Source organism: Tenacibaculum sp. (genome assembly GCF_048269885.1).
GTDB lineage: Bacteria > Bacteroidota > Bacteroidia > Flavobacteriales > Flavobacteriaceae > Polaribacter.
The window spans coordinates 57,672-154,378 of the sequence record NZ_JBLWTZ010000008.1 but is presented as its reverse complement, the minus strand read 5'-3'; the positions used below and the strand labels follow the sequence as shown (position 1 = coordinate 154,378).

Below are 96,707 nucleotides of genomic sequence, written 5' to 3'. Positions count from 1 at the left end.
GGGTATTGGGTATTGGGTAAAAGTACTTTTATTTTATAGTATAAAAATAAACTACTTAAAAGTTACCAACTAATTGATTATTGAAAACTACTACTTTATTTATAACTAACGACTATTAGACTAACGACTGATAACCCGCGTTAGGGATTGAAGCGGCATCCTTTTACTTAGGCTGTCTTTAGCAGACTAAGCAAAAGATACAGCGGAAAGCCCGACACTTTATTATGGTATAGCGCAGCGGAAACAAACAATAAAGTGAAACGCCCATACCAACAAATCATATTATTCGAAATACATTATATATATTGTATGAAAAATGTTTTGACAATATTTTATTTAGAACAGTGTTGTTTGATTCGTTTGGTATTTATCAAATTTGGTATAATCTAGTGGAGGGAGTGATTGGTTTTTTAAATATAGTTTTCTTGCTAGCTTGAACTGTGTATTTATTTGCTCTGCTATTTTTCCTTCTCCTCTCATTCTACTTCCATAACGTGAATCATTCAACGAGCCTTTATGTGTGTCTTCTATTTGGTGTAGTATTTTGTTTGCTCTATCGGGATACGTTTTTCTTACCCAGTTGGTAAAAATTTCTCCTATCGCTCCATTCAAACGTACTATTGTATATGCAACTGATGTTGCTCCTAATTCGCTTACTTTTTTTACTAATGGTAATATTTCATGACTGTTAATTGAAGGTATAATTGGTGCCATCATAACATTTACTGGAATATTATTTTCTACTAACACCTTAACTGTTTCTAATCTTTTTTTAATTGTTGCTGTTCTTGGCTCGACCGTTCTTCTTGTTTCTTCTGATAACGATGTGATGGATATACTCACTCTCACTAGGTTCATCGCTGCCATTTCTTTTAAAATATCTAAGTCACGAAGTATTAGCGCATTTTTTGTTATCATGCTTACGGGATGCTTTAACTTTAATAGTACTTGTAGCATTTTTCGGGTGATTTCAAGTTTCTTTTCTATCGGTTGATAACAGTCTGTATTCCCTGAAAACATAATATTTTGTGGTTGCCAATTACGGCTTCGTAATTTTTTTTCTAACAATTCTGGCGCATTGGCTTTGTACAGTATTTTTCGTTCAAAGTCTAATCCAGCTGAATACCCCCAATATTCGTGCGAGTTACGTGCATAACAATAGATACAGCCGTGTTCGCAACCTTGATATGGATTCATTGAGTAAGAAAATCCAATATCTGGACTGGTTACTTTATTTAAAATTGTTTTAGGATAAATTTCTAAATAGGTTGTTTTATTATTGTCTGCTGATTCATTTTCTACTTCGCAATAGTTCAAGAAGTCATCCAACACCTGGTGTTGATGTTGTATAAATTTATTGTGTGTGTTGTGTTGTGCACCACGTCCTTTAATGTAGTCCATAATCATTTCTAAATAAAATATTATAAAATTGTCTTTAGAATGACTTTATCGAGAACAGGTTTGTATAAACTTCTCGATACAATTTCGATAGAGTAACGAAATCATCCGAAGTGACTTTGTAAAATTACAAAAAATAACACAAAAGTTTTAACCTTAATCTTACTTATTAAAAAACCTACGGTTTTACGAGTATTTTCTTTACTGCTATTTGCTGTCCATCTTTTAGTATACGCACAAACAATAAACCTGTTTTAAAATTTGGTATAGGAATGGTTTGTCTTATTTTTTGAATTGTATTGGTGTAGATTATTCTTCCTGTAACATCTACAATTTCTATATCTAAGTTGTTTCCTCTTGAATACACAAACATTCCTTCGGATGCTATTACAGGGTTTGGATAGATTTTTAGGGTATTATTAAAAGGGAACTCTATTTTTACACTATCGGTATAAATTTTTGTTCCATCATCAAGAATAATTGTAGCTCTGTATTCATTTTCTCCTCCTAAAACCTTATCATCTTCCGTTTGAAGCTCCTGCAAACTGGGATTTACAAATGTTTGAATTACTTCTGTTTCTCCATTACGTGTGTTTTCAAAGACCACTGAAGCTACATTGGTCAAAGTACTTAAACTCAATCGAACATCTACTACATTTTCATTTTTTACAAAGGCTAAAAAATTCTTGTAATAACAGTTGACCCCTTGTGAATTGTAGTTTATTGTTTGTCCTTTAACTCCTTCTCCTCCATTAAAAACTGGTGTTACTGACACATAAGGTGTTTTAAATGTACTTTTTGGAATTACAATATTCGTTTCGTTTACTATTGAATTTGTATACATATAAGTATCATCTAGCAGTTGCACATTATATGTGGTTGCATTTGGAACCGGTTCCCAACTAAATTGAATATTTTCATCACAGTTAAAATCAACCACAGGTGTAACAACCTTAGAGATGGCAAATTCTTCAGAAGTATAATATACTCCATTTACTAAAGCTCTTAGTTGGGCTACTCCATTACCGTCAGGAGTATTCCAACGTAAAAATGGTTTTGTTATATTTGTAGCGTTTGTTATTTCTGTCCAACTTCCATTGTTAATAGCATACTCTATTTTACTTACAGGAAAGTCTAAATTATTAGTCCATCGTACGTATTGATCTGTTTCTGTTGGTAATTTATCTTCTTTATTAGGATACTTCCATGTAAAGGTATCTTTGGACTTATAAAAATAAGCGATGGAAAATGTTTGCGTCGCAGTTGCTAATGAATTTGCTTTTACTTTAATACTATATGTGCCTGTCGTAGGATTTTCAATTGTGATTAACTCTACATTATTTAAGTGATCTTCTCCTTGTGTAGCTTCTTTTTCTAATGAACTTTGAGAGGGTGACACATCCAATACCCAAGGCAACCACGAATTTACACTGTTACTTATTTCTAAATCTAAATCGTTTACCAATGCCTTATCTTCATTAACATTTGCAGGGACATCATTCCAAACCAACGCCACTCGTATTTCTTTTGCTGTCGTATTGATAGGAATTGAATATTCTTTTATTTCATTCCCTGAGACTTCATCATTAATATATCTTCCGTTTTCTAAAATGCTCATGCTTTGAAAACCGTTTACATTACCGTAACCACTTTTAAAGTCAATTCCTTTTGGACCGACATCATCAGCTCCTGCAATTAATAGGGATTTTAATAATGCCGAAGATGGAAAATTGTTTGTTTTCTCTTTATATTTATGCTGTAGTAACGTTGCCAAACCAGAGACTATCGCGGCAGCATCTGATGTTCCATCTGGACCGTGCGCTACCAATTCTGGTTTTACCCTACCGTCATAAGCAGGCCCTTTTGAACTTCTCGTATTTACTACTAGTTCTTTATTCACTCCTCCAACCACTAAAACGTTTTTAGCCATTTTATAATTACCCGTCATATTGGCATATCCCGTTATTCCTTGATAAGCTCCCTCGTTAGCTGTTGCTTCTCCTGTATTACCTGAAGAAAATACATGAAGCAATTCAGGAACGTCAATTGTGCTTTGATCATATGCATTCGCTTCAGCTCCATAAAAATTTTCTATTTCTGTTCCGTAAGAATGGTTTTGAACATATATATGATTATCAACATAGTAAGTGTCATTATCAGGTAATAGCGTACTAAAGTCTGAAGATGACAAATAACTATGATGAGCAACTCCTTTGGAGTTGTACGTACTATTTCCTGCTCCTCCTATTATGGTAGCCATTGAGGTTGCATGACTGGAAACATCTTCTGCTTCCTTTCCGTATAGTTTTACTCTGTTTCTTAGATCAATATCTTCAACATCAAATAACAATTCTTTTACAGAAACAGTCATTCCTTCTCCATTGATCATTTTGAAATCATTTTGAAGTTTATATATCTCGTTGACACTGAAATCTACTTTTTCAATCGGTATTTTTTCTGGGTGAGGAGCTATTTGAATATCTATATAAACTACCTGATACATAGAAGTTAATTTACTTATCTCAGTTGAAGATACGTTTAGAGTTAGAATATTTTTATATTGATGCTGTACTTCAATATTTATATTTTTTTCTTTTGCTTCATCTAAGAATCGTTTTGAATTGATTGTTTTAACAACAACCTTTACCTCTTTATTCTTTTTCTTTGACAACCGAGAGACTCTATACGATTGTTTCCAACTATTATTTATATCAAATAACTTTCCTTTAAAAGAATACGGACTTTCTTTTCTGGTTATTATCAAAAAGTTCTCGTCTAATTTTCGTACCACATGCACTTCTTTCTCATTGAAAATCAGCTCTTTTTTATGAATTAAATAATATTTTTTTTTCAACTCTTTTTCCTGATTTTTTTGAGGTTCTATTTTTTTAATATAATCAGTAAAATCAACTTGTGAGTACATTTTAAACGTTACAAATATTCCGAAAACAAAAAGAAAAAACAGCCTCATAAAAATATATTATTAACGCAAATAAAACACTTTTTTTGCATATTCCATTATAAAAACATACATTCGTTGAAATTTTTTAATAAAAATCCTTTCAAAAAAATGAAAAATTTAAATTCACAACTATTAAGCCTTTTGGCTTTTGCAGTTATTTTATTTACTGCATGTAACTCTTCAGAAGAGACTATTCCAAACAACGAAACTAACGAAATTACGCCCGAAATAGTTTCAAAACTACAAGCTGCTTATTTCGAAACTTCTTCAGCCAAAGTAACTACCTTTATGGGAGAAAAAGGAATTGCTGTAGAAGACATGTTCTTTACTTTTGCTCAAATTGATGAGTTGGGTGAAGGAGCGAACATTCCAAACACTGAACATTACCGAACTACGAACTTGGTAACAGGGTTACCTAGAGTCATTACAGTAAGTGTTTCTCCTGATTTAGGAACTTTAGGTTCTGATGCTTTAGACAAAACAATTGTTATGTTAAACAATTTAGGTTCTCAGTTAACTTACCAAAGAGTTTCTTATGGTGGTAAGGGTAAATCTAAAGCTGATATTGAAGTTAATGAGTTTTACGAATTAGAAAGTGGTGGGTTTATCACTTTAGGTAGAGCTGCTGGTTTCCCAACTAGAAGAGGAGATCCTGCTAAAGGTTTTGGTATTAACAGTAGATGGTTTGAATTATCTATCGCACCTACTTCTAGCGAACTTGCTGGAACTATGGCTCATGAAATTGGACACTGTATTGGTTTCCGTCATACAGATTATCAAACACGTGAAAGCTGTGGACAAAATGTTAATGAAGGAAGCGCTGGTGTAGGAGCTATTCATATTGCGGGTACTCCAACTGGATCTGACAATACTTCTATTATGCAATCTTGTGGGCCTGCTACTACATTTAACAATAACGATAAAAATGCAATGTTAACTCTTTACTAGAAAGAATCGTATTTTTAAGATATTTAAAAGCCCAGATACATGTATCTGGGCTTTTTATTTTTTTAAACTTTTCTAGTTTTATTCATCAACCAAAAATCTGCGAGCACTAAAGCTGTTAATGCTTCAACAATAGGCACAGCTCTCGGCACTACACAAGGATCGTGTCTTCCTTTTCCGTGTATCTCTGTAGCTTCTCCTTTTGAGTTTGTCGTAGCTTGGTTTTGCATTATTGTAGCTACTGGTTTAAATGCTACTCTAAAGTAAATATCCATTCCGTTAGAAATTCCTCCTTGAATACCTCCTGACAAGTTAGTTTGTGTCGTTCCATCTGGATTAAAAATATCGTTGTGTTCTGATCCTTGCATTTTTGCGCCACAAAAACCACTTCCAAACTCAAAACCTTTTACTGCATTAATAGAAAGCATTGCTTTTCCTAATTCTGCATGTAACTTATGAAAAATAGGTTCTCCTAACCCTACAGGTACATTTTGAGCTACGCAGGTTATTGTTCCTCCGATAGTATTACCTGCTTTACGTATTTCATGAATCTTATCAATCATCTTTTCTGCTGATGCTTCATCAGGACAACGGACAATGTTACTTTCAATTTTAGAAAAATCTAAATCTTGATATGGCTTTACCATAAAAACGTCTCCTACAGATGACGTAAATGCATTTATGTTAATGTGATTTATTAATTGCTTTGCCAGCGCTCCTGCTACAACCCAATTGGCGGTTTCTCTTGCAGATGTTCTTCCACCACCTCTATGATCTCTTATTCCGTATTTTTTGTCATACGTATAATCGGCATGTGAAGGACGGTATACATCTGTATTATGGTTGTAGTCTTTACTTTTTTGATTAGTATTCTTTATTATAAAGCCTATTGAGGCTCCTGTAGTCACCCCTTCAAAAATACCCGACAAAAACTCTACCGTATCTGGTTCTTTACGCTGTGTTACTATTTTAGATTGTCCCGGCTTACGTCGATCTAATTCTTGTTGAATAGCGTCAAAATCGACTTTCACTCCCGCAGGGAATCCATCAATTACCCCTCCAATTGCTACTCCATGAGACTCACCAAACGTAGTTAGCTTTAAAATATTTCCGAATGAATTAAACATACCTTGTTCTTTAGTAGGACGAAGGTAGAATTTATTTACTAAAAACGATAATTTTCATTCTTATAATTATGGGCTAATCCGTTATTATACCCCGTTATGAATTCTATTTATTTTTAATTTTTATTTTTTTTGATTTTTATTTTACCCCAAACTTATTGATTGCAAAAGCGTTACGCTTCACAACACTTTTAAAGCATCAATTTTATTAAAAAAAGTAGTGAAAAACTTTTTTTGAATTGAAAAAAGGTCATATATTTGCACCCGCAATCAGGAAATACCTGATGAGGCACTCAGGAGAAATGGCAGAGTGGTCGAATGCGGCGGTCTTGAAAACCGTTGTCTGTAACAGGACCGGGGGTTCGAATCCCTCTTTCTCCGCAAGTCCGAAGCGAAAGCTTCGGATTTTTTTTTAGGGGATTAAAGAAAAAAAGCTTACAAAATTGTAAGCTTTTTTTATTGATTAAATGACAATACCGTTTCCTCTCTTTCGTCACTATTCTTTTCCCAAGCCAATTTTCTTTTCTAAAGCTAAGTATCCAAAATAAAATAGGGTTCCTAAAATAACTCCTGAAACATACCCCGTAGTTACATCAACAGGAAAATGTACTCCTAAATACAACCTACTATACCCAAAAATTAAAGGGAATAAAATCATCAAGTAAATTAGCTTAAAGTGCTTTCTCAACAACCAAATCATAAAAGTAGTTATTGTAGTAGATAACGAAGCGTGACCAGACCAAAAGCTATATCCTCTAGGCTTGTATGTAAAATTCCTTAAATACTCTTTTAAACCTTCTGTATTGCAAGGTCTGATTCTTTCTGTTGTGTTTTTAATCAAATTTGTGAATTGGTCAGAAAAAGCAACAATAATTGCTATAAATAATACCGTAAACAATCCTTTTTTCCACCCAAACTGTTTAAATACTAAAAATAGCACGAAAACAAACAGCGGTGTCCAAGTAAATTGATTGGTTATTGTTAACCAAAAACCATCCCATTGTTCACTACCTAAATTGTTAAGATAAATTAAAAGCGCTTTATCTTTTTCTATAATACTTTCTATCAAAACTACTTTCCTACTTTTAAAACTTCTATTTCAAAAATTAAATCTGACTTTGGAGGTATTGGACCTATTCTACGATCACCATACCCTAAATAAGAAGGGATAAACAATCTAACCTTATCTCCTTCTCTCATTGTCTTTACTCCTTCTTTCCACCCTGCTATTAATGGAAAATTCTCATCATCAACTGTAAAAACAAAAGCCTCTCCTTTGTCTAAACTAGAATCTATTTTTCTTCCGTCTGCCAAATACAATGTGTAGTGTGCTGTTGTTGGTAGTGCTGGATTTACTTTTTTTCCATCTCCTTCTTGTAAGGATAAAATTTTCAATCCAGAATCAGTGGTAATGGCTTTATGAATTCCTTGTTCTTCTTGATACTTTTGTTTTAACTCTTCTAGTTTCTTCTTTCGTTCTGCTTCTTTCTCTTCAACGTTTGCTAGTTCTTGTTCAAAGACTACTGGTGCATTAAATTTAGCCGCACCCTCTCCTATTCTTAAAATTTCGATATGCTTTATATAGTCATTTTTCTGAATAGTATCCACTATAGCTTGACCTTGTAAAACACGACCAAAAACAGAATGTCCTCCATCTAACCAAGGTGTAGCTTTATGTGTTATAAAAAACTGACTCGAATTTGTAACAGGTCTTGAGTAATTTGCCATAGACAACATTCCTGGTTCGTCGTGTTTATACAATAACTTACCTTCTTCATCCATAGGAAATTCATCTGCAAAGGTATACCCTGCATCTCCAGAACCTGTTCCTGTTTTATCGCCTCCTTGTATCATAAAGTCTTTAATAACTCTATGAAATTTTGTCCCATCATAAAATGGTATTCCTTTTAATGAATCGGTCATTTTGGGATGTGTTCCCTCACTTAATGCAACAAAATTTGCTACTGTCATTGGAACTTTATCGTAAAAAAACTTCACTAAAATATCGCCTCGATTGGTTTGGATGTCTGCATACAATCCGTTTTCTAAACTAGGGTATTTCGCTGATTTGCAAGATACAAGTACTACTAGTGTTACAAGTACTATTTTAACTAATTTCATTTATTTTAATTTAAGTTCTCCTATAAACAATTAATTAGGTTAACAACAAGTGCTAACCTAATTAATTATCAACTATTTAAGCTTTATTTATTTTACTTCTAATAACTCTACTTCAAAAACTAACGCTGAGAAAGGCTTGATATGCTGTCCTCTTTGTTGTGCTCCGTAAGCTAATTCTTGAGGGATAAAGAACTTGTATTTAGCTCCAGGCTTCATTAACTGTAAACCTTCTGTCCATCCTTTAATTACCTGACCTACTCCAAATTCAGTTGGCTCTCCTCTTTCTACCGAGCTATCAAACACTGTTCCGTCTATTAAAGTACCGTGGTAATGAACCTTAACTCTAGAATTTGCGGTAGGCGCCTCTCCTTCTCCTTCTTTTAAAACAAGATACTGTAAACCACTTTCAGTAGTTTTCACTCCTTCCTTTGCCTTATTAGCAGCTAAAAACTCTTCTCCAGCCTTTTTGTTATCTCCAAATTCAGCTTCTGCTTTTTTAGCTTGCTCTTCTTGCATTTCTTTCATTTTTTCTTGTTGTTTTTTCTGAAAAAATGCTCTTAAAATATTGTTTATATCTTTCGACTCAACTAATAAATTTGTAGAGTCCATTCCGTTTTTAAATCCTTGTACAAATAAATCTTGATCCATTTCATCAAAATTCATTTTGATTTTATTAGCCATATCTAAACCTAAAGTGTAGCTTACAGAGTCTACTTCTGTTGCTAATGAACTTTTTTGTTTAAACTGACCGTTACTGCATGAAACAATTGATAAACCTACAACTGTAGCTGCTAAAATGTTGGTTAATTTCATTCTTCTTTTTTTGATTTTATATCGATTAATGTTACTGTACTTTGTATTGGCTGATTTACAGCTATTTTATTTCCATCACCTGTAACTCCAAAAGCTCTGTAAGATGGAATGACAAATGTAATGGTTTCTCCTTTTTTCATCAACTTTATTCCATCTTGCAATGCAGGAATAAAATCTTCCTTATCTACCTTATAACTTCTCTCCTTTTTTTCATAAAGAACCATTCCATGAAGGTCGGTTACATCGTATGATAACATGACCAAATCTTCAACTTGAGGAGTGTAAGAGTTTAAGGTATCCTTTGTTATATAAGCATACCAAAAACCATTAGGTGAACTTTTATACTCTTTAATAGTATCTTTAGCCACCCATTGTTCCAAGCGTTTTTTCTCTAAAGCATTTAGCTTCTTATTTTCTTTAAGAACTTCTTTATAAAAATTGGTCGTACCTTGTTGCTTGGGTCTTCTTGCCTGAGGTTCTTTACAAGAAATCACAACTAAGGTGGCAAGAACAAAAAGTATTGTTTTATGCTTCATACGAATTTTCTAACTCTTGTTGGTATGTAGGTAATAACGACTTAAATCTCTCTATCGTATTTTCCATGCTATCATCACTTCTTCCTCCTGCTGCATTATCATGTCCTCCTCCATTAAAATAATTCCGTGCAAACTGATTTACAGAAAACTTCCCTTTGGAACGGAAAGATATTTTTACCATTCCTTGCTCTTCATCTTCTATAAAGATGGCTGCAAATACAATTCCTTTCAAAGATAACGCATAATTTACCACTCCTTCAGTATCTCCTTTTTCGTAGTGAAATTTCTTTTTCTCTTCTTCTGTTAAGGTAATGAAAGCGGTTTTGTATTCAGGTAAAACTTTCATGTTACTCAATGCTTGCCCTAATAACAGCAGTCTATTGTATGAATTTGCATCATGAACATTGCTGTGAATCCTATCGTTTTCAGCTCCTTTATCTATTAAGTCTGCAATGATTCTATGAGTAGTACTGGTTGTTGATCTAAATCGGAACGAACCTGTATCGGTCATAATCCCTGTATATAAGCAAGTTGCTATATTTTTATCTATCAACGCAACATCTCCCATCATTTCAATAAAGTTATATACCATTTGACATGTTGAAGACATGGTTGTATCTGAATACATATACATAAAATCATCTGGTTGTTGATGATGATCTATCAACGCAAAATCGTGTTCATAATGCTCTAATGTATTTTGCATATCACCCCCCACTCTGTGCAACGCGTTAAAGTCTAATAAAAAAACGAGGTCCGATTTTCTCAAAGCTTTGACTGATTGAGTATTTTGACGGTCAAAACGTTTTACGGTTTCGGATCCCGGAATCCAATGTAAAAAATCAGGATACTCATTTGGCATCAACACCTGAGTCGTATGTCCTTTTTTATCTAAATAATGTTTCAATCCTAATGTTGAACCTATTGCATCTCCATCTGGGTTTCTATGCCCAATGATTACAACATTTCTAGGTTCTGACAAGAATTCTTGCAGTTCTGTAAAGTGTTTTAAAATCATAAAAGGCGAATATACAAATTAATGCTATATTAACCTTTTTATGAGTTTCTTTTTGTTTCTTCGTTTCAAAATTAAAACTTAATGAAATCTACTAAATTTACAGCCTTTTTAATCTTTTTTCTAAGCATATCTTTTGTTTCTTTTAGTCAAGAAACATTTACCATTGCTTTTGGGTCTTGTAACAACCAAAGACTTAACAACCCATTTTGGGAAGACCTTCTATCACTACAACCAGACCTATGGGTATGGGGTGGAGATAATATTTATGCCGATACGAATAACATGCGTAAAATGAAACGCATGTATAATACACAAAAAAAAGTAACAGCTTATAAAGAACTAACGACTAAGATTCCTGTGCTTGCTACATGGGATGATCATGATTATGGCAAAAATGATGCAGGAGTTGAGTTTGAAATGAAAGATCAAAGTCAACAATTATTTTTAGACTTTTTAGATATACCAAAAGATTCTCCTAGGAGAAAACAAAAAGGAGTTTATCACACTCAAACTTTTCACACAAAAGATGGTAGTGTTAAGATTATTGTTTTAGATACTCGCTATTTTAGAACCTCGCTTACCAAGGGTACAAACGGACAACGTTTTCAACCAAACCCCTATAACGAAGGTACTATTTTAGGCAAAACTCAATGGGAGTGGCTTACCGACGAATTAACAAACTCTACAGCAACCTTTACTGTAATAGTTAGCAGCATTCAAATACTACCTAAAGAGCACGGATTTGAAAAATGGGCTAACTTTCCACACGAAGTGGATAAATTGTTCGGTTTGATTCAAAAATCAACCAACACCAATGTTATTCTTCTTTCTGGAGATAGACATATTTCTGAGTTTTCTAAAATAACCCTTGAAGGACTTGCTTACCCTATTATTGATTTTACATCAAGTGGATTAACACACGCTTATTCTTCATTTACCTCAGAAAAAAATGACGTAAGAATTGGTAATGTAGTAAACTCTTTAAGCTATGGAACGCTGCTACTGGATTTAAAAGCTAAAAAAGTTAGTTTTCAAATGCGTGGTAAAAACCATTCTATCTTACAAGAAATCAATCAAATATACCCTTAACTTGTTAATAACATTAAAAAGTGTATTTTTGCGCCGAATTTATGCGAGGTTTGCATAAATAACAACAATTAAGGAATTTATCATATACTGATATTTATTACATTTAATAATGGCAACAAATAGAACTTTTACAATGATTAAACCAGATGCTGTTGAAAACGGACATACTGGTGCAATTTTAGAAAAAATTAATGCTGCAGGTTTCAGAATCGTAGCTATGAAAAAAACACAAATGACTAAGCGTGATGCTGAGACTTTTTACGGAGTACACAGTGAACGTCCTTTCTTTGGTGAATTAGTAGAGTTTATGACTCGCGGACCAATCATCGCTGCAATCTTAGAAAAAGACAACGCAGTTGAAGATTTTAGAACGTTAATTGGTGCTACAAACCCTGCTGAAGCTGCTGAAGGAACTATTCGTCAGTTATACGCTACTTCTATTGGAGAAAATGCAGTACACGGTTCTGATTCTGATGAAAACGCAGCTATCGAAGGTGCTTTCCACTTTTCTGGTAGAGAAATGTTCTAAGAAAGAAGCTTCTTAATAAGATCTATAAAAACTCGTTACTTAATTGTAACGAGTTTTTTGTTTTTACTATCGATGAGATACACTAAAAATTTGATTAAAAAATAGAGGGAAGTACTTTTTTAAATCCGCATTAACGACAGAAAAAGAGCTAGAAATAAATTGACGAAAAGAAGTATTGAAGATTGAGGAATTGATTAAAAATTAACCAACTCTTTTAAGGAAACTCCCAGAGCATTACAAATCTCTAATAGTGAATAGATTGTTGGATTGACCTCTCCTTTTTCCAACTTTTCAAGTGTTCGTCTATCTTTATTGCAAGCTTTAGCCAAATCGGATTGACTCCATCCCTTTTGACTTCTCAACGCTACAATACGTTGCCCTATTTTCTTTTTTAGTTGTTCGTTATCCACCAAACAAATTTCAATCAATGATACGACAATTTTACTGTGTAAAAATACAACAAATTGATTTGAATCTTTTTAGTCACCATATAAACAACTGCAATTGAAAAAGTTATGAATTACACAGCAAATCTCGTTATCGCAGCTGGACAACAACGATACTAGAATTTTATGTAAAATTGATTAAGGAAAGAGTTAACAATAATCGTAAATCAAGAAAAAAACACATCATATTACAAATAAAAACAACACAGAGAGGTTTGATAAATCAGAAACAAATAGCCCACCGAAAAGTTCGGGTACAAATCTATTATTCCCCATGCTACTTAATTTAAAAGTTAAACCAACATTATTTTTTTCACCAATTCCTCGCCAATTTCCTCATTTATCATACGTATAATTTTCTCTTTCCCGTAACTTAATTCTTCTCGTAATACAGAGGAAGACAAACGTACAACTAGTGTTCCATTTTGTAGTTTTACCTCACTTGTGTAGGAAGCAACCCCTGCCCCCATTAATTTCTCCCAAGCCTCATCAATATGTATTTTTTGAAAACCTTTTTTCAGTTTGTTATTCTCTTGAATAAAACTCCCCATTAAATCTTTAATTGAAAAGCTATCGTTTTCTCTTTTGGCCATTTAATCTTACTTTTTGCCTTGCTAATTATAACTTAAAAACCTGATATTCTTGATTGCTCTTTTTTATCACCTCCTCTGTTCGATCGGCATGCGTATCTGTAATAAAAATTTGCCCAAATTCATCGCTATTTACTAAATCAACAATCTGAGCCACCCGGTTTTCATCTAACTTATCAAAGATATCATCCAATAATAAAATTGGAGTAACGTTAGACTGCTTTTTAATAAATTCAAACTGCGCTAATTTTAATGCTATTAAATAGGATTTTTGTTGTCCTTGAGAACCAAATTTTTTGATTGGATGCTCCTCTATTTCAAAATTTAAATCGTCTTTATGAATCCCAACCGATGTATACTGTAGCATCCTATCTTTCTCTAAATTTTGTTGCAACAAAACTTCTAAAGACACCTCGTGTAACTGACTTTTATAACGCAAATTTACTTCTTCATTGGCTCCAGAAATAATTTTATGCTTGGCATTAAAAATAGGTACAAACTCTTCTAAAAAAATTTTTCTTTTGTTATAGATAATCGTTCCGTACTCAATTAACTGCTCATCGTATACCTTTAAGTTTAGCGCATCAAATGTTCTATTGGCAGCAAAGTATTTTAACAATGCATTTCGCTGACTTATCGTTTTGGTATACGAAATTAACGCTTGTAAGTATTTTTTATCTTGTTGAGAGATGACTCCGTCAATAAATTTACGACGAGTTTCGCTTCCTTCAACAATTAAATCCCTATCTGCAGGAGAAATGATCACCAAGGGTAACTGCCCTATATGTTCAGAAAACTTTTCGTAAGCTTTCCCGTTGCGTTTCAATACTTTTTTCTGACCTCTTTTTAAGGAGCAGATAATTTTTTCTTGCCGATCATTTAACAAATAATCTCCTTCAACCATAAAAAAATCTTGACCGTGTCGGATATTTTGCCCAGCAATCGAATTGAAGTAACTTTTCGCAAATGACAGGTAATAAATTGCATCTAACACATTGGTTTTTCCAATACCATTATTTCCTACAAAGCAGTTAATTTTCTTTTGAAAATCAAAAGTTTGCGATTCAATATTTTTAAAATTTACCAAAGATAGTTTTTGCAAATACATGAATAAGCCCTGTTACTAAAAGAAAGCGCAAATTATCGAAAATTTACGAAAAAACGACTTTTAAAATCCAATTAAAAAAACTATTTTTGTCGCCACTAATTTTTTAAGCAATTATGGCTACATACAAGAAAAGAGGTTACAAACCTAAGAAAGAAAAGGTTACACAAGAAGTAGAAGAAACATTTGATGAATCACAAAGTACTACAGCTGAAGTATTTAACACTTTAGATGATACCGCGAATAAATCAGAGGAGTGGATTGAAAAAAATAGCAAGCCATTATTTTACGGATTGGTAGCTGTTGCAGCTTTAATTTTAGTGTACTTAGCTTACAACAAATTTATTGCTGAGCCAACACAACAAGAAGCTTCTAACGAATTAGCATACCCTCGTACTTTCTTCGAAAAAGCAAGTACTTCTGCTGGTGCTATTGCCGATTCTTTATATACTTTAGGTTTAGAAGGGGGCGATGGAAAGTATGGTTTTATTGATATTGCAGATCAATTCAGTGGTACAAAGGCAGGAAACTTAGCAAACTATTATGCTGGTATTTCTTACTTAAAGATGAAAAAGTATGAAGAAGCTATTGAGTATTTAGGAAATTTTAGTTCTGATGACGAGTTATTAGGACCTACTGCTATTGGTGCAATTGGTGATGCTTTTGCTGATATTAACCAACCAGAAGATGCTTTAGATTACTACCAAAAAGCAGCTAATAAAAAAGACAATCAATTTACGACTCCTCTATTTTTATTCAAAGCAGCTCAAGTTGCAATGGACTTAAAAGAGTATGGTAAAGCTGAAAAACTTTATACAACCATTAAAGAAAAATACGCTGATTCTGATCAAGGAAGAGATATTGAAAAATATATCAACAGTGCAAAATACGCTCAATAATGGCAACAACAAATTTATCTTATTACGATAAAGCAACAATCCCAAATGCGAAACCTTTTCGATTTGGGATTGTTGTTTCAGAATGGAATCCTGAAATCACTAAAAACCTTCATAAAGGTGCTATTGAAACTTTACTAGATTGTGGAGCCACCGAGGAAAATATTGTTTCTTGGGATGTTCCTGGTAGTTTCGAATTAGTGTATGGATGCAAAAAAATGATCGAAACACAAAAATTGGATGCTATCATAGCCGTTGGGAATGTGATTCAGGGTGAAACCAAGCATTTCGATTTTGTATGTGAAGGAGTTACTCAAGGAATTGTAGATTTAAACATTCAATACGATGTTCCTGTAATTTTCTGTGTATTGACCGACAACACCAAACAACAATCTATTGATCGTTCTGGTGGTAAACTAGGAAATAAAGGAATTGAATGTGCCGTAGCGGCAATTAAAATGGCAGCAATTAAGAATCAAGAGCGCAGCTCAAACGCTGTAGGTTTTTAGACAACCCTTTTAGAGAAAACAGTATTCAAAGCGTCAAGATTCAATATAATCTTGACGCTTTTTAACTTTAATTTATACACATTTTTTGACCACCTGTCTATAATTCAGTAACTTTGGAATTCGTCTTATTTGGTGTGATTTTTGTTCCACTTAAGCTATTAAAGAAGCAATAATTTTATGGGATTTATCAAAAGAGAAAATAAAAAGTTCGATTACAAACCTCGTTATTACAAAGGGGAAGGTAACCCTTATCAAGTAAAACATAAGTTTGATGAGTACAGAACTACTGTTGGAAAAAGAAAGAGTTTAAAGGGAAAATTCAATGCTGCTTTTGACGAATTAAAAGAATCTGGTTACAAACTGAACAAAACCATCGTGATTATAGCGTTGCTTTTAACGCTTATTTTCTTGTTTATTATCGATTTTGACCTTACAATTTTTTCCCCTAAAAACAACTAAATGTCCGATATTATACAGCTACTACCCGACCATGTTGCGAATCAAATTGCTGCAGGAGAAGTTGTGCAACGCCCTGCTTCTGTAGTAAAAGAGCTAATTGAAAATTCTATTGATGCTGGTGCTACTTCGATTACCTTATTGTTAAAAGACGCTGGAAAAACATTAATTCAAGTAATTGATGATGGTAAAGGAATGAGCGCTACCGATGCCCGCTTAAGTTTTGCACGTCATGCCACTTCAAAAATTAAAGATGCACAAGACTTATTCAATCTAACCACCAAAGGTTTTCGTGGAGAAGCTTTAGCTTCTATTGCTGCCATTGCACATGTTGAATTAAAAACGAAGCAGGAAAATGCTGAGTTAGGAACACAGATAAAAATTGAAGGAAGTGAAATAACCTCTCAAGAAGTAGTGTCAACCGCGAAAGGGACTAGTATTGCTGTTAAAAACTTATTTTTTAACATTCCTGCGCGTCGTAACTTTTTAAAATCTGACACTGTTGAAACGCGTCATATAGTTGATGAATTTCAACGTGTAGCTTTAGCACATCCTACTATTTCTTTTTTATTACACCACAACAACAACGAGCTTTATCACTTAAAGAAAAGTAACTTACGCAAACGTATTGTAGCTATTTTTGGAACTAAAATGAACGAAAAATTGGTTCCTATTAATGAGCAAACAGATATTATTACTGTTAACGGTTTTGTTGCTAAACCTGAATTTGCAAAGAAAAAACGTGGTGAACAATTCTTTTTTGTAAATAACCGTTTTATAAAAAGTTCTTATTTAAACCATGCTGTAGTAAATGCTTTTGAGGGGTTATTAGAAAATGGTTCGCATCCTTCTTATTTCTTGTATTTAGAGGTTCCTCCTAATACAATTGATATCAACATTCACCCGACAAAAACGGAAATTAAGTTTGATAACGAAAAAGCATTGTATGCTATTTTACGTGCTACTGTAAAACACAGTTTGGGACAGTATAATGTAGCTCCTGTATTGGATTTTGACAGAGATGCTACCTTAGATACTCCTTACGATTATAGTAAAAAGAGTAATTCATCTGTTCCTCCAATAACTGTTGATCCTACATTTAATCCGTTTAAAACGGAAACTAATTATAAAGAGCCTTTGAGTACGAGTAGCTCTCCGAAAAGCAGTACAACACAGAGTTACCAATCTAACTTTAAAAAAGATGTTGGAAACTGGGAGGCTTTGTATAGCAATTCTGAAACTTTTGAACCTATTCAGCAAGAGCAACTTTTTGAATCTGAACAAGAAACTGAAACAGGAAAAACTTTCCAAATTCAAAAAAAATACTTGTTGAGTTCTATAAAATCAGGTGTGGTATTAATTCATCAATCTTTAGCACATCAACGTGTTTTGTATGAAGAATTTTTAGAGAATATTACTGTTAAAGAAGCAAGCAGTCAGCAACTGCTGTTTCCTGTAAACATTTCTTTTTCTTCATCTGACATAGAAATGATATACAGTATAAAATCCGATTTAGAGAGTGCTGGTTTTATGTTTGATGAATTCACTAAAGAAAGTGTGGTTATTGCTGGAATTCCCACTTCAATAAGTGAAAGTCAAATCACTCTTATTTTAGAACAACTATTAGACGATATTAAACTCGAAGTCCCTGATACTAGCTTTAGCCACTTTGACGTGATGGCAAAATCATTTGCAAAGTCACTAGCCATAAAAACAGGAACTTCTTTAAATGCTAAAGAACAAGAAAATTTAGTAAACAACTTGTTTTCTTGCAAAGAACCTAACATTTCACCCTTTGGCAAACCTACATTTAAAACATTAGCTTTAAATGAAATAGATGCCATTTTTAATAAATAAAAGTACTATGCCTAGATTAACACAAGCCATAAAGCATTTGATAATTATTAACGTAATTATGTATTTTGCTCCACAGTTATTAAACATGGATTTAACTAATCTATTTGCTTTACATTATCCCAAAAATGAACATTTTGGAGCTTGGCAATATATTACGCACATGTTTATGCATGGTGGTCCTGCACATTTACTTTTTAACATGTACGGTTTGTGGGCTTTTGGTACTCCACTAGAGCAAATGTGGGGACGAAATAAATTTTTATTCTTCTATTTTTCCGCTGGTATTGGCGCAGGTTTAATTTACACGCTTGCCAATTACTATCAATTTAATGGAATATACGAACAGTTAATTGGAATGGGTGTTTCTCCTGCTGAAATTCAAAACATTTTAAGTTCTGGGCAGTATAACGATAGCTTAATAACTTTATCTAATAAAACTATGCGTGAGTTTTATAGCTTATATCATACCCCTGCCGTTGGTGCCTCTGGTGCTATTTATGGAGTTTTAGTTGCGTTTGGATTGACCTATCCTAATGCCAAACTAGCATTGATTTTCTTCCCTGTCCCTATCGCTGCTAAATACTTTATTCCTCTAATCATTTTAAGTGACTTGTTTTTTGGTATGACAAGCTATTCTATAGGTAATATTGCACATTTTGCGCATATTGGTGGAGCTATTATTGGTTTTATTATTGCTTGGTACTGGAAAAAAAATCAATTTAAATTTCATTAATTTAGTAGCTAAAAATTTTCATTCTTACTGAAGTTATACATCATGAATGTACTTGAAAACTTAAAATATAGATTTAAACATGCAGGAATTGTTGAGCAATTAATTTACGTAAACTTAGCTGTATTTTTATTGGTACACATAACAAATGTTTTCAATTTTTTCTTTAAATCAAGAACTAATTTTTTAGTAAAGTGGTTTGCGTTACCTGCCAACTTTGATGACTTTTTAACCAAACCTTGGACGATTATTACCTATGGTTTTTTACACACTAGCTTTTTACATATTTTATTTAACCTGATAGCTTTATTTTATATCGGTCATTTATTCAAACAATATTTTACTTCTAAACAACTACTTAGTTTTTATTTATTAGGAACACTTTTTGGAGGTATTGTTTTTATAGCTAGCTATAATTTTTTTCCTGTATTCGCTGAAGAGATTGACATAAATGTCTTGTTGGGTGCTTCGGCTGGTATTTCTGCTATCTTTATTGGTATTGCTACCTATATACCTAACTACGAATTAAAGTTTCCGCTAATTGGTTTTGTAAAACTGTGGGTATTAGCTTGTATTTGGATTGCTCTTGATATTATTCAAATTCCTGCTGGTAATGCTGGTGGACATTTAGCACATTTAGGTGGCGCTCTACTAGGTTTTTTCTATGTTCGTAATGCTAGTAATAAGGAGCTCGCTATTTTTAAATCGATAAACAACCTTTTTTCTAAAAAAGAAAGAACGCTAAAAACAGTTTATAAATCTGGTAATAAAACACCAAAACCAAACGTTGATAAATCTAGAAACCAAGAAGAAGTTGACGCTATATTAGATAAAATTAGTAAGTCTGGTTACGACACTTTAAGTAAAAGTGAAAAAGAGTTTTTATTTAAACAAGGAAAAAATTAGATGAAAAAGTTTTCGATAACTCATAAGTTTATATTCTTTATCAATTCAGTTTTTGCGGCTGTCTTATTGCTATCATATGCACTTCCATACATATCTCCACAAACGATTCCTTTCCTTGCTGTTTTTGGGTTGTTTGTTCCGTTTTTAGTTATCGTAAACATTGCTTTTTTTGTGTATTGGCTAATTAAAATGCATCGAAATGCTTTATTATCATTACTTGTTTTGACTATAGGGTGGTTTGCTTCTACTCCCTTGGTTAAATTCTCTAATAAGGAAGTCATTTTAAATAATGATTTAAAAATAATGAGTTACAACGTACATCTATTCAACCATTATAAACACGAAGATGATGTAACGACCGAGCAGAAGATTTACGAGTTCATCAATAATGAGAGTCCAGATGTTATTGCTGTACAGGAATTTTACAACTCTAAAATGTTAGACATTAAACTTCCTTATAAATACATCAAAACGAAAACGAAAACGAATAAATTTGGATTGGCTATTTACTCCAAACACCCAATCATAAATGCTGGTTCTCTCGATTTTAAACAGAGTGCTAACAATACGATTTTTGCTGATATTCTTGTAAAAAAAGACACTATTCGTGTGTATAATGTACATTTAGAATCATTAAAGCTAAATCCGAAAAAAGAAAATTTTGGAGAAAAAAGTTCTGAGCGTTTATTTAAACGTTTAGAAAATGGTTTTGTAAAACAAGTAAGTCAGGTTCAATTAATTCAACAACATGAGTACTCTTGGAAAGGCAAAAAAATTGTTTGTGGTGACTTTAACAACACTGCTTATTCTTGGGCTTATAAACAATTGGCTTCTGATAAAAAAGACGCTTTTATTGAATGTGGAATCGGTCTAGGTAAATCTTTTAGATACGTCTACCCTATGCGTATCGACTTTGTTTTAACGGATAAAGAAGCGACCATTAATCAGTTTAAAACCTACGGAGATCTTAAGCTTTCTGACCACTACCCTGTGATGGCTCGTTTGCATTGGTAATTTTACTTTAGCAAAAGTTTTTCACTGAATACAAGTTGTGCTTAAACCTAAAAAACAATTCTAAAACGAATTAGCCGTTTAGTTTTATGTTTTGAGTATGCTTCCATACATGCTTAAAAATCGAGCACTTATGCTAAAAAAGTGCTTCTTTTATAATTTTTCTAGTAACTTGCTAGTAAATTATTTGAACTTTAATCTTTACATGCAAGTGAGAAACCTTAAAACTACCGCATCTTTAAAGCTTCCTTTTCTTTTTGATATTGATAAGCTTTTGTATGACTACGCTTTCGTTGTAAACCAACATTGGATTCCTCACTTTAACACATCTGGATATGAAGGTGAGTGGAAAGCAATTCCTTTGTATACTAGCAATGGCGATGCTTCTAATATTTATGCCTTTCAAAACGATAACAATACGATTCAAGAAACCCCCATAATGAATGATTGTAATTATTTTAGAGAGGTCATTAACTCTTTTCAATCTCCTATTTTATCAGCTCGTTTGTTACGTTTAGGTGTTGGTGCAGAGATAAAACCTCATCGCGATCATCAACTAGGGTATGAAGATGGAAGCTTTCGTATACATATTCCAATTGTTACCAATAACCAAGTTCAATTTATTTTAAATGATGAGCAATTAAATATGTTGCCTGGTGAATGTTGGTATACGAATGTAAATTACCTACATTCTGTTGCTAATAAAGGAACTGAAGATCGTATTCATTTGGTTATTGATGCTATAAGAAATGAATGGTCTGATGCATTATTTTATTCACTCGCTCCTAAAGAAAGTTTCCACCCCATACAGGAAGAAACTGATTCACCAGAAACAATTCGTTTGATTTTAAACGAGTTAAAACGTCAAAATGAACCTGCTTCAAAACAGCTTATTCATGAAATGGAGCAAACACTTATAAAGCTTGCATCAAAATAACAGCTCTTATAAAAACTTACAATGAATTTAAAAGATGAATTATTACGCATTAGCTCTCAACTCTTTGAAGAAAGTTCTGATTATTCTTCTACTTTAAAAGAGTACAAACAACTTCTGCGTAGCATTTCAAACCAAATCATAGATAGTGAAGCGTATCGAAACAATATCCATTGTAAAAATGGTATTGCAATAGGTACAGTATGGGCGGCTAATTGCCTTGATGATTTAGAAAGAACCCGTAAATTTATTAAAGGCATTGAGAGAGCTATTCAGGAAAGAATTCATCAAAAAGACTCACTACATATCCTTTACGCGGGTACTGGTCCTTTTGCTTCGCTTATCCTTCCTTTTGTATTGAGGTATGCCAACTTTAATATAACCTATACACTTTTAGAAATAAACCCCCTGAGTTTTGAAGCGTTAAAAAGTACAATTCAAAAATTCGATTTAGAAACACATCGTATTAATTTTATAAATACAGATGCTACAAAATATCAGTTTGCTAAAAGCATTTCTCCTGATATTATTGTAAGCGAAACCATGCAACGTGCGTTGGATAGTGAGCAACAGGTTGCTGTTTTTTATAATTTAATGAGGCAGTCTAATCCAGATACTGTTTTTATTCCTGAGAAAATAACGTTGTCTATTGGTACTAGCTCTTACAAAAATGATGAACCTAACATTCAACAAAAATATTACCGCTCACATCACAACGTTTTTGAAGTTAGTAAGGAAGCTATGGGCTCTAATGACTGGTGGTTTGACAAAACTACAGCCGAATTAAATTTTACTAAAAAACAGACTATTTTAAAGAGCAAAGAGCTTTCTATAGCTTTAGAGATTGTGGTGATGACAGAAATTACAATTTATAAAAATGAAAAACTTCTTATCAATGAAAGTGGTTTAACCGCTCCTAAATACATTCAGGATATTTCTAACAACAAAAAAAAGCCCTTAACTATCTATTCTCGATATGTATTTGGCTCTAAACCCAAGCTTGAATTAAGAATTGTTTAAACAAACTTCAAGTTTACTCCTTTTTTCTCAGCATAAATTTTGGCTGCCTCTTCTAGTGTACGGTTTTTCTCTTTAAACTCCTCTAAACTTTTTGCTTTAAATTCTCTCAGCAGCTGATTAATTTCTTGTTGAGTTTTTCCTTCATCATACATATAAGCAATTTCAGCATAGTCTTGTTTATAAAAATCGATACAAAATTCAAACAGCGCAACTGAGGTGCTAATTAACTCTTTTGAATCTTCATTTACTGCTAACCTTTGAATCTCTCTAAGACTTTTTTCAAGATCTGGTATGGTTACTTTATGAAGGTATTGAGAGTAGGTAGCAGCATATTCTTCCCCATCGCTATCGTAATACGTTAGGTACTCATTTTTTTGCAACTCTTTAAGTTGTTCAAAATATCCTATCCCGTAATTAGCCATTAATAAATTAGCTTTTAGCACTGTTTTTTCAATCACTTTTTGCGGAGTTTCTTTCTGACAGCTTACAAATAACAGTAGCAGTGTTATTATTCCCAAAACATTTGTCTTTCTTTTCATTTCTAGCATAATCTGTTGCGTTATGAAATAATATTAATCTTATAAAAAACATTGCAAACAAGGCTTTTTTTGATTTTTTGATAGCAACCCCACATTCCCATCTTATTGAAGCCTTCGTTTACAATGTTATATCGTTTTTGTTCTTTTCCTTTAGTTAATTAGTTTATATGAATATAAATGAAGCTACAATCATCCATATTCCTACAGCTATTCCTAACAATCCTAATTTTCCTTGTTTTGGAGCAATCTTCCCTCTCAATATTTCTGCTTTTTCTCTAGCTTCAGGATTGTTTGATAATACTAATTTATTTATCATTCCGTATCCTAACATAAAGCCTAACCCTGCTTCAACGATACTTCCTGCTAAAAAGGTTCCCCACCATATTGGTGCTGTAGTTAACCAACCTATATTTAAAACGGCTGAAATAATTCCCCAAATTCCCCAAACACAGAAAACAAGTCCAATCCACCCTTGATAAGGTTCTATTTTTTCTAATAATTCTTTGGCGTTTGGTTTTTTTGATAGAATTAAAGACGGTACTGCTACTATACTTAAAAATACTAATGAGATTCCGTAAATCATGTTTAATTAAAATTTAAATGGTTTATATTGATTTTTCTTATTTAAGAATTAAAAGTGCTGAAGAAAACATAAACAGCATTAAAAAAGTTACAATGATAAGTCCCGAAAACATCCACCAAGGAGTTTTACTGGTTTGTTTGTATTCTTTGGCCTTTCGTTGTAAATCTGGTGGCATTTGACTTTTGCTCATTTCTAATTTACAATGTCCACAAATACTGTATGTTTTTTTAAACAATGGAAAAACAGGAATCCAAAATATGTGTAGATACAATCTGTTTACTTGAATAAATAAACGCTCTTGTGCATTGCAATAACTGCAACTGTGATTGTTTACTGGCTGTATATTTATTTTGGCTTCTCGCCATCCAAAAATGACCATAACTTTATTACTTAATAATTACGGTACAAAGATGCGAGAGTATCTATTATTTAAATAGACTGAAACTAGTGAAAGTTATTACCCTGTTTTCAGGGGGTACGCTAAACTATTACTCTACAAGCCCTAATTTTATTGCGTATTTTGTTAATCCTGCTAGGTTTTTTACGTTGAGTTTAGATATCAAATTCTTCCGGTAACTTTCAATAGTATGTTTGCTTAAAAAGAGTTTATCTGCTATTTCTTGTGTCGTATATTCTTCAGCAATTAATTTAAGTACGTCTTTTTCTCTTGCTGTTAACATTACAGAGGTTTCTTTTCTTTTATTAAAAATAGTTTCCATATAAGCTTCTCGTACAGACTGTGAAAAATATTTTTCGCCATTAAGAATGGTTTGCACAGCTTGTAGCAATTCTGATTGTGTGGCATTTTTAGACAGGTATCCGTCAACATTATTCTTTATCAATGCATCTATCATTCCGGTATCTGTATGCATACTAACAATTAATGTTTTGATACCTGAATGTTCTTTTTTTATATAATCGTTCAATGTAACACCATCTATATCTGGCATAGAAATATCACTAATAATAATGTCTATGTGTTGCTCTGGATTTGTTTTGATGTACTTTATTACATTTTTACCACTATTTGCTGTTAGTAAGATATTATACACTTCTTCATTTTTAAAAATGTTTACCAATCCTTCTAAAAACATTTTATGGTCATCTACTAAAATTATATTATAAGTCATTATCTATTAATTTAAAGGTACATCAATATCTATCACTGTTCCTCTGCTGGGAAAAGAGTTTATCAAAATATTTCCTCTAATTGTTTTCAATCTATCTTTTAAGCTTTGAAATCCTAATCCGTATTTTACTTTTTCTTGATCAAAGCCAACACCATCGTCTTCAAAAAGTAGTTGTACGGTGTTATTAAATACAGAAAGCTGAATGTCTATTTGTGCAGCCTTCGCATGTTTTAATGCATTGGTTAATAATTCTTGAATTATTTTATAAAGCTCTACTTTCAAGTTCTCATCTATTTGATCCACCTCTTCTACTGGATGAATTTGTAGCGTTATTTGTTCTTTAGATAGTGCTTTGACATTGTTTATATACTCTGTTATAATTGTTGTAAAAGCAGAATCTTTAAACTTTTTAGGCATTAAATTATGAGACAATTCTCGTACCTGATTATAGGTTTCGTCTACTTGTTTAATGAGACTTTCTTCTTCTAATTTACTCTTATTAGATAATTGCAATTTTATAGTTGCTAAGTTGCCTCCAATACTATCGTGTAACTCTCTGGCAATACGTTTTCTTTCATGATTCTGCCCTTCCAGTGACGCTTTTACCAACTTTAATTCTTGGTCTTTAAGTAAGGTAGTTATTTTTTGTTGGTTTACTTCTTCTAATGTTTTATTGAGTTTGCTTTGTGTTTGTAGTTTTTGGTAGTACATATACAACAAAGCTAGTACAGGTATCAATACAATAAGAAAAGCTATTAGTATGTAGGCTTTCATTGTTTTTTGTCGCTCTATTTCTTGTTTTTGCTCTAGGGTTTTATACTGTACTTCTAATTCATTGACTTGCTGTTTATTTTGACTTACTAAAATTTCATTGTTAACGCGATTTAATTGTGTCATTAACGCATGGGCGTTTTTATAGTCTCCTGTTTCTGCATAAGCATTTTGAAGACCTAAAATAGCGCTTCTTTCTATTTCTAAATTACTCCATTGAATAGCATTTATATATACTGTAGATAATATAGTCTTGGCATTTTCATAGTCTCCCTCTTTCAAATAAAAGCCTCCAATTACATTACCTGCCTTTGCGTATAAGGTAAAGAAACCACGAGATAGTGAATCGTTAAACACATGGTAGCAAAGATTTAAAGCTTCAGTTGTTTTACCCTCCTTATGCAAAATTCTACTAAGCCATAAATCGGTTTTTAAAGCTTCTTTCACCAAGCCTTCGGCTACGTAAAATAATTTTGCCTTCTCATAATTTTCTTTTGCTCTTTCAAACTCATTTCTTGTGTAATACATAAAAGCCAGTTCAAAAAGGGCATCGTGTTTTAGCTTTTCGTTTGGAGCACTTTCAATACATTCTTCTATAATTGCTTTTCCTTCCTCTTCTTTTCCTCTCACATATTTTACAACCCCCAGCCCTATTCTATTCTTAACAAACAACTCATTATTCGGTTTGTTGTTTGAATGCTCTATTCCTTTAAAAAACCATTTCAAAGCCTCATCAAAAAGTCCCTTTTCTAACTTTCCTTCAGCAACGATACTAGAAACCTTTGCTAAATGATTTTCTTTATCGATCAATGTACTCTTTGTTGTTTCCGCATACAGTTGGTTTCCATAGTATATAATGGAATCTAAATTTCCTTTTTCTCTGTGAAACTCAATAAGATCAAATGTGGCCTTGTATGTAGCTTGGAAGTTTTTAGCCGTATTTATTTTAAAAAAAAGAGAATCATTGGGTATCGTAGGGTTTACACCAAAAGCTTTAAACCTTTGCACTCCTCCCGACTGCGACATTCCCTTTAAAGTGAAAAACAAAAGAATGGTGATTATAGCTTGTTTTACCAATAACAACCACGTTTTTCTTTTTATGTAATTTATGCTCATCTCAATCATTACTTCTTTTCTATAAACAATAAGAACTGCTAAAATTACATAACATTTTTATTTCTTAATTCACTATTACCAACTTTATTCTTTACAACCCACCTACCTAACAAAACTAATTTTTATAAAAATTTTCAAAAATATTTTTTATAGTTAGGAAACCTAACTATATTTGTACTGAATTTAAAATCAAACATTATGAGTAAATCTATTTTTTATCACGCAGGTTGTCCTGTATGTGTAAGCGCAGAACAAGACATTATTAACTTAATTGGTTCTGACAATGTTGAAGTAGTTCACTTTGGAGAAGACAAAAGTCGAATTATAGAAGCCGAAAATGCCGGTGTACAATCTGTCCCTGCTTTGGTAACTCCTACTGGTAATGTTCTCCATATTAATTTTGGAGCATCAATGGAAGAAGTAAAAGGATAATTTTTTCGCTCTACAAAGTTAGGATTCCTAATTTCGTAGAGCTTTTTAATATTTTAAATTATATAAAATGGAAGTAGCGGTTTGGGATACTTATGTAACTAAGAAAGATACTACAATAATGCATTTTGATATTATTGTGCCTTCTAGCAATAAAGACACTGACATTATTTTTAATTATGGCAAAGAATATTTACAAACGAAAGGCTTAGAAAACCTTGAACTATCTTCAAAAGAATGTGTATTTTGCCATATTGAAATACTCAAATCTGAATGGGAAGATGCTATTCATAAAAAGGGGTATTTTATATACGAAATGGAAAACTGTAATTGATGAAATCTCCTTTTGACTTAAACCAGCAAAACACTAAAATTGAAAGCAAAATAGTTGTGGCTTTAGAACGAATTTCGGAAGCTTTCAGGGTACTTCTTTGGAGCGAAAGCAAGGAGAATTCTTTAAGCCCTATCCAAATTCAACTTCTAATCTTTTTACTGTTTCATTCAGAAGAGAAATGTAAAGTGAGTTATTTAGCTGAAGAGTTTAACATGACTAAAGCTACTATTAGTGATAGTGTTAGGGTGTTATTAAAAAAAGAATTAGTTCAAAAGTTTCATACCCCTAGCGATACTAGAAGTTATATTATTGGTTTAACTGATCAAGGAAAACAAATGGCAGAGAAATCAGCTAATTTTACACTTAATATAGAGCAGCCTTTAAGTTCATTACCTGAAGACCAGAAGAAAAATATACTTGCAGGACTCTTAAAAGTAATATACCAACTAAACAAAGCAGGGGTTATAACCATACAACGAATGTGTTTTACTTGTTCTTATTATAAACGTGAAAACGATGAGCATTTTTGTAAACTTTTACAATCTAAACTAGCCTCTAAAGAGTTAAGAATTGATTGTCCGGAACATGAATTTAAGAGTTGATATTTTAAAGCATCAATCCTACTTCTTAACGGTATGTTAAAAGGTTTAATTTATTAGGTACAACCTTTTATTTTTGACAAAAAATTATAAAATGGCTATACATAACTTGATTCTTCAATCGAAAGAAACAACTATTGAACTACACGAAGTTCATCTTAGCAATGAAAACAAAAATACGCTACATCAACTACTAAAAGAATTTAAACACGTTGCTGTTTTAGATAAATACAAACTGCCTGTTGATAATAAAATCTTATTATTCGGACATACTGGTTGTGGTAAAACTACCACTGCTAAAGCTATTGCTAAAACGCTAGATAAAAAAATTATCATACTTAATTTGGGCAGCATTGTTTCTTCAAAACTAGGAGAAACAGCTAAAAATATTTCCGAAGTTTTTAAAAAAGCTACTAGAGAAAGTGCTGTCTTATTTTTAGATGAGTTTGATTACATCGGTAAAGCGCGTGATTATGACAGTAAAGATTCTAGTGAGATGAAACGATTGGTGAATACAGTTATTCAACTTGTAGATCAACTTCCAAATGATGTTTTATTAATCGCTGCCACAAATCACTCTAGTGTTATTGACACTGCTCTTTTAAGACGTTTTCAACTAAAACTCAAGTTCGAAGCACCTAGTGAAGCTGACTTAGATAATTATTATGATACTTTACTACAACAATTTCCTCAAGAATTTAGAGAAGTAAATCGTGTATACGGGATATCGTATGCTGAAGCAAAAGACCTTGCTTTTAGAGCTGTTAAAAATAAAATTATTGAAAAAGAAGAACGTAATAGACAATTGGTAAATGGATAATATTCAACACAACCTCAACATTATTCATCAAAGAATACAATTTGCTTGTAAAAAAACGAATAGAAACCCAAAAGATGTTCGTTTGTTATTAGCTACAAAAACGGTAAATACAGACAAAATAAATTTTGCTTTAGAGCAAGGTGAAGCTCTTGTTGGTGAAAACAAAGTACAAGAGCTAAAACAAAAATGTAATGCCATAAAACACTTGCAACCTGAAGTACATTTTATAGGTCATTTACAAAGTAACAAGATTAAAGAAGTTATAAAATGGGCTAGTTGTATTGAATCTATCGATCGCTTATCTGTAGCTCAAAAATTGCATCAACGCTTAATTTTAGAGGAAAAAGAAATAGATGTATACATACAAGTAAACACCTCTTTTGAAGAAAGTAAATTTGGTGCTAATCCAGAGGAAACCATTGAGCTTGTAAAAGAAATTTCAAAGTTTACAAACATCCATATCAAAGGATTCATGACTATTGGTTTGCTAAGCTCAAAATCAGATGAAGTTCGAAAATGTTTTCGCCTTTTAAAACAGCTTCAAGAAGAAGTTAAGGCACTGCATATTCCGAATGTTGCTATGGAAGAGCTTTCAATGGGAATGAGTGGTGATTTAGAAATTGCTATTGAAGAAGGTGCTACTATTGTACGAGTTGGAACCGCTATATTTGGAGAACGTATCTACCCTGACAGCTATTACTGGAACGAAACAAAAAGTAACGCTTAGTTTTTCTGTACTCTTTTTAGATTTAACAAATCAATCGGGTTAATTCCTAAACCTATAACATTTTTCTGTGTAAAACGAATTACCTCGTCGTAGTATAATGGAACTACTGGAGCCTCTGCAATGATAATACTATCCATTCTTTGGTATAGTCTGTGACGCCTTTTTACAACTACTTCTTTAATGGATTGTTCGTACAACCTATCAAAAAGTTCATTTGTAAAGTGTGTGTAATTGGGGCCGTTTGGTGTAAAGTTTTTGCTATAAAATAACGACACATAATTTTCTGCATCTGGATAATCAGCAATCCAACTTGCTCTAAAAATAGGCAACTTACCATTGGCTTTTCCTTGGCGCAATGTTGAAGGCGGAATCACATCTACTTTAGTCACTATTCCTATTTTTTGTAATTCCCGTTGAATAAACTCGCACAAATCTAAATAATTGCTGTTCGTTGTAATGGCAATTTGCGGATTCTCATTTCCTGTTTCTTGTTTGTACTGCGCAACTAACTTCTTCGCTTCTTCAGGTTTGTATGAATATCCTTGTTGATGATTGAATGAAGGCAATCCTTTCGGAATGAATCCACTTGTAGCAGGACTCCCAATTCCATTTCGCAAAAACTTAATCATCTTCTCCCTATCAAAACCATAATTAATGGCTTGTCGTATCAGTTTTGATGTTGTTGGATGTTCCTCTTCTCCATCTAAATATATTCCTAAATATTCCGTGTTTAAATACGCTCCTGTTTGCATATTGATTGTAGCAGCATATTTCTCTTTTAAGGTTCCATCAGTGTTTAGAATATCATCTTTATACGAAGCGTCCAAACTCTTCATAAAATCGATGTTCCCTTGAATAAACTGTAAAAACTCACTTTGTTTGTCTGGTAAAAAAGTAACCGCAACTGCTTCTAAATACGGAAGTTGTTTTCCTTTTTCATCCTTTTCAAAATAGAGTGGATTTTTCCTCAATACCAACTTGGTATTTTCAACCCAAAGTTTAAAATGGAAAGGTCCAGTTCCTATCGGATTTGCTCTAAACTCATTTCCAAAATAATCGACGGCTTCTTTTGGTACAACCGAGCAATATTTCATAGCTAGCAGTCCTAAAAAAGGAGGAAAAGGCTGCTTTAAATTGATGGTAAAAACAGAATCGCTTTCTGCTTTAAAATCAGCAACATTTTGTAATACCCAACCTCCTGGAGACGCCACATTCTTATCAAGTAATCTATTAAAAGAATACTCAAAATCTTTTGCTACAACATTTCTTGTAGAATCTTTTCCAAACAATTCATGCTTGTGAAATAACACGTCATTTCTTAAATGAAACTGATACATTTTTCCATCTTCAGAAACTGTCCAGCTTTTTGCTATCGAAGGTTGTACTTGTAAACTATCATCCAATTCTACCAATCCGTTATATAACTGATTTACTGCCCAAATATTTCGTTGATCTTTTGCAAAAGCAGGATCTAATGAAGTAATATTTGAATGCTCGTTATAACGAAAAACTTGTGAATCGTTAAAAGTTGATGTTTTTTTTTCGCAGGAGACCATTAAGAAAAGAGAAAATAGAGAAAAGAAAAAAGACTGTAAGCCTCGGTTACATTCAAACTGACGCTTTCTAGAGCCTCTCTTCTCTCTTTTCTCTTTTCTTTTTTCTTTTTTCTCTTCTCTATTTTTCAAATCCATACTCTCTCTCTACTTTACATATACGTAGTTGGTATTTTTTATACCATCTCTCTCTCCCTATATTTCTAGCTTCAGTATGCGCTATGTTGTTTTTCCATTTAACAATAGCATCCAAACTTTCCCAATAAGAAACCGTAATCCCTACCTCACTTCTTGTCGATTCAACACCTAAATACCCTTCCTGCTCTTTAGCTAAATTGTCCATTTTTTCAGCCATTTCATAATATCCTTCTGTATCCTCAGAAAGAGTTGTGGTGAAAACCACTGCGTAATACGGAGGTTTTAAATTATCTACGATCATAAAATTAGTTCATATTTTGTTTCTGGCAAACCAATATCGTCACTTATAAATTTCTCTATCGCAACAAAATTGAATCGTTCTAATATTTTAGCAGAAGCAACATTTTCATCTACCACACACCCAATAAGTTTTTTCATTCCTACCGATTTACAATACTGTATTAATCCTTCACAAAGCTCGGTTGCAAAGCCATTTCCCCAGTATCGTTCTATAAATCGATAGCCTATTTCATCATTTCCTTCTTCATCTTTTACCAAAGCAACCGTACCTATAAACTCACTACCTTCTTTTCGTTCTATGGCATATATCCAAAAATCATTTTCTTTATTGGTATATCGTGCTATCAACTGTTCTAAATCCTCCTTACTTTCTTCTAAATTTTTAGGTTCCCCTGTGGCGTATTGCAATACTTTCGGATTGCTTTCTAGCTCATAAAAAGGTTCTATATCAACAACTTGCAGCTTTCGAATAAGTAATCTTTTCGTTTCAAAAATCATGAATATTATCGTACTTTTGCAAACCCAAAACTGCTTTAAGCAGTCGTAGATTAAATAAACTATACGAACTTCTAAAAAATTAAAGACTTGTACAAGGCTTTTGTTTTTTATTTAGGATAGAGAAAAGATGAATGTAGATAAGAAAGTAGCTTTTTACACCTTAGGTTGTAAATTAAATTTTTCAGAAACCTCAACCATTGCCAGAAACTTTGTTACTGAAGGATTTGAACGTGTTGAGTTTGAAGAAAAAGCAGATATATATGTAATCAATACCTGTTCAGTAACAGACAATGCTGATAAACGTTTTAAAAGTATTGTAAAATCTGCTTTAAAGAAGAATGAAGAGGCTTTTGTGATTGGGGTAGGATGTTACGCACAATTAAAACCAGAAGAATTGGCTGCTGTTGATGGGGTAGATTTGGTATTGGGTGCTACTGAAAAGTTTAATGTAACGAGCTATATTAACGACTTAACCAAAAATGATATTGGTGAAGTACATTCTTGTGAGATTGAAGATGCCGATTTTTATGTAGGTTCGTATTCTATTGGCGATCGTACTCGTGCTTTCTTAAAAGTGCAAGATGGTTGTGACTACAAATGTACTTACTGTACGATACCGCTAGCTCGTGGAATTTCTCGAAGTGACACCTTAGAAAACGTATTAAAAAACGCCAAAGAGATTTCAGAAAAAGGAATCAAAGAAATTGTATTAACTGGAGTTAATATTGGTGACTATGGAAAAGGGGAATTCGGTAATAAAAAACACGAACATACTTTTTTAGAGTTGGTACAAGCACTTGATAAAGTGGATGGAATTAATCGTTTACGAATCTCTTCAATTGAACCTAATTTATTAAAAGATGCAACGATTGATTTTGTTTCCAACTCAAATACCTTTGTTCCTCATTTTCACATTCCGTTACAATCAGGAAGTGACACTCTTTTAAAGAAAATGAAGCGTCGTTACTTGCGAAAAGTATATACAGATAGAGTTGCTAAGATTAAAGAGGTAATGCCTAACGCTTGTATTGGTGTAGATGTTATTGTTGGCTTCCCTGGTGAAACAGATGAATTGTTTTTAGAAACCTATAACTATTTAGCTGATTTAGATATTTCATACTTACACGTTTTCACCTATTCTGAAAGACCCAATACAGAAGCTGTTGAAATGGACGGTGCTGTTCCTAAAAAAACACGTGCCAAACGAAGTAAAATGCTACGTGGCTTATCGGTTAAAAAACGTAGAGCTTTTTATGAAAGTCAGTTAGACAACACCTTAACTGTGTTATTTGAAAGTGAAAACAAAGAAGGGTATATCCACGGGTTTACAGAAAACTACGTAAAAGTTAAAGCTCCTTGGAATCCTGAGCTAGTAAATACATTACACACAGTTACGTTAACAAAAATTGATGAAGACGGTTTAGTTCGTTTTGATTTTGTGGATACTGAAGCGATTGCTTAATGTCTTTACAAAAGTATTCTTATATTCTATGTAGTATACTCTTATTCGGCAGTTTATTTTTCTTGTATGTTTTAATCAAAGACAGAATAGCAATTATTAGAAGCATAAAACCGAAAAGCATTAGAAGTTTTTTTGGGTATTATAACGATACAAACCTTATTAATTATATTATAAGTTTCTTTTCTAGGTTTGATCGCTACAATTGCTATAAACATTATAGGACTACTTATATGGCTTCCTTTTTGGGTTCTTGACAAAATATTCAGTCTAAATATTTTTGAAGATAAATAATAGTGTATTTTTATAGTCTAAATGAATGTTCACTCAATCAAAAAAACTCACCTATGAAATACCTATTATACTCTTTTTTAGCCTTAGGAATCTCTTGTGGTATTCCTAAAAAAAATTCTGAAACTAAATTAACAGAGCCAACTGAAAAAGAGATTTCTATTGAAGAAGAAGTTACAAAGCCTACAGGTTCTCAAAACGAGCTAATTGTTGTTCTTAAAAACGCTAAAAGTATTAATGATGTAAAATCACTTATAAAAAACAGCGGTTTAACTTGGAGCAAAATAGCTTATGAAACCGGTGCTTCAACAATAGGTATTGTTGAAGTTCCTGAAGGAAAACGTGATTTTTGGATGGATAAACTACAGGAAAGTGGTGAGTTCAGATTGATTGATGCCAACACGGAAGAAAAATTAACTAACATCATTTCCGAAGAAAAAAATAATCTTTTAAGAATTACTAAGACTCAATGTTTTGGTGACTGTCCCGTATATACTGTTTCCATTGATAAAGAAGGTAACGTTGTTTACAACGGAGTAGAATATGTACTTGTAAAAGGAACTCAAAAATTTACGCTTTCTGAAAAACAACTACAGGAATTAAACGAAAAACTTACTAAAAAGGATTTTAAAAGTTTTAAAGACGCGTATAACAATCCTAAAATTCCAGATTTGTCGAGTACTTACATAGTTCATGATGGAAAACAAATCTTAATTCGTTTATGGAAAGATATTCCTGATGAACTTATTGATATACATGAATATATAGATGGTCTTTTATTAGACAAAAAGTTTATTGAATAATGTCTAAAACTCACCTATATTTTGTTCCTGGTTTAGCTGCCGACACCAAAATATTTGAGCGTATTTCTTTACCTGAAGAACATTTTGAACTGCATTTTTTAGATTGGATGCCTCCAACATCTATCGATGAAAGTATTCAAGACTATGCGCAAAGACTCTGTGCTAAAATTCAACACAAAAACCCTCTATTAATTGGTGTTTCTTTTGGTGGTATTATGGTACAAGAGATGAGTAAAATTATTGACTGTAAAAAAATAATTATTATATCAAGTGTTAAAAACAACAAGGAGTTTCCTAAACGTCTTAAATTAGCACAAATAACCAAAGCCTATAAGCTTTTCCCTTCAAAAGTTATTGCTAATATTGAAAGTTACGAACGTTACTTTTTTAATGATTATTTAAAAAAACGAGCTGAGCTGTATAAAATATACCTGTCAGTTAGAAACAAAGAGTATTTACAGTGGGCCATATATAACGTATTGCATTGGAAGCAAGAAGAATCGATTCCTGGCATACTACATATTCACGGAAAAAAAGACGAGGTTTTTCCTATAAAGTACATCAAAAATGCAATTGAAATTGACAATGGCACCCATGTGATGATACTGACCAAGGCAAAAACTATTTCTGAAATATTAAAAAAGGAATGTTTTTTGATGGATTAACACCATTACACAACTTGACAAAAACTAAAAGAACACATGAACAAATCAATCCGTTTCTTATCTATCTTAACTATCGTATTTGTTGGAATTTTATTTACCAATACGATAAGCAAATCAAACGAACCCACCCTTAAAAATGTGGCAGAAAGCTATGAGGTTAAAGCGTTAAAACTACCTAACGATTTAAATTTAGCTGGAGAACGAGTTCCTATTGAAAAACCTGACATTAGAGAACGAATGGATCGCGAGCTTTTAGTAAATACCTATTGGCAATCTAATGGATTGTTACTAATAAAACGTGCTAATAAATACTTTCCTATTTTAGAACCTTTACTAGCAAAATATGGCTTACCTGACGATTTTAAATTTTTAGCCTTGGCTGAAAGTGGGTTTATTGATGAAACTTCACATGTAGGAGCTGCGGGAATGTGGCATTTTATGAAACAAACAGGAAAGGAATACGGGTTAGAAATTAATAGTAATGTTGATGAACGTTATCATATAGAAAAATCTACCAAAGTAGCTGCAGAGTATTTAAAAAAATCAAAAGAACGTTTCGGTTCTTGGACACTTGCTGCTGCAGCTTACAATGCAGGTAATTATGGTATTTCTAAACGCTTGGATACGCAAGGGGTAACTAGTTATTATGACGCTTTACTACCAGATGAAACTGAACGTTATGTGTTTAGAATTTTAGCCTTGAAAGAAATTATTTCAAACCCTAAGGAATACGGTTTTGTTTTTGACCAAGAAGATTTATATACCCTACCAGAAACCTATACCGTTAAAGTAGATACTGCTATTAGTAATATCGCCTTATTTGCTAAAAAATTCGGAATTACCTACAAAGAGCTCAAGCTACATAACTCTTGGCTAAGAGAAAACAAATTAAACAACCGTAGTGGAAAATTATACGAAATTAAAATCCCCGTTAAATAGTGAAAAAAGTACTTCCTTTTGTATATTTATTCATAGGTATATTTATTTTAATTAGTACATTTTCTATCTTTTTTCAAAAAAGAGAGGTGTACAGACTTTTATTCAGCTTTACTACCGAAAACCAATATATTTTTTTACTCGTTAGAGTATTATTTGCTTCTTGGTTTATAATGGATGGCGTTAAAAAACTAAGAAAAAACCAGTAAGTATTTATGGATAATTTTTTAATCGGAATAGGGAAACGAATTAAAGAAATTAGAAAAAAGCAACATATTACAATTAATACTTTAGCAACGAATGCGCAAGTAAGTAATGGTCTAATCTCAAGAATAGAAAACGGAAGAACCATTCCTTCTTTACCTGTTTTATTAGAAATTATAAGTGCTTTAGAAATAGATGCCAGTACTTTTTTTGAAGGGGTTGAGAAAAAAACCGGTTCAAAATATATTCATATAAAAAAAGAAGAGCAGCAATTAATAGAAAAAGAAGTAGAAGCTGAAGGGTTTACGTATTATCAAATTTTTGGTAAAAGTTTAAATGCCGTTGGTTTTGAAGCTGTTTTATTAACTGTATCTCCCAATTCTAAAAGAGAAAAAGTAATTACTGATGCCTGGGAGTTTAAATACATTATGAGTGGTGAATGCACCTATCTTATCGATAATGTTGAAGTTACAGTTAAAGAAGGTGACTCTTTGTATTTTGACGGAAGGCTTCCTCATGTACCTGTGAATCGCACTCAAACACCTTGTACCATGTTGGTCCTATATTTTTATTCAGAAAATAATTAAGTAGGGTGCTCACACACCCTACTTATTTTACCCTTTTAGTTTTTTAATCCAGGCCAAGTGCTATTGTTAACCTCTTTAGGATAACCTGATACTGCACTATCTGTTGATTTATTATACTTAATATAGGTATTATCATCAAGGAAAAAGTAACAATAGGTTACATCCCAATCTACAGCTGCTGTAATCTTTGTTGCATAATCTCCTAATCCTGGCCAGCTTCCATTGGTAATAGCTGCTGGATATCCAGAATCTACTGAGTCATTTGTTATACTATATCTTATATAAGTTCCATCATTTAAAAAGAAATAAGCCCTGCTATTATTCCATTTAAAAGCTGCTACAATTTTATTTTTATACGGTTCCAACCCAGGCCAATTTCCATTTGTTATGTTTGCTGGGTATCCCGAATCTACAGAGTCATTATTCATATCGTAACGCAAATACCTTCCATCTTTTAAGAAAAAGTACCCTTTATGATTATGCCATTTAAAAGCTGCACTAATTAAATCTTTATACGCCCCTAACCCTGGCCAAGTACTATTATTTACTTCTTTTGGATAACCATCATCAGATTTATCTAGTAATTTGTCATAACGTATATAGCTATTGTCACTTCTAAAAAAATAAGCTCTATTATCTGTAAAATCATTCCAATCCAATCCTGCAATTATTTGAGAATTGTTATAGGCTACAGAACCTGTTTGTCCGTCAAGTAATACAGTGTAATTAATACTTCCATCAGAATTGTTAGCATCGGTAAAATACCCTTGCGAAGCAGGTACCGTTGCTACGTATGCATTGTTTTTATAAATATCAACATTGTTAGATGCGTTAGAACTCCAATACACTGTATTCGCATTTTGCATCATTACTTTTCTTACCCCTACATTTCCTACTAAAGAAGTACTATTCAATTGCCATTCTTTTTGAATCGGGATGTTTAAGTGAGTTAAGATAGAGGGAACGATTGCTGTTTGTGCAACATGACCGTAAATTCCGCCAAAATCTTGATTTGGAACATTAGAAACATAGGAATTAAATTCATCATTTCCTTCTTTGTTCATTCCTACAAAAATTGTTTTTTCTTGCGTTGTTTGCCCCCCATGGTTAAATCCACCAAAGCCTCTTCCGTGATCGGTTACTACTAATATTAACCAATCTTCGTTTGTTCTTTTTTCAACCTCAGCTACCATTCTACCAAACTGTTCGTCTGCTTTGGTTATAGCATTATTATAAGCACTACCAAAACCTAATGAATGCCCTATATTATCCACATTGTCTATATGTGCAAAAACTACATCAGAGTTTTCATTGTTTATCGCATGGATAGCTCCTGTAACGGTATTTTCATCTCCTCCACTTTTTGAGTGATAATCGATATAGTTTAGTTGCTCTCTAAAGAAATCGTGAATAGGCCCCCAAGTAACAACACTAGCGGTTTTTAGTCCTGAATTTGATTCTTTAATTAATTGAAAAACACTTTTCGCTTTCGAAATATGCGAAGTACTGTTGTCTGTAACTCCGTGTTTGTTTACCCAAACACCCGTTAAAATAGTTGACCACCCCGGTCCGCTACTTGTTTTTTGTTCAGAAGAAGTATTATCGATTCCTCCTGCATACCCTTTTACAATATTCAGCTTATCTAAATTTGGAGTGGAAGTTCCTGCTATTTTCTCAAACTGGATTCCATCAAAACCTACGACTAATACCTTTTTCTTTAAAGAAGACTTTGTTTGTCGTTCTAGTTTTCCTTGTTCTTTGGATACCTCCTCCAAATTGTTCTCTTGACAGCTCGACAATGCGAACAATAAAATTAAAGCGCTTAGCTTTACTACATAATTGGTTTTCATTTAAAAAAAGTTTACTAATAGTTAATTTATTAATCAAAAATACACTATTAGTAAACTTTTAAACTATTGTTTTCGAGTCTTAATACAAAGATAAATTAGCTAACATTAAAGATATATTTAGCAAACATATCATTTACATTTTATTAAACTAACTCACTTAAAGACAACAAAATATAATCTGGATTTTGAGATTCTAACTGTTCTTTAGTTTGTGCTCCTGATAAAACACCGATGGTAACTCCACAATTGGCATTTTTACCTTCCTCTATATCGATGGCTGAATCTCCAGCTTTTAAAACAAACCTGGTATTGGTTATATTAAATGCTTCCATTGCTTTGTGTATCATTTCTGGATGAGGGCGTCCCTTTTCTACATCAGAGGCAGTTAATAACATATCGTAATGTATGTTCTTGTCCCATGCCAATTTTTCTAACAGCTTTTCTGCTACTTGTCTGTTATAGCCCGTATTTAACACTACTATTATTCCTTTTTGTCTTAAATTGAGCAATACATTCTCTACGCCTTTTATGGGCATTACTTCTAAATTTTCATAAGCTTCATCCAGCATTTTTTTGAACTCTTCAAATATTGCTTCAGACTCCCCCAGTTTACTTGGCTTGAATTCAACTAAAACATCTTTAATAGCCTGATGTTTTTCTTTTCCTGCTCCTATTCTTAAAACGGTATTTAAATCAACTGCTACTCCGTGTGCATTTAATGCTTTGTTCAAGGTTTTATACACTACATTTTGCTCATCTACTGTTGTTCCTGCCATATCAAAAACAACCATTTTAATATTTTCTAACATCTATTTACTTAAAATAATTTATTTATACTTTCTTTTGAAAAGCCTGCGCTACCTGTCATTCCTTTTCCTCCAATTCCTGTTACAATGTGTATATTTTCTCCTACCGAATGTTCGAAAAGATCTTTGGTTTTACATTGGCTATAAAATCCTGCCCAACGATGTTGGATTTCGTACGTTGGTAAATCGATAATTTTTTTAGCTTCTTGAATCATGAAGTTATCTATGTCTTCATTCAAGTCAAATCCAAGATCATCTATATTTTTTGCCGTTGCATATTCGTGTGAGTCTCCTAAAATAACAGAACCGTCCGTTGCTTGCTTAAATAAAATATGTACTCCGTATTTTTTCTCAAACGAATTCGGGTCTTCATTAGCTTTTATTGTATTCCACGAAGCACATTCTTCAAAAGCTTCGTACCTTCTAATTGTTAACCCTGTTAAAATAGATCCGTCTAGTTGGTAATTCTTTTGTGGTTTTGTTTGCATCATTTGTAGCTTCGATACAATTAAATCACTTTCATTATATATTGACGGATACAGTGTTTTAAAATCACTTCCGTTGCAGATGATTACTTTTGACGCCAATACTTTTTCGGAATTTGATGTTAACACTGATACACCACCGGTAACATTGTTTGTAGCCATCACCTTAGTATTATAGTGTATTGTTACATTCAATTCTTTTTTCATGAACTCATGTAAACGAAGAATCATAACTCTAGGCTCCACAGTTACTTCTTCAGGAAAAAACAATCCTGCTTTACAGTAATCACTTCGCAAGCCAGCATACTTATCTAAGCATTGTTCTTTGGTTAACAGCTGTGACGTATAGCTATTATTTTTATTAATTTGATGCAATTCTTCTATTAACTGAACTTCTTCTTCGTTTGATGCAATATATACAGTTCCGTTTTGACGTATGGAAACATCAAACTGTTCTTGAATGCTTTTATAAATAGCTAAACTTTCTCTTCCATAGTTTTGCCATTTTTGATTCATTCCTGAGGGTACTACTTGTCCGAAATTACGAACGGTAGCTCCTTGTGGTTTGTTATCTTTTTCTAAAATAGCTACTGACAACCCTTTCTTTGCAGCATGATAGGCATGAAAAGTTCCTAAAACTCCTCCTCCAACAACAATAAGGTCATATTTATGATTCATATACCAATTGATTTATTTTTTGTTCTTTGTTTTTTTTAGCCTTAAAAAAGTAAAAGCTATATAGTGTTATAAGTATTCCTATAAATGCTAATATGTAAAGTGCGTATGTAAAAAAGCTTAGCCATGAAATATCTCCTTTTCCGAAGTTTTTATATAATAGAATTAATATACTTCCCAAGTAACCAAAAGCATCAGCTATGTAGATTAAGAACCCTACATTTCCGTTAATTTTAAAAGTTGCTATCATGCGGTCGAAAAATATTCCGTTAAAAGGCACATAGCAACTATACAATCCTAAACCAGAAATAATCATCCATGTTAATGCTGAAATTTCGTTGTACTGAAATAAATAAGTACTAATAATCACTGCCAAACACGATACAAACAACACATAATGATAGTATACAAATGCTTTGTAGTTTTTGCTAATGCTTCCTATTACCCCTAAAATAATGAGTACAATAATGGCTATAGGAATTTCTGAAATACTATAAATTGAAGCGTCTTTGTACCCTAAAGAGTCCCAGATTTCTCGGGCAAAGTTGTCTCTAAAATCTCTTAATGCAGTGAGTAGCATAAAAAAGAAAACGATGAGTATTAAAGGCCCTGAAAATTCTTTGAATAATTTTTTTCTTCCTGCTGAATCTAAGGGTTTACGCACTACTTTAAGTCGTGTATCTTCTGCTGTTGGTTTGGGTAACTTCTCTAATAACCAAGCAAAAAATATCAACGGAATTATAAAAAACAGTCCCGTTATAAAAGGCATCCAATATTCGTTACACCCAAAGCTATCCAACACTATTTTTCCAACTGATTTTACAGCTCCTGAAGAAACTATAAAGCTCGAGGACAAGATTACTCCTAAGAGTTCTGTGGCTTTTCTTCCTTCCAAATAAGAAAACACAATTCCCCAAACCATGCCTAAGGGCAATCCGTTTAAAAACAGGAATAAGATATTGTAGGGTGCGGGAGTTATAGCAAAACCTAACAAGCTTACTTCAGCGAATAGAATAAAGCTAACTAAAGCGAGCATCCTTTTACCTGATTTCATTTCAGAAATGACTTTAATTCCTATAAACTTTGATAATGTATACCCAACTACTTGGGCTATTATCAAGAGAATTTTATAATCAATTCCCCAAAAACTTTCATCGGCAAAAGTGGCTACTGTAAATGGCTTTCGAAAAGCGTACATACAAAAGTACGTACCGAAAGCTGCTATAGAGGCTCTTGCTACAAATCTTATATTCATACTAACTTTTTTAATAATGCAAGCCCTCATAAAAAATGAGAGCCCGCATTGCATTTATAAACAGAAAATTATTTCATTACAGGTTATACTTTACACCGATGCTTCCTTTTATACCGTAGAATTCTACTTGCTTAGGACGGTCTTCAGTTTTTCCATAATGATAGATTAAGGGATTGTTTAATAGGTTATTTACATCTGTAAAAATGGTCCAGTTTTTACCTATTTGATATGAGGCTGAAAAATCTAGTGTATTGTATTTTCCATAGTAAATATCATCAATATCTCTTTCTCCAAACCCAATGGCATAGCTTCCTTTGTGGTTGTAGGCTAATCGTGTATTGAATCCTCCTTTTTCAAAGAATAATTGTGCATTAAATAAGGTCTTGGCTTGGTATGCAATAGATACTTTTCTTCCACTTGGTTTTGTCATTTCAGAATCCATAAATGTTGCATTTAACTGAGTTCCGAAGTATTGTAAGAATCCTGGTAAGAAATCAAATCGTTTGTTAATTCCTAATTCTATACCACCAATCCAAGCGTCAGCTCCATTTACTGGTGTACTAAACTCTACTCCTGTATTTCCGTTGTAAGTACCTTGATATGTATCGTTGAATACAGGATCTGTAATTGATTTATAGAAAATCCCTGCATTTATTACTCCTACGTTTTTAAAGTAGTACTCTCCTAATAAATCAAAGTTCCATGAGAATGTAGGATTTAAGTTTGGATTCCCCCCTTTAAACTCGTTATCAAATGAGATGAAAGTACCTCCTGGTGCAATATCTCCAAAATTGGGTCTTGAAAAACTTCTTGTCGCTGCAAAACGAATGTTTACATCGGTTTTTGGTGAGTATTTTACATGTAACATTGGTAATACTGCCCAATAATCTTTTACATTTCTTACAGCGTTTAATTGACTTTGATCTGCATCCCAAACATAACCGTTTACCTCTGTTTCTGTTTTGGTAGCTCGTAAACCTCCCAATACCGTGAATTGGTCTGATAATTTTAAGGTTCCCATTCCGTAGAATGATAAGTGAGTTTCATCTACATTAAAGTTTCTTCCTAAACCTCCGCCGTTTTGTAAAATTTCTGAATCTCCTTCTAAAACAGTTAGGTTATTTTTATTGTTTTTCCAGAAGTTTACCATTCCTTGTTCTGATAATACTGGACCGAAAGTAGCCTGAATATTAGCCCCCATTTCTTTCAAATAATCTGCTCTCCCTGGTTGCTCTATGATATTTTGAGAATACTCTGACAAATTAGGTGTGGTTCCTGCGTTTACTTCATCCCAACCATAATACACGTCCTCAAACTTAGCTCTACGATCTTTATCTCTATATTTTGTCCCTACTTTTATTTTAAAATTGTCATTAAAAGTATGCTCATAGTTTAAAGACGCTACAATATTGTCACGCTCTTTAATTGATATTTTATACAACTCTAAATCTGCAAATGACATTTGAGATGCATCCATTTTAAATGAAGGATCGCTAAAGAAACCAAATAAAGCATCTGTATCGTTATAGTCTAACAATCCACCATCTGCTTTCCAGTAAGCTCTATCGTCTCCAGCTCCACCAGCTGCTTCTGGTCTATTCTGTAAATATTCAGGTTTCATTCCTACGCCATCTTGCTTAAACTTCACTACATAATAGCTCTTGTCTTGCTCTGTTGGAATTCCGCCGTATCTAAATTCATTATTATAATTAGCAATACTCCAATCAAACTTACCATTACCTGTAATATGTCTCCCTCCAATTTCACCACCAATCATTTCAGTAATTAATTCATTGTAGATATTTTGTAATTCAACTCTTGCTGTGTTTGTTCCTGAATCAAACTTATCAAAACGTACTCTGTGCTTGTAGTGTGTTTCGGTATCTGACAATGTTCCGTACACTCCTCTAAAGTGCATTTTATGCTCTGGTGTAAAATTATACTCCATCGCTCCGTTTACCCCTTTGGTTATTCTTACACCATTGTAATCTCTTAACTCCATTCTAAATACCCCTTCATCACCTTTTCTTCTCGCTTCAAAATTGTCCGTTCCCCAGTTTCTATTCCAATACGAACCGTTGACAATAAATCCAAACTTTCCATCTTTACTTCTATTTCCATACGTTAATGAAGCATTGTAAATAGGCGCTCCAGATTTCTCGTTATATCCTCCACCAACATTTACGTTTAAAACTCTTTTTGCTGGTGCTGTTTGTGTAATAAAGTTTACTCCTCCACCAATACCATCAGCTTCCATATCTGGTGTGTATGCTTTTGCTGCTTGTACATATGAGATTAAATCGGAAGGAAAGAAATCGAAAGCCGTTGCTCTTGAAGTCGTTTCTTCTTCTGCGGTAGGAATACGATTTCCGTTAATTGTTGTAGAAGCCCAGAATGGTGGCAATCCACGAACTGATACAAAACGTCCTTCTCCTTGATCTCTTTCAATAGATAATCCTTGAATACGTTGTACCGTTTCCGCTGCATTTCTGTCTGGTAATTTCCCTATTCCATCTGCTGCAATCACATTCATGATACTCATTGATTTCTTTTGAATACTCAATGCTCTTGCTTCACTGTTTCTTCTTCCTGAAGAGGTAATAATTACTTCTTCTAAATTTTGGTTAGATGGTACTAACGTAATTACGCCTACATTTTTCTTTACATTCGTGTTAATTGAAACTCTTTTTGTTTCAAAACCTATGTACGATATTTCTAAGGTTACTTCCCCTTTTTGGACATTAGACAACATAAAATTTCCATCAAAATCTGTGTTGACACCTTTTGTTGTTCCTGACAACATAACACTAGCACCAGGCAAAGGATAATTTCCATCATTTACTATTCCAACAATAGTAGCCCCCTGACCTAAAGCTGCACTACATGTAAAAAGAACAAATAGTGAACTTAGTAAAAGTTTAAAATTATTCATTGGTTTATTATTTACAATTATTAAAATTAATATTGCAAATCACTAAATTATTTTACTATTTGTAAACTTTTAAACATTAAGAAAACTTTTACGAATTGCTATTATAGCGTAACAGAATTGTTAACACCAAAGGTTTTAGTTTTAACTAAACGTAAACAATACTGTTTTTCAACTAGTTGAGAACTAATTTAGGTATGGATACAAACAAAAAACGCTCAACCTTAGTTGAGAGTTCTCTTGTTATACTTTTTTACTAGAAGTAAAAAAAGCGCATTCTTTCGAAAGCGCTTTTAAATTTATTTACAACTTATTTTCTATTGAAAATCAGTGTTTAATTTTATGTAATCTAAGAATTCACGTTTGGTTTCTTTGTTTTTAAATGCTCCACCAAACTCAGCAGTTACTGTACTACTTTCAATATCTTTAATTCCTCGTGAGTTAACGCATAAATGTTTCGCATCTATAACACAGGCAACATCTTGTGTTCCTAATGCTTCTTGCATTGCTTGTACTACTTGCATTGTTAAACGCTCTTGTACTTGCGGACGCTTAGCATAATACTCTACAATACGATTCATCTTAGATAAACCGATTACTTTACCATTTGAAATATACGCCACATGTGCTCTACCAATAATGGGTAACAAGTGGTGTTCACATGTTGAATATACAATAATGTTTTTTTCAACTAACATTTCACCATACTTGTAGGTATTGTCAAATGTAGACGCCTCTGGTTTATTTTTAGGGTTTAACCCCATAAACAACTCATTTACGAAAGCTTTGGCAACTCTTTTAGGAGTACCTTGCATGCTATCGTCTGTTAAATCCATTCCTAAGGTTTCAAGAATTTCTCTAACGCTCTCTTGAATTTTTTCAATTTTTTCCTTGTCAGAAATATCGAAAGCATCTGCACGTAAAGGCGTTTTAGCCGATGTACCAATGTGGTTCTCTCCTATTTCATCTATGCTATCGTCATTCATTTTGTTGTTGTTCACTTCAAACATTTCTATCTAAAATTAGTAGGGCGCAAATTTACAACATTGTTGGTAATTTACTGCACTTTATTTATCAATTCGTCTAAAGAACAAGTAGTTTGCTCTCCTGTAGACATATTTTTAACAACAAGCGTACCATTTTCAACGGTGGTCACTACAAACTCAATTTCTCTATTGGTAGCGTATTTCCACTGCTTTTTTTGCTGATTGTTGCTGCTTGCCACGTCTGGATACATTTCTGACTTGATATTGTTTTGTCTTAATGTTTTAATGGCTTTTATTTTATCTAAACTCTCGTTTTCGTCAAAGTTTAAGAACAATACTTTCGGTTTTGGCAATTCTACTGCTTCAAACAGTCCTAATTCTTCCATCACCAAGTAAATTCTATCCAACCCGAAAGATATTCCTACTCCAGAAACATCTTTTAAACCGAAAATACCTGTCAAGTCGTCATAACGACCTCCACCTCCGATAGACCCCATTTTTACACCTTCTGGAGCGGCTACTTCATAAATAGCTCCTGTGTAATAGTTCAATCCTCTAGCTAAGGTTACCTCTAATTCTAAACTAGCTGAATCTAGTCCAATACTTTCTACATTATCAACTACGGTTCTTACATCAGCTACTCCTTGTAATCCTTCTTCCGACCCTTGTAACATAGCTTCTAAAGAAGCTAACTTATCTTGATTACTTCCAGAAAAATTAAATAACGGATCCACTTTTTCAATGGCTTCAGCAGAAATCCCTTTCTCCAACATCTCTTTAACCACACCGTCTTTCCCTATTTTATCTAACTTATCTAAAGCCACTGTAAAATCAATCAACTTGTCTGATGCACCAATTACCTCAGCTATTCCAGACAAGATTTTTCGGTTATTGATTTTGATAGTCGTACCGTTCAATCCTAACTTACTAAAAACGGTATCATATAATTGTACAAACTCAACTTCTTGCCATAGTGAAATACTTCCTACCACATCGGCATCACATTGATAAAACTCGCGGAAACGTCCTTTTTGAGGTCTATCCGCTCTCCAAACTGGTTGAATTTGGTAACGTTTAAAGGGAAACGTAATTTCGTTTTGGTGTTGTACTACGTAACGTGCAAATGGCACTGTTAAGTCGTAACGTAAGGCTTTTTCAGAAATTTTTGAAGTAACTTTTTGACTGTCTTTATTTGCCAATAAGTTTTCATCTACTTTCTTCAAATAATCACCAGAATTCAAGATTTTAAAAATCAATCTATCCCCTTCTTCACCATATTTTCCCATTAATGTAGAAGAGTTTTCAAAACTTGGTGTTTCAATAGGTTGAAATCCGAAATTTTCAAATGAATGTTTAATTGTATTGAAAATATAGTTTCTCTTTGCTACTTCTGTTGATGAAAAATCTCTTGTTCCTTTTGGGATTCCTGGTTTCATTTTATTAGTTTTTAGTCGTTAGTTCTTAGCTGTTAGTTTTTAGTTGTTTGCTGTTAGCCATAAGTTGTACTAAGCATTAACGTATAATTATGATTTTTTCAATTAGGAGTTAATTGACAATTCGTAATTTGTTCTGCGTTTTAGCCTGCAAATATCCGAAAAAAATATGAAGAATAATGTTATTTAGCGCTTGCTTTATTTTTACGTTTTAAACGGTAAATTGTAGCATTCAACTCAAAGCCTAAGAGTAGGATTATGGCGTTTAACCACACGAACAACATTAAAATTAACAGGGTACCAATTGAACCGTATAGTTGGTTGTACTGTGCAAACTTTACTACATAAATTCCAAATAAATAAAAAGTAAACATGGATACCACGGTAGTTAAAATAGCACCTGGTGAAAAGAATTTCACTTCTTTCCCTTGTTTGGTTCCGTATCTAAAAAGTAGGGATACAATGGTAAAAATCATCACTAAAAACAAAAAACCTCTTCCGTAGTAAAACAAATCTAAATCTCCTGTATTTAACCATCCAAACTTATGGATTCTTGTTAGTGCTATTTGATAAAAAATAATCAGTGTTACGGTAACGATTAAGAAAAAAGACATGAGTAACGATACTGCTAACGAAACAACATAAGCTCTAAAAACGCTTCTCATTTCTGTTACATGATACGAATATTCAAACCCACCAAATATGGCGTTTACTCCGTTAGTCATTAAAAAGATAGACGCTAAAAAACCGAATGATAATAAGCCTCCGTACTGATTGTTAATGATATCTTTTATCACAAAATCTACCGCTTCAAAGGTTTTTGGTGGTAACGCTTCTTGCATTAATGAGAGTAGTCCGTCTTGAAATCCTTCAATCGGGATGTAGGGAATGAGCGTTAAAATGAATAATAAGAATGGAAAGATTGCCATAAAGAAACTAAAAGCAATCCCTCCTGCCCTTGTTGTTAATGCTCCTTTTACAATACCAATAACATACATTTCGAGTACATCGTACAAAGACATTCCTTCTAACCCCGGAATTTTAATCTTCTTTCCAAAGGCCACGAGCCAGTTTATTACTGGAATTTTCTCAAGGTTTTCTTCTATTTGTTTAGTCATTTTTGTTAGCTGCTGGCTTTTGGCTCTATGCTATTAACTTTTAATTTTTCGTTTTTCACTTTCAACTTTGCATCTTTCAAACTTTTTCACTTTCAAATTTTACTCCACCACAATATCATACTTATACAATAACCCTATTATGTTTTCATTGGAAAATTTTGCTTTTTTAACCCTATTATTTTCAGGGTCGATTGCAAAATTAGTGGCAGTTGTAAGATCTGCTTTTTCTAAATTCGTCTGATCAAAAATTGCTCCTTTTAAATCACACTCTTTAAAAAAACCTCTACTTAGATCAGCTTCAACAAAATCTACTTCTTGCAAATTACAACTTATAAATTTTGTAGTAGGAATTTTTAATTGGTAAAAAGACGATAAGTTTAGTTGGCAGTTATGAAAACTCATTTCTAGCAAAAAGTTGTTGCATTCATTAAACTTTACCCCAACCATTTTACAGTTTTCAAAAGTGCAATCTTTAAAAAAAGTGTGGTTTACCACTGTATTGCTAAAATTACAGTTGATAAACGCACACTCTAAGAATTCAATATTGGAAGCATGTACGTTCTCGAAATTGCAATTCTCAAACGTACAGCTGTCATATTCTCCTTTGTTGATTTTCGTGAGTGTAAAATCAACTTTTGTGAACGTTTCGTTGTCAAAGAAATCATTCATTTATTGTAATCCTCTCGCTTTTAACATTGGTTCAGCTTGTGGATCTCTTCCTGCGAAAACTTTATACATTGCTGCATAGTCCATCGTGTTTCCTTTCGATAAGATTTGTTCTCTAAACTTCTGACCGTTTTCTCTGGTTAACAATCCGTTGTTTTTAAACCAATCGTAGGCATCGTGACTTAACATTTCTGTCCATAAATACGAGTAGTACCCTGCACCGTATCCTCCGCTAAAAATATGTGCGAAATAGGTTGAACGGTATCTTGGTGGCACCTCATCAATCTTCAACTTCATTTTAGCTAATGCTTCTTCTTCAAATTTAGCTACATCTTCAATGTTTGTATCTGCTGAAATAGTGTGCCATTGCATATCTAAATTAGAAGATGCTAAGTTTTCAATAATTGAATATCCTTGATTGAACGTTCCTGCATTCTTAATTTTTTGTAATAAGGCATCTGGAATCACCTCTCCTGTTTTATAATGTAAAGCATAGTTATTTAACACCTCTGGATGTGTTGACCAGTTTTCATTGAACTGCGAAGGAAACTCTACAAAGTCTCTTGCCGTACTTGTTCCTGAAATGGATGCATATTTTTGGTTTCCGAATAACCCGTGTAACGCGTGTCCGAACTCATGGAAGGTAGTTTCTACATTATCAAAACTGATTAATGCTGGTTCTCCTTCTGCTGGTTTAGGGTAGTTACAAACGTTGTAAATTACTGGTTTTTGTCCTCTTAATTTCGATTGTTTTACAAAAGCTCCCATCCACGCACCACCGCGCTTACTGTCTCTTGCAAAGAAGTCTCCGTAGAACAATCCTAACTTGCTTCCGTCTTCTTCAAAGATTTCATACACTACTACATCTGGGTGATAGGTAGGAATATCGGTACGCTTTTTAAAGGTGATTCCGTATAATTTTGTAGCAGCGTAAAACACCCCTTTTTCTAATACGTTGGTTAACTCAAAATATGGTTTTACCTCGTCTTCGTTTAAGTTATATTTAGACTTACGTACTTTTTCAGCAAAATGATTCCAATCGTATGGTGCTAAAGTAAAATCGTTTCCTTCTTTGTTGATTTCTGCTTGAATTTCTTTCGTTTCAGCAGCTACTTTTGCTAACGACCCCGGAATTAATCCGTTGAACATTTCAAAAACTTTATCTGGTGTAGCTGCCATTGTTCCTTGTAAACTCCAGCTTGCAAAGTTGTCAAAACCTAAGATTTGCGCTTTTTTAGCACGTAACGATGCCATTTTCTTTACCAAGTCGCTTGTGTTATACTCACCTGCATCTGTTCTGTGAATAGATTTTTCGAACAATTGTTTACGAACTTCTCTGTTTTCTAAAGTTTGTAATAAAGGTTGTTGTGTGGTATTAATCAGTTGGATTTCGTACTTACCGTCTTTTTCTAAACCTTTAATTGTTTCTTCTGAAAGTCCTTTTAACTGTTCTTTATCGGTAACGGTTACCCCTCCTTTTTTACTCGCGTCTAGTAACTTTTTTCCGAAGTCGTTAGATAAACTTGCTAATTCTGCATTGATTTCTTTTAACTCGTTTTTCTTTTCTTCAGATAAGTTAGCTCCTGCTTTTACAAACTTTTTATATTGTTCTTTTACCAAGTGTTTAGACTCCGCATCCAATTCTAGATTCTCTAAATTATCGTGTACCGCTTTTATTTTTTCAAACAACTTAGTGTTTAATAAAATTTCATCGTTGTGTTTAGAAAACTTAGGTGCTAATTCTTTTTGATTGTCTTTAATCGTATCGTTTGTATGTGCTCCTGCTAATGCATAAAAAACAGCCGTAGCATTGTCTAACGTTTTGCTACTTTCTTCAAGTGCAACAATGGTATTTTCAAATGTTGGCGCTTCTGTATTTGCTATAATTTTAGCTATTTCTTCATTTTGAACTTCCATACCTTTTAAAATTGCAGGCATAAAGTGTTCGTTCTTTATTTTAGTAAAATCTGGTGCTCCAAAGTCTAAAGAACTTTTTACTAATAATGGATTTTCTACCATGTTTGAAGTGGTTTCTTTTTTAGTTTGCTCTGTTTTACACGACATCGCTACTACTAGCGTTGCTATGAGTAATAGTTGTTTTTTCATGATGTATTAGGTTATATTAATCGACCGCTTTTAAGCTTAAATCCATATTGTATACTGAATGTGTTAAGGCTCCAGACGAAATAAAATCAACCCCACATTCTGCATATTCTCTAATGGTTTTTTCATTGATTCCTCCAGAAGATTCTGTTAAGCATTGCTCGCCTATCATAGCTACCGCCTTACGGGTATCTTCATAGTTAAAGTTGTCTATCAAAATTCTGTACACTCCTTCGTTTTGTAAAATTTCTTCTATTTCTTCTAGGCTACGTGCTTCTACAATTATTTTAATATCCAATCCTTTTTCTGCTAGGTACTTTTTGGTTTTGGTAATGGCTTGTGTAATTCCGCCAGCAAAATCGATGTGATTGTCTTTAATCATTACCATATCGTATAAAGCAAATCGGTGGTTTTCTCCGCCTCCTATTTTTACCGCCCATTTTTCTAAAGCACGAATTCCTGGTGTGGTTTTACGGGTATCTAACACCTTGGTTTTGGTTCCTTCTAATAAATTGGCAAAAAACTTAGTTTTGGTGGCAATAGCACTCATACGTTGCATGGCATTTAGTACCAAACGTTCTGCCATTAATATGGATTGTGATTTTCCTGATACATAAAAAACAATATCTCCGTACTTTACGGGTGAGCCATCATTAATCAACGTTTCTACTTTTAAATCGGCATCTACATAGTTAAACACCATTTTGGCAAATTCTACTCCAGCTATTATTCCTTCGTCTTTTACTAATAGTTTTGCTTTTCCTGTTGCCTCGGCAGGTATGCATGATAATGAGGTATGGTCTCCATCTCCTATATCTTCTCTAATAGCATTGGCTATAATTAAATCTAACTCTTTATTAAATTGTTCTTGTGAAATCATAGTATTGAATTGTTGAGGTAAAAATACAATTATTTTTAGTTCTCTGTTTTGAGTTCTCTGCTTATTGTTGTGTAATTTTTACGGTTTCTTTACTAACAAAATTCTAAACCTATTACAGGTTGTTTTTCATTTTCTACTACTTTGTGTGTATGGTATTTGTTTAGCGTATTATCTTACACTTTTTACATCGTACATTTTGAGAAAATTCTGTCAATTCGAGTGAATTTTACGAGTGAAATGAGTGAAGTTTGTATCGAGAATAAGAGTTGTAGTGTTTAGATTTGTTCTCGATAGTTCTATTGAGCGAGGTCGATGTACGATTTTCGTACTTCAAAATCACTCGAACTGATAGTTTCCTATTTTTGGTCTCTAAAGGCATCAACTGGTTTAATCTATTCGTTTTCTTTGCTTGTCCAAAGAAAAGAATCAAAAGAAAAGACACTTTTTCTTAGGAATTTTTCAGTTTTCACTGAAAACCATTTGTCAAACTTTGCTTTGTTTTTTCATTAAAAAACAACTGAATTTCAAAGCTTTGACTGCATTATTCTTGAGAAAAAGAGTTATATTGTTTAAGTTAGTTCTCGATAGTTCTACTGAGCGAAGTCTATGTACGATTTTCGTACTTCAAAATCACTCGAACTGATAGTTTTCTATTTTTGGTCTCTAAAGGCACCTACAGATTTGACACTCTTGATTTATTTTCTTGCTTTTACGACTGTTTTTTACTTCTTCTTGTTTGTTTTTTATATTTTGCTTTCTAAAAACTAACTGAATTTTAAAACTTACGTGTTGTAAAGAATAAGAAATCTTCTTTCAACCTTTAACTACTCTTATATCATGGCTATAAACTATCCTTTTGGTCTTCCGTTAAAACATAATTTTGCTGAGTTTGTACACTACAACGGTTTATTTCTTCCGCATGAAACGGATAGAATTTTGAATTTATGGAATGAGAATCAAAAAATTAAGGCTACGCTTAGCGGATCTGATACTTATGATGATGAGCTTAGAAAAAGCGATGTGATGTTTATTGAAAATACGCCTGAAAATGAATGGATTTACAACCGATTGGCAGGGTTGGCTATTCAGTGTAATAACGAACGGTATTGGTTTGACTTGTTGGGGTTTCATAACAATTTGCAATTAGCTAGCTATACTGAGGGTGATTTTTTTGATTGGCATTTGGATTTTGGTGCGGGTGAAATTTCTGATAGAAAACTGAGTATTTCCATGCAGTTATCTGATTCTGATGAGTATGAGGGTGGTGATTTACAGTTTATGCTGAATCAAAAAATTGTAAGTGCTCCTAGAGAGAAAGGGACCATCATTGTTTTTCCTTCTTTTATGATGCATCGTGTAACTCCTATTACTAAAGGGGTTCGTAAGTCTATTGTGGGTTGGGTTGCAGGACCTCCGTACAGGTAGTTTTTTAGTCTTTAGTTATTAGTTGTTAGTGCTTAGTTGTTAGCTCTTAGCGATTAGCTCTTGGTAATTAGTGACTTATCTCTATGTAAAGCTCTTACAATGTTACGGCAGTTGCCTTTGATAAAAAGGTCTGTGCCGTAGTGTCTTCAGAGCATGCCGTGATATTAGCGACCCGTGCCGTAGTGTCTGCGGAGCATGCCGTGATATCAGCGACCTATGCCGTGGTGTCTGCGGAGCACGCCGTGATATTAGCGACCCATGCCGTGGTGTCTGCGGAGCATGTCGTGATATCTGCGACCCGTGCCGTAGTGTCTGCGGAGCATGCCGTGATATCAGCGACCTTGACTACTACATCTGAAATCGTTAATGACACCTAAAACTACTTTTATTACTTAAATAGTTTGACTTATGGGATTCCGTAAGAATGTGTGCATGCTTTGTGTTAGGTTCGCAGGGATTGTATAATTAATTAACTAATAGCGATAACTCGTTAATAACTTTATTTCAAGTAAAGTATTGGTTTTATTATATTTGGTAGCGTATGAAAATTGCTAAGCTTTATGATATCACATGCTTTTATCGGGATAAAAGAAGTAACGTTTGACATAAAACTAGTTGTGCATAATTACACAAAATGAAAATAGTACTTGATTCAAACATAATAATAGCTGATTTTTGGATGGAATCTACAAACTTTACGATTCTTTTTGAAAGTGCTAAAAACGGAAGTATTGAAATATACATTCCAGAAGTTGTAATTGATGAAATTAAAAATAAATATTCTCAAAGATTAAAGAAATCTAAAACCGATATTAAAACTGAACTTAATAAGTTTAACAAATTATCTAAACAAAATATTGGTGAAATATTAATAGATCAAAATATAAATGATGCAATTGAAAAATACGCTATACATCTTGATAAAATAATTAGAGATAATAAAATTCAAATTCTGCCATATCCGAAAGTTAGCCACAAGTTTATTGCTAAAAAAGCAATAAAAAAAACTAAGCCTTTTAATGCTAATGAAAAAGGATATAGAGATAATCTAATTTGGGAAAACATAAAGAACTTGCTCACAGACGAAGAACTTGCTGTAGCATTTCCTGAATTAGTTTTTATAACAAATAATCACAAGGATTTTTCCGAAAACAATACTCGAATTCCGCATAAAGAATTATTAAAGGAATTAGAAGAACGTGAATTTTCTACTAAATCAGTTGTTATCTACCCAAGTCTAAGTGAATATAATGATAAACAAGGGAAACTTTTCTTTGAACAAGCAACAATTTTTGAAGAGAAATTAAAAGCAGGTGAATTTTACGATTTAGATTTAACACAAATCACAAGTAAATACTTATTTGAAAACTTCGTTGGATCAGAATTGCATATGTATGATGTAGATGTCCCTAAAAACTATAGCGAGCCAACTGTGAGAAGTATATCTGAAGACTACAAAGTAGAAATAGAATCAGTGAAAAAGTTAAATAACAATCAATTCATTATTGATGTTAAATTTGAAGTTGAAGCGGAGATTGATTTTTTTGTAGATAAACACGAATATTATTATTTGAATGAAGAACATTCTTTTTCAATAGAAGATTCTAACTGGAATAAATGGGTAATGTGGGCATCAGCATCAATTAATGTACCTCTTTCAATGATAATTATAATTAATAATGATTTAGAAATTATTAATTGTCAAATAGATAAAGTTAATGAAAACTATGCACAACAATATGTATAAAAAGTAGCTAATTAGGTGCTTAACCAAAAGATCCCTCTCTATTTACTAAGATCTTCAAATTTTGAATTTGGCTTTTAAAATGAATAAATTAAAAACAAAATATAAAAATTCGGTTCTGTGTTAATCCGAAAAGTTAGTCCCTTTTTGCATGTTAGGGCTAAATTAAAAAAACAAGAAACTTAATGAGTAATAAAACACATATTGAGAAAACAGGAGCCGAAACAAAATCAATTGGATTCGATTTTCAATACTACTTTTTCTTGTGGAAGTTATTAACCCTTAATAAAGGTGAATCTGTTGGTTTAGAGGTAAAAGATGATGTCCACACTGAACTAGAAAATGATATTAATATTTTTTATCAAGTTAAGCACTCTATACAAAAAAACAAGCAGGGTGACATAAAAAATATGACTGCCTCTGACACTGATTTATGGAAAACTCTATATAATTGGGCGAAAGTAATAAGTGATGAAAATGACAACAGAAAAGAAATAAAGTCACAATTGGAATTTGTTCATAAATCTCATTTTGTAATGTGGAGTAATAAAAACCACAGCTCTAAAAATCAAATTATTGATAATATAGAGCAACTAAAAAACAAGACAATTTCTATTGATCATTTTATCAAAAACATCAAGGAATTTGAGGAAAACTCAGAGAATGACACAATAAAAAATTACATTAACGAATTTTTACTTTTAGATAAAAATGTTCTTAATCATTATATATCAAAAATCACTTTTGAACTAGGAGAAGATGAAATACTTCAAAACTGTAAAGACGCAATAGAAACAAAGTTAATTCCAAAAAATAAAATTGATGATGTTTTCGCAAAAATTGATTCAAGAATAAGAGAAGATAATTTTATAGAAATTAAAACTGGTAATAAAATTCAAATCAGTTTTGAAGATTTTCAGAGAAAATACAGAAAATACTTTAATAATACTCGAACGGAACGCCTTCAAATTGTACCTCTAACTATTGATTTACCTGATAAACTAGAGAGCCAGACATTCATTAAACAGCTAGTAGAAATTAACGATATTAAAATTGACGATATAGATTTAATGGCTCAATTTACACGTTTTAAACTTAAACTAGAAAACAACATAGCTAAATGGTATACAGAAGGTGAAATAACAATAGAAGAGATTGATAACTATAGAAATGAAGCTATATTAAAATGGTCTAACAAATTTAGAGCATTAACTAATAAATCAGGTTTTAATAATGATTCAAGTTTGGATATAATAAATCACTTAAGAGAAGAAAATCTTAGAATTGATGGACAAGAATTAGGCACAGAATTAAGTAATGGAGAATTTTATTATTTATCAGATATTCCAAAAATTGGATGGAAAAAGGATTGGAAAAAACATAAAAAATGAATTTAGAAAATTACAACAATATTGGAATTACATCAATAGCCATAACCTCTGTTTTATCTTTATCTAAAGAGCTCTCTTTATCTAAAGCTCTACTTATTATGCCTTTATTTACAAGTAAAGCCTTAACAGCACATCTAGCAAGAAAAACAACAGAAATTAAAAGTATTGAAAAATTAATATCTGAAAAAACTCCTTTATTTTCAAATTTTAACAAAAGGTATTATGATACGTTAGCTAATTCACTAAATGCAATACAACTTTTAATTGAGACTAATAACATTGCAATTAAAAATGGTAATTTAATAAACCATCAACCATTTAAGTTTGAAAAAACTATGGGGAAAAGAGCTGGTAAAATAAATTCAGCCTCCCAAAATGTATCAAAATTACTAAATGAAAACACTGAAAAACTTTACTTAAATCTTAGAATTGAACTATGAAATATAATATTGAAAGAATAATTCTTTGGCTTAAGAATGGAAAAAAAAGAGAATTAGAGTTTAAACCGAACAAGGTTAATGTAATCACAGGAGATAGTAATACTGGAAAAACGGCTATTTTAGAAATAATAGACTATTGTTTTTTTTCTAGTAAATCAACAATTTCTGAAAGTATTATAAATGAAAATGTTTCTTGGTATGGTTTAAAATTAAACATAAATGATAAAAAATACACCATTGGAAGAAAATCTTTATTTGAAGGGAATGTTTCAAGTGAGTATTATTTTTCATCTACAGGTGAAGTTCCAATAACAATTCCAGAATCAAACAATACTGAGGAAAATATAAAATCACTAATAGAGACGGAATTTAGTATAGACAAAACAGTATCATTCCCTACTGGTTATGGTAGTAATAATATTAAAGTTGGTTCTAAGATTTCTTTACGATATTTTTTGATGTTTAATACTATTTCTCAAGACCTTATTACTAACTCGCGAGGAACATTTTTTGATAAGCAAAATGAATCGAGATATAGAGATGCATTACCTCGAATTTTTGATATCGCAACTGGTATAGAAAAAATAGAAAACATACTAAAAAAAGAAAAAAAAGTAGAATTAGAAAAGAAACTAACAAAACTAAAGCGTAAAGAATCTGAAATATCTAAAAAATCAGAATATTTTGAACGAGAACAAAAAGCATTAATTAAAAAGGCTAAAGAATTTTCTTTAATAAACCCTGACACAATTGAAAAAGAAGCAATAGGTGAATTAAATGAAGTTGTAAATGGGGCTGTAATAGAAACTGGAACAGGTATTGAAAGAGCAAAATTAGAAAAAGAAAGAAATATTGTTAAGAGGAAAATCAAAAATTTAAAAGATTTTACTAATGAATATTCTATTTTCAAAAAGAACCTAATAGATGTTGAAGACAGTTTAAAACCAATTTCTTTTATTCAGAGAGAAGCAGACAAAATAATTAAGACAAATAATTTCAAAATTCTTATTTCACAATTATCAACCGAGTTAAATGAAATAAAAGATGCTAGAAAAACAAAAACTCCAATTGACAAACAGGTTTTAGACGAAATATCTCAATTAAATTCACAATTGTCTTCTTTAGAAGATAAATTAGAATCCTTACCCAAAGAGAATAAAATTTTCGAAAATGAGAAGAAAAAATATATGTTTATTGGTGAAGTTAAAGCCAAGATAAGCTTATATTCAAAATCAGACACATCTCCATCTACTTCAGTAAAAGAAGAAATACAAAAAATAGAAGAAGAATTAAAATCAATAGTAATTACTAACACAGAGACAAAAAGAGAGTTAACAATAAAACTCATAGAAGAAATTATAAGAGAATATATGATAACCGTTGATAAGGCAATGGAAAACTATAAAGATTTCTTACCAGTTTTTGATTATAAAAACAAAGCTTTATTATTAAGAAAACCGAAAACAACGTTTTATGAAAATGTTGGAAGTAGTTCTAATCATATGTTTTTACATTTATTTTTCTCATTAGCAATGCACGAAATAATTTTTAAAAATGAATCTCCTTATGTAGCTCCTTTTTTAGTTATTGACCAACCAAGTAGACCTTATTACGGAGATGATGGTTTAAGAAAATTAGATGAAGACCATAGTGATGATTACAAAATAACTCAAGCTTTTAAATTATTAGATAAATTTATTCAAGAAAGAAACAATAATAATAGTGAATTCCAAATAATTGTATTTGAGCATATTTCGAAGAATCGGTTTAAGAATATGGAAAATATCCATCTTGTCGATAGTGAATTTAAAAACGGGAATGCCTTAATTCCGACAAGTATGATGTAATAATAACAAGCCTTAAACAAAAGGCTGAGATAAAAAAGTAAGTTTTGCAAATTTACCTCAAAGTAGTTTTATAGTTCATTTTATACAGTAAAACACTTTTTATTAATAACAAAAGCTTGTTTGTTAGCTTCTGATTTCCCTACTGAAAATCCTCGCTGATTTTCTATTTGGTTTGTATTTGTTAAATTGGGTGTTTAAAAACATGCACCTAATCTTATACAAAAACATTGTAAACAAGTAGAAAAACTTACTCAAAATTGATAAAAAAGATAGTATTTGGAATTTTAGCATTTATAGTCGGAATTGGGATAGCATACCATTCTGAGTCTTTTTTTCGTGACTTAATTCAGAATATTTTTATATGGTCAACTTCTGATACCATACAATTCATTGGTAAAAACTTTTTTGTTTTCTCTAACAAACTTTATTTCCTAACATTTGGAATTGGACTTCTGATTTTGACTCTTGAGAATATGAATCAAGAAACCATTCATATCATAAAAAACGTAATTATTTACCTAATACTTTTTGGGATTTTATTAATTGCTATTTCAGCAATAGATGCTAACATTAAAGTTATAGAATGTACAGCTTGTGAAAATGGCATTAGGAAATTACATTGGAATGAAGTAAAATATGAGCTTATTATAGGAACAAGTGCTATCATTTCTCTAATTCCAAGTCTGATTAGAATATTAAAAAGAAAGAAAAATCTGGCCCACAAGACTGTATAAAATTAATTGCTAGTTTAGTTACCTATAACGCACTACTTAACTGATACAAAATACCACGAAACACTGAAAATGATAAAAACACTGTTTTTAATGCTAACCTTTCTCCTTTAACTTTACTCGGACAACACTTAAAATACTGTGAATCGAAACAAGAAGTGAAATCTTATTTGAACGGAAAGTGGAAAATAAAAAATTCGGACTCAAAAACCATTTATCATTACTGGTTTGAAAAAGGACAGGGAAACCTAACCGAAATGGAACGAACCGAAAATGAAAACGAATATTTAATAATTGATGATCATCCTTTTGTTGATATCATCAAATATGATGAAGGATTCAAATTAAAATTTACAAGCTTATACAATAACTGGACTTCTGAATTAAAATATTTGAACTCAAATAGAATGATATTGGCTACCGGCAATAAAGAGGTTGAATATATTAAAGACCCTGAATAAAATAATGTAAACAGCAATACATAACCACAATTACGGCAGATTCGACTACGTCCGAATCCACTCGGAATTACTAACATATGCTCTAAACCGAAAAACAATACCTTTAACCTAGTAATTATTTGTTACACGAGGATTGTTAATAAACATCAAAAGTCTAATTCATCTCCTAACTTTTCTACAATTTTTTTAGTTAAACTATAAGGGAACTTATCCATTCTTTTGTAAAACTCAATAGCCCCAAGATTTTCTCTTTGTATTTTAAGTAAAGTACTACTGTCTTTACTAGTACCTTCATTTGTCAAATATGCAATTCTTTTTTTATCAAAACTCGTACCTTTATCTAACCTTTTTTTAATTTTATTAAAATCACTCAACTCTAAATATTCTTTACCATCATCAATAAAAGTGTTGAAAATCTCTATATATTCGTGAATATAAATTATTCTCCGATTATCAAATCTATTCCCAAAAAGTTCTTTTAACCATTTATTAAATGTTCTTTTATTAACATTAAATTCATCGGCTATTTCTTGTTTAGTTGTCTTAAAAAATATTTTTACAACTTCTTCTTTCTCAACTATATCTAAACCAAAAAAATCAGTAATATGAGATTCAATTATTACTCTATTTTCACTATAGAGCTTAGCCAATTTTAAAAACTGTTCTTTTGGTACTCTTTCAAATAAAGAGATTATTTTTTCTTCATTTTTACTAAGTTGATGAACAAAATCAGATATGTTATAGCTTTTCTTTATAACCTCAAAAACCTCTTTAAACAACTCCAAAACAGGAAACTGTTGTAAGAAACCATGTATTATTTCTTCATCATTTAAAGATGCTTTTTCCATCTCTTCAAACTTTTCTTCTGCCTTTTTATAATCGCCATCAAAAAGCACAATTATTAATACCCGAGGTATTAGAGGTATTAATAGTAAAAGTTCTTCTTCTTTTTCACCTAAAAGCTGTTTATAAATTTCTTCTATAATTCCACCAAACATGTATACATATAAAAAATAAGCTACTTACAAATATATAGTAAATAGCTTATTAGAATTAGTAATGATAAACAATCCAATTTCTATTTAGAGTTATTGGGGTTTAATTGATCTGCTCTGTTATCAAGATTATTTTGATAAGTAGTGTTTGTTCCACTTGTTCCTGAGTTTGAGTTACTAATATCAGCCTCATGATTTGAATCTCTCATATTATAAAAAATTTAATTAATATTAAGACAAATATATTTTGGAATATTAACCTTTTGCCAAATTATACACGATAGCAAAATATCAAAACAGGAGTCGAACCTACACTAACTTTAAGAGTTTATAAAACATTCGTAATTTTGCCATATGAAAATAAAACTACTCGCCATAGGTAAAACTGACAATAAGCAGTTACAGCAATTAATTGACGAATACCAAAACCGCTTAAAACATTACGTAAAGTTTGAGTTGGAGATTATTCCAGATATTAAAAACGTTAAAAACCTAAGCGAGGCGCAACAAAAAGAAAAAGAAGGCGAGTTAATTCTGTCTAAATTACAACCTACCGACCAACTAGTTTTATTAGACGATAAAGGAAAGCAACATACTTCCGTAGAGTTTTCACAATACTTACAAAAGAAAATGAACTCTGGTATTAAGCAACTAGTATTGGTAATTGGAGGTCCGTATGGTTTTTCTGAGGCTGTATATCAAAAAGCGCAAGGAAAGTTATCCTTATCAAAAATGACCTTTTCTCACCAAATGATTCGTTTATTTATTGTGGAGCAAATTTATCGTGGGTTTACTATTCTTCGTAACGAGCCTTATCATCACGAATAACTCTTATTAAGCTATTTATTCACATCAAATTTCATGTGAGTCAAAGCATTATGTTTTTAGTTTCTTGAAAAACACAGTAAAAAACATGTTAAAAAGTTATTTTTTTTTCGCATTTAGCCATACTTTTGCGCCCCGAAAAAACAAAAACTTAATACCATAAAATTACAATGAAAACACTAAGATTCTTAGTCACTTTAACTTTTTTCATAACGTTTACTTGCCAACAAGTAAATGCTCAAGATGACATTAAAGCTTTAAAAGCTCAGGTAAAAAACAAGAAAGATCAAATTAGCGCTAATGAAGAAATTTTAGTGAGTGGAGTTAGTGCTTTAAAACGTGTAAAAGGAAATTTAGAGCGTTTTAAAACAAGTAAAAAAGCTACAAAACAAGAAGTAGAAAGAAAAGAAAAAATTGTTGCTAACATGCAACAAAGACTAAGCAAACTAAACAGTCAAATTGATTTACACAAGAAAGATTTAGCGTCTCTTGAAAGAAAATTAGCTAGAAAACTTAAAAAAGAAGAAACTAAGGAAGCAGAGGTAAAAGAGGAAGCTAAAGCGACTACTGCAAGCACTGGTCTTGTGGTATATGAAGATAATATAAGTGATGAGCAGAAAGAGGTTCTTTTACAAAAACAAAAGCTTGAAGAGGCTCGTAAGAAGTTAGACGAAGAAAGAAAAGCTAGAGAGCTTGCTTATTTAAAAGAACAAGAGGCTTTACGTTTAGAGGAAGAAAAACTAAAACAATTAAGCAACCAAATTAAGGCTAAGGAACAAAACATTAGTAAAGAGAAAAACACCTTAATAAGTGATCTTGAAGATGATATTAGCATTAACGAAGAAATTTTAATTAGTGGTAAAGAAGGTTTAGCTAAAATGAAATCTAAATTAGAAGAGGCTAAGAAAGATGCTTCTACTTCTAAAGAGAGTATAGAAAGAAAACAAGCTATTATCAACAAAATTGAAAATCGCTTATTAAAAATTGAAAACGAAATTGATGCTAAAAAACAAGAGTTAGCAAAAATTAAAGGATAAAATTCCTGACTTTATACAATAAAAAAACTCCAAGCTTTTCGCTTGGAGTTTTTTGTTTTCTATAGATGTAGCTTTCTACCAAGAAACAGTTTTACAAAACTTATTGTATTTTAGTAATTCTTAGAATTTTAGAAGCTATTATTATTTACTAACCTATCTTTTTATTAACATGAAACACCCCCCGAATAAGCAAACTTCGTTACTCCTTACTCATTTATTTTTAATTGCCTTCATTACTTCGTGTTCAAACTCTAAAAACAAGGAAGCACAAACTAACAACCCAAAACCTGTAGAGCACAAAGACTCAGTAAACATTGCAGATGTCAAACAGTTTATAAGTCAGCGTCACTTACATGAAAAAACCTATGGCGGTTTAAATTTTACTACCGAACAGCAATGGGACAGTTTAAACAACATTTCTTACAAACCTATAACTCATAAAAAAGGAAACGTACATCCTAATTACCGTACATTTGGATGGCATGTATATTCCAACGGTTCTTCTTATAAAAGTTATAATTTTTCTATGCTTTGGGGAATTTCATACTTTTCTTATGCTCTTGAACCTAAAACCGGTAACTACAAAAGTATACACCAGTGGAAAACTACTTCGTTAATCGACAGTGCTCAAACAAAAGGTTGTAAAGTCTTTTTGTCTGTTACTAACTTTGGAAGCGAAAACAATGCTGTTTTTTTAAATAATTCAAAAGCGCAAACAACACTTATAGAGAACCTAGCTGAGTTACTTGCCTTAAGAAATGCTGACGGAATTAATATCGATTTTGAAGGTGTTGCAAAAGAAGATAGAAGTCAACTTACACAATTTATCATTAAGGTTTCTAAAAAGTTAAAAGAAAAGAATCCTAATTATAGCGTCTCTTTGTGTTTGTATGCTATTGACTGGAATGATGTGTTTGATATTCCTGCTATCAATCCGCATATCGATTTTTACACGCTAATGGGGTACGATTACTACGGAAGTTTTAGTAAAACTACTGGTCCTGTAACTCCTTTTAAATACAGTAAAAAATTCGGGAATGGTTTAGAAGCCTCCGTTACTTATTATAAAAACAAGGGAGTGTCTCTAGATAAATTAATTGCGGGACTTCCTTATTACGGTGCTGAATGGTACACTAAAAAACCTGAAATGGGCGCTAAAGTAACGAAGTTCAAATCGCATCCTCGTTATTATACCATACGAGATATGTATATTGATTCTTTACAAATTCCCGTTAAGTTTGATCCTAAAAGCGCTTCTAGCTATCTAATTATCAAAGACAGCAACCATGAATATAGACAACTATTTTTTGAAGACGTACAATCTCTTGCTTTGAAATACGACTGGATAAAACGCAATAAAATAAGCGGTGTCGGTATTTGGGCGTTGGGTTATGACAATGGCTATTCTCAACTGTGGGATTTGCTAGCTGAAAAGTTTTCTAAAGAGTAAAACGGTAACTTTTGAATAATAAAAAACTCCAAGGGTATCCTTGGAGTTTTTTTATTGTTTTTATGCAGTTGCTTTAGGTTTTCTAAACATTAACCAAAAACCGATCAACACTAGCGGAATACTCAACACCTGACCTGTGTTCAATGTATTGAACACCCAATCTTCTCTTCCTTCTACTTGTGCTTCTTTTAAGAATTCTATTACAAAACGTAACGACCATAATACCACCATAAACAGTCCGAATAAAAAGCCTGTTTGATTTTTCTTGTCTGTTTTCCAATAGAAATACCACAAAGCAAAGAATAGTACTAAATAACTAAATGCTTCGTATAATTGGGTTGGGTGACGCGGTACCGTCTCTCCTGCTCTTTTAAAGATGACTCCAAAGCTGCTTCCTGTTGGTTTTCCGTAAATTTCAGAATTAAAGAAGTTTCCGAAACGGATGAAAAATCCTGCTAAGGCTACCATAATTCCTAATCTATCTAGAATAAACAACCATGGTTTTTGTAAGTGTTTCTTAGCGTAAAAGTACATGGCTATTGGAATTGCTATTGCTGCTCCATGACTTGCGAACCCTGTAAACCCGGTAAATTTCCATCCATCTAACAATCCGAATAAAGCCGAAGCTCCTTCTTGCTTTTTAAATGGTAATATGATTTCTAGTAAATGATTTTGATAATAATCCCAACTGTAAAAAAAAACGTCTCCTAAACGCATTCCTATCAACATAGAAACGAATACGTACATAAATAACGGATCTAGTTTTTCAACAGCAATGTTATCGTTGATATATATCTTTTTCATTAATTGAAGTCCTAAAATAAACGCTGCTACAAACATTAAACTGTACCAACGAATACCAAAACCTCCTAAGTTTATTATTTCTGGGTTCCAATCCCATACTATGGATAAAAAATTCATCTACTTTAATTTGGTTTTTGTGTCATTGCGAACCTTTCGGCTGTCAATTAAGACAAGTTAAAATGAAGCTATCTCATAAGATTACTTCGTTGTAAACTTCTCAATGACAATTATTATTTTTCTTTTTTCTCTGGAACAGGATCGTAACCGCTTCCTCCCCAAGGGTGACAATTAAAAATTCTTTTCAATGCCAACCAACCACCGTACAATAATCCGTGTTTTTGCAACGCTTCAATTGTGTAGCTTGAACAGGTTGGTGAATACCTACATGTTGCTGGTGTAAACGGAGATATGGCTGTTTGATAAAATCGAACTAGTAATATAAACGGATATGTTAGTATTTTTTTCAATTAGTTAACTGTAAATGTTGTTCCTTCTCTACCGTCTTTTAATTGAATCCCTAACTCCAGTAATCTATCACGAATTTCATCAGACAATGCCCAATCTTTATTTTCACGTGCTTCTTTACGCATGCTAATTAACATTTCAACTACACCACTTAGTTTGTCTGAATTATTTCCTTCTGAAGTTTCATTCATTAGTCCTAATACATCAAAAACAAACGCATTGATTGTATTTTTAAACACTTCTAAGTCATCGGTAGTTAAACTTGCTTTTCCTTCTTTTATTTGATTGATAACTTTTACTGCTTCAAATAAATGTGCTATTAAAATTGGTGTATTAAAATCATCATTCATGGCATCGTAGCAATCTTGTCTCCATTTTTCAACATCAAATGAAGAAGAACTACCTGCTTCTATTTTATCCAAGAAATCTACAGCTTCCATCAACTTTGCATGCCCTTTTTCAGCAGCTTCTAACGCTTCTCCAGAAAAGTCTAAAATGCTTCTATAGTTCGCTTGCATATTGAAAAAACGAACGACACTTGCAGAAAACGGTTTTCCTAAAATGTTATTTTCTCCCGTTAAAATTTCATTTGGTAAAATAAAGTTCCCTGTTGACTTTGCCATTTTTTGACTGTTCAACAATAACATGTTGGTATGCATCCAGTAATTTACTGGTTTAACACCACTACAGGTTTGCGATTGTGCAATTTCACACTCATGATGCGGGAATTTTAAATCCATTCCTCCACCGTGAATATCAAATTGCTCACCTAAGTACTTTGTACTCATTACTGAACATTCTAAATGCCAACCTGGGAAACCATCACTCCAAGGTGAAGGCCAACGCATAATATGACGTTCATCTGCTTTTTTCCAAAGTGCAAAGTCTTGCGGATTTCTTTTGTCTGACTGTCCGTCTAACGCTCGTGTGTTATGAATAGCGTCTTCAAATTTTCTACCAGAAAGAATTCCGTAGTTACCCGTTTCGTTATATTTTAATACATCAAAATACACCGAACCGTTTACTTCATAAGCAAAACCTTTCTCCATGATTTCTTTAATCATTTCAATCTGTTCTACAATATGACCTGTTGCTGTAGGCTCTATACTTGGTGGTAAAAAGTTGTAGTTGTTTAATACATTATGGAAATCAACTGTATAACGTTGCACTACCTCCATCGGTTCAATTTCCTCTAGTCGTGCTTTCTTTGCAATTCTGTCTTCTCCTTCATCTGCATCGTTTTCTAAGTGACCAGCATCGGTAATATTACGCACATAACGTACCTTGTACCCAAGGTGTAATAAATAACGATACACCACATCAAAAAACATAAAAGTTCGTACGTTTCCTAAATGGGCGTTGCTATATACTGTAGGACCACATACATACATACCTACGCGTCCTTCAGTTACTGGTTTGAAAAGCTCTTTTGATTTGGTTAAAGAGTTATATATTTTAAGTTGATTTTCTTTGTATAATTCCATAGTAAAAATGACTATTTGCAATCGCTAATATAGGCACTTTATAAAGAATATAGAAAAAGAATTTGGCAGCAATTTTGTAGAAATAAAAAGTAATTTTGTTTGTATTTCTTATTGATTTTTAACTTTTAACTGACTGTATTTACCATCTATTTCAATTTTCTTATCGTTTGAAATTAAAATAAACTCTCCATTATATTCTACACTTCCATCTTTTCGTTTCTTAACCTTACCACTCTGAATATCGAATTTTTTGTTTATTCCTGCTAAATCAACTCCCGCATCTGAATAGCTTAAAAGTACTTTTAAATTATCATGGCTAGGGTGTACTTTGGTAATGGTTAAGTTTCCAAACTTATTATTCACTTCAACATTACTATAAACATTGTTTACTACCAATCCTGACGAATTAGCGTTTACGGTTGTATTGGTAACCGATGCTAATTGAGCATCGGTTACATTATTTAAGAACAACGTACAAGCGTTTAATGAATTTATGTTTACTGGTGAAAATGAAATATTTAATTTTCCACCGTCAAGTGCATCAGCTTTAAAGGTTCCATAACTAACCTTTCCTGAAGCTTTGGTTTTTGGAAGTTTTACTTTACAGTGACGTGTATTCAAGTCAAAGGTTGCTGATTTTGGGACTTTTATTGTAATCTTCTTTGTGATTTTTACTTTTTTTCCATTAATCATAAGGTTATTGCTGTCAGAAGCGTAAGAATAATTCATGCGAACTTTTTTCATCTCTTCTCTTGCCTTGTGCATTTCTTCTCTAGCTTTGGCAAGTTCTTTTCTGATTTCTTCTCTATTTATTTTTCTAATTTCAGCTCTAGCTTTCGCCATTTCTTTTCTCAATTCTTTTTCATTGAGACGCTCTTTCTTAACGCTTTCTAATTCTTTTTTTATCTCTCTTTTTCTTTCTTCTTGATGTTTTTTAAACTCTTTATACTTATCTGTTTTCTTAAATTCTTCCCACTCTTTTTTTGACTTAATAGTAATATCGTTTACCCCATCTTTCCATTGAAAGAAGTAATTTCCTCCATCTTTTGCATACTTATCAAAGTCAAATTCGATGTCTTCTAAACCAGTAACGATTTCTTTAAAGTTAATTTCTGGGATGTTAATTTCAGGAATCTCTGGGATTTCAGGCATCTCCGGAATTCTTACTTCTGGAATTACCACAACCTCATCATTCCCGTCAAATTGAAATACTCTTGGGTAATTATTGTCTGATGAATTGAAGAATACAATATTGTCTCCTCCTATTCTAAAGCTATTTCTATTGGCATTAATTTGTACCTTGCTTTTATTCCCTAAAGCTTCAAACTTCCAGTTGTCTAAATATTTTTGAGCTTCTTTTTTATCGAGTCCTTCCACTTCCACAACTGCTTCTACTGAAACCTCGTTTTTGTTCCATGTAGTTACCTCTACATCTGCATTAGATGCATTGATAGTAACTACTACGTCTTTATTTGTTTTAAAATTTTCACTAAACTTTTTGTTGTATTTCTGTGCAGATACAACGCCAGTTACTAACAGTAAAAAAACACTGATGTTAAATTGTTTGAATGTCATTTTGAGTTGGATTTTTAAATTCTTGTAATTGTTTTTGCATACGTTTTAACAGCTGTAAACGCAATTGCAGGTTTCCAATCAATGCATTGATAGTATCGTCGTTAACTCCTTTTGTATTGAGCTCTTTGGTTAACGATTTATATTCTTTGGTTAATTCACCTAACTTAGTTAAGTAACCATCAAAAAGTTCTTTATTATCGTCAGTTAATTCTAACTGGCTTAATTCGTAATTTATGGTGTTTACATAATAATCTTCTACTGTTTTTAATTCAGGTGAAATGGCTCCTAAACTAATTTGATTTTGAGTTTCTTTTGGAAGCTCTGTTATTATTGGGGCTACAGTATTTGTTGGGTATAACTGAATTCCCAAACTCACCAACAACACAATAGATGCTGCTATATACAACCACTGATATGTTTTTTTTGTTGAGGGTGTTGCATGCAATTCATCTAGCAACTTTTGTTGAAAACGCTGTCTGTGATTTGTTGATAACCTCTCTGTGTTTTCAACATTGTTTTTTAGTATTTCTCTAATATCTTTAGACATGATGTACTGCTTTTAATTGTTCTTGCACTTGTCTTTTTCCTCTTAATAAATGTGTTCTCGAACTCACTTCCGAAATTCCTAATATCTGAGAGATTTCTCCGTGATCATACCCTTCTAATAAAAACAGGGTTAACACAACTCTATATTTTTCTTTTAATTGCTGAATGCAGTTTACAATATCTTGATACGATATCGTGGCGGCTACATTCCAATTATCATCATCTGCTACTGTGGTAATTTCTTCGTTAATAGAAACCAGTTCTAATTTTCTCTTCTTTAAATAATCAATACTTTGGTTGATAACGATTCTTTTTAACCAAGCACCAAACGCTACTCCTTCTTTATATGAATCAATATTTTTAAATGCTTTTACAAATGCTTCTTGCATTACATCTTCCGCAATAAACGAATCTTTTACATACCGTAACGCCACTGTATGCATAGCATCACAATACAAGTCATACAATTGCATTTGTGCTTTTGCATCATTGTTTTTACAGGCATCTATTACCGGTTGATGTAACTGTTTAGTTGATTTCATTCTTGATTTCTTACCCTAAATACGAGACTTTTCCCACCGCGTTGCATTTTCCTGCATTTTTATTTCTAAATTTACGTTATTATTTTGTTTTACCTACATAATGACCGACAAAGACACATCTGCACTCTCTGAAAAAGACGGGGTTTTCCAGCCTGAAACCACCAGTAAATCCTCTGCAGAAAAAATAAAGCGCAACAGAAGAAAAACTACCACGACCGAAGAATTTGTTACTCAAATAGTTGCTGGTAATATTCCTTTTTTAAGTAGAGCTATTACCTTAGTGGAAAGTACTAATCCAAAACACCAACAACAAGCCAATGAAATTTTAGAAGCTTGTTTACCGCATGCCAATAAATCGGTTAGAATTGGAATTACGGGTGTTCCTGGTGTAGGAAAAAGTACATTTATTGAGGCTTTTGGTAAACATTTAACTTCCTTAGGTAAAAAAGTAGCTGTTTTGGCGGTAGACCCAAGTAGCTCTATTAACAAAGGAAGTATTTTAGGTGATAAAACACGTATGGAGGAATTGGTAACCGATGCAAATGCTTTTATTCGTCCTTCTCCTTCTGGAACTTCGTTGGGTGGTGTTGCTCAAAAAACACGTGAAAGTATTATTTTATGTGAAGCTGCTGGTTTTGATACTATTATTATTGAAACGGTGGGTGTGGGACAGTCGGAAACTGCTGTACATTCTATGACCGACTTTTTTTTATTATTGAAATTGGCAGGTGCTGGTGACGAATTACAAGGTATTAAACGCGGAATTATTGAAATGGCTGATGCGATTGTGATCAATAAAGCGGATAGCGGTAATGAGAAAAATGCTAAACTGGCAAAAGTAGAGTTCAATAGAGCTTTACACTTATACCCTGCTAAGGAAAGTGGTTGGCAACCCAACGTTTTATTAGCAAGTGCGCTGCATCATCAAGGAATTGATGCTATCTATGCTATGATTGAAGAGTACATGAGTTTAGTGAAAAAATCAGGTTATTTTCAACAGAAAAGAAATGAACAAAATAATTATTGGTTGTTAGAAACCATTAATCAACAATTGAAAAATAACTTTTATAATAACCCAAAAATTAAAGAACTTTTAAAACGGGAGGTAGCAAAGCTAGAAAGTGGAAAAACCACACCATTTACTGCTGCCAAACGATTGCTAGAAAATAACTAAACTATGGAAGCCCATAATGGGCACTTAATAAAATTTTATTTTTAAACAATTAATTTAAAACTAATAAACACCTAACTGGTATTATTTACAGACATATGGAAGAGAACACCCTCACTTGGAACGATTTTACGAAAGTAGAGATGCGTATTGGCACCATTATTTCTGCGGAAATTTTTAAAGAGGTTAAAAACCCTGCCTATAAAATGCAAGTTGATTTTGGTGATTACGGAATAAAAAAAACCTCAGCTCAGATTACTAAACTGTATCAACCTGAAGATTTGATAGGAAAGCAAGTGGTTGCTGTGGTAAACTTTCCAAAAAAACAAATTGCGAATATGATGAGCGAATGTCTGGTATTAGGTGGCTTAGGTGATGATAAAGAGGTTACTTTGTTAACTCCTGAACGTACTGTTAAAAACGGGACGAAGATTGCATAGCATCCTTTCTTAGATTTTTTAATTAAGTATTGTTTATCTGCTGGAAATAAGAAAAGTCTGCTTTTAAGCTCTTGTAAATTACTACCCCAGTCCCTTTTTTAAATTTAGAAAAGTAATGCTGTCAAATTGTTGCTCTAAAAAATCAATTGCTCGTTGACTACGTACTCCTGATTTACAATAAACCACTACAGGTTTGTCTGTTGCTATTTCTTTGTACCGTTGGGCAAGCTCTCCTAACGGAATATGCTGTCCGCCTATGTGATGTTGCTCTCGTTCCCAATCTTCCCGAACATCCAATAAATTATAAGTTGTCAGATTGTTTTGTAGTTCTTTCAAAGTTATTTCGTGGGTCGCTGTTTTAATTCCACAAAAGAATTCATAATCGTTATCTAACTCCGTTACCTCAGCTTTATCGGTTCTTTCAAACTTCAAGAGCATTTGACGCATGCTTAAGGTATCATACATCAATAATTTATCAGCTAACACCTCTCCTATTCCACAAATGATTTTAATGGTTTCATTGGCTTGTAAGCTTCCTATAATTCCGGGTAAGACACCTAGTACTCCTATTTCTGAACAATTGGGGGATTCTTCTGGTTTGGGTGGCGTTGGATACAAACATCGATACGTAGCACTTCCCTGATAATTAAACACGCTTACCTGTCCTTCAAACTTAAAAATAGCCCCATATATCAACGGTTTTTGAGTGAGTACCGCTGCATCGTTGGTTAAATAACGAGTCGCAAAATTATCACTCCCGTCTACAATTACATTGTACTGTTGAAATAAAGAGATTGCATTTTTATTAGTTAACTTTTCTTTATACACATGAAATTGAACAAAAGGATTCAATCTTGACAAACGATGGGCAGCTGTTTCTGCTTTAGACTTTCCTATATCATCTATGGTATATAAAACTTGGCGTTGTAAATTACTTTGATCTACTACATCATCATCTATAATTCCAATCGTACCTACACCTGCTGCCGTTAAATATTGCAATACAGGACACCCCAATCCACCAGCACCGATTACCAATACTTTGGCCTGTTTTAGTTTTAGTTGTCCTTCTTCCCCTATTTTATCGAGAATTAAATGACGATTATATTGTTTTTGTTCTTCGTTTGTTAGCATTTGGCTTTTGGCATTTGGCATTTGGCATTTGGTTGTTGGCTTTTGGCTTTTGGCTTTTGGCTTTTGGCTTTTGGCTTTTGGCTTTTGGCTTTTGGCTTTTGGCTTTTGGCTTTTAATATTATTTTTTCAGTTTTCTGTACAAGACATTTAACATTTTTCTTACCGAAACTATTTCTTTATTCAAGTTTTCATGATCTTTGTACGACAAATAATTCAATTCACTTGCAAATTCTAGAAGATACTCAACCTCAGCTGATGAACCTGATGCTATATTAACAAAATAAGCAAATTCTTTTTCTGTATTTCTACTAACTCCTTCAACAATATTCGTTGGGACTGATAATGAAGCTCTTCTTAATTGTGAGGTTATTCCATATATTTCTTCTTTAGGAAAGCCTTTAGTTAATTTATACACTTTTAATGCTAGCTCATGTGATTTTTTCCACACTTCAAACTTTCGATAATTTCTCATAGCTTTTTTATTTGTTTTTTAATCTTAATCATTATCTCAAAAATCAAGCACTAACAGCTAAAAGCCAGTCTACCCAAACTGCTCCCAATCTTTCCAAACCACTTCCAATCCCTGACCTTTTAGCATCTGTACAATTGCTTCTGTACTTCGTTCGTCTGAGATTTCAAATTGCTCTAACGATTGTGGTTCAACACTATACCCTCCTGGGTTTGTTTTAGACTCAGCGCTTATTGAGGTTGCCCCTAAATTAACAATATTATTTCGAAAAACTTCGCTTTCTCGGGTAGACATTGACAGCTCTACGTCTTCATCTAACATCCTAAATGCACAGATTAATTGTACCAAATCGGCATCCGTCATTTCAACCTTGGGTTCTAATCCTCCTGAATATGGTCTTAGTCTTGGAAATGAAATAGAATACTTCGTTTTCCAATAGGTCTTCTGTAAATATTTTAAGTGCAATGCGGTAAAAAAGCTATCAGCTCGCCAATCTTCCAGTCCAAATAAAGCGCCTAAACCTATTTTATGAATTCCTGCTTTTCCTAACCTGTCAGGCGTTTCTAAACGGTATTCAAAATTCGATTTTTTTCCCTTCGGATGGTGTTTTTTATATTCTTCTTGATGATAGGTTTCTTGATATACCAACACTGCGTACAATCCGTTTTCGATTAACAATTCATATTCATTTTGATCTAACGGTTGTACTTCAATCGTAATATTTGAAAATTGAGAACGAATGAGCTGAATCGCATTTTTAATATAATCAACTCCCACTGTTTGATTGGCTTCTCCAGTTACTAACAAAATATGATCGTATCCTTTCGCTTTTAAAAAAGCAACTTCTTTCAATATTTCTGCATCGGTTAAGGTTCTCCTCGGAATTTTGTTTGTAAAACTGAATCCGCAATACGTACATATATTTTGGCATTCGTTACTTAAATACATCGGAGCATACATTTGTATGGTATTTCCAAATCGCTTTTTAGTCAACAAACGACTTCTTTGTGCCATTTGCTCTAAAAATGGTTTTGCTACAGGAGATATCAACGCTTTGAAATCTTCTAAATCGAGTTTATCCTTTGATAAAGCGCTTTCAACATCAACGGATGTTTTATCGAATATGCTTTGTAAAGTTTCATCCCAATTGTATTGGTTGAATATTTCTTTAAAGCTATTGGGTTTTAGCTCCTGACTCTTGGCTCTTGGCTTCTGAATATTACTTGGTTTGTTTACTAACATGGTATTAACTTAAAATAAGCTAATGACTAAAAGCCAACAGCTTTAATTTAAAAAACTTGTTAACGGACTACTTGCTTCCGCTTGTTTTCTTACAGGAGCTAGTTTTGCTTCATAGGCCATTCTTCCTGCTTCTACAGCCATTTTAAAGGCTTGCGCCATAGTTACTGGATTTTGTGATACTGCAATAGCTGTGTTTACCAAAACAGCATCGGCTCCTAATTCCATAGCATAGGCTGCATGAGAAGGGGCTCCAATACCAGCATCTACCACTACTGGAATAGTAGATTGTTCTATAATGATTTCTAAAAACTCTAAGGTTTTCAATCCTTTATTACTTCCAATAGGTGCTCCTAAAGGCATTACACATTGGGTTCCTACTTCTTCTAATCGTTTACATAAAACTGGATCTGCATGAATATACGGCATTACTACAAATCCTTTTTTTACTAACGCTTCTGCTGCTTTTAAGGTTTCTATAGGATCCGGCAATAAATACCTTGGGTCTGGATGTATTTCTAATTTTACCCAATTTGTTTCTAATGCTTCTCTGGACAATTCTGCTGCAAAAACAGCTTCTTTTGCGGTACGAACTCCTGAAGTATTCGGTAATAAATTGATTCTTGTGTGATTTAAATGTGATAAAATATCATCTTCTTCGTTTTGAACATCTACTCTTTTTAAAGCAACTGTTATCAGTTCACTTTCTGAAGCTAACAAAGCTTCTTTCATTAATTGTGAGGAGCTAAATTTTCCTGTCCCTGTAAATAATCGTGAGGTAAATGTTTTATCGGCTATGGTTAAGTTGGTATTCATTGTTACTGATTTATTGTGCTCCTATTTTGTACACTTGTTCGTTAGTACTTGGTGCTTTTAAAATTTTGTGGAATGCAGGAATCGAGTTAAAATTCTGAGTAATCGTTCCTGAAACAGCGACTCCATAGACTCCTGTGTTTATAATTTCAGATACATCTTCTATAGTGATTCCTCCAATGGCTATTATTGGAGTGGTTGTTTTTAATTCTTCTAAGATTGCTTGATAACCAACAACTCCTAAAACTGGACTTAAATTCTTTTTAGTTTCAGTAAACTGAAAAGGGCCTAAACCGATATAATCGACTCCCTTTTCTAAGAGTTTTTTACAATCTTCCAACGTATTGGCTGTTCCTCCTACGATATATAAATCACCTAAATACGCTTTTGCTTTTAACGGACATATATCTGTTTTTCCTACATGAACTCCATCTGCGTTGATTTCTTTAGCTACTTTATAGTAGTCGTTTATAATTAAACGCGTTTGAAAATGACTCGTAATTTCTCTTGCCTTTTGAGCTGTTTCTAAAATAGTTTTCGGATCCAGATTCTTTAATCGAAGTTGCACCCATTCTGCTCCAGAAGCACAGGCTCTTTGAATATTTTCTAAATGCTCTTCTGGTGTTTTTCCTTGTGTTATATAATGTAGTTTACTTATCATTCTTTTTAGTTATTAGTGTATTAATAGGAGTTAAGGAATTAAGGAGTTAAGATTTATTAAGGATACTCCTACAATACGCATTCAACATTTTACGTACTTCCTCTATTAGTTCTTTTTCTTTGGTAATACTTTTTATATATCCTAAATCTTTAGATAAAATTAAGAAGTAACGACATTCTTCTAGTGATGCTTGTGCTATATTGTAAAACCGTAACTTTTCTTTATTGTTAATTCTTTTATAGCCTTCTGTACTATTTGCTGTTATTGATATTGCTGCTCTTCTAAATTGTGATGTTAAACCATACAACTCTTCTTTTGGAAATTGCTTAGACATCTTATACACTTCCAACACAAACTGGTGTCCTTTTTGCCAAACTAGTAAATCTTCGAATGATCTTGTTTTTTTCATATACTTATTTTTTATGGTATCATTTCTGCTCAAACTCTTTACTTTTAAATACTTTAATTACTTATAAGAGTGCTCTCCTAAGAGCGTTTTATTAGAGTTTAAAAATTGTTCTGTGTACCATTTGGCATTTATACATGCATCTTCAATAGGAAGTTGTTTGGCTATGTTTGACGCTAAAGCGGAAGACAACACGCAACCGCTTCCATGCTTTTCAAAAACAGTTATAGCTTTCGGTGGAATATTCAGCTGTACTATCTTACTCACTAAGTGAGTTTTTAATTCTCTGATGTTAATATTATAATCTCCATTGTTTGTTCCTTTTAATTTTATTTCTGAATTCCCCTCTAGCTGTTGGTAATAATATACTTCATCCCACCCCCTTTTATCTTCTCTATGTCCACCTTTTAAGTAAATGTTGGTTCTTTCTGAAAGAAACTCAATCGTTTCTTCTATTGATTTATTAGGAAACAACCCATTAATTTCCTCATAATTGGGAGTGATAAAATCACAGTGTTGCAATACTTTTTCAAACACCTCCATATCCTCTTCGGAATGAAAATCAAACCCAGCACTGGCTTTTAAAACAGGATCCAACACTATGTTTATGGATGAATTGTATTTTTTTAGTGTTTGAATAACTTCTAATAAGATACTCCAAGATTGAATGATTCCTATTTTTACTACTGATAGTTCAAAGCGTTCAAATAAGGTTTCTATTTGATTGATGATGGTTTCTTTATCAATCCAAACACAGTCTTTAAAATCAATATCATTTTGAACTGTAACAGCTGTACATACCGATAATCCATATAATCCATGTGCTTCAAAAGTTTTAATATCCGAAGTCAATCCTGCTCCACTTGATGGATCAAAACCTGCAATGGTTAGTATGTATTGTTTTTGTTTCATGTTTCTATACTTTCTTTTTTCCATTGATAAAAAAAGAAACAAAAAAATCTAGTCTTGCCTCCTCTTTGCTTATAAAAGCTCATCCTTTAAGTTAAATGAAAAGAACTCACTCCGTTCAAACAGCTTTTCATTTTTAACACTTCTTGTGGTGGATTTTAATGACTTGATTTGACTATGACTTTTCTAATTCAATTGACTTTATTTACTTTAATCAAAAGACTATTTTGTAAATTTTTCATAATGATGCTTGATATTTTTAAAACTTTCAACTGGATTTTCTGCATTCCAAACTCCTCCTAAAACTCCTATTCCTTGAAAACCTAATGCTAACGTTTTTTCAATGGTATCGGTATTGATTCCTCCCATTCCTATAATCGTTTTATCTATATGATTTACATCAAAACCTCTTCCTTCGTAATCTTTCTTTGAAATGGATGAAAAAACAGGACTCAGTAAATGATAATCAAATTCGATATCACAATTCGCTAAGACTGAAGGTTCGTGAAAAGAACTACTCATCGTTTTTCCTATCATATCTAGTCCAATAAAATATTCGCTTCCATTCTCTAAAGCATCAATTCTTTTTTGCTCTTGAAAATGAATTCCTTTTAGGTTGAATTTATTAATGAGTTCATGAAAATAATGAGTAACTATTCTATCATGATACTTTTTATCTATCTGATTCAAATAAGCCTCATGCTCTTCGTAATTCTTCTCAGGTTTTCTGAAATGATAATAGTCCAATCCTTCTTCAAATAATTGATGTAGGATTTCAATTTCATTCGGAATGTCTTTTTCTGGAGCTATGAGAATAATCATATATTAGGGATTAGGTTAAAGGAGTTAGGAATTAGAAATAGTACTATTCTAATTCCTACTCATTTATTTTATTTATAGATAAACTTCTGAACCTTTGTCTTTAAATTCTTTGGATTTCTCCTCCATTCCTTTTGCAAACACCTCATCTCCTTCTACTTTATTTTCAGCTGCAAAATCACGTACTTCTTGAGATATTTTCATAGAACAGAACTTTGGCCCACACATCGAGCAAAAATGTGCAATTTTAGCTCCTTCAGCAGGTAATGTTTCATCGTGATATTCTCTTGCTAGTTCCGGATCCAATCCTAAATTGAATTGATCTTCCCAACGGAACTCAAAACGCGCTTTACTTAACGCATCATCTCTGTGTTGCGCCCCAGGATGTCCTTTTGCTAAATCAGCTGCATGGGCTGCTAATTTATAGGTTACCACTCCAGTACGCACATCTTCTTTATTGGGTAATCCTAAATGTTCTTTTGGCGTTACATAACACAACATCGCACAACCATACCAACCAATCATCGCTGCTCCAATTCCTGAAGTAATATGATCGTATCCTGGAGCAATATCCGTGGTTAAAGGCCCTAAAGTATAAAACGGAGCTTCATCACACGCTTCCAATTGTTTATCCATATTTGCTTTAATCATGTGCATTGGTACGTGACCAGGACCTTCAATGAAACACTGTACTTCATGTTTACGTGCTATTTTGGTTAGTTCCCCCAAAGTTTCTAATTCAGCAAATTGAGCTTCATCATTCGCATCAGCGATACAACCAGGACGTAAACCATCTCCTAACGAAAAAGCAACATCATAGGCCTTCATAATTTCACAAATCTCTTCGAAATGGGTATATAAAAAGCTTTCTTTATGATGTGCTAAGCACCATTTTGCCATAATAGATCCTCCTCTAGATACAATTCCGGTAATACGTTTTGCCGTCATAGGTACATAACGCAAACGAACTCCTGCATGAATTGTAAAGTAATCTACTCCTTGCTCAGCTTGTTCAATTAAAGTATCTCTAAAAATTTCCCACGTCAAGTTTTCAGCTATTCCGTTTACCTTTTCTAAAGCTTGATAAATAGGTACAGTTCCTACTGGTACTGGTGAGTTACGGATAATCCACTCACGAGTTTCATGTATATTTTTTCCTGTAGATAAATCCATGATATTATCTGCTCCCCAACGGCATGCCCAAACTGCTTTTTCTACTTCTTCTTCTATGGATGAGGTGGTAGCTGAGTTTCCAATATTCGCATTAATCTTCACCAAGAAATTACGTCCTAAAATCATAGGTTCAGCTTCTGGGTGGTTGATATTTGAAGGAATTACCGCGCGTCCTCTAGCAACTTCTTCTCTTACAAACTCAGGAGTTATTTTTGCTGGAATACTCGCTCCAAAATCTTGCCCTGGATGTTGTTTTGATAAGCGTGTCATTTCATCTATTCGTTGATTTTCACGAATGGCAATGTATTCCATTTCTGGAGTAATGATTCCTTTTTTTGCGTAATGTAACTGTGTTACATTGTGTCCTTTTTTTGCTCGCTTAGGTTTATGCTTTAAGTTAAATCGCAAATGATCTAGACTTTTATCATTCAATCGCTCATTACAATAATCAGAAGTAAATTCATTTAACTCATCCACATCTGCTCTCTCTAAAATCCATTGTTCACGAATGCGTTCCAATCCATTATGAATATTAATTTCTTTTGTTGGATCTGTATAGGGACCTGAAGTATCATATACCGTAATTGGCTCATTAGGAGTTCTTTTTTTAGTCATCGAATCCACCGTATCACTCAATTCGATTTCGCGCATGGCTACTTTTATCTGTGGATGAATATTTCCTTGAACATATATTTTTTTTGAGTTCGGGAACGGTTGTCTTGTTACACCATCGTGTTTGGGTGCCGTATCTTTTTTCTTCATTTTAGGGTTGCTTGTTTATTGCTGTATAATTTTGTTTGCTGAACATATTATCCTCCTTGTGTAGATGTAATGATTAAGATAGCGTCATTATTTTGGAGGAGTTTTGAAGACCAATCTGATTTTTTAACCACACTACTATTAACAGCAATAGCTATTCCATTCGTTTGAATTTGTAATTTTTCTACCAATTCTTGTAACGTTAATGAGCTTGAAAATTCTTGTGGGTTTTCGTTTACTTTTATTGTTATCATAATTAACCTATTTAAAGTAAACTGTAGAAGAAATTCAGAATTGTTTTATACTAAACAATACCTAAATAAGATTTTACAACTTTTCCCTACGCTGGTGTTAACCATATCAGGTTCAAAGGATATTTCTCAAACTAGTGAACTAGCTACTCCTAAAGTTTACTGCAACAAATATAAGTGTTTATTTTTTCTAAACGATCTCTATAAAAACAAAAAAGCGAACTAATTAGTTCGCTTTTTTGTTTATTTTTTAACCCTATAAGGTTACAACTTTTTTGGTTACTTCTTCAAGTACTTCAAAGGCGGTTTCAGCCATTTTATTTCCTTTCAAATCTAATAACGGATTTACTTCAACAAACTCTACACAAGCTACTTTATTACTTGCCAACAATCCGTTAATTATATCAATGATTTCATGTTGATCAAATCCTTTTGGTACAGGAGTACCTGTTCCATAAGAAATCATATCGCAATCCATTGCATCAACGTCAAACGACACATAAATTACATCGCAATCAGCTAGTTTATCTAAAGCTTCATTTACACAAACCTCTAATCCGCGGTAACGAACCTCTGCAACCCTATAGTTTTTAATCCCATATTTCTCCATTTGTTTGTTTTCTGGCTCTTCTGTGTCACGAACTCCAAAGAATACAATATCTTGAGGTGCTACTTTTTGTCCAAGAGCGCCTATGTTTTTCATACGCTCCCACAATTCAGATGTTTCTCTATCAACGTCGTTAATTTGACAATCTAAATTATCATCTGCAATAGCGGCAGCTAATGGCATCCCGTGAATATTTCCGGATGGTGACGTATAAGGTGAGTGTAAATCTCCATGAGCATCTATCCATACCACCCCCACTCTTTGGGTTGGGTACGCTGCTTTTACACCACTAATTGTGCCTAATGCAGAAGAATGATCACCCGATAAAACTATTGGGAATTTTCCTTCTTGTAAATTTACTTTTACATGATTGCTTAAACGTTTACATTGATTAAAAACACTATCTATTCGTTTAGCGAATGAATTATTTACTTTGTTATAAATAGATTCATTTTCTGTAATCACATCTTCAAAATCAAAAGAGTCAAAGTAATTACTTTTTTTATTAATTGCTGCTATCTCAATAGCGTCAACTCCCATATCAGATCCACGAGTTCCTGCTCCAATATCTGATCTGTTTTTGATAATTTTAATTTCTTTCATCATCAGTTATTTTACATAAAAAAAATGTCATTTAATTATTTTAAATGACACTTTTTAAATAGTTTATCTCTTGTCTAATTCAACGAATTCCCTTAAATTCTCTCCAACATAAACTTGACGTGGACGACCAATTGGTTCTTTGTTTAAACGCATTTCTCTCCATTGTGCTATCCAACCTGGTAAACGTCCTAAAGCAAACATCACTGTAAACATTTCTACAGGGATTCCCATAGCTCTGTATATAATACCTGAATAGAAATCTACGTTTGGATATAACTTTCTTTCAACAAAATATGGATCATTCAACGCTTCTTGTTCTAATCCTTTTGCTATCTCTAAGATTGGATCCTGAACTCCTAAGTCATTTAGCACTTCATCAGCAGCTTTTTTAATGATTCTTGCTCTTGGATCGAAGTTTTTATATACACGGTGTCCGAATCCCATTAAACGGAAAGGATCGTTTTTATCTTTAGCTTTCGCCATGTATTTTTTTGTATCTCCTCCATCTTCTTTAATTGCTTCTAACATTTCCAATACTGCTTGGTTTGCTCCTCCATGTAAAGGCCCCCATAAAGCTGAAATACCTGCTGATAATGATGCGAATAAGCCTGCATGAGAAGATCCTACAATACGTACTGTAGATGTAGAACAGTTTTGTTCGTGATCTGCATGTAAAATTAACAATTTATCTAGCGCATTCTTTACGATTGGATTTAACTCGTACTCATCATTGGGCTTCTGAAACATCATTGTTAAAATGTTTTCTACATAACCTAACTTACGAGATCCATAGTTTAGTGGTAATCCTTGTTTCTTACGTAAAGTCCAAGCTACTAATACCGGGAATTTCCCCATAATTTTAACAATCGCTTTGTACATGTCTTCTTCTGAGTCAACGTTTACAGAAGATGGATTAAATGCGGTTAATGCAGATGTTAGTGATGATAACACTCCCATTGGATGTGCGTTCTTTGGAAATGCATCAATTATTTTTTTGATGTCATCATCAACAATAGCTTCATCTAAGATGTCTCCATAAAACTTTTCTAATTGTTCCTTAGTTGGTAATTCTCCAAAGATTAAAGCATAAGCAACTTCTAAAAAGTCTGCTTTTTCTGCTAATTCTTCAATTGAGTACCCTCGATATCTTAAAATTCCTTCTTCTCCATTCAAAAATGTTATAGCACTTTGGCATGAACCTGTATTCTTATATCCTGGATCTATGGTTATAACTCCATCCGTGACTCCTCTTAAGGCTTTTATATCAATTGCAGTTTCATTTTCTGTTCCCTTTACTAAAGGAAACTCATACGTATTTTCGCCAATTTGTAATTTTGCTATATCTGACATTTTTTAACTATAATTTTTTATGATTGAAGTGAGTTGCGAAGATACCATTTTTTGGATTATTTTAAAAGAGCAAATGGATAGATTTTTAATATAAAAAAATAATAATTTCTTATTTAAAATCCTTTTAAAAATTAGCTACTTTACTTATATAAAAAACAATTAAAAATTGCAAACCTATTGCTAAACCATAGACTGAGCGGAAAACCATATTATTTGGTGTTTTATTTCCTAAAATAGGCTGTTCAATAGTATAAGAATCATGACCCCAAAAACATTAAAGACAACTCTAAAATCGTCAAAATCTTCTAATTCTATGATGGAAAATTGTATTCCCACCTTATATTCCCTTCTCCTCTTTTATTTTTATATTGTTTGAAACACCTATACTTCTCGCGGTCATAACCTATATATTAACACTTTCATAATTTCTAAAATAATAACGTAACGTTGCTCCTTGCTTTAGCCCTGTGATGATGCTTTGTTATGATTGGTGTTGTATCCCTACCACTGCCCCTAAAGTTAATTTTCTTAGAATAGGGTAATTTATATATTATAAAAGAGTTCGAAAGACAAACGTCGTTTGATTTCTTAAGCCGAAAAGTATTCGTCTGTACTAAAATAGTATTGGATTTTACTTGGAAGGGAAGATCCAAATTCAACAGTTTGAATAAGCTTAAGAGCTAACTCAGTTGGGGTCTTTTTTCCTTTAGAAATTTCTTTACCTGTTTGTACCGCATCATCAATACTTATTTGAGCCTTTGAAAGGTAAACTGTAAAGAATAATATAATAAATATGGTTGTTCTTCTTTTCATAGCCTATAGCTGTTTAATTTTTTATTTTCTAACTAACAAAAATAGTACCCACATCCAACCAGAAAACTTATGCTAATACACAGCCTCTAAATCAATAAAAACATCACTCTAAGGCTTTTTACAAAAAAAATAACATTGCGATAAAAAATGTTAAATTTTTGTTATTTTTTTATCAATCAAACAGCTATACCTATTTTTCAAAAAAATTAATTCAATTCACAAAACCTTTCACAATGAAAAATTTTAAATTTATTATTGCCTTATTATGCATATCCTTTCTTACTGTACAGTGTACACAAGAAGAAAGTAATCTTACAAATGATAATGCACCTACAGGTATCAGTTCACCAAATATGTTAGATGTTAACAACGCTGACCATTACACAGTTGATGGTTTTGGTCCGAACTCTTATTGGGCTGAATACATTGTTAACCAGTCTACTACTAACTTTTTAAAAACACAACACAACAGTGCTGCTAATTTTTTTGGTATGGGGAATGTTCCTTTATATTTAGCAGGTGGAGACGGAACATTTAATGCACTATCTTACTATAATGGCTACATCGTATGGGGAGAAGAACTATTAGCAAGTGCTTTAAGCTATGGTAATGCTGCCATTGCCTATGTTGCGGCGCATGAAATGGGACATCAGGTACAGTTTAGAGACAATACTATACCTAGTGGTAATCACGTTAGTGCTACTGAATTAGAAGCTGATGGATTTGGAGGATATTTTATCCGAAGAACTTATACAAGTAACTGGAATACTGCTGCTGCTGCTTATAATTTTTCACAAACATTAGCTGGACCTAATGGAAGCTCTCACGGTACTGCTTCTCAAAGAAGATCTGCTTTTAGATTAGGATATTTATTAGGAGACAACGGAACTTACTCTAATAGAAATTTTGACAGCAATTTCTTTTACTACTATGACTATTATGTTGTTGGGGGTAGGTTAAAATCAGAATTAAAAAAACCTGCGTCTATAGAACAAAGTCAGCATGAAAATATTGTAGCTCATTTAGAAGAATTACATAAAATTTACACGGGAGAAATTTCTGAAGAAGAATTCGTAAACTTAAATTAATAAACAACTAAAACAAACGAATTGAATTTGATTTCAAAGGCTGTCCCTTATATGTTAAGACAGCCTTTGTTTTTTTATTTTTATATTACTTAACCTTGATTTGGTTTTTCTTGATTTTCTTCATAATTCTTTTTAAAGCACTATGAATAATAAGGGTTGAATTTTTAGAAAGCGCATAATCATTATCCCTTTCAGAAACAACTAATTTGCCAACTACTGTTTGACTGTATATTATTTCAAACATGTTTAAATCATAGATACTAAGTGTTACCTCACCAATATTTTTAGAAGGGTCAGTTTGAGAGCTTCCTGCTCCTAAAATATCTACTTCATCAGATATATTTTTAGTTCTAATATCAATAAAGTAATCATAACCTGTGCTATTTTTTATATCTTGTAAAATAGATTTATCAAGTCTAGCTGAGATATTACTGGGAATTAATACTCCTTTCATGTTGCTAACCACCGAAAGTCTATTACCTATAAGCTCAGAAAATCGTTCATTTGCCACTTCAGTTAAACCATCTTTTCTAGTGTTTTTAAAAGAGGTAACATCATTTAACAACCACTTTCCTTTTCTGAAATCTAATCGTGAATTTACATCTCCAGAATGAGTATATTTTACCGAATTACAAGATGTAATTACAATAGCAACAAGTAATGTGTATAAATATTTCATATGTCTATAAATCAAACCCTAAATTTAATTGTAACATTAAAGGTAGAAAATAACCATCACCATTGATATCAAAATAATAAATAGGTCCCATGTCAAATAACAAGTGGAAATTTTTACCATATTTACGTTGAATCCCCCATGTAGGTCCTACTGCAAAGTCTAAACCATCAGTTCCGTTAGAATTACCAAATAAAGACGCTCCTCTTGTTAAAACTCTTGCTGAAATAAAGTTCCCTGAATTATTAGTTGTGTTTAAACCTTTGGTTTTACGTTTCTCAAAATTATAAAACCATTTATGCTGTACATCTAAAAAAGGATTAAATGAGGTAATAAACCCAGAGCCTGCTGTATGATCTGTATGTGGATAACTAACACTATAGCCAATTCCTGTTCCTATAGAAAGCGTAGATGTATTTCCTGTTGGTATTTCATATTCCACTCCTGGATTTTAAGAAATTTACTCTCCAAACACTTTGTGTTTGTTTTTCTTGGCATTTTACTGTCAAAGCTGTAAAGCTTATTAATAGTGTAAAAACAATTTTCCTCATTATTCTTTCTTCTCTTTCTCTTAATTCACAAACTTCAATTCTACGTGCTTTTTTATTTAATAATTAATTCATGGGCAAACACAAATAAAACAAGATAAAACTATATTACCTCACTTTTTTTAAAAAAACATAAAAAATGGCAATAATAAAAAAGCCCGTACTTAAGTACGAGCTTTAAAGTTTATTTGTAAAATAATTTATTTTACTTTAAATGCTTTTTCTTGTGGATAATACGCTACATCTGCTAATTCTTCTTCAATACGCAATAATTGATTGTATTTCGCCATACGATCAGAACGTGAAGCAGAACCTGTTTTAATTTGTCCACAGTTTAATGCTACAGCTAAATCCGCAATGGTATTATCTTCGGTTTCTCCTGAACGGTGACTCATTACAGAAGTATATCCTGCATTATGCGCCATGTTTACTGCGGCAATTGTTTCTGTTAAGGTACCTATTTGATTTACTTTTATTAAAATTGAATTGGCAATACCGTTTTCAATACCTTTTGATAAACGCTCAACATTGGTTACAAATAAATCATCTCCCACTAACTGCACTTTATTTCCTACTTTGTCTGTTAACATTTTCCATCCACTCCAATCGTTCTCATCCATTCCATCTTCAATAGAAATAATAGGATACTTTTCACATAACTCAGCTAAATAAGTTGCTTGCTCTTCTGAAGTTCTTACAGCGCCTTTATCTCCTTCAAACTTTGTGTAATCATATTTTCCATCTATATAAAATTCGGCAGAAGCACAATCTAATGCAATCATCACTTCTTCTCCAAATTTATATCCAGCATTCTTAGTTGCTAAAGCAATTGTTTCAATTGCATCCTCAGTTCCTTCTAAAGTTGGAGCAAAACCTCCTTCATCTCCTACAGCTGTAGATAAGTTACGGTCATGCAATACTTTCTTTAAGTTGTGAAAAATTTCAGAACCTACTTGCATTGCTTCAGTAAAATTTTTAGCCTTTACTGGCATAACCATAAATTCTTGGAATGCAATTGGTGCATCTGAATGCGATCCTCCATTAATGATATTCATCATAGGAACTGGTAAGGTGTTTGCTGAAACTCCGCCTACATAACGATATAATGGTAATCCTAATTCATTAGCTGCTGCTTTTGCTGCTGCTAAAGAAACACCTAAAATAGCATTTGCTCCTAAAACTGATTTGTTCGGAGTTCCATCTAAATCAATCATCAGTTGATCGATCATGTTTTGCTCAAATACAGATACTCCTAATAACTCTTGGGCAATAACTGTGTTAACATTTTCAACCGCTTTTAACACACCTTTCCCCATATAATTAGCACCTCCATCACGTAATTCAACAGCTTCGTGTTCTCCTGTAGAAGCACCAGAAGGTACTGCTGCTCTACCTACAACACCGTTTTCGGTAGTTACATCTACTTCTACAGTTGGATTTCCTCTTGAATCAAAAATTTGACGTGCATGAATGTTTATTATAATACTCATAGTTCTTTATTTTTAATATAGATTCCCGTGAAGTAACAATCACGGGAATTTATTTATGATACTTTTTTGAAATTTATGCTTTTACTTTTTTGATGTTCTCGATAAACTGGTCAAATAAATATTCTGCGTCGTGCGGTCCAGGACTCGCTTCTGGATGGTACTGAACAGAGAATACATTTTTAGACTTCATTCTAATACCTGCTACGGTATGATCATTTAAGTGTACATGAGTTATTTCCACATCTGGATGCGCTTCTGCTTCTTCTCTATTGATAGCGAAACCATGGTTTTGAGAAGTAATTTCTCCCTTACCTGTTAGTAAGTTCTTCACAGGATGATTAATTCCTCTGTGACCATTGTGCATTTTATAAGTAGAAATTCCATTCGCTAGTGCTATTACCTGATGTCCTAAACAAATACCAAATAACGGTAAATCTTTTTCGATGATTTGTTTTGCTGTTTTTTGAGCTTCTTCTAGAGGCTCTGGGTCTCCAGGTCCGTTAGAAATAAAATATCCATCTGGATTAAAATCACTCATTTGCTCGAAACTAGCATTGTAAGGATATACTTTAACATAAGCTCCTCTTTTTGCTAAGTTTCTTAAAATGTTTTTCTTGATACCAATATCTAAAGCTGATATTTTAATGGGAGCGTTTTCATCACCGACAAAATAAGGTTCTTTAGTTGATACCTTTGAAGCTAATTCTAATCCTTCCATATTAGGAGTATCTGCCAATTGCTTCTTTAATTCGTCTATTTTCTCTACTTCAGTTGAAATAATAGCATTCATAGCTCCATTTTCTCTAATGTAAGATACTAACGCACGCGTGTCAACATCTGAAATAGCTACTAAATTGTGTTTTTCGAACCAGTCGAATAAGTTTCCATCTGAATCTACACGAGAGTGTGTAAAACTAAAGTTACGACAAATTAAGCCTGAAATTTTAATTCCCTCAGATTCTACTTCTTCGTTATTAACTCCATAATTACCAATATGAGCATTGGTAGCTACCATTAATTGTCCGAAGTAAGAAGGATCTGTAAAAATTTCTTGATATCCTGTCATACCTGTATTAAAACAAATTTCTCCTGTTGCGGTTCCTTCTATCCCAATAGATTTACCGTAGAAAATAGTTCCATCTGCTAATAAAACTAATGCTTTTTTACGTGTTTGATATTTCATTTAGTGGTGTTGTGTAATTTGTTTGCAAAAATATATAAAAAAAGGGACAAACATTAAATGTTTATCCCTTTGATATAATTTATAAAAATTCTCATTTTTATTCTTCTTCTTGTGAAGTTTGAGTTTCAACAGCTGCAGCTTCAGCTTTCTTCGCTCCACCACGACGGCTACGACGAGTACTCTTTTTAGCTTTATTTCCTTTTGGATCGTATAGCTCGTTGTAATCAACTAATTCTACCATTGCCATTGGAGCGTTATCTCCTTGACGGTTTCCTAATTTGATGATACGAACGTATCCTCCTGGTCTGTCTGCAACTTTTACAGAAATTTCCTTGAATAATTCTGTAACAGCCTCTTTACTACGCAAGTAACTAAATACTACACGACGGTTGTGCGTTGTATCGTCTTTAGATTTTGTAATTAAAGGCTCTACAAACTTACGTAAAGCTTTCGCTTTTGCTTCAGTAGTATTGATTCGCTTGTGCTCTATTAAAGAACAAGCCATGTTAGATAACATCGCTTTTCTATGCGCTGTTTTTCTACCTAAATGATTAAATTTCTTTCCGTGTCTCATGACATTTGGTTTTAGCTCTCATCTTGCTACTACCCTAATTTAGGGGAGCAAAATATGAAAGGTTAATCTTTATCTAATTTGTATTTGCTTAAATCCATTCCGAAACTTAAACCTTTGTTAGCCACTAACTCATCTAATTCAGTTAATGATTTTTTACCAAAGTTTCTGAACTTCATTAAATCGCTTTTGTTGAATGATACTAAGTCTCCTAACGTATCTACTTCTGCAGCTTTTAAACAGTTTAAAGCACGAACAGATAAATCCATATCAACTAATTTCGTCTTTAATAACTGACGCATGTGTAATGATTCTTCATCATATGTTTCAGTTTGTGCGATTTCATCAGCCTCTAAAGTGATACGCTCATCAGAGAATAACATAAAGTGGTGGATTAAAATCTTAGCTGCTTCAGTTAAGGCATCTTTAGGATTGATAGATCCATCAGTATCGATATCGAAAACTAATTTTTCGTAATCGGTCTTTTGCTCTACACGGAAATTCTCAACAGCATATTTAACATTCTTTATTGGAGTGTAAATAGAATCTGTAAAAATTGTTCCTAAAGGAGCACCAGCTCTTTTATTTTCTTCTGCTGGTACAAAACCTCTACCTTTTTCAATGGTAATTTCAGCATTTAACGTCACTGACTTGTCCATGTTACAAATAACTAAATCTGGATTTAGTACTTGAAAACCTGAGATGAACTTTTGTAAGTCACCAGCTGTTAATTGCTCTTGTCCTGATATTGCTATAGAAACTGTTTCTCTATCTGATTCTTCAATTTGCTTCTTAAAACGAACTTGTTTTAAGTTTAAGATAATTTCAGTTACATCCTCTACAACACCTTGGATAGTTGAAAACTCATGATCAACTCCGTCGATACGTAATGATGTAATAGCAAATCCTTCAAGAGATGATAATAATACTCTTCGTAAAGCATTACCCACTGTTAATCCAAAACCTGGTTCAAGAGGTCTGAATTCGAATCTTCCTGAAAAATCAGTAGATTCAATCATAATTACTTTATCAGGCTTTTGAAAATTTAAAATTGCCATATTGTTTTTTCTTCGTTTTAATTGTTATTTAGTTGCGCGGTTTATAAGTGTGAAGAAATACGAATAAACCCTTTGGCCAAATACCAATATGATTAATTTATTACTTAGAGTATAATTCTACGATTAATTGCTCTTTAATGTTTTCAGGAATTTGTAATCTTTCTGGAGCTTTTACAAATGTTCCTGATTTTTGATCAGCATTCCAAGTTAACCACTCGTAAACATTACTGTTAGCTGCTAATGAGTTTTCAATAGCTTCTAAAGATTTAGACTTTTCTCTAACTGCTACTACATCTCCTGCTTTTAAACTGTAAGATGGAATGTTAACAATATCACCGTTTACAGTGATATGACGGTGAGATACTAACTGACGTGCAGCTCTACGTGAATTTGCTACACCTAAACGGTATACTACGTTGTCTAAACGAGATTCACATAATTGTAGTAAAATTTCACCTGTTACTCCTTGAGAAGCTGATGCTTTTTTGAAAAGGTTACGGAACTGACGCTCTAAAATACCGTAAGTATATTTAGCTTTTTGCTTCTCCATTAATTGGATTGCATATTCAGATTTTTTTCCTCTTCTCTTACCTACCCCGTGTTGTCCAGGAGGGTAATTTCTTTTTTCGAAGTTCTTATCGTCTCCGAAAATTGCTTCGCCAAACTTACGAGCAATCTTAGTTTTTGGTCCTGTATATCTTGCCATTTCTAATTAAAATTAGTAGGGATTATGAATTAAGGCGTACTCCTTCGATAATCTTAAGTTCCTACTGTGTTAAAATACTTAATTTATTGCGCGCAAAAGTACGCTAAATAAAGTATAAGTTGAAAATTAATTCAACTTATACTCTTCTTCTCTTAGGTGGACGACATCCGTTGTGAGGAATTGGAGTAACATCGATAATTTCAGTTACTTCAATACCAGCGTTGTGGATAGATCTGATTGCAGATTCTCTACCGTTTCCTGGTCCTTTAACATACACCTTTACTTTACGTAAACCTGCTTCTTTAGCAACATTTGCACAATCTTCTGCGGCTAACTGAGCTGCATAAGGAGTGTTCTTTTTAGAACCTCTGAAACCCATTTTCCCTGCAGATGACCAAGAAATAACGTCACCTTTTTTGTTTGTTAAAGAAATAATAATATTGTTGAAAGATGCAGTTACGTGAGCTTCACCAACTGATTCTATTACAACTTTACGTTTTTTTGTTACTTTAGACTTTGCCATAATTCTTTACTATTAGTAAAAAATAATCAATGATTATTTTTTCTTGTTAGCTACAGTTTTTCTCTTACCTTTTCTTGTACGAGAGTTATTCTTTGTTCTTTGTCCACGTAATGGTAAACCAAGTCTGTGACGAATACCTCTTTGACATCCGATATCCATTAAACGTTTGATGCTTAATTGAACTTCAGAACGTAACTCACCTTCAATAGTGTAAGTTCCAACTTGCTCACGAATTGCTGCAATTTGATCATCAGTCCAGTCTTGAACCTTGATGCTTTCATCTATGTTAGCAGCAGCTAAAATCTCTTTAGCTCTACTTCTTCCTATACCAAAGATATAAGTTAAAGCGATAACACCTCTTTTATTCTTTGGAATATCTATACCTGCGATTCTTGCCATATAATTTAGTTTTTAGCTGTTAGCTTTTAGTTGTTAGAATCCTAAACATTTCTATTTCAAACAGATTCATCTAACTACTAATTACTAATGACTAGTGTCTTATTATTATCCTTGTCTTTGTTTAAATCTAGGATTCTTTTTGTTAATTACATATAATCTGCCTTTTCTGCGTACAATTTTGCAGTCGGCACTTCTTTTCTTTAATGATGCTCTTACTTTCATCAGTGTGTGTTTTTAATATCTGTAAGTAATTCTTGCCTTTGATAAATCATACGGACTCATTTCTAACTTTACCTTATCTCCTGGTAATAGTTTTATATAATGCATACGCATTTTTCCTGAAATGTGAGCCGTAACAATATGTCCGTTCTCTAATTCTACTCGAAACATTGCATTTGATAATGCCTCTGTAATGGTTCCGTCTTGTTGAATTGCTGGTTGCTTAGCCATATTATTTTAATGATTTTCTGTTACTGTTCCCTGTTTTCATTAAACCGTCATAACGACTGTTTAATAAATACGAGTTTATTTGCTGAATAGTGTCGATTGCAACTCCTACCATAATAATTAAAGATGTTCCACCATAAAACATTGCCCAGTTTTGAGTAACTCCAAACTTAACAATAACTGCTGGTAATATCGATAAAGCGGCTAAGAACAACGATCCTGGTAATGTAATTTTTGACAATACCGAATCTAAAAAACTAGCTGTTTCTTCACCTGGCTTATATCCTGGAACAAAACCATTACTTCTCTTTAAATCCTCTGCCATTTTATTCGTAGGAATTGTGATGGCTGTATAGAAGTAACTAAAGACAATAATTAATAAAGCAAATATAACGTTATACCATAAACCGTTAATATCAGTCAAACTGTTTAATGCTGGATATTTTTGTCCTAACGCTATTGGTAAAAACATAATAGCTTGTGCAAAAATAATTGGCATTACTCCAGCGGCATTCAGTTTTAAAGGAATGTACTGTCTAGCACCATCAACATCTTTAATATTTGTAACAGCTGTACGACGTGCGTATTGAACGGCTACTTTACGTACTGCGGTAACTAATAATACGGTTAACAAGATTACTACAAACCAAACTATTAATTCGATTAAAATCATCATAATTCCTCCTGCTCCTGCAGTTTGTTTAGAAACTAACTCTTGAATAAATGCTGCTGGGAAATTTGCGATAATACCAACGGTAATTAATAATGAAATTCCATTACCAACTCCTTTATCAGTAATACGCTCTCCTAACCACATTGCAAAAATTGTTCCTGCACTTAAAAGAATGATTGATGACACCCAAAATGTTGCTCCTGTTACTAAGAATGCTTCTTGCGGTAAGCCCATTTGGTTTTGGATTACTCCAATATAGGTTGGTGCTTGAAACAATGTAATAGCAATCGTAAGCCATCTTGTTATTTGCGTAATCTTCTTACGTCCACTTTCTCCATCTTTTTGTAATTTTTGCAAATATGGTACCGCAATACCCATTAGCTGAACTACAATAGATGCAGAAATATAAGGCATTATACCAAGTGCCATTACTGACGCTCTAGCAAATGCCCCACCTGTAAATGCGTTTAATAAACCTAAAAGTCCACTGTCAGTACTGTCTTTTAATGCTGATAACTGAGTAGGATCAATTCCTGGTAATGGAACTGCTGCCATAAAACGGTAAACAGCGATTAAACCTAAGGTTAAAAGTAATTTTTCTTTTAACTCTTCAATCTTCCAAATGTCTTTTAAAGTATTTATAAAATTCATCATTTACAATTCTTATAATGTTACTGCTTCACCTCCTGCTGCTTCGATAGCTGCTTTAGCTGACGCTGTAAATTTATGTACAGTTATATTTAATTTAGCCTTTAACTCTCCACCACCTAATATTTTAACTAAGTCGTTTTTACGAGCCAATCTGTTTTCTACTAAAACATCTAAATTAACTGTATCTGTTATCTTTCCGTTATCTACTAATGACTGTAACTTGTCTAAATTTACACCAACATATTCTTTACGATTAATGTTAGTGAAACCAAATTTAGGCACACGTCTTTGAAGAGGCATTTGTCCTCCTTCAAATCCTATTTTACGAGAATAACCAGAACGAGATTTAGCTCCTTTATGTCCTCTTGTAGAGGTACCTCCGTGACCAGAACCTTCTCCACGAGCGATTCTTTTACCGCTTTTTGTAGATCCTGCTGCTGGTTTTAAGTTGTGTAAACTCATCTTTATATTGTCTTATTTAATTTCTTCTACAGAAACTAAGTGTGAAACTTTACTTACCATACCCAAAATTGTAGCTGATGCATCATGCTCTACAGTTTGGTTCATTTTACGTAAACCTAACGCCTCTAACGTTCTTTTTTGATTTTTAAGGCGACCGATTTGACTTTTTACTTGTGTAATTCTAATTTTACTCATCGTCTTAAATTTTAACCGTTAAAAACTTTCTCTAAAGAGATACCTCTTTGCTTAGCAATAGTTGCAGCACTACGTAATTGTAATAAAGCGTCAAAGGTTGCTTTTACAACGTTGTGTGGGTTAGATGATCCTTGAGATTTTGATAATACGTCTTTAATACCTACAGCTTCTAATACTAAACGTACAGCACCTCCGGCAATAACCCCGGTACCGTGTGAAGCAGGCTTGATGAATACTTTTGCTCCACCAAATTTACCTTTTTGTTCGTGTGGTAATGTTCCTTCTAAAATAGGAATACGTACTAAATTTTTCTTTGCATCTTCTACTGCCTTTGCAATTGCAGAAGAAACATCTTTAGATTTTCCTAATCCGTGACCTACAACTCCGTTCCCATCTCCTACTACTACGATAGCAGAGAATCCGAATGCTCTACCTCCTTTAGTTACTTTGGTAACACGTTGTACACCAACTAATTTATCTACAAGCTCTAATCCGCTTGGTTTTACTCTTTCTACGTTTTTATATCCTAACATAATATAATTTCTTAAAATTTTAAACCAGCTTCTCTTGCAGCGTCTGCTAATACTTTAACTCTTCCGTGGTATAAATATCCGTTACGGTCAAAAGCAACAGTATCAACACCAGCCTTTACAGCTTTTTCAGCAATAGCTTTACCTACAGCTGTAGCCGCTTCTGCTTTAGAACTAGATGTAATTTCTTTATCTCTTGATGATGCAGATGCTAATGTAACTCCTGCAACGTCATCAATTAACTGAGCATAGATTTCTTTGTTACTTCTAAAAACTGATAACCTTGGTTTTTCAGCTGTACCTGTAACAATCTTTCTAATTCTATGCTTAATTCGTTGTCTTCTTTCAAGCTTTGATAATGCCATAATAATTTCTCTTATTTATTATGCAGATTTACCTGCTTTTCTTCTTAATACTTCTCCTACAAACTTAATTCCTTTTCCTTTGTAAGGCTCTGGCTTACGGAATGAACGAATTTTTGCTGCAACTTGACCAACTAATTGTTTGTCATGTGAAGTTAACTTTACGATTGGATTTTTACCTTTTTCAGATACTGTTTCAACCTTAACTTCTGGAGCTAAATCTATTACAATATTGTGAGAGAAACCTAAGGCTAAATCTAATTTTTGACCTTGGTTAGATGCTCTATAACCAACACCTACTAACTCTAACTCTTTAGTAAAACCTTTGCTTACTCCTTCAACCATATTATTGATTAAAGCACGGTATAAACCATGTGCAGCTCTATGATCTTTACTATCTGATGGTCTTTCTAAAGTAATGGTACCATCTTCAACTTTTACAGTAATATCAGACTTAATTTCTTGAGTTAACTCTCCTAATTTTCCTTTTACTGTAACCACATTTTCGTCTACTTTTACTTCAACACCTTGTGGCAATGCGATTGGATTCTTTCCTATTCTACTCATCTTACAAAATGTTTTTTAGTAAACGTAACACAATACTTCTCCACCAACGTTCTCTTGTCTTGCTTTTTTGTTTGTCATTACACCTTTTGATGTAGAAACAATTGCAATCCCTAATCCGTTTAATACTCTTGGCATTTCTTTAGCGCCAACGTATCTACGTAAACCTGGTGTTGAAATTCTTTGAATCTTTCTGATTACTGATTCTTTCGTATCACGATCGTATTTTAACGCTATCTTAATAGTTCCTTGTACTTTATCGTCATTGAACTGATAACTTAAAATGTAACCTTGATCGAACAAAATTTTCGTCATTTCCTTCTTCAACTTTGAAGCAGGAACTTCAACTACTCTGTGATTTGCTGCAATAGCATTTCTCACACGAGTAAGAAAATCCGCGATTGGATCTGTATACATAGTTAATTAATTTTCGGTTTTGGTTTTTAGTACCCTTATCTTATCAATACGCATACTAAACCTGAAACCAGTTAATACTTATTTAATTGTTTTTTGAGTAAAATCTCGTAGGCATTATACTG

The 96,707-nt window shown here is 32.8% G+C and carries 104 protein-coding genes, 1 tRNA gene and 1 riboswitch; of the genes, 36 read left to right on the top strand and 69 right to left on the bottom strand.

Annotated elements, in window-relative coordinates; all coding sequences use genetic code 11:
• Positions 1-336: 336 nt before the first annotated feature.
• On the bottom strand, positions 337-1,401 hold the full coding sequence (locus ACN0WY_RS08275) for a PA0069 family radical SAM protein (RefSeq protein WP_417800057.1): 1,065 nt from the start codon (positions 1,399-1,401) through the stop codon (positions 337-339).
• A gap of 175 nt (positions 1,402-1,576) precedes the next feature.
• Positions 1,577-4,321, bottom strand: a complete 2,745-nt coding sequence (locus tag ACN0WY_RS08270; RefSeq protein ID WP_417800056.1) for a S8 family peptidase — start codon at positions 4,319-4,321, stop codon at positions 1,577-1,579.
• A gap of 147 nt (positions 4,322-4,468) precedes the next feature.
• Between ACN0WY_RS08270 and ACN0WY_RS08265 the strand changes: the two genes are divergently transcribed.
• Entirely contained in the window at positions 4,469-5,308 is an 840-nt protein-coding gene (locus tag ACN0WY_RS08265) for a M57 family metalloprotease (RefSeq protein ID WP_330489127.1), read from the top strand.
• Between the two features lie 62 nt (positions 5,309-5,370).
• Here ACN0WY_RS08265 and aroC read toward each other — a convergent pair whose 3' ends face one another.
• Complete coding sequence (gene aroC, locus ACN0WY_RS08260) at positions 5,371-6,432, bottom strand: chorismate synthase (protein ID WP_417800055.1); 1,062 nt, start codon at positions 6,430-6,432, stop codon at positions 5,371-5,373.
• Positions 6,433-6,725: 293 nt separating this feature from the next.
• On the opposite strand from aroC, the gene ACN0WY_RS08255 reads away from it, so the two are divergent.
• Positions 6,726-6,810, top strand: a tRNA-Ser gene (locus tag ACN0WY_RS08255).
• A gap of 115 nt (positions 6,811-6,925) precedes the next feature.
• Here the strand turns inward: ACN0WY_RS08255 and ACN0WY_RS08250 are convergent.
• From ACN0WY_RS08250 to ACN0WY_RS08230, 5 genes are all read right to left on the bottom strand, one after another.
• Entirely contained in the window at positions 6,926-7,498 is a 573-nt protein-coding gene (locus ACN0WY_RS08250) for a phosphatase PAP2 family protein (RefSeq protein ID WP_330489125.1), read from the bottom strand.
• Between the two features lie 2 nt (positions 7,499-7,500).
• Positions 7,501-8,550 (bottom strand): peptidylprolyl isomerase, encoded by a 1,050-nt coding sequence (locus ACN0WY_RS08245; RefSeq protein WP_330489124.1) that lies wholly within the window; start codon positions 8,548-8,550, stop codon positions 7,501-7,503.
• A gap of 87 nt (positions 8,551-8,637) precedes the next feature.
• Positions 8,638-9,363, bottom strand: coding sequence for an FKBP-type peptidyl-prolyl cis-trans isomerase (locus tag ACN0WY_RS08240; RefSeq protein WP_330489123.1), 726 nt, complete (start codon positions 9,361-9,363; stop codon positions 8,638-8,640).
• Complete coding sequence (gene gldI / locus ACN0WY_RS08235; protein WP_417800054.1) at positions 9,360-9,899, bottom strand: gliding motility-associated peptidyl-prolyl isomerase GldI; 540 nt, start codon at positions 9,897-9,899, stop codon at positions 9,360-9,362. The genes ACN0WY_RS08240 and gldI overlap by 4 nt, the downstream gene beginning before the upstream one ends.
• Positions 9,889-10,917 carry a DHH family phosphoesterase gene (locus ACN0WY_RS08230; protein ID WP_417800053.1) on the bottom strand — a complete coding sequence of 343 codons (1,029 nt, stop codon included), beginning with the start codon at positions 10,915-10,917 and terminating at the stop codon, positions 9,889-9,891. The genes gldI and ACN0WY_RS08230 overlap by 11 nt, the downstream gene beginning before the upstream one ends.
• Positions 10,918-10,998: 81 nt before the next feature.
• Between ACN0WY_RS08230 and ACN0WY_RS08225 the strand changes: the two genes are divergently transcribed.
• Both ACN0WY_RS08225 and ACN0WY_RS08220 read left to right on the top strand, forming a co-directional pair.
• A complete protein-coding gene (locus tag ACN0WY_RS08225; protein WP_417800052.1) occupies positions 10,999-12,006 on the top strand; it encodes an alkaline phosphatase D family protein in 1,008 nt (335 codons plus the stop codon).
• A 109-nt stretch (positions 12,007-12,115) separates the two neighbouring features.
• Positions 12,116-12,535, top strand: a complete 420-nt coding sequence (locus ACN0WY_RS08220; RefSeq protein ID WP_028892988.1) for a nucleoside-diphosphate kinase — start codon at positions 12,116-12,118, stop codon at positions 12,533-12,535.
• 194 nt (positions 12,536-12,729) lie between these two features.
• Here ACN0WY_RS08220 and ACN0WY_RS08215 read toward each other — a convergent pair whose 3' ends face one another.
• The 3 genes from ACN0WY_RS08215 to recF form a co-directional block, all read right to left on the bottom strand.
• The gene (locus ACN0WY_RS08215) at positions 12,730-12,963 is read right to left on the bottom strand and encodes a helix-turn-helix domain-containing protein (protein WP_417800051.1); all 234 of its coding nucleotides are present in this window, start codon (positions 12,961-12,963) and stop codon (positions 12,730-12,732) included.
• A gap of 311 nt (positions 12,964-13,274) precedes the next feature.
• On the bottom strand, positions 13,275-13,574 hold the full coding sequence (locus ACN0WY_RS08210) for a DUF721 domain-containing protein (RefSeq protein ID WP_330489118.1): 300 nt from the start codon (positions 13,572-13,574) through the stop codon (positions 13,275-13,277).
• A gap of 25 nt (positions 13,575-13,599) precedes the next feature.
• Positions 13,600-14,679: a DNA replication/repair protein RecF gene (recF, locus tag ACN0WY_RS08205; protein WP_330489117.1), complete on the bottom strand. Its 1,080-nt coding sequence runs from the start codon at positions 14,677-14,679 to the stop codon at positions 13,600-13,602.
• Between the two features lie 113 nt (positions 14,680-14,792).
• Between recF and ACN0WY_RS08200 the strand changes: the two genes are divergently transcribed.
• The 9 genes from ACN0WY_RS08200 (at position 14,793) to ACN0WY_RS08160 (ending at position 22,995) form a co-directional block, all read left to right on the top strand.
• Positions 14,793-15,575, top strand: coding sequence for a tetratricopeptide repeat protein (locus ACN0WY_RS08200; RefSeq protein WP_417800050.1), 783 nt, complete (start codon positions 14,793-14,795; stop codon positions 15,573-15,575).
• Positions 15,575-16,081, top strand: coding sequence for a 6,7-dimethyl-8-ribityllumazine synthase (gene ribH / locus ACN0WY_RS08195; protein ID WP_330489115.1), 507 nt, complete (start codon positions 15,575-15,577; stop codon positions 16,079-16,081). Before ACN0WY_RS08200 ends, ribH begins: the two co-directional genes overlap by 1 nt.
• Positions 16,082-16,258: 177 nt before the next feature.
• A complete protein-coding gene (locus ACN0WY_RS08190; RefSeq protein ID WP_330489114.1) occupies positions 16,259-16,540 on the top strand; it encodes a riboflavin synthase subunit beta in 282 nt (93 codons plus the stop codon).
• Complete coding sequence (gene mutL, locus ACN0WY_RS08185; RefSeq protein ID WP_330489113.1) at positions 16,541-18,394, top strand: DNA mismatch repair endonuclease MutL; 1,854 nt, start codon at positions 16,541-16,543, stop codon at positions 18,392-18,394.
• A gap of 7 nt (positions 18,395-18,401) precedes the next feature.
• Positions 18,402-19,127 (top strand): rhomboid family intramembrane serine protease, encoded by a 726-nt coding sequence (locus tag ACN0WY_RS08180; protein WP_330489112.1) that lies wholly within the window; start codon positions 18,402-18,404, stop codon positions 19,125-19,127.
• A gap of 42 nt (positions 19,128-19,169) precedes the next feature.
• Positions 19,170-20,030, top strand: a complete 861-nt coding sequence (locus tag ACN0WY_RS08175; protein WP_417800049.1) for a rhomboid family intramembrane serine protease — start codon at positions 19,170-19,172, stop codon at positions 20,028-20,030.
• Positions 20,031-21,044, top strand: a complete 1,014-nt coding sequence (locus tag ACN0WY_RS08170) for an endonuclease/exonuclease/phosphatase family protein (RefSeq protein WP_417800048.1) — start codon at positions 20,031-20,033, stop codon at positions 21,042-21,044.
• A gap of 208 nt (positions 21,045-21,252) precedes the next feature.
• A complete protein-coding gene (locus ACN0WY_RS08165) occupies positions 21,253-21,978 on the top strand; it encodes an aspartyl/asparaginyl beta-hydroxylase domain-containing protein (protein ID WP_417800047.1) in 726 nt (241 codons plus the stop codon).
• A 21-nt stretch (positions 21,979-21,999) separates the two neighbouring features.
• Positions 22,000-22,995, top strand: coding sequence for a hypothetical protein (locus tag ACN0WY_RS08160; protein ID WP_417800046.1), 996 nt, complete (start codon positions 22,000-22,002; stop codon positions 22,993-22,995).
• Here ACN0WY_RS08160 and ACN0WY_RS08155 read toward each other — a convergent pair.
• The 5 genes from ACN0WY_RS08155 to ACN0WY_RS08135 form a co-directional block, all read right to left on the bottom strand.
• Entirely contained in the window at positions 22,992-23,534 is a 543-nt protein-coding gene (locus tag ACN0WY_RS08155) for a hypothetical protein (protein WP_330489107.1), read from the bottom strand. The genes ACN0WY_RS08160 and ACN0WY_RS08155 overlap by 4 nt on opposite strands.
• A gap of 163 nt (positions 23,535-23,697) precedes the next feature.
• Positions 23,698-24,117, bottom strand: a complete 420-nt coding sequence (locus tag ACN0WY_RS08150; protein WP_330489106.1) for a hypothetical protein — start codon at positions 24,115-24,117, stop codon at positions 23,698-23,700.
• Positions 24,118-24,154: 37 nt separating this feature from the next.
• Positions 24,155-24,496 (bottom strand): zinc-ribbon domain-containing protein, encoded by a 342-nt coding sequence (locus tag ACN0WY_RS08145; protein ID WP_417800045.1) that lies wholly within the window; start codon positions 24,494-24,496, stop codon positions 24,155-24,157.
• A 109-nt stretch (positions 24,497-24,605) separates the two neighbouring features.
• On the bottom strand, positions 24,606-25,247 hold the full coding sequence (locus ACN0WY_RS08140) for a response regulator transcription factor (RefSeq protein WP_330489104.1): 642 nt from the start codon (positions 25,245-25,247) through the stop codon (positions 24,606-24,608).
• 6 nt (positions 25,248-25,253) lie between these two features.
• Complete coding sequence (locus ACN0WY_RS08135) at positions 25,254-27,134, bottom strand: ATP-binding protein (protein ID WP_417800044.1); 1,881 nt, start codon at positions 27,132-27,134, stop codon at positions 25,254-25,256.
• A gap of 198 nt (positions 27,135-27,332) precedes the next feature.
• On the opposite strand from ACN0WY_RS08135, the gene ACN0WY_RS08130 reads away from it, so the two are divergent.
• From ACN0WY_RS08130 to ACN0WY_RS08110, 5 genes are all read left to right on the top strand, one after another.
• The gene (locus ACN0WY_RS08130; protein WP_417800043.1) at positions 27,333-27,566 is read left to right on the top strand and encodes a thioredoxin family protein; all 234 of its coding nucleotides are present in this window, start codon (positions 27,333-27,335) and stop codon (positions 27,564-27,566) included.
• 67 nt (positions 27,567-27,633) lie between these two features.
• On the top strand, positions 27,634-27,897 hold the full coding sequence (locus ACN0WY_RS08125) for a DUF2024 family protein (protein WP_417800042.1): 264 nt from the start codon (positions 27,634-27,636) through the stop codon (positions 27,895-27,897).
• Positions 27,897-28,499, top strand: coding sequence for a MarR family winged helix-turn-helix transcriptional regulator (locus tag ACN0WY_RS08120; protein WP_417800041.1), 603 nt, complete (start codon positions 27,897-27,899; stop codon positions 28,497-28,499). The genes ACN0WY_RS08125 and ACN0WY_RS08120 overlap by 1 nt, the downstream gene beginning before the upstream one ends.
• 91 nt (positions 28,500-28,590) lie before the next feature.
• Positions 28,591-29,316: an ATP-binding protein gene (locus tag ACN0WY_RS08115; RefSeq protein WP_330489099.1), complete on the top strand. Its 726-nt coding sequence runs from the start codon at positions 28,591-28,593 to the stop codon at positions 29,314-29,316.
• Positions 29,309-30,043 (top strand): YggS family pyridoxal phosphate-dependent enzyme, encoded by a 735-nt coding sequence (locus ACN0WY_RS08110; protein WP_417800040.1) that lies wholly within the window; start codon positions 29,309-29,311, stop codon positions 30,041-30,043. Before ACN0WY_RS08115 ends, ACN0WY_RS08110 begins: the two co-directional genes overlap by 8 nt.
• Here the strand turns inward: ACN0WY_RS08110 and ACN0WY_RS08105 are convergent.
• The 3 genes from ACN0WY_RS08105 to ACN0WY_RS08095 all read right to left on the bottom strand — a co-directional run bounded on the left by ACN0WY_RS08105 (position 30,040) and on the right by ACN0WY_RS08095 (position 32,532).
• Entirely contained in the window at positions 30,040-31,599 is a 1,560-nt protein-coding gene (locus tag ACN0WY_RS08105; protein WP_417800058.1) for an ABC transporter substrate-binding protein, read from the bottom strand. The genes ACN0WY_RS08110 and ACN0WY_RS08105 overlap by 4 nt on opposite strands.
• A 118-nt stretch (positions 31,600-31,717) precedes the next feature.
• Positions 31,718-32,035: an antibiotic biosynthesis monooxygenase gene (locus tag ACN0WY_RS08100; protein WP_330489097.1), complete on the bottom strand. Its 318-nt coding sequence runs from the start codon at positions 32,033-32,035 to the stop codon at positions 31,718-31,720.
• Entirely contained in the window at positions 32,032-32,532 is a 501-nt protein-coding gene (locus ACN0WY_RS08095) for a GNAT family N-acetyltransferase (RefSeq protein ID WP_330489096.1), read from the bottom strand. The genes ACN0WY_RS08100 and ACN0WY_RS08095 overlap by 4 nt, the downstream gene beginning before the upstream one ends.
• Positions 32,533-32,659: 127 nt before the next feature.
• Here ACN0WY_RS08095 and mtaB point away from each other — a divergent pair, with 127 nt between their 5' ends.
• The 5 genes from mtaB to ACN0WY_RS08070 all read left to right on the top strand — a co-directional run bounded on the left by mtaB (position 32,660) and on the right by ACN0WY_RS08070 (position 37,477).
• Complete coding sequence (mtaB, locus tag ACN0WY_RS08090) at positions 32,660-33,994, top strand: tRNA (N(6)-L-threonylcarbamoyladenosine(37)-C(2))-methylthiotransferase MtaB (protein WP_330489095.1); 1,335 nt, start codon at positions 32,660-32,662, stop codon at positions 33,992-33,994.
• A gap of 344 nt (positions 33,995-34,338) precedes the next feature.
• On the top strand, positions 34,339-35,085 hold the full coding sequence (locus tag ACN0WY_RS08085) for a DUF6438 domain-containing protein (RefSeq protein WP_417800039.1): 747 nt from the start codon (positions 34,339-34,341) through the stop codon (positions 35,083-35,085).
• A complete protein-coding gene (locus ACN0WY_RS08080; protein WP_330489093.1) occupies positions 35,085-35,750 on the top strand; it encodes an alpha/beta hydrolase in 666 nt (221 codons plus the stop codon). The genes ACN0WY_RS08085 and ACN0WY_RS08080 overlap by 1 nt, the downstream gene beginning before the upstream one ends.
• Positions 35,751-35,786: 36 nt before the next feature.
• Entirely contained in the window at positions 35,787-36,689 is a 903-nt protein-coding gene (locus tag ACN0WY_RS08075) for a lytic transglycosylase domain-containing protein (RefSeq protein ID WP_417800038.1), read from the top strand.
• 212 nt (positions 36,690-36,901) lie between these two features.
• On the top strand, positions 36,902-37,477 hold the full coding sequence (locus ACN0WY_RS08070; RefSeq protein ID WP_047790475.1) for a helix-turn-helix domain-containing protein: 576 nt from the start codon (positions 36,902-36,904) through the stop codon (positions 37,475-37,477).
• A gap of 35 nt (positions 37,478-37,512) precedes the next feature.
• Here ACN0WY_RS08070 and ACN0WY_RS08065 read toward each other — a convergent pair whose 3' ends face one another.
• The 11 genes from ACN0WY_RS08065 to nadC all read right to left on the bottom strand — a co-directional run bounded on the left by ACN0WY_RS08065 (position 37,513) and on the right by nadC (position 52,663).
• The gene (locus tag ACN0WY_RS08065; protein ID WP_417800037.1) at positions 37,513-39,327 is read right to left on the bottom strand and encodes a hemopexin repeat-containing protein; all 1,815 of its coding nucleotides are present in this window, start codon (positions 39,325-39,327) and stop codon (positions 37,513-37,515) included.
• Between the two features lie 143 nt (positions 39,328-39,470).
• A complete protein-coding gene (locus ACN0WY_RS08060; protein WP_417800036.1) occupies positions 39,471-40,136 on the bottom strand; it encodes a phosphonatase-like hydrolase in 666 nt (221 codons plus the stop codon).
• 8 nt (positions 40,137-40,144) lie between these two features.
• On the bottom strand, positions 40,145-41,296 hold the full coding sequence (locus tag ACN0WY_RS08055; RefSeq protein ID WP_417800035.1) for a TIGR03364 family FAD-dependent oxidoreductase: 1,152 nt from the start codon (positions 41,294-41,296) through the stop codon (positions 40,145-40,147).
• Entirely contained in the window at positions 41,286-42,548 is a 1,263-nt protein-coding gene (locus tag ACN0WY_RS08050) for a DUF5690 family protein (RefSeq protein ID WP_330489088.1), read from the bottom strand. The genes ACN0WY_RS08055 and ACN0WY_RS08050 overlap by 11 nt, the downstream gene beginning before the upstream one ends.
• Positions 42,549-42,624: 76 nt before the next feature.
• Complete coding sequence (locus tag ACN0WY_RS08045; protein WP_417800034.1) at positions 42,625-45,480, bottom strand: TonB-dependent receptor; 2,856 nt, start codon at positions 45,478-45,480, stop codon at positions 42,625-42,627.
• A 314-nt stretch (positions 45,481-45,794) separates the two neighbouring features.
• Positions 45,795-46,487, bottom strand: a complete 693-nt coding sequence (gene folE / locus ACN0WY_RS08040; protein WP_330489086.1) for a GTP cyclohydrolase I FolE — start codon at positions 46,485-46,487, stop codon at positions 45,795-45,797.
• A gap of 47 nt (positions 46,488-46,534) precedes the next feature.
• Complete coding sequence (gene hisS / locus ACN0WY_RS08035) at positions 46,535-47,899, bottom strand: histidine--tRNA ligase (RefSeq protein ID WP_417800033.1); 1,365 nt, start codon at positions 47,897-47,899, stop codon at positions 46,535-46,537.
• Positions 47,900-48,078: 179 nt separating this feature from the next.
• Positions 48,079-49,014 (bottom strand): YihY/virulence factor BrkB family protein, encoded by a 936-nt coding sequence (locus tag ACN0WY_RS08030; protein ID WP_330489084.1) that lies wholly within the window; start codon positions 49,012-49,014, stop codon positions 48,079-48,081.
• 99 nt (positions 49,015-49,113) lie between these two features.
• The gene (locus ACN0WY_RS08025; RefSeq protein WP_417800032.1) at positions 49,114-49,683 is read right to left on the bottom strand and encodes a pentapeptide repeat-containing protein; all 570 of its coding nucleotides are present in this window, start codon (positions 49,681-49,683) and stop codon (positions 49,114-49,116) included.
• Complete coding sequence (locus ACN0WY_RS08020; protein WP_417800031.1) at positions 49,684-51,786, bottom strand: M3 family metallopeptidase; 2,103 nt, start codon at positions 51,784-51,786, stop codon at positions 49,684-49,686.
• 16 nt (positions 51,787-51,802) lie between these two features.
• Entirely contained in the window at positions 51,803-52,663 is an 861-nt protein-coding gene (gene nadC / locus ACN0WY_RS08015) for a carboxylating nicotinate-nucleotide diphosphorylase (RefSeq protein ID WP_417800030.1), read from the bottom strand.
• A gap of 837 nt (positions 52,664-53,500) precedes the next feature.
• Here nadC and ACN0WY_RS08010 point away from each other — a divergent pair.
• The 7 genes from ACN0WY_RS08010 to ACN0WY_RS07980 all read left to right on the top strand — a co-directional run bounded on the left by ACN0WY_RS08010 (position 53,501) and on the right by ACN0WY_RS07980 (position 60,702).
• The gene (locus ACN0WY_RS08010; protein WP_417800029.1) at positions 53,501-54,088 is read left to right on the top strand and encodes a 2OG-Fe(II) oxygenase; all 588 of its coding nucleotides are present in this window, start codon (positions 53,501-53,503) and stop codon (positions 54,086-54,088) included.
• A gap of 634 nt (positions 54,089-54,722) precedes the next feature.
• Positions 54,723-55,835 (top strand): PIN domain-containing protein, encoded by a 1,113-nt coding sequence (locus tag ACN0WY_RS08005; RefSeq protein WP_417800028.1) that lies wholly within the window; start codon positions 54,723-54,725, stop codon positions 55,833-55,835.
• A 182-nt stretch (positions 55,836-56,017) separates the two neighbouring features.
• Positions 56,018-57,223: a hypothetical protein gene (locus ACN0WY_RS08000; RefSeq protein WP_417800027.1), complete on the top strand. Its 1,206-nt coding sequence runs from the start codon at positions 56,018-56,020 to the stop codon at positions 57,221-57,223.
• Entirely contained in the window at positions 57,220-57,663 is a 444-nt protein-coding gene (locus ACN0WY_RS07995) for a three component ABC system middle component (protein WP_330489079.1), read from the top strand. Before ACN0WY_RS08000 ends, ACN0WY_RS07995 begins: the two co-directional genes overlap by 4 nt.
• Complete coding sequence (locus tag ACN0WY_RS07990; protein WP_417800026.1) at positions 57,660-59,510, top strand: DUF3732 domain-containing protein; 1,851 nt, start codon at positions 57,660-57,662, stop codon at positions 59,508-59,510. Before ACN0WY_RS07995 ends, ACN0WY_RS07990 begins: the two co-directional genes overlap by 4 nt.
• Positions 59,511-59,767: 257 nt before the next feature.
• Complete coding sequence (locus tag ACN0WY_RS07985) at positions 59,768-60,244, top strand: hypothetical protein (protein WP_417800025.1); 477 nt, start codon at positions 59,768-59,770, stop codon at positions 60,242-60,244.
• A gap of 155 nt (positions 60,245-60,399) precedes the next feature.
• Entirely contained in the window at positions 60,400-60,702 is a 303-nt protein-coding gene (locus ACN0WY_RS07980; RefSeq protein ID WP_417800024.1) for a hypothetical protein, read from the top strand.
• Positions 60,703-60,848: 146 nt separating this feature from the next.
• Here ACN0WY_RS07980 and ACN0WY_RS07975 read toward each other — a convergent pair whose 3' ends face one another.
• Together ACN0WY_RS07975 and ACN0WY_RS07970 are read right to left on the bottom strand one after the other, a co-directional pair.
• The gene (locus ACN0WY_RS07975) at positions 60,849-61,700 is read right to left on the bottom strand and encodes a hypothetical protein (protein WP_417800023.1); all 852 of its coding nucleotides are present in this window, start codon (positions 61,698-61,700) and stop codon (positions 60,849-60,851) included.
• 80 nt (positions 61,701-61,780) lie between these two features.
• A complete protein-coding gene (locus ACN0WY_RS07970) occupies positions 61,781-61,906 on the bottom strand; it encodes a hypothetical protein (RefSeq protein WP_330489074.1) in 126 nt (41 codons plus the stop codon).
• A 145-nt stretch (positions 61,907-62,051) separates the two neighbouring features.
• Between ACN0WY_RS07970 and rlmH the strand changes: the two genes are divergently transcribed.
• From rlmH to ACN0WY_RS07955, 3 genes are all read left to right on the top strand, one after another.
• On the top strand, positions 62,052-62,525 hold the full coding sequence (gene rlmH / locus ACN0WY_RS07965; RefSeq protein WP_417800022.1) for a 23S rRNA (pseudouridine(1915)-N(3))-methyltransferase RlmH: 474 nt from the start codon (positions 62,052-62,054) through the stop codon (positions 62,523-62,525).
• 167 nt (positions 62,526-62,692) lie between these two features.
• Positions 62,693-63,559 carry a hypothetical protein gene (locus ACN0WY_RS07960; RefSeq protein ID WP_417800021.1) on the top strand — a complete coding sequence of 289 codons (867 nt, stop codon included), beginning with the start codon at positions 62,693-62,695 and terminating at the stop codon, positions 63,557-63,559.
• Between the two features lie 169 nt (positions 63,560-63,728).
• Positions 63,729-65,009 (top strand): glycosyl hydrolase family 18 protein, encoded by a 1,281-nt coding sequence (locus tag ACN0WY_RS07955; protein WP_417800020.1) that lies wholly within the window; start codon positions 63,729-63,731, stop codon positions 65,007-65,009.
• A gap of 60 nt (positions 65,010-65,069) precedes the next feature.
• Here the strand turns inward: ACN0WY_RS07955 and lgt are convergent, their stop codons facing one another.
• From lgt to ACN0WY_RS07925, 6 genes are all read right to left on the bottom strand, one after another.
• Entirely contained in the window at positions 65,070-65,930 is an 861-nt protein-coding gene (lgt, locus tag ACN0WY_RS07950) for a prolipoprotein diacylglyceryl transferase (protein WP_330489070.1), read from the bottom strand.
• A 113-nt stretch (positions 65,931-66,043) separates the two neighbouring features.
• On the bottom strand, positions 66,044-66,280 hold the full coding sequence (yidD, locus tag ACN0WY_RS07945) for a membrane protein insertion efficiency factor YidD (RefSeq protein WP_417800019.1): 237 nt from the start codon (positions 66,278-66,280) through the stop codon (positions 66,044-66,046).
• Positions 66,281-67,762: a cysteine--tRNA ligase gene (cysS, locus tag ACN0WY_RS07940; protein ID WP_330489068.1), complete on the bottom strand. Its 1,482-nt coding sequence runs from the start codon at positions 67,760-67,762 to the stop codon at positions 66,281-66,283.
• A gap of 108 nt (positions 67,763-67,870) precedes the next feature.
• Complete coding sequence (locus ACN0WY_RS07935; protein WP_417800018.1) at positions 67,871-69,337, bottom strand: coiled-coil domain-containing protein; 1,467 nt, start codon at positions 69,335-69,337, stop codon at positions 67,871-67,873.
• On the bottom strand, positions 69,318-69,884 hold the full coding sequence (locus ACN0WY_RS07930; RefSeq protein WP_417800017.1) for a hypothetical protein: 567 nt from the start codon (positions 69,882-69,884) through the stop codon (positions 69,318-69,320). Before ACN0WY_RS07930 ends, ACN0WY_RS07935 begins: the two co-directional genes overlap by 20 nt.
• Positions 69,877-70,425: an RNA polymerase sigma factor gene (locus tag ACN0WY_RS07925; RefSeq protein WP_417800016.1), complete on the bottom strand. Its 549-nt coding sequence runs from the start codon at positions 70,423-70,425 to the stop codon at positions 69,877-69,879. Before ACN0WY_RS07925 ends, ACN0WY_RS07930 begins: the two co-directional genes overlap by 8 nt.
• Positions 70,426-70,525: 100 nt before the next feature.
• Between ACN0WY_RS07925 and meaB the strand changes: the two genes are divergently transcribed.
• Both meaB and ACN0WY_RS07915 read left to right on the top strand, forming a co-directional pair.
• Positions 70,526-71,599, top strand: a complete 1,074-nt coding sequence (gene meaB, locus ACN0WY_RS07920; RefSeq protein ID WP_417800015.1) for a methylmalonyl Co-A mutase-associated GTPase MeaB — start codon at positions 70,526-70,528, stop codon at positions 71,597-71,599.
• 95 nt (positions 71,600-71,694) lie between these two features.
• Entirely contained in the window at positions 71,695-72,036 is a 342-nt protein-coding gene (locus ACN0WY_RS07915) for a tRNA-binding protein (protein WP_417800014.1), read from the top strand.
• Between the two features lie 81 nt (positions 72,037-72,117).
• Here the strand turns inward: ACN0WY_RS07915 and moeB are convergent, their stop codons facing one another.
• The 13 genes from moeB to ACN0WY_RS07850 form a co-directional block, all read right to left on the bottom strand.
• A complete protein-coding gene (gene moeB, locus ACN0WY_RS07910) occupies positions 72,118-73,191 on the bottom strand; it encodes a molybdopterin-synthase adenylyltransferase MoeB (RefSeq protein ID WP_417800013.1) in 1,074 nt (357 codons plus the stop codon).
• A gap of 97 nt (positions 73,192-73,288) precedes the next feature.
• Positions 73,289-73,642 (bottom strand): four helix bundle protein, encoded by a 354-nt coding sequence (locus ACN0WY_RS07905; RefSeq protein ID WP_417800012.1) that lies wholly within the window; start codon positions 73,640-73,642, stop codon positions 73,289-73,291.
• A gap of 69 nt (positions 73,643-73,711) precedes the next feature.
• On the bottom strand, positions 73,712-74,881 hold the full coding sequence (gene thiH / locus ACN0WY_RS07900; protein WP_417800011.1) for a 2-iminoacetate synthase ThiH: 1,170 nt from the start codon (positions 74,879-74,881) through the stop codon (positions 73,712-73,714).
• A 42-nt stretch (positions 74,882-74,923) separates the two neighbouring features.
• Entirely contained in the window at positions 74,924-75,694 is a 771-nt protein-coding gene (locus ACN0WY_RS07895; RefSeq protein WP_417800010.1) for a thiazole synthase, read from the bottom strand.
• A 10-nt stretch (positions 75,695-75,704) separates the two neighbouring features.
• Positions 75,705-76,352 carry a thiamine phosphate synthase gene (gene thiE / locus ACN0WY_RS07890; RefSeq protein ID WP_417800009.1) on the bottom strand — a complete coding sequence of 216 codons (648 nt, stop codon included), beginning with the start codon at positions 76,350-76,352 and terminating at the stop codon, positions 75,705-75,707.
• 46 nt (positions 76,353-76,398) lie between these two features.
• Positions 76,399-76,761, bottom strand: a complete 363-nt coding sequence (locus ACN0WY_RS07885; RefSeq protein WP_417800008.1) for a four helix bundle protein — start codon at positions 76,759-76,761, stop codon at positions 76,399-76,401.
• Positions 76,762-76,818: 57 nt separating this feature from the next.
• On the bottom strand, positions 76,819-77,670 hold the full coding sequence (locus ACN0WY_RS07880) for a hydroxymethylpyrimidine/phosphomethylpyrimidine kinase (RefSeq protein WP_417800007.1): 852 nt from the start codon (positions 77,668-77,670) through the stop codon (positions 76,819-76,821).
• A gap of 219 nt (positions 77,671-77,889) precedes the next feature.
• Entirely contained in the window at positions 77,890-78,489 is a 600-nt protein-coding gene (locus ACN0WY_RS07875; RefSeq protein ID WP_417800006.1) for a thiamine phosphate synthase, read from the bottom strand.
• Positions 78,490-78,561: 72 nt separating this feature from the next.
• Positions 78,562-80,421: a phosphomethylpyrimidine synthase ThiC gene (gene thiC / locus ACN0WY_RS07870; RefSeq protein ID WP_417800005.1), complete on the bottom strand. Its 1,860-nt coding sequence runs from the start codon at positions 80,419-80,421 to the stop codon at positions 78,562-78,564.
• Positions 80,422-80,468: 47 nt separating this feature from the next.
• Complete coding sequence (gene thiS / locus ACN0WY_RS07865; RefSeq protein ID WP_417800004.1) at positions 80,469-80,672, bottom strand: sulfur carrier protein ThiS; 204 nt, start codon at positions 80,670-80,672, stop codon at positions 80,469-80,471.
• A 66-nt stretch (positions 80,673-80,738) separates the two neighbouring features.
• A riboswitch (TPP riboswitch) is annotated at positions 80,739-80,833 on the bottom strand.
• A 92-nt stretch (positions 80,834-80,925) separates the two neighbouring features.
• Entirely contained in the window at positions 80,926-81,879 is a 954-nt protein-coding gene (locus ACN0WY_RS07860; RefSeq protein ID WP_417800003.1) for an arginase, read from the bottom strand.
• A 63-nt stretch (positions 81,880-81,942) separates the two neighbouring features.
• Entirely contained in the window at positions 81,943-83,229 is a 1,287-nt protein-coding gene (locus ACN0WY_RS07855) for a citrate synthase (protein WP_330489052.1), read from the bottom strand.
• 588 nt (positions 83,230-83,817) lie between these two features.
• Positions 83,818-84,042, bottom strand: a complete 225-nt coding sequence (locus tag ACN0WY_RS07850) for a hypothetical protein (RefSeq protein ID WP_417800002.1) — start codon at positions 84,040-84,042, stop codon at positions 83,818-83,820.
• A gap of 233 nt (positions 84,043-84,275) precedes the next feature.
• On the opposite strand from ACN0WY_RS07850, the gene ACN0WY_RS07845 reads away from it, so the two are divergent.
• Positions 84,276-85,130, top strand: a complete 855-nt coding sequence (locus ACN0WY_RS07845; RefSeq protein ID WP_330489050.1) for a hypothetical protein — start codon at positions 84,276-84,278, stop codon at positions 85,128-85,130.
• Positions 85,131-85,215: 85 nt separating this feature from the next.
• Here the strand turns inward: ACN0WY_RS07845 and ACN0WY_RS07840 are convergent, their stop codons facing one another.
• The 18 genes from ACN0WY_RS07840 to rpsH form a co-directional block, all read right to left on the bottom strand.
• Positions 85,216-85,809, bottom strand: coding sequence for a hypothetical protein (locus tag ACN0WY_RS07840; RefSeq protein WP_417800001.1), 594 nt, complete (start codon positions 85,807-85,809; stop codon positions 85,216-85,218).
• 4 nt (positions 85,810-85,813) lie between these two features.
• Positions 85,814-86,248, bottom strand: coding sequence for a hypothetical protein (locus ACN0WY_RS07835; RefSeq protein WP_417800000.1), 435 nt, complete (start codon positions 86,246-86,248; stop codon positions 85,814-85,816).
• 306 nt (positions 86,249-86,554) lie between these two features.
• A complete protein-coding gene (gene eno, locus ACN0WY_RS07830) occupies positions 86,555-87,844 on the bottom strand; it encodes a phosphopyruvate hydratase (RefSeq protein WP_417799999.1) in 1,290 nt (429 codons plus the stop codon).
• Between the two features lie 73 nt (positions 87,845-87,917).
• Positions 87,918-89,027 carry a glutamine-hydrolyzing carbamoyl-phosphate synthase small subunit gene (carA, locus tag ACN0WY_RS07825; protein WP_417799998.1) on the bottom strand — a complete coding sequence of 370 codons (1,110 nt, stop codon included), beginning with the start codon at positions 89,025-89,027 and terminating at the stop codon, positions 87,918-87,920.
• Between the two features lie 97 nt (positions 89,028-89,124).
• Positions 89,125-89,601: a 50S ribosomal protein L17 gene (gene rplQ / locus ACN0WY_RS07820; RefSeq protein ID WP_330489045.1), complete on the bottom strand. Its 477-nt coding sequence runs from the start codon at positions 89,599-89,601 to the stop codon at positions 89,125-89,127.
• Between the two features lie 62 nt (positions 89,602-89,663).
• Positions 89,664-90,656: a DNA-directed RNA polymerase subunit alpha gene (locus ACN0WY_RS07815; RefSeq protein WP_099215313.1), complete on the bottom strand. Its 993-nt coding sequence runs from the start codon at positions 90,654-90,656 to the stop codon at positions 89,664-89,666.
• 100 nt (positions 90,657-90,756) lie between these two features.
• Positions 90,757-91,362 (bottom strand): 30S ribosomal protein S4, encoded by a 606-nt coding sequence (gene rpsD, locus ACN0WY_RS07810; RefSeq protein WP_330489044.1) that lies wholly within the window; start codon positions 91,360-91,362, stop codon positions 90,757-90,759.
• Between the two features lie 136 nt (positions 91,363-91,498).
• Positions 91,499-91,885 (bottom strand): 30S ribosomal protein S11, encoded by a 387-nt coding sequence (gene rpsK / locus ACN0WY_RS07805; protein WP_068703467.1) that lies wholly within the window; start codon positions 91,883-91,885, stop codon positions 91,499-91,501.
• A gap of 33 nt (positions 91,886-91,918) precedes the next feature.
• Positions 91,919-92,284, bottom strand: a complete 366-nt coding sequence (gene rpsM, locus ACN0WY_RS07800; RefSeq protein WP_125068405.1) for a 30S ribosomal protein S13 — start codon at positions 92,282-92,284, stop codon at positions 91,919-91,921.
• A 105-nt stretch (positions 92,285-92,389) separates the two neighbouring features.
• Complete coding sequence (gene ykgO, locus ACN0WY_RS07795; RefSeq protein WP_010181906.1) at positions 92,390-92,506, bottom strand: type B 50S ribosomal protein L36; 117 nt, start codon at positions 92,504-92,506, stop codon at positions 92,390-92,392.
• Positions 92,507-92,518: 12 nt separating this feature from the next.
• Complete coding sequence (gene infA / locus ACN0WY_RS07790; protein ID WP_024740627.1) at positions 92,519-92,734, bottom strand: translation initiation factor IF-1; 216 nt, start codon at positions 92,732-92,734, stop codon at positions 92,519-92,521.
• A 1-nt stretch (position 92,735) separates the two neighbouring features.
• A complete protein-coding gene (gene secY / locus ACN0WY_RS07785) occupies positions 92,736-94,055 on the bottom strand; it encodes a preprotein translocase subunit SecY (protein WP_330489130.1) in 1,320 nt (439 codons plus the stop codon).
• A 12-nt stretch (positions 94,056-94,067) separates the two neighbouring features.
• On the bottom strand, positions 94,068-94,517 hold the full coding sequence (gene rplO, locus ACN0WY_RS07780; protein ID WP_047789821.1) for a 50S ribosomal protein L15: 450 nt from the start codon (positions 94,515-94,517) through the stop codon (positions 94,068-94,070).
• 12 nt (positions 94,518-94,529) lie between these two features.
• Positions 94,530-94,712 (bottom strand): 50S ribosomal protein L30, encoded by a 183-nt coding sequence (rpmD, locus tag ACN0WY_RS07775; protein ID WP_330489043.1) that lies wholly within the window; start codon positions 94,710-94,712, stop codon positions 94,530-94,532.
• A gap of 11 nt (positions 94,713-94,723) precedes the next feature.
• Positions 94,724-95,248, bottom strand: a complete 525-nt coding sequence (gene rpsE, locus ACN0WY_RS07770; RefSeq protein WP_099215310.1) for a 30S ribosomal protein S5 — start codon at positions 95,246-95,248, stop codon at positions 94,724-94,726.
• Positions 95,249-95,256: 8 nt separating this feature from the next.
• Complete coding sequence (gene rplR / locus ACN0WY_RS07765) at positions 95,257-95,607, bottom strand: 50S ribosomal protein L18 (RefSeq protein WP_047789824.1); 351 nt, start codon at positions 95,605-95,607, stop codon at positions 95,257-95,259.
• Positions 95,608-95,625: 18 nt separating this feature from the next.
• On the bottom strand, positions 95,626-96,171 hold the full coding sequence (rplF, locus tag ACN0WY_RS07760) for a 50S ribosomal protein L6 (RefSeq protein ID WP_330489041.1): 546 nt from the start codon (positions 96,169-96,171) through the stop codon (positions 95,626-95,628).
• Positions 96,172-96,186: 15 nt separating this feature from the next.
• Positions 96,187-96,585 (bottom strand): 30S ribosomal protein S8, encoded by a 399-nt coding sequence (rpsH, locus tag ACN0WY_RS07755; RefSeq protein ID WP_047789826.1) that lies wholly within the window; start codon positions 96,583-96,585, stop codon positions 96,187-96,189.
• Positions 96,586-96,707 lie beyond the last annotated feature (122 nt).

Bases quoted from the DNA above. Each gene is read 5' to 3' on its own strand.
- ACN0WY_RS08275 (WP_417800057.1), bottom strand. From the start codon at position 1,401: ATGGACTACATTAAAGGACGTGGTGCACAACACAACACACACAATAAA.
- ACN0WY_RS08270 (WP_417800056.1), bottom strand. From the start codon at position 4,321: ATGTACTCACAAGTTGATTTTACTGATTATATTAAAAAAATAGAACCT.
- ACN0WY_RS08265 (WP_330489127.1), top strand. From the start codon at position 4,469: ATGAAAAATTTAAATTCACAACTATTAAGCCTTTTGGCTTTTGCAGTT.
- aroC (WP_417800055.1), bottom strand. From the start codon at position 6,432: ATGTTTAATTCATTCGGAAATATTTTAAAGCTAACTACGTTTGGTGAG.
- ACN0WY_RS08245 (WP_330489124.1), bottom strand. From the start codon at position 8,550: ATGAAATTAGTTAAAATAGTACTTGTAACACTAGTAGTACTTGTATCT.
- ACN0WY_RS08240 (WP_330489123.1), bottom strand. From the start codon at position 9,363: ATGAAATTAACCAACATTTTAGCAGCTACAGTTGTAGGTTTATCAATT.
- gldI (WP_417800054.1), bottom strand. From the start codon at position 9,899: ATGAAGCATAAAACAATACTTTTTGTTCTTGCCACCTTAGTTGTGATT.
- ACN0WY_RS08230 (WP_417800053.1), bottom strand. From the start codon at position 10,917: ATGATTTTAAAACACTTTACAGAACTGCAAGAATTCTTGTCAGAACCT.
- ACN0WY_RS08225 (WP_417800052.1), top strand. From the start codon at position 10,999: ATGAAATCTACTAAATTTACAGCCTTTTTAATCTTTTTTCTAAGCATA.
- ACN0WY_RS08220 (WP_028892988.1), top strand. From the start codon at position 12,116: ATGGCAACAAATAGAACTTTTACAATGATTAAACCAGATGCTGTTGAA.
- ACN0WY_RS08210 (WP_330489118.1), bottom strand. From the start codon at position 13,574: ATGGCCAAAAGAGAAAACGATAGCTTTTCAATTAAAGATTTAATGGGG.
- recF (WP_330489117.1), bottom strand. From the start codon at position 14,679: ATGTATTTGCAAAAACTATCTTTGGTAAATTTTAAAAATATTGAATCG.
- ACN0WY_RS08200 (WP_417800050.1), top strand. From the start codon at position 14,793: ATGGCTACATACAAGAAAAGAGGTTACAAACCTAAGAAAGAAAAGGTT.
- ribH (WP_330489115.1), top strand. From the start codon at position 15,575: ATGGCAACAACAAATTTATCTTATTACGATAAAGCAACAATCCCAAAT.
- ACN0WY_RS08190 (WP_330489114.1), top strand. From the start codon at position 16,259: ATGGGATTTATCAAAAGAGAAAATAAAAAGTTCGATTACAAACCTCGT.
- mutL (WP_330489113.1), top strand. From the start codon at position 16,541: ATGTCCGATATTATACAGCTACTACCCGACCATGTTGCGAATCAAATT.
- ACN0WY_RS08180 (WP_330489112.1), top strand. From the start codon at position 18,402: ATGCCTAGATTAACACAAGCCATAAAGCATTTGATAATTATTAACGTA.
- ACN0WY_RS08175 (WP_417800049.1), top strand. From the start codon at position 19,170: ATGAATGTACTTGAAAACTTAAAATATAGATTTAAACATGCAGGAATT.
- ACN0WY_RS08170 (WP_417800048.1), top strand. From the start codon at position 20,031: ATGAAAAAGTTTTCGATAACTCATAAGTTTATATTCTTTATCAATTCA.
- ACN0WY_RS08160 (WP_417800046.1), top strand. From the start codon at position 22,000: ATGAATTTAAAAGATGAATTATTACGCATTAGCTCTCAACTCTTTGAA.
- ACN0WY_RS08155 (WP_330489107.1), bottom strand. From the start codon at position 23,534: ATGAAAAGAAAGACAAATGTTTTGGGAATAATAACACTGCTACTGTTA.
- ACN0WY_RS08150 (WP_330489106.1), bottom strand. From the start codon at position 24,117: ATGATTTACGGAATCTCATTAGTATTTTTAAGTATAGTAGCAGTACCG.
- ACN0WY_RS08145 (WP_417800045.1), bottom strand. From the start codon at position 24,496: ATGGTCATTTTTGGATGGCGAGAAGCCAAAATAAATATACAGCCAGTA.
- ACN0WY_RS08140 (WP_330489104.1), bottom strand. From the start codon at position 25,247: ATGACTTATAATATAATTTTAGTAGATGACCATAAAATGTTTTTAGAA.
- ACN0WY_RS08135 (WP_417800044.1), bottom strand. From the start codon at position 27,134: ATGAGCATAAATTACATAAAAAGAAAAACGTGGTTGTTATTGGTAAAA.
- ACN0WY_RS08130 (WP_417800043.1), top strand. From the start codon at position 27,333: ATGAGTAAATCTATTTTTTATCACGCAGGTTGTCCTGTATGTGTAAGC.
- ACN0WY_RS08125 (WP_417800042.1), top strand. From the start codon at position 27,634: ATGGAAGTAGCGGTTTGGGATACTTATGTAACTAAGAAAGATACTACA.
- ACN0WY_RS08120 (WP_417800041.1), top strand. From the start codon at position 27,897: ATGAAATCTCCTTTTGACTTAAACCAGCAAAACACTAAAATTGAAAGC.
- ACN0WY_RS08115 (WP_330489099.1), top strand. From the start codon at position 28,591: ATGGCTATACATAACTTGATTCTTCAATCGAAAGAAACAACTATTGAA.
- ACN0WY_RS08110 (WP_417800040.1), top strand. From the start codon at position 29,309: ATGGATAATATTCAACACAACCTCAACATTATTCATCAAAGAATACAA.
- ACN0WY_RS08105 (WP_417800058.1), bottom strand. From the start codon at position 31,599: ATGGTCTCCTGCGAAAAAAAAACATCAACTTTTAACGATTCACAAGTT.
- ACN0WY_RS08100 (WP_330489097.1), bottom strand. From the start codon at position 32,035: ATGATCGTAGATAATTTAAAACCTCCGTATTACGCAGTGGTTTTCACC.
- ACN0WY_RS08095 (WP_330489096.1), bottom strand. From the start codon at position 32,532: ATGATTTTTGAAACGAAAAGATTACTTATTCGAAAGCTGCAAGTTGTT.
- mtaB (WP_330489095.1), top strand. From the start codon at position 32,660: ATGAATGTAGATAAGAAAGTAGCTTTTTACACCTTAGGTTGTAAATTA.
- ACN0WY_RS08085 (WP_417800039.1), top strand. From the start codon at position 34,339: ATGAAATACCTATTATACTCTTTTTTAGCCTTAGGAATCTCTTGTGGT.
- ACN0WY_RS08080 (WP_330489093.1), top strand. From the start codon at position 35,085: ATGTCTAAAACTCACCTATATTTTGTTCCTGGTTTAGCTGCCGACACC.
- ACN0WY_RS08075 (WP_417800038.1), top strand. From the start codon at position 35,787: ATGAACAAATCAATCCGTTTCTTATCTATCTTAACTATCGTATTTGTT.
- ACN0WY_RS08070 (WP_047790475.1), top strand. From the start codon at position 36,902: ATGGATAATTTTTTAATCGGAATAGGGAAACGAATTAAAGAAATTAGA.
- ACN0WY_RS08065 (WP_417800037.1), bottom strand. From the start codon at position 39,327: ATGAAAACCAATTATGTAGTAAAGCTAAGCGCTTTAATTTTATTGTTC.
- ACN0WY_RS08060 (WP_417800036.1), bottom strand. From the start codon at position 40,136: ATGTTAGAAAATATTAAAATGGTTGTTTTTGATATGGCAGGAACAACA.
- ACN0WY_RS08055 (WP_417800035.1), bottom strand. From the start codon at position 41,296: ATGAATCATAAATATGACCTTATTGTTGTTGGAGGAGGAGTTTTAGGA.
- ACN0WY_RS08050 (WP_330489088.1), bottom strand. From the start codon at position 42,548: ATGAATATAAGATTTGTAGCAAGAGCCTCTATAGCAGCTTTCGGTACG.
- ACN0WY_RS08045 (WP_417800034.1), bottom strand. From the start codon at position 45,480: ATGAATAATTTTAAACTTTTACTAAGTTCACTATTTGTTCTTTTTACA.
- folE (WP_330489086.1), bottom strand. From the start codon at position 46,487: ATGTTTGAAGTGAACAACAACAAAATGAATGACGATAGCATAGATGAA.
- hisS (WP_417800033.1), bottom strand. From the start codon at position 47,899: ATGAAACCAGGAATCCCAAAAGGAACAAGAGATTTTTCATCAACAGAA.
- ACN0WY_RS08030 (WP_330489084.1), bottom strand. From the start codon at position 49,014: ATGACTAAACAAATAGAAGAAAACCTTGAGAAAATTCCAGTAATAAAC.
- ACN0WY_RS08025 (WP_417800032.1), bottom strand. From the start codon at position 49,683: ATGAATGATTTCTTTGACAACGAAACGTTCACAAAAGTTGATTTTACA.
- ACN0WY_RS08020 (WP_417800031.1), bottom strand. From the start codon at position 51,786: ATGAAAAAACAACTATTACTCATAGCAACGCTAGTAGTAGCGATGTCG.
- nadC (WP_417800030.1), bottom strand. From the start codon at position 52,663: ATGATTTCACAAGAACAATTTAATAAAGAGTTAGATTTAATTATAGCC.
- ACN0WY_RS08010 (WP_417800029.1), top strand. From the start codon at position 53,501: ATGGCTATAAACTATCCTTTTGGTCTTCCGTTAAAACATAATTTTGCT.
- ACN0WY_RS08005 (WP_417800028.1), top strand. From the start codon at position 54,723: ATGAAAATAGTACTTGATTCAAACATAATAATAGCTGATTTTTGGATG.
- ACN0WY_RS08000 (WP_417800027.1), top strand. From the start codon at position 56,018: ATGAGTAATAAAACACATATTGAGAAAACAGGAGCCGAAACAAAATCA.
- ACN0WY_RS07995 (WP_330489079.1), top strand. From the start codon at position 57,220: ATGAATTTAGAAAATTACAACAATATTGGAATTACATCAATAGCCATA.
- ACN0WY_RS07990 (WP_417800026.1), top strand. From the start codon at position 57,660: ATGAAATATAATATTGAAAGAATAATTCTTTGGCTTAAGAATGGAAAA.
- ACN0WY_RS07975 (WP_417800023.1), bottom strand. From the start codon at position 61,700: ATGTTTGGTGGAATTATAGAAGAAATTTATAAACAGCTTTTAGGTGAA.
- ACN0WY_RS07970 (WP_330489074.1), bottom strand. From the start codon at position 61,906: ATGAGAGATTCAAATCATGAGGCTGATATTAGTAACTCAAACTCAGGA.
- rlmH (WP_417800022.1), top strand. From the start codon at position 62,052: ATGAAAATAAAACTACTCGCCATAGGTAAAACTGACAATAAGCAGTTA.
- ACN0WY_RS07960 (WP_417800021.1), top strand. From the start codon at position 62,693: ATGAAAACACTAAGATTCTTAGTCACTTTAACTTTTTTCATAACGTTT.
- ACN0WY_RS07955 (WP_417800020.1), top strand. From the start codon at position 63,729: ATGAAACACCCCCCGAATAAGCAAACTTCGTTACTCCTTACTCATTTA.
- lgt (WP_330489070.1), bottom strand. From the start codon at position 65,930: ATGAATTTTTTATCCATAGTATGGGATTGGAACCCAGAAATAATAAAC.
- cysS (WP_330489068.1), bottom strand. From the start codon at position 67,762: ATGGAATTATACAAAGAAAATCAACTTAAAATATATAACTCTTTAACC.
- ACN0WY_RS07935 (WP_417800018.1), bottom strand. From the start codon at position 69,337: ATGACATTCAAACAATTTAACATCAGTGTTTTTTTACTGTTAGTAACT.
- ACN0WY_RS07930 (WP_417800017.1), bottom strand. From the start codon at position 69,884: ATGTCTAAAGATATTAGAGAAATACTAAAAAACAATGTTGAAAACACA.
- ACN0WY_RS07925 (WP_417800016.1), bottom strand. From the start codon at position 70,425: ATGAAATCAACTAAACAGTTACATCAACCGGTAATAGATGCCTGTAAA.
- meaB (WP_417800015.1), top strand. From the start codon at position 70,526: ATGACCGACAAAGACACATCTGCACTCTCTGAAAAAGACGGGGTTTTC.
- ACN0WY_RS07915 (WP_417800014.1), top strand. From the start codon at position 71,695: ATGGAAGAGAACACCCTCACTTGGAACGATTTTACGAAAGTAGAGATG.
- moeB (WP_417800013.1), bottom strand. From the start codon at position 73,191: ATGCCAAATGCCAAAAGCCAAATGCTAACAAACGAAGAACAAAAACAA.
- ACN0WY_RS07905 (WP_417800012.1), bottom strand. From the start codon at position 73,642: ATGAGAAATTATCGAAAGTTTGAAGTGTGGAAAAAATCACATGAGCTA.
- thiH (WP_417800011.1), bottom strand. From the start codon at position 74,881: ATGTTAGTAAACAAACCAAGTAATATTCAGAAGCCAAGAGCCAAGAGT.
- ACN0WY_RS07895 (WP_417800010.1), bottom strand. From the start codon at position 75,694: ATGAATACCAACTTAACCATAGCCGATAAAACATTTACCTCACGATTA.
- thiE (WP_417800009.1), bottom strand. From the start codon at position 76,352: ATGATAAGTAAACTACATTATATAACACAAGGAAAAACACCAGAAGAG.
- ACN0WY_RS07885 (WP_417800008.1), bottom strand. From the start codon at position 76,761: ATGAAAAAAACAAGATCATTCGAAGATTTACTAGTTTGGCAAAAAGGA.
- ACN0WY_RS07880 (WP_417800007.1), bottom strand. From the start codon at position 77,670: ATGAAACAAAAACAATACATACTAACCATTGCAGGTTTTGATCCATCA.
- ACN0WY_RS07875 (WP_417800006.1), bottom strand. From the start codon at position 78,489: ATGATTATTCTCATAGCTCCAGAAAAAGACATTCCGAATGAAATTGAA.
- thiC (WP_417800005.1), bottom strand. From the start codon at position 80,421: ATGAAGAAAAAAGATACGGCACCCAAACACGATGGTGTAACAAGACAA.
- thiS (WP_417800004.1), bottom strand. From the start codon at position 80,672: ATGATAACAATAAAAGTAAACGAAAACCCACAAGAATTTTCAAGCTCA.
- ACN0WY_RS07860 (WP_417800003.1), bottom strand. From the start codon at position 81,879: ATGAAAGAAATTAAAATTATCAAAAACAGATCAGATATTGGAGCAGGA.
- ACN0WY_RS07855 (WP_330489052.1), bottom strand. From the start codon at position 83,229: ATGTCAGATATAGCAAAATTACAAATTGGCGAAAATACGTATGAGTTT.
- ACN0WY_RS07850 (WP_417800002.1), bottom strand. From the start codon at position 84,042: ATGAAAAGAAGAACAACCATATTTATTATATTATTCTTTACAGTTTAC.
- ACN0WY_RS07845 (WP_330489050.1), top strand. From the start codon at position 84,276: ATGAAAAATTTTAAATTTATTATTGCCTTATTATGCATATCCTTTCTT.
- ACN0WY_RS07840 (WP_417800001.1), bottom strand. From the start codon at position 85,809: ATGAAATATTTATACACATTACTTGTTGCTATTGTAATTACATCTTGT.
- eno (WP_417799999.1), bottom strand. From the start codon at position 87,844: ATGAGTATTATAATAAACATTCATGCACGTCAAATTTTTGATTCAAGA.
- carA (WP_417799998.1), bottom strand. From the start codon at position 89,027: ATGAAATATCAAACACGTAAAAAAGCATTAGTTTTATTAGCAGATGGA.
- rplQ (WP_330489045.1), bottom strand. From the start codon at position 89,601: ATGAGACACGGAAAGAAATTTAATCATTTAGGTAGAAAAACAGCGCAT.
- ACN0WY_RS07815 (WP_099215313.1), bottom strand. From the start codon at position 90,656: ATGGCAATTTTAAATTTTCAAAAGCCTGATAAAGTAATTATGATTGAA.
- rpsD (WP_330489044.1), bottom strand. From the start codon at position 91,362: ATGGCAAGATATACAGGACCAAAAACTAAGATTGCTCGTAAGTTTGGC.
- rpsK (WP_068703467.1), bottom strand. From the start codon at position 91,885: ATGGCAAAGTCTAAAGTAACAAAAAAACGTAAAGTTGTAATAGAATCA.
- rpsM (WP_125068405.1), bottom strand. From the start codon at position 92,284: ATGGCAAGAATCGCAGGTATAGATATTCCAAAGAATAAAAGAGGTGTT.
- ykgO (WP_010181906.1), bottom strand. From the start codon at position 92,506: ATGAAAGTAAGAGCATCATTAAAGAAAAGAAGTGCCGACTGCAAAATT.
- infA (WP_024740627.1), bottom strand. From the start codon at position 92,734: ATGGCTAAGCAACCAGCAATTCAACAAGACGGAACCATTACAGAGGCA.
- secY (WP_330489130.1), bottom strand. From the start codon at position 94,055: ATGAATTTTATAAATACTTTAAAAGACATTTGGAAGATTGAAGAGTTA.
- rplO (WP_047789821.1), bottom strand. From the start codon at position 94,517: ATGAGTTTACACAACTTAAAACCAGCAGCAGGATCTACAAAAAGCGGT.
- rpmD (WP_330489043.1), bottom strand. From the start codon at position 94,712: ATGAGTAAAATTAGAATTACACAAGTAAAAAGTCAAATCGGTCGCCTT.
- rplR (WP_047789824.1), bottom strand. From the start codon at position 95,607: ATGGCATTATCAAAGCTTGAAAGAAGACAACGAATTAAGCATAGAATT.
- rplF (WP_330489041.1), bottom strand. From the start codon at position 96,171: ATGAGTAGAATAGGAAAGAATCCAATCGCATTGCCACAAGGTGTTGAA.
- rpsH (WP_047789826.1), bottom strand. From the start codon at position 96,585: ATGTATACAGATCCAATCGCGGATTTTCTTACTCGTGTGAGAAATGCT.